Here is a 115343-nt window from a genome sequence, read left to right as displayed (position 1 = left end):
CGGGCCGCGTGCTCGGCTTCGAAGTCCGCGTGCGGCCTATGCGTCGCTTCAAGGCGAACGATCGCAAGCACGGCAGCGAGCGGGATGCGTATCGTGAAGCCGACGCGCGCCGTGAACACGAAAAGGATCTCGCGCGCGAGGAGGTCTATACGCGATGGCTCGCGGAGCAGTTCGAGGCTAACGGCGCGTCGAGACTCGTCGAGGCGCGCATGACACGCTTCCAGCTCACGCCCGTGATGCGGTTGACACAGCCGGCAAGCGCGGACGACGCACGCCGCCAGCCGCGCACGATCATCGGACCGGATGCGACGTTCAACGGGCATTTGTGCGTCGAGGACACGGAGGCGTTCGCGCGCTTGCTCATGCGTGGCGTCGGGCGGCATCGCGCGTTCGGGTTTGGGATGTTGCTGCTCAGGCCGGCGTCGGTAACGGTGTGATCGAGGTGAGCAGGTCGTGCTGAAGGGCCGGCTCGGACTCGATACGGCGCGCGTTCCGCATGCGGATCGTCATGGCCTTTTGTGGCTGGAGCGCGGAGAACTGAACGTGATCGATGGATGCCTGCACTTCGCGAGCGGGAGGCACATCGACCAGATTCCGCATCAGTCGGTATCAATGATCTTGCTTGGCCCGGGCAGCAGCGTGACACACGACGCATTGCGTCTGCTCGCGCGTCACGGAACGTTGCTCGCGGCGGTGGGCGCCGATGGCGTGCGCACATACACCGCGCCGCCGCTGATGCCCGATCGTTCGAGCGTCGCGCGGCGGCAAGCGGAATTGTGGGGCAATCCACGAAGGCGTCTGGCCGTCGCGCGGCATATGTATGCGTTGCGTCTGGGCGAAGTGCTGCCGCATCGCGATCTCGATACGCTGCGTGGCATCGAGGGCGCGCGCGTCAAGACGATTTATCGGCTGCGCGCGCAGCAGTTCGATATCGATTGGGACGGACGCCGATATGACCGCGCGAATCCCGAGGCCGCCGATCTTCCCAACCAGGCGATCAATCACGCGGCGACGGCCGTGCAAGCGGCGGCTGCAATCGCCGTGCAGGCCCTCGCCGCGATACCGCAACTCGGCTTTATCCACGAAGATTCGGGGCAGGCGTTCGTGCTCGATATCGCCGATCTTTTTCGCGATGACATCACGCTTTCGATCGCTTTCGCCGCTGCGAAGGAGGCGGAGCGGAGCGATCAGACCGTTGACCGGCTCATGCGACGTGAGGCGGCGCGCGTGTTTCGCAAGAAGGCCGTCATTCCCGCGATGATCGATCGCGTGAAGCAAGTGTTGCGTCTCGATGAAAAGCTGGAGGACAACGATGGCGCTGGTCGTGGTGGTGACGTCTGACGTCGCGGACCGGTTTCGCGGATTCCTGGCGTCGGTGATGCTCGAAGTGTCGGCGGGTGTGTATGTCGCGCCGCGCATGAACAAGGGCGTGCGTGAAAGGACGTGGTCGGTGCTTGGCCGTTGGCATGGACATGAGCCGCGGGGCAGCGTCGTGATGGTGTGGCGGGATCTGGATGCGGTGGGCGGCATCGGCATCGCGCATCTCGGTGCACCGCCGCGCGAACTTGTCGATGTCGATGGGATGTATGTGGCGCGGCGGATGTTGGCGGGTTAGGGAGGTGTTCTGTTCTTTGAAAATTTGATTTTTGGGATTGGGTCGGGGAAGTGCTTTGGTCTTTGTGGTCAATGGGTTATGGGGTAGGTTCCTCCGCGTGCGCGGAGATAGACCCAGTTTGCCTTGCAGCTCAAGCGCAACGTTCTGGGTTCCTCCGCGTGCGCGGAGATAGACCCCTTAGTGCTGATGCCTTTGTAGTAGGCCTCGAGGTTCCTCCGCGTGCGCGGAGATAGACCGTGGTGAGTGCGGGCATCTACGCCGAGGACCAGGGTTCCTCCGCGTGCGCGGAGATAGACCCCCTTGAGAGAAGCTCCAGCTCTTCGGCGTATGCCGGTTCCTCCGCGTGCGCGGAGATAGACCGCGATGACAGTACCTACGGTTTTATCCTCTCTAGGTTCCTCCGCGTGCGCGGAGATAGACCCGTTCTGCCGATAGGCTTGCCCGGGCGTTATCGGGTTCCTCCGCGTGCGCGGAGATAGACCCGGTGACATCGGCCCCGCCGAAGCCCTCGATCAGGTTCCTCCGCGTGCGCGGAGATAGACCCTATTTCACGGAGTCAAAAATGGCGTTCAAGAAGGTTCCTCCGCGTGCGCGGAGATAGACCCTGCGGCGCGCCCATCTGTCTCGTTGCCTACGGGGTTCCTCCGCGTGCGCGGAGATAGACCTTGACGCCATCGCAAAGGAGTCCGGCAAATGACGGTTCCTCCGCGTGCGCGGAGATAGACCCGCCTGACGGACCTTGAGCAGAACCATGCGGGCGGTTCCTCCGCGTGCGCGGAGATAGACCCGATTAGCGTCACGCGCTGCCCTAAAATCCCCGGGTTCCTCCGCGTGCGCGGAGATAGACCTTCTAGGCTACCTTTTGCGGGTTTACACCAACAGCTTTTCCATCATCACACCTCCAAAGGTTCCTCCACGTGCGCGGAGATAGACCCGCATGCCCATGCCGCAGAAAGCTGCAGCGCCGGGTTCCTCCGCGTGCGCGGAGATAGACCCAGGATTGGGCGCTCTTTCATGCCGCCACCTCCGGTTCCTCCGCGTGCGCGGAGATAGACCGTTTTCCGTATCGCAGCTCGGGAACGGCTTTCCGGTTCCTCCGCGTGCGCGGAGATAGACCCCGCATCGTGTTGCGCAGATTGCGACCGGCGGCGGTTCCTCCGCGTGCGCGGAGATAGACCCTGCCGATCCTCCCGGCTTTCACGCTCGCGCCGGGTTCCTCCGCGTGCGCGGAGATAGACCATCACTGGGTGGCGGGCGACGGCGCTGATTCCAGGTTCCTCCGCGTGCGCGGAGATAGACCCTTAACCAACCCTCTCCCTGCACCATGACTAGGGGTTCCTCCGCGTGCGCGGAGATAGACCCTTTGTTTTTCCGGAACGGGAAGACTCGGGCCAGGTTCCTCCGCGTGCGCGGAGATAGACCGCACGAAAAGCGCATCGCCGTCGACCACCTGCGGGTTCCTCCGCGTGCGCGGAGATAGACCCATGCTCATTCCGAACATCCTCAATGCGGGCGTGGTTCCTCCGCGTGCGCGGAGATAGACCAAGTCCGCGTCGCACACATCGAACCGACGAAAGGGTTCCTCCGCGTGCGCGGAGATAGACCCTGCGGCGCGAACGTGCCCGCGGCATTTATCCAGGTTCCTCCGCGTGCTCGGAGATAGACCCGCAATACCAAGTGTAATCAGCGCCGGCGGCTCGGTTCCTCCGCGTGCGCGGAGATAGACCCCAATTAAGTTGGGGGCGGCGAATCTGCCAACCGGTTCCTCCGCGTGCGCGGAGATAGACCCAGTGCGGGGCCGGCGAACGAGTAGAGGGCGCCGGTTCCTCCGCGTGCGCGGAGATAGACCCACGTCGCGAGAGGGAGCGGCGATTCGATATCAGGTTCCTCGGCGTGCGCAGAGATAGACCCCGCTGCTGGCGGCCGAAGATCTGGCGCTCACGGGTTCCTCCGCGTGCGCGGAGATAGACCGTCGGGCCACGAATCCACATCATCAAGCAAGCCAGTTCCTCCGCCCACGCGGAGCTTCGCCCCTACACACTCGCCACCCGCTCAACCACCCGCGCCCTTTTCCCTCCGGCCACAAAATAAGCGGTCTCCACCCGCCTTAATGCATCCCTACCCCGAATCCGATCCGCAATCTTCTCCGCCAACATGATCGTCGGCGCATTGAGATTACCCGTCGTGATCTGCGGCATGATCGACGCATCCACGACGCGCAGCCCCTCCATCCCATGCACGCGTCCTTCGGCATCGACGACAGCCATATCGTCGTAACCCATCTTGCACGAACACGAAGGGTGATAAGCCGTCTCCGCTTTCGCCCGCACGAACGCATCGAGTTCGGCATCGCTTTGCAGATCATCCGACGGATGCAGCTCGCGCCCGCGATACCGCGCAAGCGCAGGCTGCCGCATGATCTCCCGCGTAATCCGGATGGCATCGCGAAACTCACGCCAGTCGAGCGGATCGGCCATGTAGTTGAAAAGAATGCCGGGATGCGCGTTCGGATCGCGCGACTTGAGCTTCACGCGCCCGCGGCTCGGCGAACGCATCGATCCGACATGCGCCTGAAAGCCATGCATCTTGATCGGATTCGATCCGTTGTAGTTGATCGCGACCGGCAGAAAGTGATACTGGATGTTCGGCCACAAATCATCGTCGCGCGTGCGGATGAAACCGCCCGCTTCGAACTGATTGCTCGCGCCGATGCCCGTACCGTTCAGCATCCATTCAAGCCCGATCGCAGGCTGATTCCACCACTGCAACGCCGGATACAAGGACACCGGTTCCTTGCATTCGTACTGCATGTACATCTCGAGATGGTCCTGCAAGTTTTCGCCGACGCCCGGCAGATCGTGAACGACGGGAATCTCCAGTTCCTTCAGCCAGCTCGACCGCCCCACGCCCGAACGCTGCAACAATTGCGGCGATGCAATCGCCCCGCTGCACACGATGACCTCGCGCCGCACATGCGCGCTCACGCGCTGTCCGCCATGCAGATAAGCAACGCCGATCGCACGCTTGCCGGAAAACAGCACGCGATCCGTCACCGCATGCGTCACGATGGTCAAGCCCGCACGGTGCTTCGCGCGATCCAGATATCCGCGCGCCGTGCTCGCACGACGTCCCTTCGCGGTCACGGTCCGATCCATCGGCCCGAAGCCTTCCTGCTGATAACCGTTGAGGTCTTCGGTGCGCGGATAACCCGCCTGCACGCCGGCCTCGACCATAGCGGCGAAGAGCGGATTGTTGCCGGGCTTGCTCGTCGTCACGTGCACGGGACCATCGCCGCCGTGATACGCGTTAGGTCCGATATCGCGTGTCTCCGCCTTACGAAAATACGGCAGGCAATCGAGATAACTCCAGTTCTCGAGACCGGGCATCGACGCCCAGTTGTCGTAATCGAGCGCATTGCCGCGGATATAGCACATGCCGTTGATGAGCGACGATCCCCCCAGCCCCTTGCCGCGCCCGCACTCCATGCGCCGATTATTCATGTGCGGCTCGGGCTCGGTTTCATACGCCCAGTTGTATCGACGGCCTTGCAGCGGATACGCCAGCGCCGCAGGCATCTGCGTGCGAAAGTCGAAGCGATAATCCGGTCCGCCCGCTTCGAGCAGCAGCACGGTCACGTCCTCGTCTTCCGTGAGACGCGACGCGAGCACGTTGCCCGCCGACCCCGCGCCGACGATGATGTAGTCGTATTCATTCGCGCTCATCGCAATGCTCCTCAAAACACGGGCTGATAGGGGCCGAGCTCGACCTGCACGGACTTTATGCGCGTAAAGGCGTTCAGCGTGACGATGCCGTTCTCGCGCCCGACGCCCGACTGCTTGTATCCGCCGACCGGCATTTCCGCCGGCGACTCGCCCCACGTATTGATCCAGCAGATTCCCGCTTCGAGCCGATGTATCACGCGATGCGCGCGCGACAGGTTCTCGGTTACGACGCCCGCCGCGAGGCCGTAGTCCGTATCGTTGGCTCGGGCGATGACTTCGTCTTCGTCATCGAACGCGAGAATGCTCATCACCGGGCCGAAGATTTCTTCGCGCACGATGCGCATGTCGTCGCGGCAATCGGCGAACACGGTCGGCGCGACATACTGGCCGCGCGCGAACGCGCCCTCGGTCATGCGCGCGCCGCCCGCGACGAGCCGCGCACCTTCGCGCTTGCCGTCCTCGATAAAGCCAAGCACCTTGTGCAGTTGCGCCGTGCTCGCGAGCGGCCCGAAGTTCGTGCGCGGATCGTCGGGCGAGCCGATGCGTATGCGCTTCACACGCTCCAGAACGAGCGCCTCGAACTCGCCGATGACACCGCGCTCCACGAACACGCGCGTGCCGTTCGTGCACACCTGGCCGGAGCTGAAGAAGTTCGCGCTCATGGCGATATCGGCGGCGCGCTCGAGGTTGGCATCGTCGAAAACGATGAGCGGCGACTTGCCACCGAGTTCCATCGTCACTTCCTTGAGCGTCGATCCGCCCGCGCGCGCCATCACTTTCTTTCCGGTTTCGACGCCGCCCGTGAACGATATCTTGTCGATGTCCGCGTGCTCCGCGAGCATCGCGCCGACGCGTCCGTCGCCTTGCACGACGTTGAAGACGCCCGCCGGCACGCCCGCTTCCGTATAAATCTCCGCGAGCTTCGATGCCGTCAGCGGCGTGATCTCGCTCGGCTTGAAGATCAGCGCGTTGCCCGCCGCAAGCGCGGGCGCCGACTTCCAGCACGCGATCTGAATCGGATAATTCCACGCGCCGATGCCCGCGCACACGCCGAGCGGTTCGCGTCGCGTATAAACGAACGACGATTCGCGCAGCGGAATCTGCTCGCCTTCGATGGCCGTCGCGAGCCCCGCGTAATACTCGATGACATCCGCGCCCGTGACGATATCGACGGCGCGCGTCTCCGCGATCGGCTTGCCGGTATCGCGCGTTTCGATCGCGGCGAGTTCGTCGTTGCGCGCGCGCAGCAGATCGACTGCGCGGCGCAGGATGCGCGAGCGCTGCATCGCGGTCATCGCGGCCCACTCGCGCTGGCCTTCGCGCGCGGATCGCACGGCGCGGTCGATATCCGCCTGCGACGCCTGCTGCACGCGCGAGAGCGTTTCGCCGGTCGCGGGATCGAGCGTCTCGAAGGTTTCGCCGCTGGTTGCATCGACGTATTCGCCGCCGATGTAAAGCCGTTGCTCTGCGAATGCGGGCATGTCGCGCTCCTTGTCTTGAATGTGAGAGATCAGCCGCGCGCGTCCAGCACGAGGTCGATGTATTCGTAGGCGAGCCGCAGCGCGCCCTTCGTGTCGAACGGTTCGCCGGCGAGCGCGCCGCGCAGCCACAGGCCGTCGATCAGCGCGGCGAGGCCGCTCGCGGCTCGGCGTGCGGCGGGCTTCGTCAAGGTCCGCGCGAAATCGGCGCACAGGTTCGAATGGAGGCGTCGCGTGTTGACGCGCTGCAGCCGCCGCAATTCCGGCTTGTGCATGCTCTCGGACCAGAACGCGAGCCAGGTTTTCATGACGGGACCGTTCACCTGTTCGACATCGAAATTCGCCGCGACGACCGCGCGCAGTTTCGAACGCGGATCGGGCTTCGCGGCTTTGCGGCGGCGCGACGTGCCTTGCCACAGCGAGCGCAGCACATGACGCATCGTGGCTTCGAGCAGGCCGTCCTTGTCGCCGAAGTAATGACTGACGATGCCCGTCGACGTGCTCGCGCGCTGCGCGACCGAGGCGAGCGTCGCGCCCGACAGCCCCGATTGATCGATCGTATGCAACGTGGCGTCGATGAGTTGCGCGCGGCGGATATCGCGCATTCCGAGCTTGGGCATGGCGGTTCGATGACTGAAGATTGATGCCGATGGTATTTTTTTTATATTGAACGGTCAATCAATAAAAACGGCGATGTCGGTTTCAGTCAAACGCGCGTCGCATTGCGTCACGGTCGCCGCATAGGGACGGCGCTACCCTCGTTGCACGGGCGCGGTCATCGGCCGGATGTATCGCGCGAGCCGTCCACGAAACAAGGAGACGATCAATGAGCAGCAATCGCGGCGTCGTTTATCTGGGGCAGGGCAAGGTCGAGGTGCAGTCCATCGACTATCCGAAGATGGTGGATCCGCGCGGGCGCGACATCGGCCACGGCGTCATTCTGAGGGTCGTCAGCACGAACATTTGTGGCTCGGACCAGCACATGGTGCGCGGCCGCACGACTGCCGAAGTCGGCCTCGTGCTTGGTCATGAAATCACGGGCGAAGTGATCGAGGTGGGGCGCGATGTGGAGACGCTTGCCATCGGCGATCTCGTGTCGGTGCCGTTCAACGTCGCGTGCGGGCGCTGTCCGACGTGCAAGGCGCAGCATACGGGCGTATGCCTGAACGTGAATCCGTCACGCGCGGGCGGCGCGTATGGCTATGTCGATATGGGCGGCTGGATCGGCGGGCAGGCGGAATATGTGATGGTGCCGTATGCGGACTTCAATCTGCTGAAGTTCCCGGACAAGGCGCAGGCGATGTCGAAGATCCGCGATCTCACGTGTCTCTCCGACATTCTGCCGACGGGGTATCACGGCGCGGTGATGGCGGGCGTCGGGCCGGGCTCGACGGTGTATATCGCGGGTGCGGGGCCGGTCGGGATGGCGGCGGCTGCGTCGGCGCGCTTGCTGGGCGCGGCGTGCACGATCGTCGGCGACATGAACGAGGAGCGGTTGGCGCATGCGCGTGCGATGGGCTTCGAGACGATCAATCTGTCGAAGGATGCGACGCTCGGCGAGCAGATCGAGCAGATTCTAGGCAAGCCGGAAGTGGATTGCGCGGTCGATTGCGTGGGTTTCGAGGCGCATGGACATGGCAGCGATGCGGGTCACGAAGCGCCCGCTACGGTGCTCAATTCGCTGATGGAGATTACGAAGGCGGCGGGCGCGATTGGCATTCCGGGTCTTTACGTGACCGACGATCCGGGTGCCGTCGATGCCGCCGCGCGGAAGGGAAGTTTGAGTATCCGCTTCGGTCTGGGATGGGCGAAGTCGCATTCGTTCCATACGGGGCAGACGCCCGTCATGAAGTACAACCGCAATCTCATGCAGGCGATTTTGTGGGACCGGTTGCCGATTGCCGATATCGTCAATGTGACGGTTGTTTCGCTCGATGAAGCGCCGGATGGGTATCGGAAGTTTGATGGCGGGGCGCCGAGGAAGTTTGTTATCGATCCGCATGGGTTGTTGAAGGCGGCTTGAGGTTTTGGGGATTCGAATTTTCGCCGGATCCCGTTTTCTTGGTGGTTTATTAGCACTGCCCCTGTGCGGGGCGGCACCTACTTTCTTTGCTGCTGCAAAGAAAGTAGGCAAAGAAAGCAGCTTTTCAAGCCCGCGGTCACACGCAGTTTGGGTAGTTCTCTCCTCCGAGGTGGCACTCGCCTAACGAGTGCCCTCACAATCCGAATCGTGCTTGGATCGCGCACGGTCTGACTTGCCATAACGTTGAAGGCGCTGGTTCAGCACCAAATAGTTCCGGCACCGCGCTGCGCGCTGCCGTCGGATCTGCGAGGGAAACCGAGGGTACGCCAGCGCGCTCGCACACCCGCTTGACCCATCGGCCGCGAAGCGGGCCGGAACTATTTGGTGCTGAACCCGCGCGCGTAACGAACTAGCTAGTCAGACCGTGCGCGAGCCAAGCCCCGCCAGACCTTCGAGGGCACTCGTGAGGCGAGTGCCACGGTGGACGAGAGGACTACCCAAACTGCGTGTGACCGTGGGCCTGAAAAGCTGCTTTCTTTGCCTACTTTCTTTGCAGCAGCAAAGAAAGTAGGTGCCGCCCCGCACAGGGGCAGTGCTAATAAACCGACACGAACACGGGATCCGGCGAAACCCGAGGCGAACCACAAATAAACCGCCACGAACACGGGATCCGACGAAACCCGAGGCGAACCACAAAAAAACCGACCTCCGGCAAAACCCGAACCAAGCGAAAACCACAAGTCAAAAACCAGCAAAACCGCGTCATACTTGGACGCATGAAGGCCGATTACCTCCGAACCGCGCTTTCCTTCCGCCTCGCGGCCCCATCCGATGCTGCGGAAATCGCGCGCATCCACGTGAAGGCCTGGCAGGCCGCCTATCGTTCCATCTTCCCCGCCGAATACCTCAATTCGCTTTCCATTCCAAAACGCCGTGCCCTATGGTCCGAGCTGATCGCGCGCGGCATGCCCCGCATAATGCTCGCCGAACGCGACGACATCATGCTCGGCTGGATCGCATGGGGCGCTTCGCGCGATAACGACAAAGGCAACGCCGACGCCGAAATCGAAGCCATCTATATCGACCCGGCACACTGGCGCCAGGGCGCGGGAAGAATGCTGATCGAAGAAGCGATCAACGCCGCCGCAAGCGAAGGGTATCGGGAAGTGACGCTCTGGGCGCTCGAAGAAAACATGCACGGACTGCGCTTCTACAAAGCCCTCGGCTTCGCACTGGACGGCGTGTTTCGCACGGAAAGAGTCGGCGGCTGCGAAGTCTGCGAGACGCGCCTCCACATGTCGATCTGAACGCGCTTCGAACGTTCAGGCCACCATCGCGGGAACGGACGACAACGGCGGTACCTGCTTGCGGCGTTCACGCGTCGGCGCCGTGCCGAAGGCATCGCGGTAACTCTTCGAGAAATGGCATGCCGACTGAAAACCGCACGCCATCGTGATGTGCATGATCGACATGTCGGTCTGCAACAGCAACTCGCGCGCGCGCCGCAGGCGCAACGTCAGGTAGTAATGCGTCGGCGTCATGCCGAGATGCTCGCGAAATAGCCGCTGCAACTGCCGTTGCGACATCCCCGCGAGGCGCGCCAGTTCCTCGCGCGACAAAGGCTCCTCGATGTTGTTCTCCATCAGCGAGATCACCTCGAAAAGCGACTTGTTCGCCGAGCCCAGACGCGCCACGAGCGGCATGCGCTGCTGCGCGCTCGTATCGCGCACATGTTCGACGATGAACTGCTCCGCGATCTGCGTCACGCGCGCCGTGCCGACACGCGCGGCGATCAGATTCAGCATCATGTCGAGCGGCGCGACGCCGCCCGTGCACGTGACGCGATCGCGATCGATCACGAAAAGCTCTTTTAGAAAACGCGTGTCGGGGAACTCTTCTTTAAGCGCCGACATGTTTTCCCAATGAATCGCGCACGCATAGCCAGCCAGCAAACCGGCGCGCGCGAGCGCATAGGTGCCGGTGCAAAGCGACCCGAGCACGCTGCCCGTGCGCGCGAAACGGCGCAAGGCCGAAAGATGCTCCGGCGTGGTCGCGCGCTGCACGTCGATGCCGCCGACCACGAACACGATGTCGGGCTGCCCCACGCAGTCCACCGGACCAGTATCGACGGAAAGCCCGTTGCTCGCCGTCACCGGACCGCCCTCCGGACTCACGATCGACCAGCGATACAGCGGCTGCCCCGTCAGATAGTTCGCCATGCGCAGAACTTCGATCGCGTTGGTGAACGCAATCATCGTGAAGTTAGGAAGCGGCATGAATGCGAAGTGCGACAGCGACGCCGTGCGATCGGAGGACATGGGAAGACTGATTCCTTGGAATCTATTGATTGACGCCGTCATGCGCAGCGCTTTGCTACCGCGTTTTTTGCTTTCTTCTAATTTTGATTTCGAGTGCAACTACCATGCCATCAGGCGAAACCCTGAGCAGCGCAGGGCGTCGCGCGTGCTTTGCTGCGCGCACGCACTGACGCGGGGCTACGCGGGCCGCGCCGCGCACTGGCGAGGCGCACGGTCGTTCCGATGCAGTGCAGCAGCGCACACAAAAAAACGCGCTACACCGAAACCAGATTCGCCACTTGTCGAAAACAGACGCGCATGTCGGAAAAGGTAAAGAACACGTCTAAATTCATAAATTGGCGCGCAGGGCAAGAGACAAGAATAGACGCAACGACGAGAGCGCCGCCAGGCTGCGTCGAACGACCCAACTACCCCCCCGCGACACGGAGCACATTCAAGATGAGCACCCTCCACACTGACAGCATCATCATCGACGGACTGAACATCTCGAAGTTCGAGCGCTCCGTGTTCGAGGACATGCGAAAAGGCGGCGTGACCGCCGTGAACTGCACCGTGTCGGTCTGGGAAGACTTTCAGAAGACCATCGACAACATCGCGGAAATGAAGCAGCAGATCCGCGAATACAGCGAAATCCTCACGCTCGTGCGCACGACCGACGACATCCTGCGCGCGAAGAAGGAAAACAAGACCGGCATCATCTTCGGCTTCCAGAACTCGTATGCGTTCGAGGACAACCTCGGCTATATCGAAGTGTTCAAGGAGCTCGGCGTGAACGTGGTCCAGCTTTGCTACAACACGCAAAACCTCGTCGGCACGGGCTGCTACGAGCCGGACGGCGGTCTCTCGGGCTATGGCAAGGAAGTGATTCACGAGATGAACCGCGTCGGCATCATGGTCGATCTCTCGCACGTCGGCGCGAAGACTTCTTCCGACGCCATCGCGTGCTCGAAGAAGCCCGTCACGTATTCGCACTGCTGCCCGTCGGGTTTGAAGGACCATCCGCGCAACAAGACCGACGATCAGTTGCGCGAAATCGCCGATGCGGGCGGCTTCGTCGGCGTGACGATGTTCTCGCCGTTCCTGAAGAAAGGCCCGGACGCGACCGTCGATGACTATCTCGAAGCGATCGAATACACGATCGATGTGATCGGCGAAGACAAGGTCGGTATCGGCACGGACTTCACGCAAGGCTACAGCACCGAATTCTTCGATTGGATCACGCATGACAAGGGCCGTTATCGCCGTCTCACGAACTTCGGCAAGGTGGTGAATCCGGAAGGCATCCGCACGATCGGCGAATTCCCGAATCTCACTGCCGCGATGGAAAAGGCAGGCTGGAGCGAGTCGCGCATCAAGAAGGTGATGGGCGAAAACTGGATGCGCTTCTTCGGCGAAGTCTGGAACGTCTGACCATCAACGACACATACACAGGAACCCCGCGATGCAACCGCAACTGCCTATCGATGTCGATCCGCAAACCGGCGTCTGGACCACCGACGCGCTGCCGATGCTCTACGTGCCGCGCCACTTCTTCACGAACAATCACGTCGCCGTCGAAGAAGCGCTCGGCATCGAAACGTACGCCGAGATTCTCTACAAGGCCGGCTACAAGTCCGCGTATCACTGGTGCGACAAGGAAGCCGAGAAGCACGGCATCAACGGCATGGCGGTCTTCGAGCATTACCTGAAGCGGTTGTCGCAACGCGGCTGGGGCCTGTTCGATATCGTCGAAGCCGATCCGGCAAGTTCGCATGCGCGCATCCATCTGCGCAACTCGTCGTTCGTGCTTCAGCAGCCGGGCAAGCAAGGCAAGCTCTGCTACATGTTCGCAGGCTGGTTCGCGGGCGCGATGGACTGGGTCAATGACACAGCGCCCGATAGTGCGAAGAAAGGTCCGCGCTCGAAGTCGATCGAGACGCAATGCGCCGCCGAGGGCCACGACCACTGCGTATTCGAAGTATCGCCGCTGTAAGCCAAGACACCATTCCGAGGTCGATCGCAATGCGTTACCCGAACCTGTTCAAGCCTCTTCAGCTCAACAAGCTCACGTTGCGCAACCGCATCGTGAGCACCGCGCACGCGGAGGTCTATGCCGAACCGGGCGGTCTGCCCGGCGACCGCTACATCCGCTATTACGAGGAGAAGGCGAAGGGCGGCGTCGGCCTCGCCGTGTGCGGCGGATCGAGCCCGGTGTCGATCGACAGTCCGCAAGGCTGGTGGAAGTCGGTGAATCTCGCGACCGACAAGGTCATCGATCCGCTGTCGCGTCTCGCCGAAGCGATGCATCGTCATGGCGCGTTCATCATGATCCAGGCGACGCATATGGGCCGCCGTTCCGCATGGCATGGCGAGCATTGGCCGCATCTGATGTCGCCGTCGGGCGTGCGCGAGCCCGTGCATCGCGGCAACGCGAAGATCATCGAGGTGGAAGAGATCAAGCGCATCATCCAGGACTTCGCCGCGGCCGCGAAGCGCGTGAAGGATGCGGGCATGGACGGCATCGAGATCTCGGCGGCGCATCAACATTTGATCGACCAGTTCTGGAGCCCGCGCACCAACTTTCGCACCGATGAATGGGGCGGCTCGCTCGAGAACCGTCTGCGCTTCGGTATGGAAGTGCTCAAGGCCGTGCGCGAGAAAGTGGGCGCGGATTTCTGCGTCGGCCTGCGCATGTGCGGCGACGAGTTCCATGAAGACGGTCTCTCGCACGAGAACCTCAAGGAGATCGCGCAGGCGATGTCCGAAAGCGGCCTCATCGATTATGTCGGCGTGATCGGTTCGGGCGCGGATACGCACAATACGCTCGCCAACTGCATGCCCCCGATGGCGCTGCCGCCCGAGCCGTTCGTGCATCTCGCCGCGGGCATCAAGTCCGTCGTGAAGCTTCCGATCATGCACGCGCAAAGCATCCGCGATGCGGGTCAGGCCGAGCGTCTGCTCGCGAACGGCATGGTCGATCTGGTCGGCATGACGCGCGCGCAGATCGCCGATCCGCACATGGTCATCAAGATTCGCGATGGCCGCGAAGACGAGATCAAGCAGTGCGTGGGCGCGAACTACTGCATCGATCGACAGTACAACGGGCTGGATGTGCTCTGCGTGCAGAACGCGGCGACGTCGCGCGAACAGACGATGCCGCATGTCATCGAAAAGACGCGCGGGCCGAAGCGCAAGGTCGTCGTGGTCGGCGCGGGGCCTGCGGGTCTCGAAGCGGCGCGCGTCGCGCGTTCGCGCGGGCATGACGTCGTGCTGTTCGAGAAGAACGAATACGTCGGCGGTCAGATCATGCTCGCCGCGAAAGCGCCGCAGCGCGAGCAGATGGCCGGCATCGTGCGCTGGTTCGACATGGAAACGAAGCGCCTCGGCGTCGATCGCCGTCTTGGCGTCGCCGCCGACGACAAGACGATCATGGCCGAAAAGCCGGACATCGTCGTGCTCGCGACGGGCGGTTCGTCGTTCACGAATCAGGTGCCAGCGTGGGGCGTCGACGAAGGTCTCGCGGTGAGTTCGTGGGACATTCTGTCGGGCAAGGTCGAGCCGGGCAAGAACGTGCTGGTTTATGACGGCGTATCGACGCATGCGGGCGCGGGCGTCGCGGACTTCATCGCGTCGCGCGGCAGCAACGTGGAAATCGTCACGCCGGACGTGAAGGTCGCCGACGACACCGGCGGCACCACGTTCCCGATCTTCTATCGACGGCTCTATGCGCAAGGCGTCATTCATACGCCGAACTACTGGCTCGACAAGGTGTACGAGGAAGACGGCAAGAAGATCGCCGTGATCCACAACGAGTACACGGAAGAGCAGGAAGAGCGCGCGGTGGATCAGGTCATCATCGAGAACGGCATCACGCCGAACGACGCGCTCTACTGGAAGCTCAAGCCCGAGTCGCTCAATCGCGGACAGATCGACGTGCATACGCTCTTCGCATCGCAACCGCAGCCATCGTTGAGCGAAGAGCTCGGCAACGGACGCTTCCTGCTGTTCCGCGTCGGCGACTGCATCTCGATGCACAACATCCACAGCGCGATCTACGATTCGCTGCGCCTCTGCAAAGACTTCTGACGAGGTATTCGACGATGAACCCCGTGTTTGTCATCACCGCGCTGTTGTGGCTTTCGATGGCGGGCCTCGCGTTCGCCTTGCTCAAACGCGCAGCGTACTGGCGCGAAGGCCGCGCGACGACGGCCGGCGCATACGGATGGGCGAACCTGCTGACCATCCCGAAGCGCTATTTCGTCGATCTGCATCATGTCGTGGCGCGCGATCCGTATATCGCGAAGACGCACGTCGCGACCGCGGGCGGCGCGATCCTCGCGATGGCGCTCGTCTTCATCAACTACGGTCTCGCGATCTATTCGGTGTGGCTCGACCGCGCGATCTTTCTCGCGGCGATCATCATGTTCGTCGGCGCGGTGTTCGTGTACAAGCGCCGTCGCGCGAAGGACGTGCCCGCGCGTCTGTCGCACGGACCGTGGGACAGCCTGCCGTTGCTGCTCGGCTCGTTCGCGCTCGGCCTCGCGCTCTTCATGCTGCTGCCCGCATCGTGGATGTCCGGCGCGCTCGCGATCATCGTCGCGTTGCTGATCGCGGCGGGCGCCTACACGATGACCTTCGGCGCGGCGCAAGGCGGCCCGATGAAGCACGCGATGGCCGGTCTTCTGCATCTCGCGTTTCATCCGCGACAGGAACGTTTCCATGCGAAGAGCGCGAACGAACGCGAAGTCGTGCCGCCGACCGCGCTCAAGAAGCCCGTGCTCGATGCGAAGGAATACGGCGTCGGCAAGCCGGTCGAGTTTCGCTGGAATCAGTTGTTGAGCTTCGATGCGTGCGTGCAGTGCGGCAAGTGCGAAGCCGCATGCCCCGCGTTCGCATCGGGTCAGCCGTTGAATCCGAAGAAGCTGATCCAGGATCTCGTCGTCGGCATGGTCGGCGGTTCGGACTCGCAATACGCGGGCAGCCCGACGCCCGGCATTCCGGTCGGCCGACACTCCGGCGGTCCCGCCAAGCCGCTCATCTCGCAGATGATCGAAGCGGACACGATCTGGTCATGCACCACGTGCCGCGCCTGCGTGCAGGAGTGCCCGATGCTGATCGAGCACGTCGATGCGATCGTCGACATGCGCCGCAACCAGACGCTCGTCCAAGGCGATGTGCCCGGTAAAGGCCCGATTACCCTCGCTAACCTGCGCGAGACCGGCAGCCAGAACGGATTCGATATCGGCGCGCGTTACGACTGGTCGGTGGACCTGCAAGTGCAGGTCGCGCAGCCGGGACGTCCTGTCGATGTGCTGCTGATCGCCGGCGAAGGCGCGTTCGATATGCGCTATCAACGCACGCTGCGTGCGCTCGCCAAGGTGATGAACAAGGCCGGCGTCGACTATGCGGTGCTCGGCGGCGTCGAAACCGATACGGGCGATACGGCGCGGCGTCTCGGCGATGAAGCCACCTTCCAGCAATGTGCATCGAAGCTGATGAACACGCTGTCGCAGTACCAGTTCCGTCGCATCGTCACGGCGGACCCGCATGTGCTGCATAGCCTGCGCAACGAATATCGCGCGCTTGGCGGCTATTACGAAGTGCAGCATCACACGGCGTTCATGGCGGAACTCGTCGCGAGCGGCAAGCTCACGCCGAAGGCCGCTGCCGTGCTTGCAGACAAGAAGATCACGTATCACGATCCGTGTTATCTCGGCCGTTACAACGGCGAAACGGAAGCGCCGCGCAAGCTGTTGAAGACTATCGGCATCAAGGTCGTCGAGATGGAACGTCATGGTATGCGCGCGCGTTGCTGCGGCGGCGGCGGCGGCGCGCCGCTGACCGATATCCCCGGCAAGCAGCGCATTCCCGATATCCGCATCGCGGATGCGAAGACGATCGGCGCGGAAGTCGTCGCGGTCGGTTGCCCACAATGCACCGCGATGCTCGAAGGCGTGGTCGGTCCTCGTCCCGAAGTGCTCGACGTGGCGGAACTCGTCGCTGCGGCATTGGAGTGAAGCGATGAACAACGACATCAAACGAATCGACCCGCGCCGTCCCTTCATCATCACGTCGGATGGGCTCAAGCGCATCACGCTCGGTGAAGTGGGCAACGGCGTCGTGCTGAACTTCACGCACGGCGGCCACAAGGAAGCGACAAAGCCGCGCCGTACGACGAAGCCCGCGACGCGCGCGCTGCTCGTCGCGGCGCACACGGATCGCGGCGCGCTCGACGATCACGCACGTCAGGCGCTCGCCGCCGCCGCATTGCTCGCCGACGATGAAACCGAAGTCGTGCTGATCGCGTTCGGCGAGTTCAAGGACGATGCCGCTGCGCTGGGCGCGGATCGCTACATCGAATTGCCCGCATTCGACCGGCGCAACTATGCGCCCGACGAGGAAGTGCGCGCGCTGACCGCATGCGTCGCGGCCTTCGCGCCTGCGCATATTTTCATGCCCGACAACGCAACCGGCGACGGCGATGTCGGCCGCCGCTACGCCGCGCGCGCCGATGCATCGATTGCGACACAGGTCGTCGAGATCGATGCGGCGCATGTCGCCTCGTATGCGCAGGCGGGCCGCGCGCTCGCATCGCGTGCATTGCCCGATGTCGTGCTGCTCGCGGCCAATGCCGTGGACGCGAAGCTGCCGTTCGTCGGCGCGGGCGAGGCCGTGAATGCTCAAGGCATCGTGCCGGCCGCGAAATCGAGCGCCTATGTCGATCTCGGCATCGAAGAGATGGACGCGGCGCAGGTCGCGCTGGAAGAGGCGGACTTCATCGTGTCGGCGGGCAACGGCGTGTCGGATATTGGCGCATTCGAAGCGCTCGCGAGCACGCTGGGCGCTGCGATCGGCGCGAGCCGTGTCGCCGTCGACGATGGCAAGTTCACGCGCGACAAGCAGATCGGCGCAACCGGCAAGACCGTCGAGGCGAGCGTGTATATCGCGTTTGGCATTTCGGGCGCGGTGCAGCATTTGCAGGGCATCAAGGATTGCCGCCATGTGATCGCCGTGAATCTCGACGCCAGCGCGCCGATCGCGAAGCGCGCGAATCTGACGATCGTCGCGGACACGCAAGAGACGATCAAGGCGCTGACCGATGCCGCCGCCGCCGCGCGCGCCGCGCGTGCCAGCGGCGGATCGATCGCGCAGACCGCGCACATCGCCGAAGGAGTCGCTGCATGAAGATCGCCGTTCTCGTCTCCACCGGACGTCATCCCGTCAGCGGCGCCGCGCGCTACAGCCGCAACGACGCCGCCGCGCTGACCATCGCCATCGGCATTGCCAGGACGCACGGCGCGCAGCTCGACGTGCTGCATGCGGGCGATCCGGCGAATCCCGCGTTGCAGCAATATCTCGCGCTCGGCGCGCCGAAAGTCGAAGTGCTCAACACGCAAGGCGATGCGTGCGCGGCGCTCACGCAACGGCTCGCGGGCTACGACCTCGTCTTCACCGGCACGCGCGCGGAAGGCGCTTACGACAGCGGCACGCTGCCCTACAAGCTCGCGGATGCGCTGAACGTTCCGCTCGTCGGCGCGGCCGTCGATGTCAGCGTGACCACGGATGGCGTTGAAGTGCGGCAGTTCATGCCGAAGGGCTTGCGACGCCGCGTGCGCGCCCCGCTGCCCGCGCTCGTCGCGGTGCATCCGCTCGCCAACGCCGCGCCGCGTTACGCGTATGCGCGCATGAAAGAAGGACACGTCGCGCCGGTCGCGGCGAGTGCGCCGCTCGACAAGGAAAGCACGGCATGGAGCATCGGTCCGGTCATGGCGAAGCCGAAGAAACTCGCCGCGCCGGAAAAGCGCTCGGGCCACGCGCGCATGCTCGGCGCGACGACGACCGAAAGCCGCGGCGGAAGCGTCGTAATTGAAGGGAGTTCCGTCGAAAAAGCACAAGTGATATTGGCGTATTTGCGCGAGCATCAACTCGTCGATTACTGATTTCTCGACCCACATCGACCCACACACAGGTGCACACGATGAAAGTTTCGGCAGACGTTCGCGCAATGATCGAACGCCGCAAAAAGGGCCATACGCTCGAGGCGCCGTTCTATACGAGCGAGGAAATTCACGCGCTCGACCTCGATGCCATCTTCCGCAAGACCTGGATTCAGGTCGCCGTCGAACCGGACATTCCCGAGCCGGGCGATTACACGACCGTCGAGATCGGCAACGACTCGATCCTGATCGTGCGCGACGACGACATGGAAATCCGCGCCTTCTACAACGTGTGCCGTCATCGTGGCGCACGCCTGTGCAATCAGGAGAAGGGCTCGCTCGGCAATATCGTGTGCCCGTATCACAGCTGGACCTATAACCTTTCCGGCGACCTGATGTTCGCCGAGCACATGGGCGATCAGTTCGACCGCTGCAAGCACAGCCTGAAGAAGGTGCACGTGCAGAATCTCGCGGGCCTCATCTTCATCTGTCTCGCCGACGAGCCGCCCGCCGATTTCGCCGTGATGCGCGAAGCGATGGAGCCGTATCTCGCGCCGCACGGCCTGAAGGATTGCAAGATCGCGGCGAGCATCGATATCGTCGAGAAGGGCAACTGGAAGCTCACGATGGAGAACAATCGCGAGTGCTATCACTGCGTCGCGAATCATCCCGAGCTGACGATTTCGCTCTACGAATACGGCTTCGGCTATCAGCGCTCGCCCGCGAACGAAGAGGGCATGGCGGCGTTCGAGAAGACCGTCGAGGAGCGCACGAAGCAATGGGAAGCGATGTGCCTGCCGTCCGCCGAAATCGAGCGTCTCGCCGATCTCGTCACGGGCTTTCGCACGCAACGCCTGCCGCTCGATCGCGATGGCGAATCGCAGACGCTCGATGCCAAAGTCGCATCGAAGAAGCTGCTCGGCGGCTTCAAGCGCGCGGACCTTGGCGGTCTCTCGTTCTGGACGCAGCCGAACTCGTGGCATCACTTCATGAGCGATCACATCGTGACGTTCTGCGTGATTCCGCTCGCATCGGGCGAAACGCTCGTGCGCACGAAATGGCTCGTGCACAAGGACGCGCGCGAGGGCATCGATTACGACGCCGACAATCTCACCGCCGTATGGCGCGCGACGAACGATCAGGACCGCACGCTCGTCGAGTATTCGCAACTGGGTGTGGCGAGCAACGCATATGAGCCGGGTCCGTACTCGCCTTTCACAGAAGGACTCGTCGAGAAGTTCTGCGAGTGGTACATCGGACGTCTTGCCGATTACGCCGATACGCCCGAGCACGGCGTCGATGCGTCGCACGGCGACAAAGTCGTTTCCTTCATGCGCTAAAGCGGCCGACGCAGGAGTAGAACATGATGCGCGATCAGGCTACGTTCGAGCCGACCGACAGCCGTGTCGCCCAGCCGAAGTTCTGGGGCACGCTGCCCGTGCGCTGGGATTGCGACACCGACGAGACGCTCGTCTGCTGTCACGTCCGGCAGGAAACGCACGACGTAAAGAGCTTTTTCTTCAAGGCGCCAGGCGAACGCACGTTCGTGTTCGAGCCGGGACAGTTCATCACGCTGGAACTCGATATCGACGGTGAGCAGATCAATCGCTGCTATACGATCTCGTCCGCGCCGACGCGCCCGCACACCATCTCCATCACGGTGAAGCGCGTGCCGGGCGGCAAGGTGTCGAACTGGCTGCACGATAACGTCGTCGCGGGATCGACGGTGCGCGTGCTCGGGCCATCGGGCGAATTCACGTGCGCGCGTCATCCGGCGCGCAAGTATCTGTTTCTGTCGGCGGGTTCCGGCATTACGCCGCTGATGTCGATGAGCCGCGCGCATCACGAACTCGGCGACGATGCCGACATCGTGTTCGTGCATAGCGCGCGCACGCCGGATGACATTATCTTTGCCCGCGAGCTCGATCTGATCGCGTCGAATCACAAGAACTTCCGTACGGCGTTCGTCTGCGAGCGCGTCGGCGCGCGCACGAACTGGCCGGGCGTGACCGGCTTTCTGAGCTTGCCGCTCTTGAAGCTGATCGCGCCGGACTTTCTCGAACGCGAAGTCTTCACGTGCGGCCCCGCGCCGTACATGAAGGCCGTGCGGGATCTGCTCGATGCGGGCGGTTTCGACCGCAAGCATTATCACGAGGAGAGCTTTTCGTTCGGCGTCGTCGAAGAAGTGGCCGCTGAACTGACGACGGCGCATGTCGCCGAGGCCCTCGCGACGCAGACGGATTTCGTCGAAGCGCGCGAGGAAGCGATCGGCTTCGCGCCCGCGCCGACTGAGCCGATTGAAGTCGTCGAGGTAGAAGCCGCGCCCGTCGTCGATACGAAGTTCAAGGTGAACTTTTCGAAGAGCCGGCGCGATATCGAATGCGGCAGCAACGAACATGTGCTCGATGCGGCGAAGAAAGCGGGTGTACGTTTGCCTTCGTCGTGTACGCAGGGCATGTGCGGGACGTGCAAGGTGAAGCTCGTGTCGGGCGAGGTGAGCATGAAGCATGCGGGCGGCATTCGTCAGCGCGAGATCGATCAGGGCATGGTGCTGCTGTGCTGCAGCAAGCCGTTGAGCGATCTTGTCGTCGACAAATAGAATCGCGGTGTGCGTCGCTTCTGGACAATTGGGTGTCGGAAAAGTGCGTTACGGGCCAATTCTGGCTGGTGATTCTGATCGCTACACGGCGTGGGGCCGCTAAGGGGAAACCAAATGAAACCGATGAGAAGAATGCTCGTTCTTGGGGCGATGAGCGCCGCCCTTGCCGCGAGTTTTGTAGCGAACGCCGCGGATAAGCCGACGATCAAAATCGGTTACGTCGAGGGTTGGGACGATAGCGTGGCGACGTCGAACGTGGCTGCGCGCGTCATCGAGAAGAAGCTGGGCTATCCGGTGCAGCTCGTGCCGGTGGCGGCGGGCGTGATGTGGCAGGGTGTGGCGCGCGGCGATCTGGATGCGACGCTGTCGGCGTGGCTGCCGGTGACGCACGGCGCGTACTGGAACAATTTCAAGTCGAAGGTCGTGAATCTGGGTCCGAATTTTCAGGACGCTAAGATCGGTTTGATCGTGCCGGAGAATGTCGACGTCAACAGTTTGAGCGATCTTGAAGCGAAGAAGGCGGAATTCGATTCGCGCATCGTCGGCATCGATGCGGGCGCGGGCGTGATGCAGAAAACGAGCGAAGCGATCAAGGCTTATAACCTCGACTACAAGCTGCTGCCGAGCTCGGGTTCGGCGATGACGGCGGAATTGGCGCGGTCGGAAGCGGCCAACAAGCCGATCATCGTGACGGGCTGGAAGCCGCACTGGATGTTCGCGAAGTACAAGCTGAAGTTCCTCGAGGACCCGAAGAAGGTTTTTGGGGAATCGGAGCATGTCGATAACGTGATCAACCCGGAGCTCGAAAAGAAGGCGCCGCAGGTGGTGGCGTTTCTCAAGAAGTTTCAGTGGAAGCCGGGTGAGATCGATAGCGTGATGCTTGCGACGCAGAATGGGGAGAAACCGCAGGCGGCGGCGGATGCTTGGATCAGCGCGCATGGGGATCGGGTGGATTCTTGGACTAAGTAACGGTTCTTTTCTGTTGGGTCTTTGGGCGTTTGGGCAAACGCTAAGCGTCGTGGGGCTTTTGTCTCTGCGGCGCTTTTTTTGTTCTTCGCCGGATCCCGGTTTCTTTGTGGTCTATTAGTGTTGCCCCTGTGCGGGGCGGCACTTACTTTCTTTGCTGCTGCAAAGAAAGTAAGCAAAGAAAGCAGCTTCTGTTACGCCCGCGGTCACACGCAATTTGGGTAGTCCTCTCGTTCACCGTGGCACTCGCCTAAAGAGTGCCCTCATCACAATCACCCGGCTTGGCTCGCGCACGGTCTGACACATCGCGCCGCGTAGCTCGCTGGTTCAGCACGATATAGCTCCAGCCCGCTGCGCGGCCGATGGGTCAAGCGGGTTTGCAAGTGCTTCTTCGATGGTTTCCCTCGCATACCCGACGGCAGCGCGCAGCGCTGTGCCGACGCTCTTTCGCGCTGAACCAGCGCCTTCTAACAACTAGCTAGTCAGACCGTGCGGGAGCCAAGCCCGGTAGGGCCTATGAGGGCGACACTTAGGCGAGTGCCACCGAGGACGAGAGAACTACCCAACGTGCGTGTGACCGCGGGCTTGAAAAGCTGCTTTCTTTGCTTACTTTCTTTGCAGCAGCAAAGAAAGTAAGTGCCGCCCCGCACAGGGGCAGTGCTGATAGACCACAAAGAAAACGGGATCCGGCGAAAAAAAGCCACAATAAAGCGAACCCCGGAGCGCCCAATCTCACCGCAAAACCACAGTCCTTTCCCCATTAATAAAAACCCGCCGCTCGATAAAAGCCTTAACAGCCCGCGCGAGCGTAATACACTCGACATCCCGCCCGGTGGTCAACAACCGCTCCGGCCCATAAGAATGATCGACGCGCTCGACTTCCTGTTCGATGATCGGACCTTCATCGAGGTCGTCGGTCACGAAATGCGCCGTCGCGCCAATCAGCTTGACCCCACGCGTATGCGCCTGATGATAAGGCTTCGCGCCCTTGAACCCAGGCAAGAACGAATGATGGATATTGATCGCGCGTCCCGCGAGCTTGCGGCTCGTCTCGCCCGAAAGAATCTGCATATAACGCGCAAGCACCATCAACTCCGCGCCCGACGTATCGAACAGATCGAGCAAGCGCGCCTCCTGCTGCGCCTTGGTATCGGCGGTGATCGGCAGATGATGGAACGGCAAACCATGCTGCTCAGCAAGATGCGCAAGGTCCGTATGATTCGACCCAATCCCGACGATATCCATCTTCAACTCGCCCATGCGCCAGCGGAACAGCAGATCGGCGAGACAGTGCTCGAGCTTCGACACCATCAGCAGCACCTTCGGCCTGATGGCGAGATCGTGCATCGCCCACGACATCGAAAAGCGCGCCGCGATAGGCTCGAATTCGCGCTTCAGCATCGCCAGATCGAGCGCTTCGTCAGGCCGCGCGCCATGAAAGACGCAGCGCACGAAAAAGCGCTCCGAGAGATCGTCGTCGAAAACGGTGAGCTCGTCGATATAACCGTGATGCCGCTCCAGAAAGCCGACGATGGCGGCGACTTGCCCCGCCGCGCTCGGGCACGAAACGGTTAGCACCAGTTGATCAAAGCGGGATTCGGCTGCCATGCATGCTCCACGTTCGTATGGTTGCAGCGCCGCAAAGGCGGCGAGCGTACGCGTTAGTAGAGCAAATCCGCGCGGCGGCAGGATAGAAGCGATGCGCCGCGCAGATAGTACGAAAGCGTCAGCCGACGACGTCGCATTCGTCCAGCAGCCACTCGCTGAACGCGCGCACCGCCGCCGATGGCTCGCGCGGCGTCACGAGCACATAGCCGCGATCGGTGACGAGCGGCGCATCGCAAAGCGCGACGAGCTGACCCGTCGAAATCAGTTCGTCGATGAGCGGCGCCCAGCCGAGCGCCACGCCCTGGCCCATCACCGCCGCATGCGCGACGAGCGCGTAACTGTTGAACGTGAAGCCGCCCGGCGTCGGCGGCGCGGCGAGCCCGTGTGCGTCGAACCATGCGCTCCACGAAAGCCAGCGCTCCGGCGACGTCGGTTCGAGATGCAAGAGCGGCAACGCAAGCAGATCACCCGCCGATACGGGCGCGCTTCTGCCCGCGATCAACGCCGGACTGCACACCGGCATCACGCGCTCGGCAAAGAGCTTCACGGCGCTCTTGCCGCTCCATTCTGTTTGTGTATCGCCGAAGACGATGACCACATCGGCATGATCGCCCGATGCGCTCGGCAAGCTCTGCGACGTGATGATCTTCACGTCGACATCGGGCATCAGCGCCTTGAATTGCGGCAGGCGCGGCATCAACCAGTATGTGGCAAAGCCGAAGTCAGTGGACAGCGTGAGCGTGCGCTGCGCACGACGCGAGCGGATCTCCGAGGTCGCCGCGCGAATGACGGCAAGCCCTTGACGCACCGCATCGAAGAGACGCGCACCGTCTTCCGTCAGCGTAACGCCGCGATGCCCGCGCTCGAACAGCGCCGCGCCGAGCGATTCTTCGAGTTGCACGACGCGCTGACTGACCGCGGGCTGCGTCGAGCCGAGTTCGCGCGCGGCAGCCGTGAAGCTCGCGTGGCGCGCGGCGGATTCGAACATCAATAAAGCCTGCATCGGCGGCAAGCGATCCGGCCGCGGCATAACTCCCCCTTATGAACGCATAACGTTTTGCTGTCTTCACAGCCGCGATTTGAACGGCAATAGTGGCGTGAACGCTCAGTGAACGATTCTATTCGAGGCACGCATTCATGCTTGAGACAAAACAAAATATCCTCGTGCTGATGGCCGATCAGCTCACGCCCTTCGCACTTGCCGCATACGGCAACCGCGTGACGAAGACGCCGCGCATCGATGCGCTCGCGCGTGAAGGCGTGGTGTTCGAGTCGGCGTATTGCGCCAGTCCGCTCTGCGCGCCGTCGCGCTTTTCGCTTCTTGCGGGGAAGCTCCCTTCGAACATCGGTGCATACGACAACGCCGCCGAATATCCCTCGGAAACGCTGACCTTCGCGCATTATCTGCGCGCCGAAGGCTATCGCACGATACTCTCCGGCAAGATGCATTTCTGCGGCGCGGATCAATTGCACGGCTTCGAGGAACGCCTCACGACCGATATCTATCCCGCCGATTTCGGCTGGACACCCGATTGGCGCAACGTCGACGCGCGCCCGAGCTGGTATCACAACATGAGTTCCGTGATCGACGCGGGTCCGTGCGTGCGCACCAATCAACTCGACTTCGACGACGAAGTGACGTTCACGACGCGTCAAAAGCTCTTCGACATCGCGCGCGAGCGCAACGCGGGCCGCGACGCGCGCCCGTTCATGATGGTCGCGTCGCTCACGCATCCGCACGATCCATATGCGATTCCGGGAAAGTACTGGGACCTGTATCGCGATGAAGACGTCGACATGCCTTCGTATCGCGATGCGCTCGATGCCTGCGATCCGCATTCGAAGCGCCTGCGCCATGTGTACGAAGCGGACCGCACGCCGCCGACGGACCGGCAGATCCGCAACGCGCGGCGCGCGTATTATGGCGCGGTGTCCTATGTCGATGACCAGTTCGCATCGATTCTCGAAGCGCTCGAACAAGCCGGACTCGCCGACGATACGATCATCGTCGTCACGTCGGACCACGGCGAGATGCTCGGCGAGCGCGGCCTCTGGTACAAGATGACGTTCTTCGAAGGCGGCTGCCGCGTGCCGCTGATCGTGCATGCGCCCAGGCAGTTCCGCGCGCATCGCGTGAAGGAATCCGTCTCGCATCTCGACGTATTGCCCACGCTCGTCGAATTCGCGCGCGGAGAAGCGCCGCGATCATGGCCCGACAGCATCGACGGGCAAAGCCTCGTGCCGCATCTGCGCGAGCGTGGCGGGCATGACGAAGCGATCGGCGAATATCTCGCGGAAGGCGCGATCGCGCCCATCGTGATGATCCGGCGCGGGCGCTTCAAGTTCGTCTACACGAGCGTCGATCCCGATCAGCTCTACGATGTAGAAGCCGATCCGTTCGAGCGCGAGAACCTCGCAAGCGATGAGCGCCACGCCGCGCGCGTGGCCGACTTTCGCGCGGAAATCGCGCGCCGATGGGATCTCGATGCGCTGCATCAGGACGTCCTGAAAAGTCAGCAGCGCCGCCATTTCCATTTCGCCGCGACGACGCAAGGCACGATTCAGTCATGGGACTGGCAGCCGCATGTCGATGCAAGCCAGCGCTACATGCGCAATCACATCGATCTCGACGATCTCGAAGCGATGGCGCGCTTTCCCGCCGTCGCGCGTTGAAGCATCGATCGCATCTCCACACCACACGACAGGAACGCACCATGAAAAAGGGCTTCATCCACGCGCTCTTCGCCGCCGCGCTGGCTTGCTTGGCTTCGCATGCGTTTGCCGCCGAGCCTCAGGCCTGCACGCAGGTACGCATGGCGGGGCCAGGCTGGACCGACATCGACGCGACCAACGCAATGAGCGGCATCGTGTTGAAGGCACTCGGCTACAAGCAGAACGTCGCGAACCTGTCGGTGCCGATTACGTATCAGGGTATGAAGAAAGGACAGATCGACGTATTTCTCGGCAACTGGATGCCCGCGCAGGCGCCGCTCGTGAAGCCTTTCTTCGAAGAGAAGTCGATTGACGTGGTGCGGCCGAATCTCTCGAACGCGAAGTTCACGCTCGCGGTGCCGGACTACGTGGCGGCGGCGGGCGTGCATTCGTTCGCCGATCTCGCGAAGAACGCCGGCAAGTTCGATAACCGCATCTACGGCATCGAGCCGGGCGCGCCCGCGAATCAAAACATCAAGCGCATGGTCGACGACAAGGCCTTCGGTCTCGGCGACTGGAAGCTCGTCGAATCGAGCGAGACCGCGATGCTCACGCAAGTGGAGCGCGCGGTGCGCGACAAGAAATGGATCGTGTTCCTCGCGTGGGAGCCGCATCTGATGAACACGAAGTTCAAGCTCGCCTATCTCGATGGCGGCGACAAGTACTTCGGCCCGGACTACGGCGGCGCGACGGTGAATACGGTGGCGCGCAGCGGCTACGAGCAGCAATGCCCGAACGTGAGCAAGCTGTTCAAGCAGATGGCGTTCAACGTCGATCTGGAAAACGGCGTCATCACCGATGTGCTGGAGAAGAAAACCAATGTCGACGCCGCCGCCACGGATGCATTGAAGCGCCATCCGGAACTGTTGAAGTCATGGCTCGACGGCGTGACCACGGCGAGCGGCGGCAACGGACTGGAAGCCGTTCAGACCGCGCTCGGCGTGAAGTGAGCGATCAGCCGATCTGCATGCTCGCGCGTTCCTGTGCCGCCATCACGACGGCGCGCATCGGCGTCTGGATCGCCATGAAGTGAAGCATCAGGCTGTCCGCCTGCTGCAAGTACCACGGCGTATTGATGCTCATGCAGTCGATACCGTGTTCGAGCTTCCAGCCGAGACGGTCGGTGAGCAGATTCGCGATGATGGTCTGATCGCCGCCGTTCGCATAGGTGCTCGATTTGTCGGGCGCCGCGCTGACATGCTCATGGATCTCGTCGACGAACGCGAGGACCGCGGGCTTGCGGCGAAAGCCCAGCACGCCGGCATTGATGACCCATGGGCCGATATCGTGCGCCGCGAGAATGTCGCGTCCTTCGAGCAGCGGATCGATCGGCTTGCGCTGATCGAAGAAGAGGATGTCGGCGTCGATCCAGATCGCCCAGTCGTGATGAGGCAGATGCTTGCGCAGGAACCATGGCTTGAGCCAGGTGCCGCTCGCTCCGGGCACGGCATCGGCCGGCGTCTGCCGATAGACGTAGAGCGTATAGCCGTGGCGCTCGCAATAACGTCGCATGTTCCGCTCGGCGATTGCACCGTACGCGCGCACGTTGGGCGTGTAGTAGGTGATGAAAGCGACAGATTTGCCCGGGTTAAAGACGCTGAATTCTTCATCCGGCGTTCCGTTTTGGGCTGAAAGCTGGAAGAGTGGCACGCCTTTCTGCTGCCAGTCGTTGATGTGTTCGGCTAGCGCGTTGCGGAAGCTCGCCGGGATGAAACCGTAGACAGCCTGCTCGCCGAGCACGATGGTCCAGAGGTTCGGGTACTGCGTCCAGACCGGTTCGAAGCGAGGACCGCAATGCATCGCAGCGATGATGCCGCCGCGTTCGCCGTGCGCCTCGATGTAGTCGAGCCCTGCAAGCATTGCGATCTCGTTCTGCGGTGCTTTGCCGAGCTTGCATTCGTCGATGCACCACACGATGAGATTGCGCACGTCCACCGTATTACGCCAGATCTGCACGGCCGTCTGACGTCCGTCTTCGTTGCCGGAGACGGCGATGAGCGCGTGCTGCCTGCCGTCGGCGATGGGTTCGACCGGGAGCATGTTGAGCACGATGCAGTCTTCGCTCATGCAGACGAGCAGCGCCATTTCGGGCATCCGGCGCAGATGGTGCAGGATCGCTTCGTACTTGAGCAGCAGACGCTGGGACGGGCAGGGCATGCCAGCCATCGAGACGCTCGCGTGCTCATAGCCCATGCGTGCGGCGTAATGCTTGTGATTGGTGAGGACTTCGGGTGCGTCGGTCTGGTGGATGCTCAGGCAGCGGGTGGTCATGTCGTTCGAATCCGAAACAAAGGCTTGGTAATGCGGGTTTTTTACAGATTCCGAAGTATGAGGAGCCGAGGCCTGCCGCGCATATCGGGCATGTCCGAAAACGAACTCGTTCTATTGACGCGAAACACGCTATTGCAGTAGTCGCAACTGGACAGATTTGCGTCGCACCGGGTCGAGCCGCGACATATATGAACCCTTATTTTTACGACGTCGGCGCGATGCTTCATCGCTCATTCAATTCAATCCAACGTAGTACACAACGAGACGAGCAAAGGATCAGCACATGAGACAAGGACATGCCGCAAGGATCGCAGGACTCGCGTTCGCAGCGGGCGCGGCGAGCGTGCCGATGGCGGCGCATGCGCAAAGCAGCGTGACGCTCTACGGCATTCTCGATGCAGGCGTCACGTGGGTCAGCAACACGGGCGGCTCGCACGTCGTCAAGTTCGACGACGGCATCTCCTACGGCAACCGCATCGGCTTTCGTGGCACCGAGGATCTCGGCGGCGGATTGCAGGCGGTCTTCGTGCTCGAATCGGGCTTCCATCTCGGCAACGGACAACTCGGCTTCGGCGGCTCGGAATTCGGACGGCAGGCGTACGTGGGTCTCAAGAACCATTGGGGCACGGTGTCGCTCGGCAATCAGCTCGACATGACCGAGGAGTTCGTCTATCTGTACAACATCTCGGCGTGGGCGAGCGGCTATGCGATCCACCAGGGCGACTTCGACCGCATGAACGGCGACCGTCTGCCGAACTCGATCAAGTTCCTGTCGAACGATTTCGGCGGCTTCACGTTCGGCGGCATGTATTCATTCGGCAATCAGGCGGGCGACTTCCATCGCAACAGCGCGTGGAGCGTGGGCGCGCACTACGCCGCGAACACCTTCAACGTCGGTGCGGCCTACACGCAGCTCAACAACCCGAACGGCATCTATGCGTTCGATCCCTACGCGATGATCGGCGCGCGCACGTTCCTCGGGCAGCCGACCGTATCCGTCGATCCGGCGACGGGCGCCGTGACCGATCTCTATAGCTCGACCTCTTTTCCCGTCGACAAGCAAGGCGCGTTTGCCGTGGGCGCGGCGTGGACCATCGGCAATTTGATGTTGTCGGGTAACTTCACGTACACGACGATCAAGGGCCTCGGCCAGACATCGCACATGCAGGTGTACGAAGGCGGCGCGTCGTACAGCTTCATGCCCGACCTCAATCTGTACGGCGGCTATCAGCACACGCGCTTCGAAGGCAATCACTGGAATCAGGGCTCGCTCGGGCTGCACTATCTGCTCTCGAAGCGCACGGACCTCTATGTCTCCGGCGACTATCTGCGCGCGTCCGGTCCGATCGATGCGGTCATCGGCTATAGCTTCACGCCTTCGTCGTCGAATACGCAGGCCGACGTGCGTATCGGCATGCGGCATTCGTTCTAAGCTGCCGCGAGCCGCGCGGACGGGATGGCGCGCAATGCGCTGCGGTCCTGCCGCGGGCTCGTGTGAAAGCGCGCGCGATACGTGCGCGAGAAGTGCGACGGCGACTCGAAACCGCACGCGACGCAGACGGCGAGAATCGACATGTCCGTCTGCTGAAGCAGCTCGCGCGCGCGCACGAGGCGCAGGCCGAGATAGAAATGCGTCGGCGTGTCCCTCAGCGACGCGCAGAAGAGCCGCTCCAATTGACGCCGCGTCACGCCGATGGCATCCGCGAGCGCATCCGGCGGCAGCGGTTCCTCCATGTGCTGCTCCATCAGCTCGATCACCTGAATCAGCTTGCGATTATGGATGCCGTAGCGCGCCGCGATCTGCAGCCGCTGATGATCCGAGCGCTGCCTGATGCGCCCGAGCACGAATTGCTCCGACACCTGCGCGGCGAGGCCCGCGCCGTGCTCGCGCGCGATGACGTCGAGCATCAGGTCGATCGACGCCGTGCCGCCCGCGCACGTGATGCGCCGCGTGTCGATCTCGAAGAGCTCCTGACTCGTCGCGATGGCCGGATAACGTTCGGCGAACGCGGCGGCCGCTTCCCAATGCAGCGTCGCGCGCTTGCCCGCGAGCAGCCCGGCTTCCGCGAGGATGAAGCTGCCGGTGTCGATGCCGCCGAGCGTCGCGCCCGCGCGATCGAGCCGCCGCAGCCAGTCGCCGATCGCGCGCGTGTAGCGCGATAGCGGCTCGAAGCCAGACACGACGAACACGGTGCGCGCGTCGCTCACCTGATCGAACGCGAATTCGGCGTTGAGCGTGATGCCGTTGCTCGCGGCGACGGGGCCGCCGTCGACGCTCACGATATGCCAGCGATACAGATCGCCCGCAAAGCGATTGGCGACGCGCAACGGCTCGATCGCGGACATGAACCCGATCGACGAGAACTCGGGCAGCAGAAGGAAATGAAAGTCGTGGGGAACGGACATCGGATCGATCGATAAAGTCGGGTCGATGAGCAAGCCGTCCACGCTAGCAAGCGCAAAAAACGCGCGCAATCCGGCACGCCCCGTAGGGCGGCCGGTTCGGTGCCGGATCGAAAGGCGCGGCCAGGCGCTACTAGGCGCGTGCGAGCGCGTTGGTCAGCGTCTGCGCGACGGTGGCGAGATGCGGCTCGACGACGAGATCGGTGTGCCTGCCGGCGACCGGCATCACCTGCACGCCGTGCTTCGCGACGCGCTGCCAGACCGGCAGCGGATCGCTGCGCGATTCGTCGAGCTGCGTCGCGCGCACATAGACGATCGGGCCGCCGTCGTAGCGGCGCGGCTTGTAGGTCGCCATCGCGGCCTGCATCGACTCGCGCACGCGCTGAAGCACGGGCGGCAGATCGGCGACATCGTCGGCTTGCCTGTGCGTCTGCTTGCCCATGCGCCCGCGCACACGATTGGTCATCGCCGCCGCCTTGCCGCGCACGAAGCCGAAGCGCGCGCCGGCTTCGAGCGAGCGCAACTCGCGCAGACGTTCGACGAGCACGCCCGCCTGATAACGCGTCCACAGCGAGATGGGCAGGCAGTGCGTATGAATGTACGTATCGAGCAGGCAGAGCATTTCGATCTTCTCGCCCGCCGCGACGAGCTGTTGCGCGATCTCGAATGCGACCAGCCCGCCGAACGAATAGCCGACGAGCGCATACGGCCCGCTCGGCTGCACTTCGCGCATGCGCTGCACATAGCCGCGCGCCATCTCTTCGACGCTCTTTTGCGGGGCCGCGTCGCCGTCGAGGCCGAGCGCCTGCAGGCCGTAGACGGGCCGCTCGCTTTGCAGCATGCCCGCGAGCGTGAGGCACTCCATCACCGAGCCGGTGATGCTGTGCACCATGAAGAGCGGCCGGCCGCTGCCCGCGCGCATCTGCACGAGCGTCGAGTCTCCGGCGCGCGCGTTGGGATCGGCGGCGAGGACGGTCGCGAGCCGCGCGATGGTCGGCGCGAGGATCATCGTCGCGAGCGGCAGCGTGCGGCCGGTGGCGCGCTGCACGTCGGCGAGCATGCGCGCGGCGAGCAGCGAATGGCCGCCGAGTTCGAAGAAGTTGTCGTCGCGGCCGATCGGCGAAAAGCTGAAATGCTGCTCCCAGAGCGCGCAAAGATACGCCTCGATCTCCTGCGCCGACTGGCCGGGCGCGGGCAGATCGCGCTTCACGCGCGTGAGCGACGGATGTTCGCGAATCTGATCGAGGCACTCGGGATTGGCGAGCGACGACACGTTGCGGGCGGGCAGGCCGTTGACGGCATCGCGCGCGGCGGCTTCCGACGGCTTGTTGTTGTGCGTGACGGGCAGGCCGTCGACCTGCACGATCACATCGGGCACGAGCGCGGCGGAGCCTTGTCGCGTGAGGTCGCGGCGCACGCGCGCGGCGAGCGCCGCGTTGAATTGCGCGCCCGGCCGCAGCACGAGCAGCAGCACGATGCGCTGGCCCGCATCGCCGGCATTGGCGCCGGTTTGCGCGACGACCATCGCGTGACGGATCTCGTGAATCTCGCTGAGGATGCGGTAGATCTCGCCCGGACTCACGTTGATGCCGCGCACGTTGAGCACGCCATCGCTGCGGCCGTGCAGACGCGCGGAGCCTTGCGGCGAAAACTCGATCACGTCGCCGTGCGTCCACACGCCTTCGTTCGCGGCGAAATATGCCTTGTGAAAGCGCGAGCCGTCGTCGTCGCCGAAGAAACCGAGCGGCCGCGACGGAAACGGATTCGTGCAGACGAGTTCGCCCGGCATGATCGTGCTCGCGCCCTGATCGAAGGCCTGCACGTCGAGGCCGAGCGTGCGGCATTGCGCTTCGCCCGCGTAAACGGGCAGATTGGGATTGCCGAGCACGAAGCAGCCGATGATGTCCGTGCCGCCCGAAATCGATTGCAGCTGCAAGGGCTTCACGTGCTTGTAGACCCATTCGAACTGCGAGTCGTAGAGCACGGCGCCGGTCGACATCATCGCGCGCAAGGCGGAGAGATCGAACTGCTTGCCCGGTTCGATGCCCGCGTCCTCGCTCATCTTCAGGTAGGCGGGACTCGTGCCGAAGACGGTCGCGCGCTCGTCGGCGATGAGGCGCCAGAGCGTGTCGACGGCGGCGACAGGTCCATCGTACGTGACGATCTCGACGCCGGAAGCGAGCACCGACAACTGCCAGTTCCACATCATCCACGAGCAGCTCGTGTGGAAGAAGAGCTTGTCGCCGGGACCGAAGTCGCTGTGCAGCCGATGCTCCTTCACGTGTTCGAGCAGCGTGCCGCCCGCGCCGTGCACGATGCATTTCGGCTTGCCGGTCGTGCCCGACGAAAACATGATGAAGAGCGGGTGATTGAACGGGAACCGCTTCCATGCGAAGCGCATTGCGTCGCCGCGCGCGATCAGCGAGCGGATTTCGTGCTGGCGCTGCGTCACCGAACTCGGCAGTTCGGTGTCGTCGAGACAGACGATGTCGGTCAGCGACGGCAGTTGCGTGGCCACCGCGGCGACGTGGCCCGAGAGCGACCCGCCCGTGTCGAACGGACGCTGCATCGTGTGCGCGAACATGAACTTCGGATCGAGCGGGGCGAAGCGGTCGAGAATCGCCTGCACGCCGTTTTCGGGCGCGGCGGTCGAGAGCGTCGCGCCGAGCGCGGTCACGGCGAGGGCGGCGGTGATCGCGTCGCAGTCGTTGCGCATGATCGCGACGACGCGATCGCCTTCCTTCAGGCCGAGCGCGGAAAGCGCCTGCGCGAGCCGCACCACGCGTTCGCGCAACTCGCCGCGCGTGTAGGTGACGCGGCGGCCATCGGCGAAGCATGAGGTGATCGCGGGGGCGTCGTCGGGCGCGATGCGTTTGCCGAGCAGATTCTCGGCGTAGTTCAGTTCGACGTGGGGAAAGAACCGCGCGGTTTCGCATCGGTTGCCGATGCAGACGGGTTCATCGGATCCCGACCATTCCAGTCCGCGCGCGGATTCCAGAAAGCATTTCCAGAACTGGCGATATTCACGGACCGAATAAGCGTGTAATGCCGGATAGTCGGCAAAATGCTCGTGCGTGACCTTTTCGAAAGCCTGCGTGAAGGCGGTCATGCGCGATGCGGCGATCGTTTCGGGTGACGGCGTGTAAAGCGGTTCGCGCGTGTAGACTCGCGCGCTCTCTCGGATGGCGTCTTGACGGTCCATTATCCAGGCACCTTAGTTTTGGACGACGTGTATCAAACAGCTATCTGGTCGGCGGGCATCGCTGGCAACCCCATGACAGAAAAGCGTTCTGCTTTTCTTTCTGTTTCTTTCAGCCGCGACGCTGCCGAGACAAGCTATCTCTTTCCCGCACATTACCCGGCCGGAAGTCGGTGCAATGTGCGACCAACCACAGAGACCGTGGCGTTTCGGCAAAGATTGATGTTGCGCAAGCGCGGCGGTCATGCTTCGGATACCGAATGGCGGCAATGACCGCGCTTTTGCGCCCAACTGTTCATCTCAATGGGTGTTAACACCGAGATGAAACTTTTCGAATATGCGTCAGGCGGCGTGTGAGCGGGTGTGCGCCGGCGAACGGCGCGACAGGTCGCAGGCAGTCAACTCACGGTCGCACGCGGGCGTTCGGGCGCCTTTATGCGGCGGTACTTTAATTGCACGCCGGCATTCGAACCGGCGCATCGATACAACTCTCAACGGAAGACTCGCCATGAGACAACGCCTGATTTCCTCTTTGCTTCTTGCCGGCGCGTGCGCGGCGTTGGCTGTCGCACAGGCGGCGCACGCGGAAGACGCGAGTTGCCGCACGGTGCGTTTCGTCGATATCGGCTGGACCGACATCACGTCGACGACGGCGCTCGCGTCGGTTGTCTTCGAGGGGCTCGGCTATGCGCCGCGGACGACGGTGGCATCGGTGCCGATTTCGCTCGCGGGATTGAAGAGCAAGCAGATCGACGTATCGCTGGGCTACTGGTGGCCGGTGCAGCAGAAGGCGGTCGAGCCGTTTCTGGAGGCGAAGAGCATTGAGAAGCTGGACCCGCCGAACTTGTCGGGCGCGAAGGCGACGCTCGCCGTGCCGAGCTATGCGTATGACGCGGGCATCAAGACGTTTGCGGACATCGCGAAACATCGCGATGAGCTGGGCGGAACGATTTACGGCATCGAGCCTGGCAGCAGCGCGAACGCGAAGATTCAGAAGATGATCGACACGAATCAGTTCGGGCTTGGCGGATTCAAGCTCGTGCAGTCGAGCGAGGCGGGGATGCTGGTGACGGTGGAGCGCGCGATTCGCGAGAAGAAGCCGGTGGTGTTTCTCGGCTGGGAGCCGCATCCGATGAACATCCAAATGAAGATCAATTACCTTTCCGGCGGCGATGATGTATTCGGGCCGAATTACGGTGAAGCGCGGGTTTATACGCTGACGAATACGGATTTCCTGACGCGATGCCCGAATGCGGGGAAGTTCGTTTCCAATCTCCGCTTCACGACGGATCTGGAAAATCGGCTGATGCAGCCGGTGATGAACAAGGAGCGGCCTCAGGAGGCGGCGAAAGCCTATCTCAAGCAGAACCCACAGGTGTTGGATGCCTGGCTCGCAGGCGTGAAGACTCTTGATGGGAAGGATGGGGTTTTGGCCGTTCGGCAGTATTTGGGGCTTTGAGGGTTTTCTGTTTTTCGTTTTCGCTGGATCCCGTTTTCTTTGTGGTCTATTAGCGTTGCCCCTGTGCGGGGCGGCAGTCACTTTCTTTGCTGCTGCAAAGAAAGTAACCAAAGAAAGCAGCTTTTCTAAGCCCGCGGTCACACGCAGTTTGGGTAGTCCTCTCGTCTTAGGTGGCACTCGCCTAAAGAGTGCCCTCATAGGACCAACCTGGCTTGGATCGCGCACGGTCTGACGAGCTAGTTATTAGAAGGCGCTGGTTCAGCACGAAAGAGCTTCGGCACAGCGCTACGCGCTGCCGCCGGGTCTGCAAGGGAAACCAACGGGCGGCAAGTGCGGTGAGATAAAGACGATAGCAGCGAGGCACGCACTAGCGAGGCACGCACTAGCGAAGTACGCAGTAGCGAAGTACGCAGTAGTGAGGCACGCAGTAGCGAAGCCCGCGCAGACTTGCTTTACCGGTCGGCCGCGCAGCGGGGCCGGAGCTATTTGGTGCTGAACCGATGAGCTAGGGGCGCGAGGTGACGGACCGTGCGCGATCCAAGCCCGGTTATTGTGATGAGGGCACACGTTAGGCGAGTGCCACGGAGGACGAGAGGACTACCCAACGTGCGTGTGACCGCGGGCGTGAAAAGCTGCTTTCTTTGGTTACTTTCTTTGCAGCAGCAAAGAAAGTGACTGCCGCCCCGCACAGGGGCAGTGCAAATAGACCGACGCGAAATCAGGATTCACCGAAAGCGAGAACGAAACTGCGAACGAAACCGCAAGCAAGAAACAAACACAGGAACCCTAAAGAAAAGCGAGAGAGAAAAAATGAACTACGAAGTGATAGTAACGTGCGCAGTAACCGGCGCTGGCGACACGACCAGCAAACACCCCGCCATCCCCACGACGCCGAAGCAAATCGCCGAAGCAGCGATCGAGGCGGCCCGCGCGGGCGCGACCGTCGCCCACTGCCACGTACGCGATCCGAAGACCGGCAGAGGCAGCCGCGACCCGGCGCTCTACAGGGAAGTCGTCGACCGCATCCGCTCATCGGACACGGACGTCATCATCAATCTGACAGCCGGCATGGGCGGCGACCTCGAAATCGGCCCGGGCGAAGACCCGATGCGCTTCGGCAAAGGCACCGACCTCGTCGGCGGATTGACGCGGCTCGCGCACGTCGAAGAATTGCTGCCCGAAATCTGCACACTCGACTGCGGCACGCTCAATTTCGGCGATGGCGACTACATCTACGTATCGACGCCCGCGCAACTTAGAGCCGGCGCAAAGCGCATCCAGGAACTCGGCGTGAAGCCCGAACTGGAAATTTTCGACACCGGTCATCTCTGGTTCGCCAATCAACTGCTGAAAGAAGGCCTGCTCGACAACCCGCCGCTCTTTCAACTGTGCATGGGCATTCCGTGGGGCGCGCCGCCCGACACCGGCACCATGAAAGCGATGGTCGATAACCTGCCGCCCGGCGCGCACTGGGCCGGCTTCGGCATCGGCCGCATGCAGATGCCGATGGTCGCGCAGGCGATGCTCCTCGGCGGTCACGTGCGCGTCGGCCTCGAAGACAACCTGTGGCTCGATCGTGGCGTCCATGCGAGCAACGGCGCGCTCGTGCAACGCGCGGTGGAAATCATCGAACGCCTCGGCGCACGCGCGCTCACGCCCGCCGAAGGCCGCAAGAAGCTCGGTCTCCCGGCGCGCGGCGAACGCCCGCTGGAAAAACGCATCGCGGAACAATTCGCCTGAACACGAAACACGAAAGGACACGACGACATGCAAGTCAAGCAATTCGCCGCGCTCGGCGCGGGTGTGATCGGCAGCGGCTGGGTAGCGCGCGCGCTCGGCGCAGGACTCGACGTCACCGCATGGGACCCCGCGCCCGGCGCAGAAGCGCAACTGCGCGCGAACGTCGCGAACGCATGGCCCGCGCTCGAACGCGCCGGACTGGCGCAAGGCGCGTCGCAGCAACGATTGCGCTTCGTCGAGACGGTAGAGGAATGTGTCGCCGATGCCGACTTCATCCAGGAAAGCGCGCCCGAACGCGAGGAACTCAAGCTCGCGCTGCACGAACGCGTGAGCCGCGCGGCGAAGCCCGATGCGATCATCGCGTCGTCGACGTCGGGCCTTCTGCCGACCGACTTCTACGCGCGCGCCGTGAACCCGCGGCGCTGCGTCGTCGGCCATCCGTTCAATCCGGTGTATCTGCTGCCGCTCGTCGAAGTGCTCGGCGGCGAAGCGACATCGGGCGAAGCGATCGACGCCGCCATGAGCTTCTACGCGTCCATCGGCATGCGGCCGTTGCGCGTGAGGAAGGAAGTGCCGGGCTTCATCGCGGACCGGCTGCTCGAAGCGCTGTGGCGCGAGGCGCTGCATCTCGTGAACGACGGCGTCGCGACGACCGGCGAAATCGACGACGCCATCCGCTACGGCGCGGGCATCCGCTGGTCGTTCATGGGCACGTTCCTCACCTACACGCTAGCGGGCGGCGAAGCCGGCATGCGACACTTCATGCAGCAATTCGGCCCCGCGCTCGAACTGCCGTGGACGAAGCTCGTCGCGCCGACACTCACCGACGAACTCATCGACCGCGTCGTCGACGGCACATCGAAACAGACGCACGGGCGCGGCATCAAGGAACTCGAACGTTATCGCGACGACTGCATCGCGAGCGTGATCGAGGCGATCGCGCAGGCGAAAGCGCGCCACGGCATCGAAGACTGAAGGAACGAAGATGATCTATCGCGACACGGTCAAATCCGAATGGGTCGACTACAACGGCCATCTGCGCGATGCGTTCTACATGCTGATCTACAGCCTCGCGACCGATGCGTTCATGGACAGCATCGGTCTCGACGACGCGGGCCGCCGCGCGCGCCAGCGCACGCTCTACACGCTCGAAGCGCACGTCAGCTATCTGCGCGAGATCAAGGAGGGCGCGGCGGTGCGCGTGGAGGCGCGGGTCGTCGCGCATGACAGAAAGCGTGTGCACCTCTATATGGAGATGTTCGAAGGCGATGCCGCCGAGCCCGTGTCCGCGTGCGAGCAGATGATGATGCACATCGATTCGAGCGGCGCGCCGAAGTCCGCATCGTTCGATGAAGACATCGCCGCGCGCATCGCCGCCGAAGCGTCCGTCGCGCTGAAGGACGCGCGTTACGCGGGCCGCGTGATCGGCTTGCCGGCGCGCGCTTCGTCGTCGGCGGCGCCGGCCTGAGCGCGCCACGTGCGCAGCAGCAGCGCGTTCGTGACGACGCTCACGCTCGAAAACGCCATCGCCGCGCCCGCGAACATCGGATCGAGCAGCCCGAATGCCGCAAGCGGAATGCCGATCAGGTTGTAGACGAACGCCCAGAAGAGATTCTGCTGAATCTTGCGATACGTGCGCCGCGATATGTCGATCGCGTCCGCGACGAGCGCCGGATCGCCGCGCATCAGCGTGATGCCGGCCGCTTCGATTGCAACGTCGGTGCCGCTCGCCATCGCGATGCCGATATCGGCGGCGGCGAGCGCGGGCGCGTCGTTGATGCCGTCGCCGGCCATCGCCACGATGCCTTCGCTCGACGCCTTCAGTTGCGCGACGACGCGCGCCTTGTCGTCCGGCAAGGTTTGCGCGAACACGCGATCCAATGGAATGCCCAACACGCGCGCGACGCTTTGCGCGCTGCCTTCGTTGTCGCCGGTGACGAGCGCGCTCTGCACGCCCATGCGCGCGAGCCGTTCGATGGCGGCGCGCGCCGTCGGCTTGATCGTGTCGCCGAACGCGAGGAGCGCAAGGATGGTTTCGTTGTCTTCGATCAGCCACGAGATCGTGTTGCCTTGCGCTTCCAATTCTTTCGCGCGTGCGGCAAGCGACGACGGCACGTCCGCACCGAGTTCCGCGACCCAGCGCGCGCTGCCGATCGCGATGCGCCGCGCGCCGACTTTCGCCTCCACGCCGCGCCCGGCGACGGCGCGTGCACCGCTCGCTTCGAAACGCGGGGCATCGTTCGCGGCGGGCACGACCGCTTTCGCCAGCGGATGCCCGCTCATGCGCTGCACGGCGGCGGCAAGCCCGAGCGCTTCGTTCCGATCCTGCCGCGGCGCCGCTTCGAACGCGACGAGGCTCGGACGTCCGACGGTCAGCGTGCCGGTCTTGTCGAACGCGACGATCTTGATCGCGTGCGCCTGTTCGAGCGCCTGCGCGTCCTTGATGAGAATGCCCTGACGCGCCGCGACGCCGGTGCCGGCCATGATCGCGGTCGGCGTCGCGAGGCCGAGTGCGCACGGGCACGCGATCACGAGCACCGCGACCGCGTTCAGCAGCGCCGTTTCCGCGCCCGCGCCATGCCACAGCCAGCCGGCGAGCGTGACGAGCGCGATCGCCAGAATCGCCGGGACGAAGACAGCCGACACGCGATCGACGAGCCGCTGGATCGGCGCTTTCTCCGCCTGCGCCGATTCGACGAGCCGGATGATGCGCGCGAGCGTCGTTTCCGCGCCGATCGCCGTCGTCTCGATGGCGATCGCGCCTTCGCCGTTGATCGAGCCGCCGGTCGCGCGCGCGCCGGGTTCCTTCGCCACCGGCAGGCTTTCGCCGGTAATCAGCGATTCGTCGATGTGCGTGCGGCCCTCGCGCACGATGCCGTCGACGGGCACGCGCTCGCCCGGCCGCACGATGGCGATATCGCCGATGCGCACGTCCGCGAGCGGGATCTCGCGTTCGCGTGCGGGATCGTCGCGGTCGCGCACGCGGGCCGTGGTCGGCCGCAGCGCGTTGAGCGCGCGGATCGCGTCGGTCGTCTGGCGTTTCGCGCGCGCTTCCAGCCACTTGCCGAAGCGCACCAGCGTAATGACCACCGCCGACGCCTCGAAGAACAGATGCGCCGTCATGCCGCCGTGCGCGAACATCTGATAGACCGACAGACCCCACGCCGCCGACGTCCCGAGCGCGACGAGCAGATCCATATTGCCCGCGAACGCCCGCACCGCGCGATAACCGCCCGCGTAAAAACGCGCGCCGAAGCCGAACTGCACGACGCTCGCGAGCGCGAGCTGCAGCCACGGCTCGAGTGTGAGACCGAACATCGGCGCGAGCAGCGGCACGGTGAGCACGGCGGACGCGAACACGGACGCGAGTTCGCGATCGAACGCGGGCGGCGCGGCGGCGGGCGCGGCATCGGGCTGAATAGGCGCGGCTTCGTAGCCGGCTTTGGCGACGGCGGCGACGAGCTGATCGTCGGTGACGCCGCGGTTCGCGTGCACCGTCGCCTTCTCGGTCGCGAGATTGACCGCGACGCTCTCGACGCCGGGCACGCGCTTGAGCACTTTCTCGACGCGCGCGACACACGACGCGCACGTCATGCCGCTCACGGCCAGTTCCGCCGTTCGCGGTCGCTCGGTTGATGCTGTGGACATGGTGCAACGCTCCAATCGGGCCGGAATCGCGACGATTCCTGATGAAACGATTATCGACCTTCCAGCGATTGGAAGGTCAAGCGCGGAGTGCCGTCGCGGGAAACGCGTGAGGCGGGATCGTAGAATGCTGGCGCAATCGACTATTGAAGGACGAAAGGCGCGTCATTCAGTGCTTTTGAGCGGCAACTGGTGCATTCTTCCGGCTGCCGTCGCGCTTTTGCGCGCTTCAACTTGCCTATCGTCAGCGGATAAGTTAAAACCCGAATTTCGAGATATTGCTCGTAGCACGCCGCGCGGGGGATTCGAGGCGGCGTCGGCTGGCGCGCGAGCGAACCCAAATCGAAAGAAGAACTGGATTTCCATTCGAATGAAGAACAACCGACGCTGGACGCTCCCGCTCAATACCGCGATCTGGATGAGCGTGAGTCTTGCCGGCATGGCGGTCCTGGCGGGCTGCGCGACCAAGCCGCCCGAACTGAAACCGACCACCACGGGCTGGGTGAAGAACCAGGTCGCCGATGCCTATACGTTCGGCTTTCCGCTCGTTGCGTCCGATATCGCGCGCGAGCGTGCGAGCGGCCGCGCTGGACAGCCCGGGCAGGCCGGACAGACGCCGCTCAACACGTTCCGTCACGCGAGCGCGCTGCCGCCGGCGGGCGCCACGGGCTGGCCGAGCGTCGATACGCTCGAATCGACGGCCTGGCTCGATGTCTCCGCCGATCCCGTCATCGTCACGCTGCCCGCCGCGCCGGGCGGCCGTTATCTCGACGCACGCGCATTCGATGCGTGGACCAACGCGCTCTATTCCAGCGCCGACACGACGCCGTATCCGAAGATGCAGCTGATCGCGTTCGTGCCCGCCGGCTGGACCGGCACGCTGCCCGCCAACGCGACGCGCGTGGAGACGCGCACGCGTTACGTGTGGCTTTCGGTGCGCGTGCGCGTGAATGGCCCGCGCGATGTACGCGACGCGCGCAAGCTGCAGACCGCGATGCGTATCGACACGCTGACGCCCGCGAAGGGATCGGCCGCCGATACGACGCCGGCAGTCGCCGGCGCGTGGCCCGCGAATGGCGCGCAGCAGCCGGCGGTGCCGCCGCTGCCGTCCGCGCTCGCGACCGTCGCGCCGGGCGCGCAGGCCGAGGCGCTCGACGCCAATGCGTTCTTCGCGCGCCTCGCCCGCTCGCTCGACGACAATCCCGCCGCCGCCGACGACAGCCACGCGATGAGCCAGCTCGCGGACCTCGGCGTAAAGCCGGGCGAGCCGGTGCAGTTCAAGAAGACGGACGCACCGCTGCTCGATTCCGGTCTTGCCGATGCGCGCGAGCGGCTCGCGACGGTGCCGCCGAACGCGATCACGAAGAACGGCTGGACCTGGTTCGGCGATGGCGTCGGCGTGTACGGCATGGATTACACGCTGCGGGCGTATCTTGCACGCCGGCAGACCGCAACGAGCACAAAGGAAGGCGAAGTGAAGCCGGTGGCGCACGTGGACAGCGAAGGCCACGCGCTCAACGGGACGAACGCGTACACGCTGCACTTTGCGCCGGAGCAGTTGCCGCCGGTGCGCGGCTTCTGGACGCTCACCGCGTACACGAAGGACGGCGCGCTCGCGGATGCGAAGCTGCCGCGCCTGTCGCTTTCCGATCGCGACCGGCTGAAGAAGAACCGCGATGGCTCCGTCGATGTGATCGTGTCGGCGAAATCGCCGGGCCGCGCGAAAAGCGCGAACTGGCTGCCTGCGCCCGAAGGCGAGTTCCAGCTCGCGATGCGTCTTTATGCGCCCAAGCCCCAGGCAAGCGACGGCTCGTGGGCGCCGCCGCCCGTCCAGCGGCAGTGAGCGGCGCGCGAACGCGCCAGAACCAGAAAGCGAAGGCCGCGATTTTTTCGCGGCCTTCGCGCTTTTGAAGCGCGCTTTGGCGAACGTTTGCGGGCTGCATCGTCGTATACTCGGGCATCAACTTTCCGGGGACGGCGGCTCGTCGCCGCGCATCGAATGTCAAGCATCACCAGGTCATCTCTCGCCTCCGCCGGCCAGACGCTGCGCGGCGTCGTGCATGCGCGCCGCACGCGGCGCATCTTCATCGGATTGCTGATCGCGATAATTGTGATCGGCCTGCTCGGATTTTTCGCCGCGCCGCCGCTCATCCGGCATATCGCCGAGCAGCAGCTTTCGGCGCAGCTCGACCGGCCCGTCAGCATCGGGCGCATTTCGCTCAATCCCTATACGCTCGATGTGGAAGCCGACAACGTGCATATCGGCGAATCGCCCGCGAATCTGGCGAAGGCGCCGGGCGCGGCGGCGGGTTTCGTCGACGTGTCGCGGCTCATCGTGCGTACGTCGTGGGCGTCGGTGTTCAGGCTCGCGCCGGTCGTCAACGAACTGAAGATCGATTCGCCGCGCATCAGCGTCGTGCGCTTCGACGGCGAGCAGTTCAATTTCTCCGATCTGATCGCGAAATTCTCAAAGCCGTCGTCGCCGCCCTCGAATAAGCCCGCGCGCTTTTCGGTGTCGAATATCCGCCTGGAGAACGGCCAGATCACCTTCGACGACAGGCTTCTGAAGGCGAAGCACGTCATCGACCGGTTCGCGCTCGGCATTCCGTTCATCGCGACGCTGCCGTCCGCCACCGATATCTTCGTGACGCCGCTGTTACAGGCGCGCATCGACGGTTCGCCGCTCGTTATCAAAGGCCGCACGAAGCCGTTTGCGCAGTCGCGCGAATCGGAGATCGCGCTCACGCTCGACGGCCTCGACGTGCCGCAGATGGCGTCGTATGCGCCGGCGTCGGTGCCCGTGGCGGTGAAGAGCGGCAAGCTCTCGACCGATCTCAACGTGAACTTCGCGATCTCGGGCGATACGCCGACGATCCGCATCGACGGCACCGCCGATCTCGCCGATCTGGCGGTGACCGACAAGGCGAACGCGCCGCTCGTCGCGGCTCGCGCGCTGCATGTGAAGATCGCGAACGCGGAGCCGTTGCGCGACCTGTATCACTTCGACGAAGTGACGCTCTCGAATCCCGATGTGCATCTCGCGCGCGATCCGGCGGGGCAACTGAACGTGCAGAAGCTGGCCGGTCCGGCGCCGAAACCATCGGCCGAAAAGAAGGAAGCCGGGAAGGAAGCGCAGAAGGAAGCGCAGAAGGAAGCGCCGCCGCTCGACCTGTCGATCCGCCATCTCGCCATCGACGGCGGCAGGATCGCGCTCGACGACCAGTTGCTCAAGCAGCGCGTGCAGGGCGCGCTGACCGGCGTCGCCGTGACGCTCGACGGTTTCTCGACGCTCGGCAAAACGCCCGCGAAGTACGCGCTCAAGACCGCGTTCGATAAGGGCGGCGCGCTCGATGCGTCGGGCAACGTGTCGCTCGCCGCGAAAACCGCCGACGCGAAGCTCACGTTGAACGCGCTCGCGCTGCCGCCGCTGCAGCCTTATCTCGCGAACATGGTCGCCGCGCGGGTGACGAGCGGGACGCTCGGCGCGAATCTGCCGGTGTCGGTCGACTGGAGCAAGCCGGACGGCGGCGTACAGGTCGGCGCGGGCGACGTGAAGCTCGATGCGCTCACGCTCGTTCCGAACTCGGGCGGCGGCGCGCCGGTCAAGCTCGCGTCGGCGGTGGCGAAGATCGCCAAGGTCGATGTCTCGGCGCGCAACGCGGCGATCGACGGCGTGCAGTTGAACGGCCTCGCGCTCGATGCGACGCGCCGCAAGGACGGCAGTATCGATCTCGCTGCGCTCGGCGCCACGCACGAAGCCGCGCCCGAGCAGACCGCGACGCGCAAGATCCAGAAGGCGCAGGCGGCGGGTCCGGCGTGGCGTTATCGGATCGATGACATCTCGCTTGCGGATGCATCGGCCAATATCACCGACGAAACCACGTCGAAGCCGGTCAAGCTGCGCATCGCGCCGCTCGCGCTCAACGTGAAGCAGTTCGGCGACGATCTGGCGAAGCCGCTCGCCGTCGACGGCAAGCTCACGCTGAACGGCCGCGGCGCGCTTGCGATCGGCGGCAACGTCACGGTCGCGCCGCTCAAGCTCGCATTGCACGTGAAGGGCGATCAGGTCGATGCCTCCGCATTCGAGCCGTATTTCGGCGACAAGCTCAACATCGAAGTGACGAGCGCGTATCTGAACGCGAACGGCGACGTCGCGATGTCGGGCAGCGGCAAGACGCTTGCGGCGTCCTATAAGGGCGATGTGTCGCTGTCGGACGTGCGCATGCTCGACAAGGCGACCTCCGACCGCTTCGCGGGCTGGAAGCTGCTCGGACTTACCAACGTCAAGGTAAATTACGGCGAGCGCGGCACCGATATCGACGCGGCGCGCGTGACCTTCGCGAAGTTCTACGGCCGCGTGCTGCTCGATGCGCAGGGCAGGCTGAACCTGAAGAGCGTGGTCGCGAACGAGAGCGGGCCGCAATCGGTGACGCGCGACAAGGCGAAGGAAGAGGGCGCGTCCGCGCCGGTCGCGGCGAATGCGAGCGTGCCGGTAAAGGGCGCGGCGAAGTCGTCGGGGCCACCCGTCAACATGCGGTTCGGCCAACTCGTGTTGCAGGACGGCCGCGTGACTTACACCGACAACTTCATCAAGCCAAACTACACGGCGAATCTCGTCGCGATCAACGGCACGATCGGCGCATTCGGCACGCAATCGACGACGCCCGCGCCCGTCGATGTATCGGCGAAACTCGCGGCGAACGGGCCGGTGTCGATCAAAGGGCAGGTCAATCCGCTGATCGACAAGCCCGCGCTCGATCTGACCGCGAGCGCGCACGGCGTCGAACTGACGAACCTCACGCCGTATTCGTCGAAATATGCGGGCTATCCGATCACGAAGGGTAAGCTCAACGTCGATCTGCATTACATGCTCGCCGACAACAAGCTCACGGCGAACAACCATTTGTTCATCGATCAACTGACGTTCGGCGATCACGTCGACAATTCGACGGCGACGAAGCTGCCGGTGCGGCTCGCGGTGTCGCTGCTGAAGAACTCGCGCGGCGAGATCGATGTCAACATTCCGATTTCCGGCTCGCTGGATAATCCCGAGTTTTCGATCGGCGGCCTCGTGTGGCAGGCGATCGTGAATCTGGTGCAGAAGGCGGTGACCGCGCCGTTCACGCTTCTCGCGCACGCGTTCGGCGGTGGCAGCGGCGAAGATCTGAACTACATCGAATTCGATGCAGGCTCGGCGACCTTGAACGATGCCGCGCAGAAGAAGCTCGATACGATCGCGAAGGCGCTGGTCGACAAGCCTTCGGTGCGGCTCGACGTGACGGGGCGCGTCGATCCGAAGACGGACGAGCCGGCGCTGCGTGCCGCGTGGCTCGACAGCCAGGTCAAGCGCGCGAAGGTGCGCGACATGTCGAGCAATGGCGAAAACGTGGACTGGAACGCGATCAAGATATCGGATGCGGACTACGAGAAGTATCTGACGAAGGCGTACAAGTCGGCGGACTTCAAGAAGCCGACGAACTTCATCGGCATGACGAAGTCGATACCCGACGCCGACATGAAAGCCGCGCTGACGAAGAACGCGCCGGTCGACGAGGGATCGTTGCGCGATCTGGCGCAGCGGCGCGCGCAGGCGGTGCAGGAGTACTTCGACGGCAAGATCGACAGCAAGCGGATTTTCGTCGTCGCGCCGAAGATGAGCGCGGACGACATCAAGGACAAGGGAGCGGGTTCGCGCGTGGAACTGGGCTTGAAGTGACGCGCGTTGGCCAAACGGACGATCTGCATGAATAAAAGAATGCCAACTAATATCGGCGACACCGGGAACGATGAAGAGAACGGGAGTCAGCCGATGGGAACACCTTATGAGAAGGACGTGGTGGCGTGGGCCTGGGAACAGGCCGCGCTGCTGCGGGCGGGGAAATTCGCGTCCATCGATATCGAGCATATTGCCGAGGAAATCGAGGACGTGGGCAAGAGCGAGCAGAGGGAATTTGCGGGCAGGATGGCGGTGTTGCTCGCGCATTTGTTGAAGTGGAAGTTTCAGCCGGAGCGGCGCACCCATAGCTGGACGAACACCATCCTGACGCAGCGCGCTGCCATTCAGCGGCGGCTGAGGAAAACGCCGAGTCTGAGGCCGATGCTTGCCGAGGAGGACTGGATCGCCGATATGTGGGGCGATGCGCGCGAACAGGCGGCGAACGAAACGCGTATCGGCTTCGCCGATTTTCCGGCGTCTTGCCCCTGGCCGATGTCATCGGTTCTGGAAGAAGGCTTCCTGCCCGGGTAAAAACCGCGCGCACCCTCAATGCGCCCCCGACGCCGCCCCGCCACCGCCGCCCTTCGCCACCTTCGTAATCCAGATCAGCGGAATGATAAAAATAAAGATCACCGCCGAGATCAGAAAGATATCGTTGAGCCCCATCATCGCGGCTTGCGAGTTGACGGTGAAATTGAACATCCCGCGCGCCTGCGCTTCGCTCACATCGAGCGTCGATTGCGTCAGCCCTAGCGACTGTAAGAACGCCGGATTGTAGATATTCGCCTGCTCGGTCAGCCGCTCGTGATGCAGCGCGATGCGGTTATCCCACGCATTGCCCGCGAGCGACGTCCCCACCGCCCCGCAAAACACCCGCGCGAAATTCGACAAACCCGCCGCTGCCGGAATCTTCGACGGCGGCAAGCCCGACAGCACGATAGCCGTGAGCGGCACGAAGAACATCGCCATCGGAATGCCTTGCAGCAGCGTCGGCAAGACGAGATGCCACGTGTCGATCTCGATCACGTATTTCGAGCGCAGCCAGAAGACGAAGGCGAAGCCGACGAACGCCGCCGTCGCGATGATCCGCGCGTCGCTGCGCGGCAGCACCTTGCCCATGATCGGCGCGAGAATCACGGCGAAGATGCCGAGCGGCGCGGTGACGAGCCCGGCATCGATGGAACGGTAATTCAGATACTGTTGCATCCATTGCGGCAGCAACACGAGGTTGCCGAAGAACACGCCATACGCGACCGAAATCGCCACCGTGCCGCCGAAGAAATTGCGCCCCGCGAAAAGCCGCAGATCGACGACCGGATTCGGGTCCGTCAATTCCCACACGACGAAGAACGCGAATGAGATGACCGCGACGATCGCCAGCACGACGATCAGCGGCGACGAGAACCAGTCGAGGTCGCGGCCCTTGTCCAGCATGATCTGCAGCGACGCGACCCAGGAGACGAGCAGCAGAAGGCCGATCACGTCGATCGGCGCCTTGCGCGTCGGCGATTCCCGCCCGCGATAGATGATCCATGTCACGCCCGCCGCGAAGATGCCGACCGGAATGTTGATGTAGAAGATCCACGACCACGAGTAGCTATCGGTGATCCAGCCGCCGAGCGCAGGTCCGGCGATCGGGCCGACGGTCGCGGTCATCGCCCAGAGCGAGAGCGCCATCGACGCTTTCTCCTTCGGATACGAGCCGAGCAGAATGGCCTGCGACAGCGGAATCAGCGGCCCCGCGACGGCGCCCTGCAACACGCGCGCGAGCAGCAGGACCGGCAGATTAGGCGCGAGACCGCACAGCCACGACGACAGCACGAACATCAGGATGGCGCCGACGAACAGACGCACCTGCCCGAGCCGTTGCGTGAGCCAGCCGGTCAGCGGAATGGAAACGGCGTTCGACGCCGCGAACACCGTGATGACCCACGTGCCTTCGTTGACGGACACGCCGAGGTTGCCGGAGATCGTCGGAATCGCGACGTTGGCGATCGACGAATCCAGCACGTTCATGAACGTCGCGAGCGCGACCGCGAACGTGGCGAGGACGAGCTGGCCGCCCGCGAGCGGAGCGGGCGCAGGCGGCGACGCGGCAGCGGGCTTGGACATCGACGGCGTGCTCATGCGGCTCCCGGCCGAGAAAGATCGATCCGCCAGTGTGCCTGCGCTCAAAAAAAGCTGCTTGGCCGAACGGCATGGCGGTCCGTTCCGAAGAGATACGACGGATCTATCGACGCGTATTCACGCCATTCGAGCTTTTCATGCCGCTGGCGCGCGGCTGCATCGCCGCGCGCCTGTCTTCGTTACTTCGTCGAAATATCGATGTCGCCCAGATACTTCTTCGCGTACTTGTCGATGGTGCCGTCCGCCTTCACCTTGTCGATCGCCGCGTTGAGCTTGGCCTTGAGCGCGTCGTCGCCCTTGCGCACGCCATACGCGATGCCGCTGCCGAGAATCTTGTCGTCGCGCACGGGCGCGCCCGCGAACGCGAAGCCTTCGCCATCCGGCTTCGACAGGAAACCGCTCTGTCCAGCGGGCGCGAGCACGAGCGTCGCGTCCAGCCGGCCCGACTTCAGATCGGCGTAGACCTGATTCTGATCCTGATACGGCACGACCTTGACGCCATCGTTTTCCCAATGCGCTTTCGCGAAGGTTTCCTGGATCGAGCCTTGCAGCACGCCGACGCTCTTGCCTTTCAGCGACGCCGTCGTCGGCTCGAGACCGCTGCCTTTTTTCGCGATGAGCTGCGTCGGCACGCGATACACGACCGTCGTGAAATCGATCGCCTGGCGGCGCTGGTCGGTCGCGTTCATCGCCGAATTGATCGCGTCGAACTTGCGGCCCTGCAGCGCGGGAATCAGGCCGTCGAACGAGGTTTCGACCCACTTGCACTGCATCTTCGCGGCGACGCAAACGGCATTGCCGACGTCGATATCGAGTCCTTGCAGCTCACCGGTCGACGATTTCGATTCGAACGGCGGATATTGCGCCTCGAGGCCGAAGCGCAGCGTGTCGGCGGCAAGCGCCGCGCCGCTCGCGAACGTGCATGCGACCAGAAGCGCGGCGCTCAGATGGTTCAGTTTCATTTTCGTGGTCTCCAGAGATCCAAAAAAGGCTAAATCGAGCAAAGGCGGCGCGCGCCTTCGATGAGTGTGTCGTCGTCCTTCGCGAAGGACAGGCGGATCAGGTGATTGTCGGTGCCGTCGGTGTAGAACGCCGACAGCGGTATCGTCGCGACGCGCGCCTCGCGAATGAGCCGCAGCACGAAATCGCTGTCGGACTGATCGGAGATCGCGTCGTAGCGCGCCAGCATGAAGAAGCTGCCCGCGCTCGGCAACAACTCGAAGCGCGAACCCTCGAGCGATTGTGCGAGCAGATCGCGCTTGTGCTGATAGAACGGCCCGAGATTCAGATAACTCGATTCGTCCGCGAGCGCCTCGGCGAAGGCCATCTGCATCGGCGTATCGGCGGAAAAAGTCATGAACTGATGGATCTTGCGGATCTCCGCCGTCAGCGCGGCGGGCGCGAGGCAGTAGCCCACGCGCCAGCCCGTCACGTGATACGACTTGCCGAAAGAAGACACGATCACGCTGCGTTCGGCCAGTTCCGGATAGCGCGCCATGCCGTGATGCGGCGCGCCGTCGAACACGACGTGCTCGTACACTTCGTCCGACAGCACGATGATCCTCGTGTCCCGCGTGAGCGCCGTGAGCCGCTCGATGTCGGCGGCGGTGAACGCGCTGCCCGTCGGATTGTGCGGCGTGTTGACGAGGATCATGCGCGTCTTCGGCGTGATCGCGGCGGCGACTTCGTCCCAGTCGATGTGGAAATTCTCCGGCGACAGCTTGATCGCGACGGGCTTCGCGCCTTGCAGTTGGACGATCGGCGCGTAACTGTCGAACGACGGCTCGAAATAGATGACTTCGTCGCCGGGATGCACGAGCGCGCTGATCGTCGCGTACAGGCCTTCGCTCGCGCTCGCGACCACGGTGACTTCCGTGCCCGGATCGTAGGTCGCGCCGTAGAGCTTCTGCGTCTTCACGGCGATGGCTTCGCGCAACGCGAGCACGCCGGACATCGGCGAGTACTGGTTATGTCCCGCCCGCATGGCTCGCTCGACGCCTTCGATCAGCTTCGGATCGCACGCGAAGTTCGGCGCGCCCTGCGACAGGTTGAGCGCATGATGCTCGTCGGCCAACTGGCCGATAACGGTGAAAATGGTCGTGCCGACGTTCGGCAGCTTCGACTCGGGAATGCAGGCGCTTTGCACGGCGGATGTCTCCGGATTGCGGTTCGACGAAAAGCTGCCGTCGATTCAACCGCGGCAATAAAGCGCGGACAATCGAAACTTTGTCATACTAGCCATGCTTTCAGATCATGGCTACATGTCAAAAACCCATGAAACCGCTGCCTTCGCTCGACGTCCTCAAAACCTTCCTCGTGGTGGCCGCGAAACTGAATTTCACGCGCGCCGCCGACGTGCTCAACGTGACGCAAGGCGCGGTCAGCCGCCAGATCGCCGGACTGGAGGCGCATCTCGGCTACGCGCTTTTCACGCGGCAGGCGCGCGGGCTCGCGCTCACGCATCACGGCGCGTTGCTCGTCGCGCCTTTGCAGCAGGCTTTCGGGCAGATAGAAGATGCGCTCGCGAAAGGCGGCGCGCAATCGGGCGTATTGCGCGTGAAGTGTCCGACCTGCGCGATGCGCTGGGTGCTGCCGCGCGTCATCCGGCTGCAGAACGAGCGGCCGGAGCTGGTGGTGGAAGTGACGGCATCGGTGTCGCACGGTGTCGAGTTCAACGCGGAACAGTTCGACGCGGCGATCGTCTTCGGCGCGGCGCCATCGGGAAAAGGCGTGAGCGCGCATCATCTTTTCGATGAAGTGCTGACGCCGGTCTGCGCGCCCGAATTGTGGAAGCCGAAGAAAAACGCCACGCCGACGCCTGACGATCTCGCCGGCAAGACGCTTCTGCATCCCACGCGCGACCGGCGCGACTGGTTGCGATGGCTCGGCGCATATGGCTATCCGGGCCTGCCGTCGGCGAAAGCGCAGCATTTCGACACGCTCGATCTGGCGATTACATCCGCGATGCAAGGTCTGGGCGTGACCATCGGCGATGTCTCGCTGATCGAGGAAGACTTGCGCGCGAAGCGCGTGATTGCGCCGTTCCCGCTATGCGTGCCGAGCGGCGCGGCGTACTACCTCGTGTATCCGGAGCGGCCCGCGCCATCGACGGCATTGCAGCAATTCGCGCAATGGCTGGACGGAGAAGCGGCGCGCACGCGCGAAACGCTGCAACGCCGCTCTTGATGCGCTCGGGACGATGTATTAAGCGCATTGTCCGTATGCGGCTCATGGAAATCCCGGATTCAGAATAGGAATTCGCGAAAGGACTGCGAAGGATTCGCCCCAATACAATCCGCGCCAAGGAAGAAGAGGCCGCGCGACGCGCGGCGATCCGACGGAGATCCTTGGTGTTACTGAGATCCTTCGCTTCAAATGGCGTGATCGCGAGTGCTTATGCGTGAGCATGAGACTGGCGGGCACGACAATCCATACAGCACGCGGCGCGCATGGCATCGCCGTCGCAATCCGGACGCGGCCTGCCGGATGCGTACGAGCCTGCGCGCGCGTCTGCTTCTCTGGCTGCTCGTGCCGCTCACGCTCTTCGTACTGCTGACTTCGATCGCTTCCTTTCACGCCGCTTGCCGTACCGCGGACAGGATGGAAGACGCCGCGTTGCTGGCTTCCGCGCGGACCATCGGCGAGTTGCTTTCATGGTCCGATGGCAGCCTTGCCGTGACCATCCTGCCCGGCGCGCTCGACAACTTCGAGTCGTCGCATCGGGATCGGATCTACTACAAGGTCGTCACGGGCGAAGGTCGGCTGCTCGGCGGCACGCCCGAACTCGCGATGCCCGCGCAGGACATCTCGCAACCCGTTCACTACGACACCACAGTCGACGGCACCGCGCTTCGCGCCGTGGGCTACGCGCGTTTGCTGTACGAAGGCAGCAAGGTCGTGCCGGTGACGGTCGTCGTCGCAAGAACGCGGCAGTCGCGAGAGGCGATGCGCGATCAACTGTGGCGCCCGCAACTGATCCGCGCGTGCGTGATGCTCGCGCTGCTCGCCGTACTCGTGCCGCTCGGCCTCGCGATGGAGCTGCGTCCGCTGATGCGGCTCAGGAACGACGTCGCGGGGCGCACGCCCTCGCAGATCGGTCCGATGCCCGCCGAAGGATTGCCGCGCGAGCTTCGTCCGATCGTCGATGCCATCAATCAATGCATCGCGCAGATCAGGCTTCACGCGCAGACGCAGCGCCATTTCGTCGCCGACGCGGCCCATCAGCTCTGCACGCCGCTGACGCTGCTCGACACCCAGATCCAATACGCCTGCCTGCATTGCCGTGGTGAATGCGCATGCGAGACCGCACTTCAGGGTGCACGCAGGAGCATGAAAAAAATGACAGACCTGACTCATCAACTTCTGATGCTGGCGCAGGCGGAGTCCGGGCCCATGCCGGTTCGCACGATGACGGATATGGCCGATGTCGTGGCCTCGGTGCTCGAAGAGCAGATCGTGGCGGCGCAGCGGCGCGACATCGACCTCGGCGCGGAAGCCGGCACGGGCGCGCTGGTCGCGGGCAACGCGCCGCTGCTCGGCGCACTCGTGTGGAATCTCGTCGATAACGCGATCCGCTATACGCAGCGTGGCGGGCGCGTCACCGTGATCGTGAGGCGCGCGCATGATGAAGTCCTGCTGCAGGTGATCGACAACGGGCCGGGGCTGTCGGCGGAAGCGCGCGCGCATGTGTTCGAGCGATTCTATCGCGCGACGGCATTGGGCGATGGCACCGGGCTCGGCATGCCGATCGTGCGCGAGGTGGCGCTGCGGCACGGCGGCAGCGTCACGCTCGGCGCGGGCTACGGGCGCACGGGCCTGTGCGTGTCGGTGAGGCTGCCGGCGTGGAACGGCGAGGATGCGCAATGAAACTGCTGCTCGTCGAGGACAACGCCGAACTGGCGCACTGGATCGTGAATTTGCTCAAGGCGGAATCGTTCGTCGTCGATCATGTTTCCAACGCGGAATGTGCCGTGTCGATGCTCAATCATCAGGGCTACGACGTATTGCTGCTGGACATGCGCCTGCCCGCGATGAGCGGCAAGGAACTGCTCGGGCGGCTGCGGCGGCGCGGCGACACCGTGCCGGTACTGATGCTGACGGCGCACGGTTCGATCGAGGACAAAGTGGAATGCTTCGCCGCGGGCGCGGACGATTTCGTCGTCAAGCCCTTTGACGCGCGCGAACTGGTGGCGCGCATCAAGGCGCTGGTGCGCCGCCAGAGCGCGCAGAAAGCCATCGCGCTGGTCTGCGGCCAACTGCACTACGAATTCGATTCGCGCGAGTTCAGCTACGGCGGCGTGCCGCTGACGCTGCGGCGCCGCGAGCACGCGATTCTCGAAGCGCTGATCTTGCGGCAGGGCAAGACCGTATCGAAGTCGATGTTGATGGAAAGCATCTTCAGCCTCGACGACGTTGCAAGCGCCGATGCAATCGACATCTATATTCACCGTCTGCGCAAACGGCTGGCAGGCGGCAACGCGCAGATCATGACGCTGCGCGGTCTTGGCTATATCCTGCGCGCCCGGGACGACTGAGCGTTATGTTGAACATTCGGTAGTAATACTGAGTGTTGCCGCACACTCGTGATAGCGGCGTGAAGGATTCAAGTCGCTAGCATGGTCAACATGTTCCGATACGAGCGCGAGCGACGGTTCGATCGGGACAGGCACCGTCATGCGCATGCCGCGTCTGACGATCTCGACCACTATCGGGGAGGCGCTTGAAATGTCCATCAATCTTCTGGTTGTCTTCTTCCTGTTTGCCGCAGCGATCATGTTGTGCTTTGCACTGGCGGAATACGTCGTGGTGTGGCGTATCGTACGCGAAGACCGGCTCGAACCGCACGGTGTCACGAGGACCTTGCCGAGATCGGACTGGTTTTTCTTTTTCAGTTCGTTTCTGTGTTTCGCTTCGCTCCTCTGCCTGATGTTTCTCGAATGAACATCGAAAGGTGACTGCGATGCAGAACGCGAAAATACGCAGGCTCCCGAGGACGTCGCGGGACCGCAACGCCAGGCTCTACTGGCTGCCGATGCCGCGCGGCGAAGCGGACAAGGTCATCCTCCAGTGCCGCATTGCGCTCGAATCGATCCGGCTGCAACGGGCGGGGCTGATCGAAGCGCAGTGCATCGCGCAGGCGGTGCTGCTGACGGGGCTGCTCACCGAGGCGGGCTTCGGCAGCCTGGATGCGGAAATTCTCGATGACGTGGAGGGCAACGTGCTCGGGCTGCTCAACCGGGGCCTGACGAGCGGCGACTGGTGCCTGCCCGAGGCCGTGCTGCCCCGGCTCATCGTCGTCATCAACGAGCACGACAGACAGTTGCGGGAAGTGCGCCTGTCGGCGGTCATCGAATGCAACGAGCATCTCGAGCGATTCATCGCGACGCTCGCGCGCAGCGACAAACCGCCCGCTCGCTGAATGGGCTGAGACGCTTCGCGCGATGAGCCGCGCGAAGTGTTTCAATCACATGCCGTGCTTGGTGACGACCGACTCCCACTGGCCGTTCTTCACCTGATACAGCGTCGACGATGCGTTCTTCAGCGCGCCGTTGCTGTCGAACGCGATCGGCCCGGTGATGCCCTGGAACGAGTTCGTCTTCAGCACCGGCCGATACACCTTCGGATCGATGGAATTGGCTTTCTGCATCGCGTTGATCGCGGCCCATGCGGCGTCGTAGCCGAACGGCGCATACGAGAGAATCGCGACGCCGAAGCGTTTCTGGAACTTGTCGGCGAACGCCTTGCCTTCGGGCAGCTTGTCGAGCGGGCTGCCGTATTCCCACGCCTGCGCGCCTTCGGCGGCGTCGCCGGCGAGCTTGAGGAAATCGGCGTCCATCACGCCGCCGCCGCCCACGAACTGCGCGTTCATGCCGAGCTGCTTCATCCGCTTGACGACGGCCGCTGCCTGCCGGTCGAGGCCGCCGAAGAAGATCAGGTCCGCGTTCGCCGCCTTGATGCGCGTGAGCTGCGCGCTGAAGTCCACCGTCTGATTGTCGCTGTACTCGCGCGTGACGATCGTGCCGCCTTTTGCCTTCACCGCCTTCTCGAACTCGTCGGCCTCGCCCTGACCGAAGGCCGTGCGGTCGTCGATGATCGCGATGCGCTTCGCCTTCGTCGTCGTCACGGCATAGACGCCGGCGTTGCCCGCGTTCTGCGCGTCGCTCGAAATCACCGTGAACATGTTTTCGAGGCCGCGCGTCGTGATGGTCGGGTTGGTCGCGGCGGGATCGATCGTCGGGATGCCGGCGGCGTTGTAGATCGGCGATGCGGGCAGCGTCGTGCCCGAGTTGAAGTGCCCGACGACGACCGCCACGCCGTCATCGACGAGCTTCTGCGCCGCCTGCACGCCGACGCGCGGATCGGCCTGATCGTCTTCCGCGTGAATCTCGAACTTGGCCGTCTTGCCGCCGATGGTGATCTTCTTCGCGTTGGCCTCGTCGAGCGCGAGCTGCACGCCGTTCTGGAGGTCTTTCCCGTAGCCTGCGTTCGCGCCGGTCAGCGGCGCGGCAAAACCCACTTTGACCGGAAGTTCGTCGGCGCTTGCGGCAAAAGGCACGACGCCGAGCGTGGTCGCGGCGCATGCCACGAGCCATGCCAAAGGTCTGGTACGAAAGCGCATGGTTTTCCCTCTCCTTTTTGATCTGGCGAATCGAAATCGAATGAAACATCCCTACGCGTCGGACATGCGAAATGTAGAGAGCCAATTTCGGCGCGTCTTGGTGTTTAGTCGCGCCTGCGATGCGGATTTCGGCATAGGCCCGATACGCCTCGATCGCACGGCCGTGGCGGCTTTGCGCGTTTCGCCTCCGCATCGCGCGCGACGATTCCCGAACACTCCGGCGACGCGTCTATCGTATCGATTGGAATTGGCCCGCTTGACAAAGTGCATATGCACTTCTATGCTGCGCGACATGACTTCCAACTCTTCTCCACTCGACTGCAACTGTTTCGCGATCCGTCAGGCGGCGCGTTATGTGTCGCAGATGTACGAGCGCCATCTGAACGCGGCGGGCATCACGGCGGCGCAGTTCACGATCCTCGCGGCGATCGGGCGCAAGCCCGGCGCGCAGATGATCGAACTCGCCGACGCGATGGTGATGGACCGCACGACGCTCGTGCGCGCGCTGAAGCCTTTGCAGCGCGACGGCCTCGTCGAAGCGGCGCAGGAATCGGCCGGTTCGCGCGCGGTCGGATTGCGTCTCACGGCATCGGGCAAGGACACGCTCGTGCAGGCGGCGGCGCACTGGCGCGCGGCGCAGGCGGAATTCGAAGCGAAGTTCGGCGAAAAGCGTGCGAAGGCCTTGCGCGAGTCGCTATTCGAACTGACGACGATGGAGTGAGTGGCATCCAGCAGGCTCGCCATGCGCGAGCCTTTCTTTTCTCGATTTAAGTGCATATGCACAGTTGAATGGAGCAGTTCATGCAGATCAAAGGAAAAGTAGTTCTGGTCACTGGCGCTAATCGCGGTCTTGGCAAGCAGTTCGCCAAGTCGCTGCTGGACGCGGGCGCATCGAAGGTCTACGCCGCCGCGCGCGATCCGAAGAGCGTCGACATTCCGGGCGTGCAGGCGATCCGCCTCGACGTGACGAACGCCGCCGATATCGCGGAAGCGGCGGCTTCGTACACCGACGTGCAAGTGATCGTGAACAACGCCGGCGTGGCGACGCAAGGCTTGCTCGTCGACGCGGCATCGACGCAAAGCATCCGCGATTTGCTGGAAATCAACACGTTCGGGCCGATCGCGATCACGCAGGCATTCGCGCCCGTGCTGAAGAAGAACGGCGGCGGCGCGGTCATCAACATTCTGTCGGTGCTGAGCTGGGTCTCGCTGCCGGCGGGCGGCGCGTATCACATCTCGAAGGCGGCGGCGTGGGCGGCGACCAACGCGTTGCGCGAGGAGTTGCGCGAGCAGGGCACGCTCGTCGTGGCGGCGCATCCCGGTTACATCGATACCGACATGACCGCGCAAGTCACCGCGCCCAAATCGACCCCCGAGCACGTCGTGAACGAAGTGCTCGCCGCGGTCGAGAAGAATCAGGAAGAAGTGCTCGTCGATGAAACCGGCCGCGCGGTCAAAGAATCGCTGTCGACCGATACGCCGATCTATCTCAGCGGCATTCCGCGCTGACCGGAGGCTCGCCATGTTTGCGCAAGACATCGTGTTGTGTCATCCGGTGCGTACGGCGATCGGCGCGTTCGGCGGCGCGGTGAAGGACACGCCGGCCGTCGATCTGGGCGCTGCCGTCATCGCGGAAGCGTTGCGCCGCGCGGGTTCGGCGCTCGATCCGTCATCGGTCGATTCGGTCGTGTTCGGCAACGTGATTCAGGCGGGCAATCGCATGAATCCGGCGCGGCAGGCATCGGTCGGCGGCGGGCTGCCGGTTTCCGTGCCCGCGCTGACGGTCAATCGCGTGTGCGGCTCCGGCGCGCAGGCCGTGGCGACGGCGGCGACCGAAATCGCGGCGGGCGTTGCGCGTCTTGCCATCGCGGGCGGCATGGAGAACATGGACCGCGCGCCGTATCTGCTCGATGGCGGCCGTCGCGGTTACCGCATGGGCAACGCGCAGATCTACGACAGCATGCTGCGCGACGGTCTCGTCGATGCATTCTCGGGCGAGCGTTCGGGCTGGCATACGGAAGATCTCGTATCGAAGCTCGATATCACGCGCGAGGCGCAGGACCGCTGGGCGGAGCGCTCGCAGCAGTCGTTCGCGGCGGCGCAGAAGGATGGCGCGTTCGATGCGGAAATCGTCGGCATCGATGTGAAGGCGGGCAAGGAAACCGTTACGTTTGCGCGCGATGAGCAGCCGCGTCCCGACACGAATTTCGCGGCGCTCGCGAAATTGCGTCCGGCGTTCCGTCCCAACGGCACGATCACGGCCGGCAATGCGCCGGGCTTGAACAGCGGCGCATCGGCGATGATCGTGACGAGCCGCAACGAAGCGGACGCGCGCGGCATCGAACCGTTCGTGCGGCTCGCGGCGTTCGGCGTCGCGGCGGTCGAGCCGGGCATGTTCGGGCTCGGTCCGGTGCCTGCGGTGCAGCAGGCGTTGCAGCGCGCGGGCTGGACGCTCGGCGATGTCGAACGCTTCGAGATCAACGAAGCGTTCGCCGCGGTGCCGATCGCGGTGGCGCGGACCCTCGGCATTCCGGATGACATCGTCAACGTCGAAGGCGGCGCGATCGCGCACGGTCATCCGATCGGCGCGACCGGTGCGGTGCTGACGACGCGCCTCGCCCACGCGATGCGCCGCGACGGCGTGAAGCGCGCAATCGTGACGCTGTGCATCGGCGGCGGACAGGGCATCGCGCTCGCGCTCGAAGCGATCGCGTAGGCGTTGTCTTTAGCGCTTCGCCGTCTTCTGCATGTCATCGAAACCCGCCGCGGCTTGCTGCACGTCCGGCGGGAAATCGTCCATCTCCATGACCTGCCGCACTTCGATCATCTCCGTATCGGACGCAGGGCAACGCTTCGCCCATTCGATCGCCTCCTCGCGCGACTTTACCTGCAACATCCAGTAACCGCCGAGCACTTCCTTCGCTTCGGCGAAGGGGCCGTCGGTCACGCGCGGCTTGCCGCCTTCGAACGTGACGCGCGCGCCCATCGACGGAGGATGCAGTCCGTCGAGCGCGAGCAGCACGCCGGCCTTCTGCAATTCCTCGTTGTATTTCATCATCGCGGCGACGGCGTCCGCGCTTGGCATCGTGCCGGGTTGCGCGCTTTCGTAGCCGCGCGGGATCATCAGCATCATGAATCGCATGTGGATCGCTCCTTGAAGATGGTGTATCTATCGAGCGTCGTAGCGCCGCTCACACCTTACGACGAGCACCATGACACGAGATCGACATGCCGGCCCTTAAGCGTTTTTCCCTAGTCGATTGCAGTTGCCTTCGCGCGCGCTACGGTCAAATAATGTAATCCATTACATCTCGATCGCGACAAGCGGCCTGGGCGATGTCAGATACCGTTCGACCACGCGAAGAAGTATCGATTGCCGACGTCGCTGAACGCGCGGGCGTCTCCGTCGCGACCGTATCGCGCGTGCTCAACGGACACACGAACGTTCGCGAGACGACGCGCGAGAAAGTGCTTGAAGCGGTCGCGACGAGCGGCTATCGCATCAACGAACTCGCGCGCAATCTGCGCACGGCGGAGAGCCGCCTGCTGCTCACGATGGTCCCCGACTTCGGCAATCCGTTCTATGCGGCGATCGTGCGCGGCATCGACAGCGTCGCGCGTCAGAACGGCTACTTCATGCTGTTGTGCGATACCGGCGCGGACCCGCTGCGCGAACGAAGCTATTTCGATCTCCTTCGCGGCCGCCGCGCCGATGGCGCCATCTGCCTCGATCCCGCCGCCGTGCAAAAGGCGCTGGCCGAAGAAGCGTCGGCGCTGCCGTGGGTCGCGTGCTGCGAGTTCGATCCGGCGGCGGGCGTGCCGTATGTCGGCATCGACAATCATCTCGCCGCGGGCGATGTCGTGCGCTATCTGACGGCGAAGGGGCATCGGCGTATCGCGCTCATCAACTCCGGGCAAGGTTATCTGTATGGACGGCAGCGGCTCGCGGGCTATCGCGATGCGCTGATGGACGCGGGCATCGAACCGCGCGCGCAATGGCAGATCGAACTCGACAGCCTCGATTACGACGCGGGCGAACGCGCGGCCGCGCAACTTGCATCATTGGGCGATGCGCGTCCGACCGCCGCTTTCGCCGTGTCGGACACGCTTGCCATCGGCGTGATGAACGGCTTTCGCAGCGCGGGTTTTTCGGTGCCCGGCGATGTCGCCGTTGTCGGCTTCGACGATATCGCCGTGGCCGCGCATGTCGATCCGCCGCTCACGACTGTCTCGCAGCCGATGCAACTGCTCGGCGAAACCGCAGCCGATCTGCTGCTCAAGCGCCTGCGCGATCCGCGCGCGGAGGTGCCGGGCGTGCTGCTACCGCATCGGCTGATTCAAAGAAGGAGCGCGTGACGATGAGCCTCGCCGTGCGCTTTCAGGGCATCGAAAAGCAGTTCGGGCCGGTGCGCGTGCTGCACGGCGTCACGTTCGATCTCGCGCCGGGCCGCATCTACGGATTGCTCGGCGAGAACGGCGCGGGCAAATCCACGTTGATGAAGATTCTCGCGGGCTACGAGCGCGCGAACGCGGGCGAGCTTTTCATCGACGAACGCGAACGCGATTTTTCAAGCTCGCGCGATGCGGAACACGCGGGCATCGTGCTGATTCACCAGGAACTGAATCTCGCGGATCACTTGAGCATCACGCAGAACATGTTCCTCGGGCACGAGTTGAAGAAGGGCTTCTTTCTCGATGAAGCAGCGATGCGCGACGACGCCCGCGCCGCGCTGAACGATGTCGGCCTGCACAAGAATCCGGATACGAAAGTGCGCGATCTGATCGTCGCGGAGAAGCAGCTCGTCGAGATCGCGAAGGCGATGTTGCGCAGCGCGCGCCTGCTCATCATGGACGAGCCGACCGCGACGCTCACGCCGTCGGAAACGCAGCGCCTCTTCGCGCTGATGGCGCGTCTGAAGGATGCGGGCACGACCATCGTCTATATCTCGCACAAGCTCGACGAAGTGGAGCGCGTGACCGACGAAGTCATCGTGATGCGCGATGGCCGGTTCGTCGCGCGCGCGCCGACCGACGAACTCACGCGTCAGCAGATGGCGAACCTGATGGTCGGGCGCGAGGTCTCCGACATGTTCCCCGACAAGCCGCCGTTGCCCGACGACGCGCCGGTCGCGTTCGAAGTCGAAGGCGCATCGGTGCCGGGCTGGGCGGACGGCATCGGCTTCTCGGTGCGCCAGGGCGAAGTGTTCGGTTTCGCGGGACTCGTCGGCGCGGGGCGCACGGAACTGTTCGAGGCGCTCGTGGGCTTGCGGCCGTTGAGCGCGGGGCGCGTCGCGATCGAAGGTAAGGCCGCGCGTCTGACGAACCCGCGCGAAGCGATGAAACACGGCCTCACGTATCTGAGCGAAGACAGAAAAGGGCGCGGCCTGCACGTCGACATGGCGCTGAAAGACAACCTCACGATGATGACGCTCGAACGCTACGCGCATCCGCTCATCGATACGCGCGCCGAACGCGATGCGCTCAAGGGCGCGGTGAAGGACTTCGGCATTCGCACCGGCAACACGTCGATACGCGCGCGCATGTTATCGGGCGGCAATCAGCAGAAGCTCGCGCTCGCGAAGTTCCTCAATCCCGATCCGCGCGTGATCGTGCTCGACGAACCCACGCGCGGCGTCGATGTCGGCGCGAAGCGCGATATCTATTTCCTGATTCACCGACTGGCTGCGGAAGGCCGCGCGGTGATCGTGATCTCGTCCGAACTGATCGAACTGATCGGCTTGTGTCATCGCGTCGCGGTGATGCGCGCGGGCGAACTCGTCGCGACGCTCGGCATGGATCTTTTGACCGAAGAGAGGTTGATCGCGCATGCGACCGGCACACACTGAAGACACGATAAGCGAAAGCCGGCTTTCCACCGTCGCACGCTTTCTGTTCGGCGTCGGGCCGCTGATCGGGCTGATCGCGCTGTGCATCGGCGGCACCTTGCTCAACGGCGATTTCGCCACCGTCGACAACGCGATGAACGTGCTCACGCGCACGTCGTTCATCGGCATCATCGCGGTGGGGATGACTTTCGTCATCATCTCGGGCGGCATCGATCTGTCGGTCGGCTCGATGGCCGCGCTCATCGCGGGAAGCATGATCTACATGATGAACGCGCTGATGCAGGGCTTTCATGGCCACGCGGTGCCGCCGCTCTTGATCATCGCGCTCGGCATCGTGCTTGCGCTCGTGCTCGGCGCGATGTTCGGTTTTGCGCATGGCGTGCTCGTCACGAAGGGGCGCATCGAGCCGTTCATCGTCACGCTCGGCACGCTCGGCATCTTTCGCGCGCTGCTGACGTGGCTCGCCGATGGCGGCGCGCTCACGCTCGACAATTCGCTCGTGGATCTGTACGGGCCGGTGTACTACGCGAGCCTGCTGCACGTGCCGGTGCCGATCTGGATTATCCTCATCGTGGCCGCGGGCGGCGCGCTCGTTCTGAATCGCACCGTGTACGGGCGTCATGTGCAGGCGATCGGATCGAACGAACAGGTCGCGCGCTATGCCGCGATTCGCGTGGATCGCGTGAAGATCGTGACGTACGTGCTGCTCGGTCTGTGCGTGGCCGTCGCGACGATTCTGTATGTGCCGCGTCTAGGCTCCGCCACGCCGACGACGGGCCTCTTGTGGGAGCTCGAAGCGATCGCGTCGGTGGTCGTCGGCGGCACGGCGCTGAAGGGCGGCGAAGGGCGCGTGATCGGCACGGTCATCGGCGCGATTCTGCTCTCGGTCATCAACAACATACTGAATCTCACGAGCATCATCAGCGTGTATCTGAATGCGGCGGTGCAAGGCGCCGTGATCATCCTCGTAGCATTCTTGCAGCGCGGTCGTCGTTGATAGTCATAAAACAGGAGACATCGTCATGAAGAAAATGCTTCGCGCGCTCGGCGCGCTCACGTTGGCGGCGAGCGCGTTCGCCGCTGCGTCGTCGTCCGCATTCGCCGCCGACAAGGTCGTGCTCGGCGTCGCCATTCCGACGGCGGATCACGGCTTCACGGGCGGCATCGTGTGGTGGGCGAACGAAGCGAAGAAGGAACTGGAGAAGGCGCATCCGGACCTGAAAGTGATCGTGAAGACGGCGGGCACCGCGCCCGAGCAGGCGAACCAGTTGCAGGATCTCGTGACGGTCAACAAGATCAATGCGCTCGTGATCTTCCCGCAGGAATCGGCATCGCTCACGCAGCCGGTCGCGCAAGTCAAGAAGAAGGGCGTGTACGTGACGGTCGTCGATCGCGGCCTCACCGACACCAGCGCGCAGGATGCGTATGTCGCCGGCGACAATACCGCGTTCGGCAAGATACCGGCCGAATATCTCGCGAAGGCGCTGAACGGCAAGGGCGATATCGTCGCGCTGCGCGGCATTCCGACGACGCTCGACAACGAGCGCTGGAACGCGTTCGAGGGCGTGATGAAGCAGTATCCCGACATCAAGATTCTCGATGCCAAATACGCGAACTGGAATCGCGACGATGCCTTCAAGGTGATGCAGGACTATCTCACGCGCTTCAAGCATATCGATGCCGTGTGGGCGTCGGATGACGACATGATGGTCGGCGTGCTGAAGGCGATCGATCAGGCAAAGCGCACCGACGTCAAGATCGTGTTCGGCGGCGCGGGATCGAAGGAAGCGGTGAAGCGCATCATGGACGGCGATGCGCGCGTGCCCGCCGATGTCTCGTACTCGCCGAAGTTCATCTACGACGCGATCAAGCTCACGGCCGAAGCGCGCCTGAAGGGCGACAAGCTGCCGCCGACGACGATCATCCCGTCGGTGCTCATCACGAAGGACAACGCCAAGCAGTTCTATTTCCCGAACTCGCCGTTCTGATGTGCGAAGGCCGCGCATGCGGCCTTCCTTTTTCTAGAGGCGCAAGATGAAAACGATCAAAGGCCCGGCGATTTTCCTCGCGCAGTTCATGGGCGAGCAGGCGCCGTTCGATACGCTCGCAAACCTCGCGTCGTGGGCGTCATCGCTCGGATACAAGGGCATTCAGGTGCCCGCCGATCCGCGTCTGATCGATCTCGAGAAAGCGGCATCGAGCAATGCGTATTGCGACGAGATTCGCCGCACCGTCGATGATGCGGGCGTCGCAATCACCGAATTGTCGACGCATCTGCAAGGCCAGTTGGTCGCCGTCCATCCCGCATATGACACGCTCTTCGACGGCTTCGCCGCGCCGCACGTGCGCGGCAACCCGGCGGCGCGCACCGAATGGGCGATCGCACAGATGAAGCTCGCGGCGGCGGCGTCGCAGCGTCTCGGCCTGAACGCGCACGTGACGTTCTCGGGCGCGCTCGCGTGGCCGTATGTGTATCCGTGGCCGCAGCGTCCGGCGGGTCTCGTCGAAGCCGCGTTCGAAGAACTTGCGAACCGATGGCGCCCGATCCTCGATGAGTTCGATCGCGCGGGCATCGACGTGTGTTACGAGCTTCATCCTGGCGAAGACCTGCACGATGGCGTCACCTTCGAGCGCTTTCTCGCGGCGGTGGACGATCATCCGCGCGCGAACATCCTGTTCGATCCGAGCCACTTCATGTTGCAGCAGCTCGATTACCTCGCGTTTATCGATATTTATCACGCGCGCATCAAGGCGTTTCACGTGAAGGACGCGGAGTTCCGGCCGAACGGAAAGCAGGGCGTGTACGGCGGCTATTCCGGATGGGTCGATCGCGCGGGACGTTTCCGTTCGCTGGGCGATGGCCAGATCGACTTCAAGGCGATCTTCTCGAAGATGGCGCAATACGATTTTGCAGGCTGGGCCGTGCTCGAATGGGAGTGCGCGCTGAAGCATCCGGAAGACGGCGCGCGCGAGGGCGCGGTGTTCATACGCGATCACATCATTCGCGTGGCCGAGCGCGCCTTCGATGACTTCGCGGGCAGCGGCGCGAGCCGCGAGCAGATGCGCGGCGTGCTCGGCATCGACAGCGGAGACAAGCGATGAATCGCGTGCGGCTGGGCATGGTCGGCGGCGGCGAGGGTGCGTTCATCGGCGCGGTGCATCGGATCGCGGCGCGGCTCGATGATCGGTATGAGCTCGTCGCGGGCGCGTTGTCGTCGGATGCGCGGCGTGCTGCGTCGAGCGCGGCGGCGATCGGACTCCCGCGCAGCTACGATGATTATCGCGAGATGGCGCGCATCGAGGCGGGACGCTCGGACGGTATCGAGGCGGTCGCGATCGTCACGCCGAATCATCTGCATGCGCCGATTGCGACCGCGTTTCTCGAAGCGGGCATACATGTGATCTGCGACAAACCGCTCGCCGTGTCGCTCGATGAAGGCGAGGCGCTTGTGAAACTCGCGCGCGAGAAGGATCGCGTATTCGCGGTGACTTATACCTACACGGGCTATCCGCTCGTGCGCCATGCGCGCGGGATGGTGCGGCGCGGCCTGCTCGGCGATATCCGCGTCGTGCAGGTCGAGTATGCGCAGGACTGGCTGTCGCTTCCTGTCGAGACGCAGGCGAACCGGCAGGCCGCATGGCGCACCGATCCGGCGTTGGCCGGCCCGGCGGGCTGTCTCGGCGATATCGGCACGCATGCGTATCAGCTTGCGGAGTACGTGACGGGTATGCGGCCTTCCGAGCTTTGTGCCGACGTGACGACGTTCGTGCCGAATCGCCGTGTCGACGATCATGTGCAGGCGATGCTGCGTTACGAGAACGGCGCGCGCGGCATGTTGTGGGCGAGTCAGGTCGCCGCGGGCGAAGAGAATGCGTTGCGGCTGCGCGTATATGGGTCGAAGGCGGGCATTGCGTTCGATCAGCAGACGCCGAACGAATTGTGGTTCACGCCGATAGGCGGCGCGTCGGAACGCATCACACGTGGGCGTGTGCAGAGTCCTGAAGCGCTGCATGCGACGCGCGTGCCGGCGGGGCATCCGGAAGGCTATCTGGAAGCGTTCGCACAGGTTTATACGGATGCGGCGGCGTGTATCGCGAGCGGGACCACTCAAGGCGACGACTGGCTGACGACCGTCGAGGATGGGGTCGCGGGGTTGAGGTTTGTGGAGGCGGTGTTGCGCAGTGGTAGCGCCGATGGGAAGTGGATAGCCGTCGGATGACGCCGCACCGTTGCCAGGCCGGTGCGGCGGCTTTGCCTGCTATCCGCGCGTTACTTCATGCGCAGGCGGTCATGGCTGAAGCAATCAGGCGCTAGCAGTATCCGAGGTCTCCTGTCCGGCATCCGCTGCGGGCGCAACGTCGTCGACGGGTGCTGCGGACTGTGTGTCGCTGTCGGCGTACGCTGCGGACGATTGAGTTGCGGTCTTCTGAGCCGAAGCGTCCTCGGAGGCCGCTGTTGCCTGCTTCGTGATATCGCCGCCTGTCGCGATGTCCTGTTGCTGCTGGGCGGCGGGCGCAGGTTGCAGCGTATCGCCCGATGCTGCCGCGGCGACGTTTTGCGTTTGCGACTGCGCACTCGCTTGCGGCTGTGTTCCGTCCCCCGCTGGCGTCTGCGCCTCGTATTTTTTCCAATCCGCGAAGGTTGCCGCATTGGCAGGACTCAGTGGACCGGTCTGCCGGTCATGCTCCTGGCCATCGCTGCCAACCGTATACGAAGTGTGCTGCGTGCCCGTGGCCTGATCGACGTCACGGCTGCCATCGGGTTTATAGGTGACGTGCGTGAGTGTCCCGGAACCAGCATTCGGATCGTAGCTGGTGGAGGACGTGGGCCTGCCGTTCGCGTCGTAGCTGTTGATCGCACCGACATTACCCTGCGCATTGCGCGACTCGATGGTATGGCCGCCGTCCGGATTCGTCGTGTTCTCGCCGGTTACCTGGCCAGTTTCCGGATCGTAATGTGTCGTCTGCATGCCCATCGGCGATATGTTCTGCGTCTGCGTCAACTGGTTCTTCGCATTGTAGGACTGCGTCATCATTGAGAAGTCCGCGTTGTTGGGCGTGGTGACCACACGGCTGCCATCGGGTTGATAGTCGATATTTTTGTTCAGCGTTTCCGTCACGGGGTCGAAATACTTCGCGCTCACGCGATTGCCCTCCGGGTCGAACTGCACTCGCGAGCCCAGTGTGTTCTGATCGTTGTACGAGTTGAGGGTCCTGCTGCCGTCCGGCCCGGTCACGACCTGATTCGTCACCCTGTTGGTCGCCGGGTCGAAGTAGTTCTGCTGGCCACCCAGGGCATTGTTCGCGCCCACCGGCTGAGGCGGCGCAATGCCCGCTACCTTGTCGGCTTGCGCGTTGAATGTCTGCATTTCCGCCGGCGTGTAGTTCACGGCTTGTTCGGGCGACCGATTGCCGTTCGCGTCCGTGGTGACGCGCGTTCCCGCCCCGTCCGCGCCGATGGTCTCGGTGACGCGGCTGCCATCCGCGTTGTATCGGACGTTGAGATTCATCCGGCCAGTATCGGGGTCGTAGGCGCTCATGCCGGTGCGGTTGCCCTGCGCGTCGTAGTCGTTTTGCAGGCCCACCTTGTTCATGTCGTTGAAGGAGTAAAGGCTGCGGCTCCCGTCCGGATGCGTCACGACCTGATTGGTGTTGCGGGCTTCATTCGGGTCGAAGTAGTCCTTCTGCGTTTCGCGGCCGTTGGCGTCGTACTGCGTCATCCGGGTCGTGCGATTGTCCGGATTGAACTGCGTCTCGAGTTTCGAGCCGTCTGGATTGAAGCCACGTTCGACGCCGGATCCGTCGGGATTGAAGTCGCTCTGCTGGAGCGTTTTTCCTTCGCCATCCTTGACGGTCATGCCGTAGCCGCCGTCCGGCCGGTACGTGTACGACGAACTCTGGAGGAGCTTGCCCGACGCGTCGGCCGTCTCGTTGGACTGTAGCCTGCCGTCCTGGTACTTCTGCGTGGAGACGTCGCCGGATTGCCAGTTCTGCGTCGCGGAAGTGATATCGCCGGTGTTGGGGTCGCCCTGATAGCTGGCCGAAACCGGCGGGCCGGGTTCGATCGGCGGCAGGCCGGAAAAGTGGCGGGCGTCATAGTCATAGGTGCCGTCGGTGAAGTGGCGGTCGTGGGCCGCCGTCGCTCCCATGCCCTGCTGAATGATCCGATTGTCGTTCTGCGCCTCCGTCAGTCCCGCAGGGCGATTCTTGGCTGCCGCATCGAAAGCCGCATACGCTTCCGGCTCCGAAGTGTTGGCTTCGATGGCAGGCAGACCGTCCGCCGCGAGGCTGTTGTTGATCTGATTGCCGATCTTCCAGTTGTTGTAGGCGCCTCCGGTCTCGTTGAGCACCGAAAGCATGCCGTAGCCAGGGTAGGCGCCAGGATCGCGCGGGTTCATCGCGCCGGGGTATTTGTCCTTGAATGACATGTCGCTGGGGTCATAGTTGACGTGCCCGAGTTCGTGGGCGAGCAAATTGACGAATTCGCCGTCGGTTTTTTCGCCCACGTCGGGGGCGAATTCCAGTCGCTTGTTGTCATAGTTGTAAAGCCCATCCGCTGGCAGGTTCGCGTTCACAAACATCGGCTGCAATGTGCCTGCGGAGACCCTTTCGTTCGCCGCATTGAGTTGTGCGACGAAGGTCGGGCTTCTGTTGATCAGATCGAGCTGCGACTGCGTGGGCTTCACGTCGCCCCAGATCGGCTCGCTTCCGGTGATGGGTTTGAGTTTGACGCTCATGTGTCACCTCTTTCAGATTGATAAAGGGAACATGCCGTCTCTTCCCGGAAAGCTTCGCCGGCATTCGTTCGACGGCATGGCCGCGACTTGCGCGGTGTCCTAACGATCTCAAATAGACGATTCAGGCGGTGATACTCTTTCATTTCCATTCGGGTCGACCCGGCGCAATTCGAGCGCAAACCTTCGCGCGATCAAGCCCTCAACACGATTCCAATGCCGACGCGGACGATCGTGCTGTTGCCGCCCGCCGTCGATATGCCGAGGTTCATATTGACGTTGCCCTTCTTGTTCCAGCGCGAGACGCCAATGCCGAGCGCCGCCTGGCCGCGGTAGTTTGCAATGCCCGCGTTGAACGTCGTACGGCCTGGCAAATACGGCGTGACGATATTGAGCGCCGAGGCCGACGCGATCCCGCGTCGCGCGGACTGGTCGACGCTGTCGATGCGGTCGTTCAGACCGCGCGTCGCCTGATTGAGCTGTCCGAGGTTCACGGCGTCGCTGGGGGCGGTGCCCGGCGCGACGTTGGTGATTTGCCGCTCGTGCCCCGCGCTGCCGACGGAGACCGTCTCGTCGCGGTCGGCGACCGAGTCGGCACCGATTGCGACGGAGCCGACGCCGCGCGCGACGGCTGCCTCGCCGAACGCGCTCGATCGCTCGCCGCTCGCCGCGGCCCCGTCGCCCACTGCGACGCTCTCCGGGCCCGCGACACTGAACGATTTCGCCGCCGCGTGCAACGCCGGATGCGGCAGGCGCGAAGCATCGGCATTCTGCGTGGGTCCGGCATCACTCGCCGTCTGCTGGGTGATCGCAGGGCGCTGGGTTTCTTCGATTGCGGCAATGCGGTTCGCATCGACCGCACGTGCAGGCATCCGGAATGCGACGGCCCGACTCGACGCGTCCCGTCTTGCGCGCATGGCAGGAGAAGGCGCATCTGAGCCGAGCCGGTTGCGAATCATCAAGCGACGAGGAACGGCGTGCTCGTGCTGGACTGGCGCGGCACGTGGCTTCCGCCGCCGCTTATCGCCATGAGCGTGGCCCGCTTTGACTTCCACGGCGCCCGAAGCGACGCTGCGCTCCGTACTGCGGAATGTGATGCGCATCGCCCCGGAGCGGGCATAGGCAACAACGCCGGACGCTGGCGGGTAGGCCGGTTGCAACGGATCGAGCCTGGCAGGTGAGGCCGGCGGGCTCGCCGGTACGCGCGAGGACGAATCGGTTGCCATTGTCATGTCGGCATGTCGCTCGCCGTATATCCACGCGCTCATGTCCGAATTCTGATAGCTCTGCAATCCAGCGATGGACTCGCTTTCGGCGAACGAGAGCGACGCCGTGCCGCCGAGTCCGAGCAGCGCCAATGTCTTCACGGCCCGCGACAGAACGGCACACGCCACGCGTAGTGTGACGCTTCGGTTGACGTTCGGCGCGAGTCTCGCCACCTGTGGGAACGGGCCTGCGTTGGAATCGGTTCGACGAAGCATTAGTAATCCGTAATAATGTTGGAATTGTTAGATTCGGGATGGCGAGAAGGAATCAATTCGCCTTCGGAAGGCGCGCTCTGCACGCATTGCGGATTGCACCTGAAGATTAGCTACCGGATTCGCAGGCCTGGTGATACTCCGTCACCGCGGAAAATATCGGAAAGCCGAGTTTCGCGATGTGCTGAATAGGTAGTACACCGAACGATGAATGGCGAATAGTATGTGCTCTGCAGGGGATGCATCCGGGATGCGGTATGCTCGGGTGCCCTGCAAAAAGGTGGTATCGATGAACTGCTAATCTTCTTCAGGGAAACCAAAATGCAAGCAGCGCTTGATAGTTCTTCCTCGTTCTCGATGAACCCGTTCGCTGGCCGATCGACGTCGTTCTCGTCGTCGTCTTCCGCGAGTAGCCGGAGCGATATGTCCTTCGGCTGGCGGACTTTCATGCCGTCCTTCCAGTCGTCCTGTCAACCGTCCTTTCAACCGTTCTCGCAGCCTTTCTCGCCGCCTTTTTCGTTGCCGATGCCGTCGGCGCCGTCGCGAGGATTCGGCGGCGGCAGCATGTCCAGCTCGAGCTTCAGCTACACGGCCCAGCAGATGTCGCGCACGCCGGATAGGTTTAGCGACTATTTCGCTTCGGGTGGTGCGACGTCGTTCGAACGTCAAGGCCCGTTCGGCAATACTTCGTACAGCCATATGGAGTCCACCAGCTATATGGATCAAGGGTACACGTCCCCTTACGGCGGGTACGAGACCGGGTCTGGCTCGGGCCAGTGCAATCGATGGTCCGATTCGGGCGTCCAGGACGGCAAATCGTCGATCGATCTTGGCGACTACAAGCTCGCTTTCGACAAGTCGGACTCTTCGATGCTCCTGACCAACAAGCAGTCTGGCGATGCAACGAAGATCTGGGGCGATCCGCATATCGACCTCCACTCCGGTGCGGGCAATCAGCAAAGCGGCATGTTCAATGGTCCGCTCACGTTCAGCCTGCCGGATAGCACCACGGTTGCGGTCGGTACGGAGCCGGCGAACGGCAATCCCGGCGTGTCGTATGCGGACAGCGTGAAGATCACGCAGGGCAATCGCGCGTATGTCGTCGGTGGTCTGAGCCAGCAGGACAGCGCACCGCTTACCGTGCAGCGCGGCGATGCGAGCGCGGCCGGGCCGGCGCCGACGGGCGGTTACCAGCTGATCGCGAATCCTAACGGCTCGGGCTGGATCAACGCGCAAACCCATCAGGAAGCCCAGGCCTCCGACTTTCATGCCTGATAGGACATAGGCGGGCAACGCTGGCGTAGGATCGGCGGCGGCGGCGGCGGCGGCGCGAGTTGCCGCCGCCGCTTGCATTGCCATGTTGGCGAAGCTGCGCGCTTCAAGAGAGCAGGGCCGTCGGTGCTCCGGCGGATTGCCGAAGCACATGTGCGTGCGACGCAATTCGGCGCTTACTCGGATAGGCTCTCCACGATCGTCACAATCGGCACGATCGCCTTCCGTAAATGGAAATGGCCGGTCCGCATGAGTGGAACCGGCCATTCCCCGCGAGGCGACCAACAAATCTGACGTGCGCAGCAAGTTCGCCTCCGCGCGCGCGTCATCAAGGTCAAGCTCAGGAGTGTTGAATCAGGCGTCACCGCCGCCCGCGTCAGCTGCTGCGCTCGCGTCGCTCGCGCCGGCGTCGGCGGCAGGCGCTGCGTCGACTCCGGTGTCTCCGGCGGGGACCGCGCCTTCAGCTGCGGCGGCCGCTTCGGTATCGGCGGGATCGGGCGGCGTGTTGCCACCTTGGCCGCCCGAAGGGCCCGAGCTCGAGGGCCCCGAACCCAAAGGACCCGAACCTGAGGGGCCCGAAGCCGAGGGGCCCGAGCCACCGCCACCGCCGCCACCGCCACCGCCACCGCCACCGCCACCGATTCCGTGCATCATCGAACCGAAAAGGCTAGCGAGAGGCTTTACGAGGCTCTGCATAGCCGTGGCCAGTCCGCCGAGTTCGCCGAGCGGATTTGCGGGCTTGCTCGGGGCTGCCGGCGCACTTGCAGGTCCGGGCGGCGCCGCCGCGCGGGCGGGCGGCGCGGGCGGGGCAGCGGCATGTGTGGCGCTCGTTGCAATCGGCGCGGCGACGTTGGGCGTTCCCACGAAGCCTCCGCCCGTCTGAGGCGTTGGGGTCGCGAGATTCGCTCCGTCGCTTGGCATCATCGGCGCAGTCGGGGCGCCGGCAAGGGCAAGAGACGACGGAATCGACGAAGAGCCCGCGGACGAGTCGAGGGCAGACGCGGGCAGCTGCATGCCTGCTGCGCCAGCCTGCGCCGCCATGGCCTCGGCGCCGGCGTCATCCTCCTGCGTCACGGGCGAAAGATGTAAGAGCGCATAATTATCTCCCAGTGCTTGAGCGGGGTCCGTTTGGGTCGGTGCAGCGCCGCTAGCCAATATTCTCGGCAGTGCTGATGTTCTGTTGACTACTAGCATATTCGATCCTTTTCAAGTCGATTCTGCGCGTCCGCGCAGATGGTCGTTTTGTTCGCCAGATTCATCCATTCGCGTGATGTGAATTTGGTCCGCGCACCTCCTGTTTGTGATTGAGACTCTTCGCTATCGAGTCGCGAGCTGCGTCAGTCCTTTCGACAGCCGCCCCCAATCCTCCCCTGCGATCATGGTTTCGACGCGCCTGGCGAGTTGAACGACGCAGACCACGCGCACATAAGCAGTAAAGTTTTTTACGTCGTCTCCGGTCAGATCCATCTCCATTGACCAGTTCGACAGCAGCTTCCCGACGCTGACGGTCTCGTGACAAGCCAATGCTTCGATGATTTCCCAGTAGATTTCTTCCAGGCGGATGCACGTCGCGAGTCCGTTGATGCGTATGGATCTTTGCCGCGGTTCAACCAGTTTCACGCTGAAGTTGCAATAACGTTTTTTGACCATATGAGTGACTTGCTTGGCCTGCGGTCAGCATCGATCGCGGCGATCTGCGTCAGGCGTTAGCGGCATCCAATTGCGATTTTCTTGTTTGGTACGTTTACCTAATTTCATTCGGCATCCTGCTTACATCTAAAAGAACCTTGCATTTTGTGGGTGTGCTGCTGCTGATTGCCTCATGCTTCATCAGCGGTTGAAATACTGAGCCTGAAAAAAATAGTCGTGTGGTAAATCTCTATGTCATCCTGATTGATAGGCAGGGGTACATTCTGGTCATCGCATGCCGGCCTGACCGGAGCAGGAATATGAGATGTCCATGAACTGGCGTAGAAAACGTAATCGTCCCTCGATGCGCGGCCACGCGATTCGCATCGCTGCCACTCGCATCATTCCGATTTGCATGGCATTGCAATCCGGAATCTCTCATCCGGCAGAACCGCTATGGCAGGGCACTGCCATGCGGTATGTCGCGCACGATTCGCGACTTGCCGACGTGCTGATTGACGTGGCGAGCGCCGGCGGTCTGCGCCTCGACGTCGCGCGCAATGTGCGCGGCAATGTGAGCGGCGTGTTCGAAAACAAGCCGTCCGAGGTGTTCCGCACGCTCGCTGAGGCCTGGGGTCTCGTTTGGTACTTCGACGGACAGACGATCCATGTGTCGACGGCCGACGATGTGCGCAGTCGCACGATTTCATTTGCGCCGCTCACGAGAGATACGGTTGCCGCACTGCTGCGCAGCCTCGATCTCGACGACCCGCACCTTCCCTTGAGCTACTCGAAGGACAGCGTGAAAATAGTCGGACCATCACGCTATGTCGACGCCATCTCGGAAGCGATTACCAAGGCGCAAGAGCGGCCGCCGGTGCAGGAGCCCAGCTTCGAGCAGACGCAAATCCGCGTATTCAGGCTTCGCTACGCCCAGGCCCAGGACATCACCTACAACTCGGGCGGTCGTCAGCAAACCATCGCAGGGGTCGCGTCGTTGCTGCGCCGGCTCATGGAGAACACCAGCGCGCCCCGGGCATCGGCCACGCGCGGCACGCGCACGGATTCAGCGCACAGCGCACGCGGCGGCGTGCCTCCGCTGCCGGGCGTGCCCGGGCTTCGCGAGACGGCATTGGCCGCATCGAGTCTCGACAGCGAGGCCGAACTGCCGCAGTCGTCAGTTACGCCAGCCCGGCGCAGCATCATCGCCGACGCGCGCACCAACTCCGTCGTGGTCTATGACGTACCCGAAATGATGCCCGCCTACGAGCGAGCCATTTCGATGCTCGACCAGCGTCAGGACCTGGTGGAAATCTCGGCGCTGGTCATGGATGTGTCCAGTGACGCCGCCCGTGAACTAGGTATTCGCTGGGGCGGTGCCGCGAGCTCTCGGAATGCGGGCGTGCCCTATGGCGTCGGGTTATCCGTTCAACCGGACGGGACGAGCGCCGCGGGCATGTCCGACGCCGGGCTCACTTTCACCACGCTGATCGGCAACTCGGTGCGCTTCCTGTACGGCCAGATTCACGCGCTGGAACAGGACGGACGCGCACGTGTGCTTTCCCGGCCGCGGGTGCTGACGTTGAACAACGCGGAGGCGGTGTTGTCGTCGCGCAATTCGGTGTATGTGCGCGTCGCAGGCAATCAGGACGCCAATCTCTTCAACGTCGATACGGGACTGACGCTCAAGGTCACGCCGACAGTCGAGCAGAGCGGCGCCGCGCGCGGCAGCATCCTGCTCAGCGTACAGATCGAAGATGGATCGTTCGACAACGACGCGTCCGTCGACGGCATCCCGCGCGTGAATACGAACTCGATCATCACGCAGGCCGTGGTCGGTGACGGAGAGAGCCTGCTCATTGGCGGTTACGAGTACGAGCACAGCCTGAACAGCGGATCGAAGGTGCCCATTCTCGGCGATCTTCCGGTGATCGGCGCGCTCTTCAATGACGATCGCACGGTCGTGGGTCGCACCGAGCGGCTCATACTCATCACGCCTCAGATCAAGCGTTTCTCGCCTGCGACTGGCGCAAGCGCGCCCGTAACCGATCCGTCCGCGATCACGCTTCCGGTCGTGCCGGATGCCGCGTCGTCATCGCCCATCGCGGCCACGCAGCGCCCGCACGAAACGTTCGTGGCGCCGCCGCTGCCGCCGGGCGTGCAGGCCGCGTCGGCTTCCGGTCAGCTGGGTTTGCCCGGGAGGACGCAATGAACCGCGTTGCGCGTCTCTATGTCACGCAGGGCCTGCATGCAGGTGCGAGCATCGCGCTTCTGAGCGACCGCGAAGTCGTCATAGGTGGCGATGGAGAAGCAGGACTCGTCCTCGTGGACGCGGGCGTCAAGCGGCGTCATGCGACGGTGCGTCTGCAAGGCGACGAACTCGTGCTGCGCACCATGAGCGATAGCGTGGTGGTGTTCGGGCACACGCTCGGCGCCGGCAGGAAGACGCTGCTACAGCACGGGGCGAGCTTCCGGATCGGTGAAGCGGCCTTGTTGTTCGGCAATGGCGCATTGGTCACCGACCGGGACGCACAGCGGGCCGAACTCGCGTGGCTTTTCAGGCATGCGCCGCTCGCATGGTTGCGCAGGCGCTGCGCGGGCGTGCCTCGCTACGTACGCCTGATGCTGATATTCGTGCCGCTCGCGCTCGCGTCGCTATTCGTCATGAGCCTTCTGACTCCGCCGGCGCCGGTCGCGCAATCGTCGTTGCTCGAGAAGCCGGCGTTCCGCAACGTTCGGGTGAGAGACGACAAGACCACGGGAATGCGTCTGTACGAAGGCTATGTGCAGACGCCCGCCGAACTCGGCGCGTTGACGCTCGAAGCACGTGCGCAAGGCGGCGCGGCAAGCGTGCGCGTAGCGGTCATCGACAACATGCAGGAGCAGTTGAGCGATTTCCTCGACCTGTACTATCGCGGCGCGCAACTGAACGCGGCGGACGCGGGAACGTTCAATGTGACACCGCCCGAGCGCACGGCCTATCTGCAGGCCGAGTCGTGGGACTACGCACGGATCGCGCGTCTTGCGCAGAGTCAGGTGGAAGGCCTGAAGGCGCTGCGCTTCGCCGGTCACGAGAACGAAACCGGGCCGGTGCGCGTTCCGATGGAGGCGCTCGGCCTGAATCTGGTGAGTTCACCACACGCCGCCTGGCTGGCCGACCGACAGGGCGTGCGGTATTTCGCAGGCGCTCGCGTGGCAATCGGTCGAATCCAGCGCATCGGAACATGCAACGCGACCGTCATACGTGACGACGGCAGTGTGTACGACCTCGTCACACGCATCGACGAAGGGAAGTCCTGCTGAGCACCCGGGCATCACTCCTTTGAACGCCGGCGCACCGTTCCAAGGCTAATGGAGTCCGTCGACTCGAGAAGTGCGTCTTTTAATCAGGAAAACGAAACATGCAAGCTGAGAACGTTGGATTCACACCCGCGATGTACGGCTACGGCGGGCAGATGTATAACCCCGGCGGCGTGAGCATGATTGCCGCTGACGGCACGCTTTCCCTCGCCAGCGTCTCGGAGGCGGTCAAGCGCGTGCTGCAGGGGCAGGCTCAACAGATCAACCAGCTGCAGCAGGCGGGCGCGCAGGAGGGGCAAGGCGGTCAGGGCGGTCAGGGCGGCGGCGGAGTCGGGAGCGCCACGATGCTGAGCATGCAGGCGAAGGTGGGCGAATACACGGCATCGCTTCAGCAGGGCACCTCGATGATGAGCAGCCTTGCTGAAACGCACAAGTCGGTTGCCCAGAACACGAAGTAGTACGTCGCTTCGCGCGCGAGGCCCCCGTGAGGGGGCCATCCGCAGGCGCTTTCTCACGTCATTTTCCACCAGGCACAAGGAACCCTTCGATGTCACCGCAAGCCATCGGGATGCTTCCCGTTTCCCTCGACAGCATGCTCACCGTTTCCGCTGTCGCGCCGACGCAGCCAAGTTCCGGCGAAGCAGGCGAACCCATGTTGTCCCGCCTTGCAGAACGCGCGCAAGACTCGCTGCAAAGCGCCGCCGCACCGCTCGACATCCTGCGCGATCCTGCCCGGCGCAATCCGCTCACGACCGGCGAGCTGCTGACCCTGCAGGCAGCGGTGTCCGACTACTCGGTCACGCTGCTCACGCTCTCTCATCTCGCGCAGAGCGCCGGCAGCGCCATCCAGTCCCTTACTCAGAGAACATGATGCGACGCGCACTGTTTCTGATGCCGCTGCTGTTGCTCGCCGCGTGCAAGACGTCACTGTTCGAGAGCATCGACGAAGACCAGGCGAATCGCATCGTCGCGGTTCTGAGCCGTCACGGCATCGAGGGCTTCAAGGACCGCAATGCCGACAAGACCTGGAACGTTTCCGTGGACGAAAGCCACGCCGTGGCCGCTACCGAACTTGCCGGAGCCTACGCCCTGCCGCGCGGCCCGCATGCCAACCTCGGCGAGCTGTTCAGCCGGCAGGGGCTTATCGCGAGTCCCGAGGAGAACCACGTTCGATACGTCTACGGACTCACGCAGGAAATGGCGGAAACGCTCGAGAAGATCGACGGGGTGCTCGATGCACGCGTGCATATCGTCGATCCGCCGCACGATCCGCTCATGGGTCCCGCGCCGGAACCCAGCGCGTCCGTGATGCTGCGCTATCGCAGCGATGCCGGTCTCGAACAGATGCGCAGCAAGATCCGGTCGCTCGTAGCCGGCGCGGTCGAGGGGCTTACGCCCGACCGTGTCTATGTCACGTTCGTTCCGGTCATGCCCGTCGTGACGGCGGACGAGGCGTGCAGGCAAACGGGCATCTGCCCGCACCCGGCGCCCGCTGCGCGTGCGACCGTCACGCTCGCGCTCATAGCGGCGAGCGTCATGGCGCTGCTTCTCATCGTGGCGGTCTGGATCTGGGATTCGGGCATCCGCTCCTTCCCGCGGATCGCGATTCCCGGAATCACGTTCTACCGCAGGCGGGCCCGTAGCGACGGTGAATCGAGTCAGACGCCTGGTTCGTCCGCCGGTACGACCGCTTCCTCGACGACAGAAGGTGGGCAATGAAACCTCACTCCATCCTCGGAATCGCCGATTGGGCGCATCACAGCTGGCTCGCACGCGCCACGCCGGCGCGCAACGAGCGCGCGCGCACTCAGGCGGCGGCGTATCTGTTCACGCGCTTTCCGGCGCTGGCCGATCCCGGCGTAGCGCAATTGCCGGGGTCCGCGGAGCGGCTCGCGCGGCCGGCATACGCACGTCTCATGCGGATCTGCGCGTCGCTCGCATGCGCGCACGCACTGCGTCTCGTCGTCAGCGCGGAAGCGCGCATCCGGTTTTCCGCGACGACGGGCCTGCCGCCGCTAGCGGCGCTTCAATCGCATCCGCGCGGCGATCATGACGATTTGCCGCTCGATGAACCTCTCGACTTCTTCAGCCGGCGCGGCTTGATCGTCGCAGGCCTCGCGCTCGCATTGCGCGCGGCCGGGTGCGATGCGCAACGTCAACGGATGCAGTTGCGCCTGCCGCGCGACTGCGCCGAGGCCGCCGCGCAATGGCGTCTTCCCTGCGTTTCCTCGCGGATGGCGCTCGAACTGTTCGGCGATGCGCTGCGCCTGCTCCATGCGAGGAGCGCGACATGCTGATCTGGCGCGTTTCCGACTGGCGTGTGGAGTCCGATGGGTATGTCTGCCGCGACGATCTCGCGCGGCTGCAGGACCTGCGCGCGTTGCAGAGCATGAATGCACAACTCGCCATGCACGAGAAGGCCCGGCTCGTCGAGCGTGCAAGGCGTGTCCGGCGTCGCGCGTTTGCGCACGGTTATCGCGCCGGCCGCGCGGCCGCGTTGCACGATCTCGTCATGCCAGCGTCCGCGGCGGCCTTCGCGCTGTCCGCGCTCGAGGACCGCCTGTTACGCGTCGCTCTGGACGCCGTGGCTGAAATCCTCGGCGAACTGCCACCCGGCGTGATCTTGCCGACGCAGATGCGCCGCAGTTTGCAAGCGGCGTCCGGAGAGCGTTTGCTGTCGGTGCGCGTCGCTGCATGCGACCACGAAGAGGCGCGGCGCGCGATCGACGCGATGCAAAAGAACCTGGGCTTCTCGCTCGTCACGGTTCTTCCCGATGCCGATCTGCCGCCGCGCTCGTGCGTGGTCGAGACCGATCAGGGGTTGATCGATGGCGGCCTGCGCCAGCAGGTCATGGCGCTCGAGCGCGGCATGCGCGATGCGGTCGCCGCCGTACTGGACACCTACACGCGACTCGACGAGCGTGTCGTCGCGCAGTTCGAGGCGATCGAAAGAGGGCTTCGCGACACCATCGATGTGTTGTCGTACGCGTCCCCGCGCGGCGTTGCGTTTCCGCGCGCGTCGGCCAACGGAGGACATGCGGGATGAGTCCTTTCTCCGGCCTGAAACGGCTTACGCGTGCGCAGGCCGAGCGTCAGAACATCGCGGCCCTGCAGTTCGGATTTCCTGCACTCGTGAGCGTAGGTCATCGCCGCTATGCGCTCGCTTTCGAGCCGTGCCGTTCGCACTATCCGTTGCGGCTGCACGGCACGGCGTGCGGCGCGCCGCTGCAACTCGACCTGGACGCGCAGGCGCTCCTGCCGGAACTGTCGCGCGACGTCCTCGAAAAGGCGGGGCCGCACGCCGCCCGGCTGGTCGCGGACGCCTGCGAGGACTGGCTTTGCGCGCTGGAGGGCGCCTTCGGGTTCGCGCTGGAACTCACCGCGGTGTCGTTCGACGCGACGCCCGACGCCGGCGCCTACGGCCTTGCGCTCACGCACCTGCAGAGCGGCCGCAGCGCCGGTTTCTCGTTTCATAGCGAGGCGGTCGACTTGTGGCTGCGGCGCCGAGAGGATCCGCTGCGCGACCTGCGCGCGCTGGCGCGCCGCATCGTCGTGCCCGTGCCGGTGTGCATAGCCGGTCCGACCCTTTCGTTGCTGCGCCTGCGGCGCATCCGGCCCGGCGATGCGCTGGTGCTCGAGCGCCATGTCCGATATCTGTGTTTGCCGCTTCGTGACGGTATGCGGCGCTTTCTACTGAAAACCCAAGGAGATCAAACGATGATCGACCGTTCCATCGTCGACGAACAGCACCCGGCACCGGAACTGACGAGCGAATTCATTCCCATCGATGCGCTCACGTTCAGCTTCGATGCGATGATCGGCTCGCTGCGGCTGACGCTCGATGAGCTCAGCCGCCTGCGCAGCGGCTCACTGGTATCGCTGCAGATCGCGGTGCGCGAGCGCGCCGTGACGCTGTTGTGCCAGGGCATGCCGTTCGCGCGCGGCGAACTCGTCGACATCGATGACGTCCTCGCGGTACGCATCACGAGCCTGGTTCGATCGCCGGACACGGACGGCACATCATGATCGGCGCGCAAACCGGCCCGTTGCAACTGATCGGGGTCTTCTTCCTGCTGGGTCTCGCGCCGCTCGCGGTGGTCATGACGACGTCGTTCACCAAGTTCAGCATCGTGTTGACGCTCCTGCGATCGGCGCTCGGCGTGCAGCAGGCGCCGGGCAACATGGCGATCTCCGGGCTCGCGCTCGCCGCCACGCTCATCGTGATGGGACCGACGATGCACCGCATAGGCGATGCGCTCGCCATCGACGAACGCATCGAAAGCGGCCAGCTGCCGCCGCTCGCGCAGATGATCGACGCCGTGCGCGAACCGCTCGGCGAGTTCATGCTCGCGCACTCGCGTCCCGCCGAACGCACGCTGCTCGTCGACGCAGCGAAGCGCATCGACGCGTCGAACGCCGTGCGGGAAGACGACTTCACCTTGCTCGTGCCCGCGTTCCTCATCAGCGAGATTTCCGCCGGCTTCGAAGCGGGCTTCCTGCTCTATATCGCCTTCCTGGTGATCGATCTCGTCGTTGCCAACGTGCTCACGGCAATGGGGATGATGATGCTGTCCCCGAGCAGCGTCTCCATCCCTATCAAGCTGTTCGTGCTCGTCGCCGCATCCGGCATTCCACGGCTCATGCACGCGCTCATTCTCGGATACGCCAGATGAACACACTGCCTTCCCTTTCCTCGCTCGCCGCCGACGCGCTTCTGCTCGTTTTCTGGCTATCCCTGCCGATGCTCGCCGTCGCGACGACCGTGGGTCTGCTGCTCGGGCTCGTTCAGTCGGTCACGCAGATTCAGGACCAGAGCCTTCCTTACGGCGCGAAGATCATCTGTGTCGGCCTCGTGCTGATCGTTGCGGCGCCGTGGGCCAATCGTGAATTCGCGCGCCTGCTGGGCCAGGTTTTCACGCTGATCGCCGCCGGACACGCCCGATCATGAATCTCGCCGATCAACTCGCCGGGTTCGCCTTCTGCACGATTCGTCCGGGTGTCGCGATGAGCCTGATTCCATTCGGCATCGACGGTGCGCTTGGCCTGACGCTGCGCGTGCCGCTCGTTTTGATGTTCGCGCTCCTCTCCGCACACGATGGCTGTCCGTCCGATGTCATCGCTGCGGGCCTCGCCGAGGCGGTCATCGGCCTCGTGATGGGGCTGGGCCTGAGTGTCGTGTTCCATGTGGCTTCAGCGGCGGGAGCGGTCATCGATCAGCAGGCGGGCTATAGCGTGGCTGCGGTCTACGACCCCAACTTCCAGCAGGAGTCGGCGCTTTTCGAAACGCTCTTCACGCAGTTCGCTGCGCTGACGTTCTTCACCGGCCACGGGCTCATCAGGTTGTGCAGTGCTTTCATCGACGGATGGGCGCTCTGGGCGCCGGGCAGCCTGCATCCGGATCTCGGGCGGCTGACGGAGATGCTCGCCCGGACGCGGCTCGCTCCGGTTCTCACGCAGGGGCTGCAGCTCGCCGCGCCATTGCTGGTTCTGATGCTGCTCGTCGACGTATCGGTCGGGCTCGCAGCGCGTCACGCGAAGCGGCTCAATCCATTCGCCACGGCGCGTACGGTCAAGGTCATGACGCTATCCGTCGCGGCCATGTTGTGCATGCCCGATATCCTCAAACGCCTTGCGCGCATCGCCGCCGCTTCGCTCAACCTGGGATGACCCGCGATGAGCGACAAAACGGAAAAGCCATCGCAACGACGGCTGCAACGCGCGCGCAAGGAGGGCGACATTCCAAAGAGCGCTCACCTCAGCACCGCTGTCAGTGGCGGCCTCTGGTGGTTGCTGATGACGTTCCAGGCGCCGAACCTGTTCGCTTCCTTCGTGAGGATGGTTCAGACGTGCGTGAGCATCGACGCAGACCGATCGCTGGACTGGCGGCTCAAGGCAGTGTTGTCGGCCGCGGCGGACCCCGGCAGGGCGGCGCTCACGATGTCCGTTTGCGGGCTCATTGCGGCGGTCGTCCCCGAACTGGTTCAGGCGCGTGGCCTCATCGCGTTCAAGCGGGTTGCACCGGACCTCCGGCGTCTGAATCCGATCGAAGGCTTCAAGAATCTCTTCGGTCTCAAGGCCTTGCTGGACACGGGACTGATGCTGATTCAGATGACAGTCCTCTCATACGTCGCCTGGAACGCGATTTCAGCGTGGCTGGCTCATGTCGGCCCTCTCTACTCGCTCGAGCCGTTATCCCAACTCGCGCTCGCCACGCAAGCCCATTCGCGCCTCCTCGCCATGGTCGCGCTGTCGCAGCTCGCGCCCGCAGCCGCCGACTACGGAATTCAGCGCATGTTGCACAAGCGCCGCCTGCGCATGAACAAGGACGAACTGAAACGTGAAAACCGCGAGGAGGAGGGCGATCCGTTAGTCAAGGGCCGCCGCCGTGCGTTACATAGATCAATCAACGACAAATCATGACGCAAACTGAATCTTTCTCGTCTCTCCTGGCCGGCCTGCCCGACAGACTTGCGCGCTACGCTCATTTCGCGGCGGCCGCTGGCTTCATCGGCGTGCTTTCGCTGCTGATCCTGCCGCTTCCGCCGTTCCTGCTCGATCTGTTTATCGGCATGAGCTTCGGGGTGAGCTTTCTCATGCTCTTCACAACGATCTACGTGTCGCGCGCCGCCGATCTCCCGGGCTTTCCGGCGCTCCTGCTCATGACCACCCTGCTGCGCCTCGCGCTGGCCATCGCCTCCACGAAGATGATTCTCATGCATGCGCATGCGGGCCGTGTCATCCAGGCTTTCGGGGAACTGGTGGCGGGCGGCAATGTGGCGGTGGGCATCGTCGTGTTTCTGGTGTTGTGCGCAATTCAGTTCATCGTAGTCGCGAAGGGCGCGGACCGCATCGCGGAAGTCTCGGCGCGCTTCACGCTGGACGCTATCCCGGGGCGTCAGATGAGCATCGATGCCGATCTGCGCAGCGGCCTCATCAGCGCCGAGCAGGCAGTCGCGATGCGCGCGGGGCTCGAGCGGGAGACGTATGTGTACGGCTCGCTCGACGGCGCCATGAAGTTCGTCAAGGGCGACACGATCGCCAGTTTCGTGATCGCGCTCATCAATATCGTGGGGGGCCTGACGATCGGCCTCGTGCAGCGCGGCATGTCCTTTAGCGATGCGCTTCAGGTCTACACGATTCTCACCATCGGCGACGGACTGGTGTCGCAGATACCTTCGCTCGTCGTGTCCATCGCCGCCGGCCTTCTCGTCACGCGCGTCTCGCAGGCGGGCTCCGGTTCGAACCTCGGCGCCGATCTCTATGGCCAGTTGACGCTTCGGCCGCATGCGCTCCTGATGGCAGGCGTGTGCTGCGCCGCGCTCGGACTGATCCCGGGCTTTCCACACGTACAGTTTGCGCTGCTGGCCGGCGCGCTCGCGGGCCTCGCGGTACTTCTGATGCGCGCACAACGGCGCGCGCAAGCTGCATTGCAGGCGCCGATGCCCGCGCTGGCGCGAGACGGTAGCCGCCACATGCCCCAGTTCCTCGACGATGTCGATTTCGGCACGAGCAACGTGCTCCGCCTGCGCGTCGGCAGGGACGTCATTCGGGCCATGCGGCCTGACGCGCTCAACGGCCTGCTCGGTCGGTTGCGCCACACGCTCAACGAACGGCTCGGCCTGCCGTTTCCGGGGCTTGCCATACTGGTGGATGCGCGGCTCGCTTCCGATCGCTATATCGTCGATATCGACGATGTGCCGTTCGCGAGCGGCGTACTCCTTGCGCAACATGTGCTGGTCAGCGGCCGCGCGGCGGATGTGACGATGCAAGGCGTACCGGGCTACCGGCCTGGCGTCGAGAAGTCCGTCTGGATGGCGGCTGGCGAGGCTGCAACGCTCGACGCTTCGGTCTACGCCATCGATTCGCCGGACGACGTCCTGTGCAAGCATCTGCTGGAAGTCATCGAGCGCTGTGCGCCCCGCCTGATCGGTACGCAGGAGGCGCGCTTCCTGTTGAGCCGCATCGGACAGGAGTACCGCGAACTCGCGATGCAGGTCGAGCACCGCGTCACCACCGTCCGCCTTGCCGCGGTGCTCAGGCAACTCCTTCAGCAACGCGTGTCGATCCGCAATCTGCGCGGCATTCTGGAAGCGATTCTTCGTGTACCGGCCAACGAGTCCACGCTGGAGCGCATGGTGCGCGAATGCCGCATCGAACTCGGTCCGCAGATTGCGCGCGCCCTCGCCAATCTGGACGCCTGGGAAATCCAGGCGGGCGTGCTCGAACCGGCGTGGGAGGCGGAGCTCGAAGCAAGCATCCGCATTGGACCTGACGGCGAGCCGTATTGCCCGCTCGATTTCGATCAGCTGGATGCGTTGCGTCGCGTTCTGGGCACCGCACTGGAGTCCGTGCGCCTGTTGATCACTTCGGCCACCTTGCGCTCGCACCTGGTACGCATGCTTGATACCTTCGGCCTGCGCATGGATGTGCTGGCGATCGAGGAAATTCCGCGCGACGTGTACCGCGTTCGCGCCGTTGCAACCCTGACGAGGCCGCGATGAACAAGAGCGGGAGCGGTGCGCCGAAGCCGGCGCAGCCATGGCTCGATGCGCCGGTGATGCACGGACGTGTGGTGGAGGCTCGCGGGGTCATCGCGAGGGTGGTGGGCGCGTCGCTGCGCATCGGCGAGAAAGTGCGCCTCGTGCGGGCGGACACACGGGAAGAGCAAATCGGGGAAGTCATCGGCTTCGGACCGGATGGCGCGCTCGTCATGCCGTTCGCGGGGCTTTCCGGGCTCTCCGACATTACGCGCGTCGAAGGCTGCGGACTCGCGTGGCCGCGTCTCGATGCAAGCAGGCTGGGCGGCCGTGTTCTGGACGGTCTCGGCAATCCGCTGGACGGCGGGCCGCCGGCGCCCCGGCTGGACTCACCCGCATACCGAGAAGATCTGCCGCTCAATCCGCTCGAGCGTCCGGTGATAACGCATCCCTTCGTGACGGGCGTGAGGGCCATCGACGGATTGATCACCTGCGGGATCGGGCAGCGCGTCGGCATTTCCGCGACCGCGGGCGGAGGCAAGAGCACCTTGATGGGCATGATCGCCAATCATGCGCAGGCAGATTTCGTGGTGGCGGCGCTCATCGGCGAACGCGGCCGCGAAGTCTCGGAATTCGTCCAGGATCATCTGCGCGAGCAACGCTCGCGAGTGATCGTCATTGCGTCGACCTCGGACCGGCCCGCCGCGGAGCGCATCCGCGCGTCGCAGCTTGCCAGTGGGATCGCGTCGACGTTGCGGGCGCAGGGAAAGCAGGTGTTGCTGCTGTTCGATTCCCTGACGCGTTTTGCACGCGCGCTGCGCGAAGTGGGCCTCGCCGTTGGCGAACCGCCTGCGCGTCGCGGCTACCCGCCGCGCGTATTCGCAGAGTTGCCCCGGCTGATCGAGATGGGTGGGCTCACCCGCGAGGGCAGCGTGACGGCTTTTTTCACGGTGCTCGCCGAGGACGAGGACCTGGCCGATCCGATCGTCGAAGAAGCGCGCTCGCTGCTGGACGGTCACATTCAGCTTGCCGCCCGGCTCGGTGCGGCCGGGCAGTATCCGGCAATCGACGTGCTGCACAGCAAGAGCCGCCTCATGACGCGCATCGCGCGGGACCGGCACCGCGACGATGCACGCCGCGTACGCGAGTGGCTCGCGCGCTATCAGGATGTCGAATTGCTGTTGCAGATCGGCGAATATCGAAGCGGCGCGGATGCGGCCAGCGACCGTGCGATCGAGCGGCATCCCCGCATCCTGGATTTCCTGCGCCAGGATCAGGACGAGTACTCGTCTTATGAAGAAACGCTCGCGGCTCTGCATGCCTTGTCCGCTAGCGCGGGAGTATCGCCATGAGTTCCGCGGGCGAAACAGGGCGCTTATGGACCCTCCTCGTGCGCGTGCGCGCCCTGCGCGTGCACCGCTGCCGACGCTTGCTCGCACGCATGCAACAGGCGGCTCATGAGGCGCGTGTCGAGTTGATGCGGCAGGTCACGGAGCGGGATCGCCACGCCGCGCGCTTGCCCGACATTCTTGGCCTGTGCGGACACGGCAAGCAGGACGCCACGCTATGGCGCTCCGCGCTGAAGATACATCGGAGCCGGGAGGCGGAAGTGATCGCGGCAGTCCGGACGAAGCAACGTGCGCTTTCGGATGCGCTCACCGAAGTGCAGGTCGCGAGGATCGCTTTGCAACGCGCATTGCGCGCGCACGAAGACGCACAGCATCGAAAGCGCGAGGCGACGGCCCGACTGTGCGACGATGAATGAACGATTTCGCAAAGCCGTTCACGGGTTGCGTTCCGGCGACGAGGTGAATCGACAATGGGCGCAGTTCAGCCAGACCGGGATTCCAGACATCGAAAAAAAACGCGGCTCCGCAAAGCCGCGTTTCTGACCTCAAAACAAAAAAGGCGCGATCCTCACGCCCACTGCGCGTGAAAACTCCCTTCCTTGTCCGTGCGCTCGAACGTATGCGCCCCGAAGAAATCCCGCTGCGCCTGCACCAGATTGGCGGGCAACCTCTCCGAGCGGTAAGCATCGAAATAAGCAATCGCCGACGAGAACGCCGGCACCGGAATCCCCGCCTTCACCGCCGCGACGACGACATCGCGCAGTGCATCCTGGTACTTCGCCGCGATATCGCTGAAATACGGATCGAGCAGCAGATTCGCCAGGTCCGGATTCGTCTTGTACGCGTCGGTGATCTTTTGCAGGAAGCGCGCGCGGATGATGCAACCCGCCCGGAAAATCTTCGCGATCTCGCCGTAATGCAGATCCCACTTGTATTCTTCCGACGCCGCGCGCAACTGCGCGAAGCCCTGCGCATACGACACGATCTTCGACAGATACAACGCACGCCGCACCGATTCCACGAACGCCGCGCGATCGCCATCGAACTTCGGCTTCGGACCGGAAAGCACCTTCGAAGCCGCCACACGCTGATCCTTCAGCGACGACAGCACGCGCGCGAACACCGCTTCCGTAATCAAAGGCAGCGGCGCGCCGAGGTCCAGCGCGTTCTGGCTCGTCCACTTGCCTGTGCCCTTCTGCGCGGCGCGATCCAGGATCACATCGACGAGATCCTTGCCGGTTTCTTCATCCTTCTTCGAGAAGATCTTCGAGGTAATCTCGATCAGGTAACTATCCAGTTCACCCTGATTCCACTCCACATACACCTTGCCCAGCTCTTCGTTCGACAAGCCCGCGACGCGCTTCAGCACGTCATAGCTCTCGGCAATGAGCTGCATGTCGCCGTATTCGATGCCGTTGTGAACCATCTTCACGAAATGGCCCGCGCCGTCCGGTCCCATATACGCGACGCACGGCTCGCCGTCCGGCGCCTTCGCGGCGATCTCGGTCAGGATCGGCGCGACGAGTTCGTACGCTTCTTTCTGTCCGCCCGGCATGATCGACGGGCCTTTGAGCGCGCCTTCCTCGCCGCCCGACACGCCCGTGCCGATGAAATGCAGCCCCGACTTCGCAAGGTCCTGATTGCGGCGAATGGTGTCGGTGAAATGCGTATTGCCGCCGTCGATGAGAATGTCGCCCTTTTCCAGCAGCGGACGCAGCGACGCGATGGTGTCGTCCGTGCCGGCGCCGGCCTTCACCATCATCAGGATGCGGCGCGGCTTTTCGAGCGATTCGACGAACTCTTCGAGCGTGTAGGTCGGTACGAGCTTCTTGTCGGGATGTTCGGCAATCAGTTCGTCGGTTTTGGCGCGGCTGCGGTTGTAGACCGAAACGGCGTGACCGCGGCTCTCGATGTTCAAGGCCAGATTGCGGCCCATGACGGCGAGGCCTACCACGCCGATTGCTTGTTTGCTCATTGCTTGATCTCCGGAGGACCGAAACGCCGCGCGGCTCGTGGCGCGCGGCGTCAGGATGAAAACGTGTCGATGGGGCGGCGCCCGCGCGTGAGAGATCGTCTCCGGGTTCGATCGGCGGCGCGATGGGCCGTGCCGGTGTCCGATCGATTTGCGCGAGCGCAGACCGCCCGAATTTACCACTTTGAGGCGCATCCGGCAGTTCCCGCGCCGCGCGATCGAGCGTCAAAGGCGTCGCCGTCATAGAATGGACGCCCGCAACGAGCACGCCGCGAAGGCCATCCGAAACATGCCGCCCGTCCGGCGCGCGCGCAGCCATCATCATTCCGTCTACGTCGTCGAACTGTCCGGCACGGTCTGGAACGAAGCGCGTTTTCGTCGCGCGAATCCGGATTACGTCATCGGCAAGCCGTTCGTCTACGTGGGCATGACGGGCATCGATCCCGACGTGCGCTTCGACAAGCACAAGGCCGGCATCCAGTCGAATCGCTACGTCCGCGAATACGGCCTGCGGCTCCTGCCGCAGTTGTACGAGATGTACAACCCGATGCCCTACGACGGCGCGCGCGACATGGAAGTGGAACTGGCCATCGGCCTGCGGGAAGCGGGCTACGGCGTCTGGCAGGCGTGAAGCAGGTTTTGAAGCAGCTCGAAGCGAAATAATTCGTCAAAAGGAGCGAGACATGCGGATTCTGGTAGTGGGCGCGGGGGCGATCGGCGGATATTTCGGCGCGCGGCTGCTCGAAGCCGGCCGTGACGTGACCTTTCTCGTGCGCGAGCGCCGCGCCGAGCGGCTGCGTCAGTGCGGCCTCAAAGTGAAGAGTCCCGAAGGCGATCTCGCGTTCGCCTGTCCGCCGATGGTCCTCGCGAAAGACCTCGACCGTCCTTATGATCTCGTGCTCCTGAGCTGCAAGGCCTACGACCTGCAAGGCGCGATCGATTCGTTCGCGCCTGCCGTCGGTCCCGATACCGCGATCCTGCCGCTCTTGAACGGCATGGGCCATCTCGACGCGCTCGACGCGCGCTTCGATCCCGCGAACGTGCTCGGCGGCCAGTGCGTGATCGCCGCGACGCTCGACGCCGAAGGCGAGATCGTGCATCTGAACAACATGCATTCGATGACCATCGGCGAGCGCGCGGGCGGCCGCTCGCCGCGCATCGACGCGATCGCCGCGCAACTCGACGGCGCGGGCTTCGATCTGAACGTGAGCGACGACATCCTGCAATCGATGTGGGACAAGTGGGTGTTCCTCGCCACGCTCGCGACGGGCACGTGCCTCATGCGCGCGCCCGTCGGCGATATTCTCGCGGCGCCGGGCGGCGAGGCGCTGCTCTTCCAGCTCTTCGACGAATGCCGCGGCATCGCCGGCGACAACGGGCACGCGCCGGGCGAGGCGGTCGTCGCGCGGGCGCGGGCGTTCTTCTCGGAGCGCGGTTCGACGATGACCGCGTCGATGCTGCGCGATCTCGAGAATCGCGCGCCGATCGAGGCGGATCACATCGTCGGGGATCTGCTCGCGCGGCGGCGTACGGAAGTCGCGGGGCTGTCGGCGCTGGCGGTCGCGTACACGCATCTGAAAGCCTACGAAGCGCGCCGCGCGCGCGGTTGAGCGCCATGTCCGATGCCGACATCGCGCCCCGGCCGACCGTCACCGAAATCTTCATCGGCTTTCTGACGCTCGGGCTGACGGCGTTCGGCGGCGCGCTGCCGCTCGCGCGACGCGAGATCGTCGAGCGCCGCAAATGGCTCGACGCCGACGCGTTCACCGATCTCCTCGGCCTCTGCCAGTTTCTGCCGGGCGGCAACGTGATCAATCTGTCGGTGGCCATCGGCATGCGTTTTCGCGGCGTGCCGGGCGCGCTCGCGGGCCTGCTCGGGCTGCTTGTCGGGCCGTCGCTGATCGTGATCGGGCTGGGCGTGATCTATCAGCGCACGCATCAGGACCCGCGCATCGCGCATCTGTTTGCAGGGCTTGCGGCGGCCGCGGCGGGCCTGCTCGTCGCGATGGCCGTGAAGATCATGTGGCCGCTGCGGCGCAAACCCGAGGCGGCGATCGTCGCGCTGCTGATGTTCGCGTCGATCGCGATCCTGCGCACGCCGCTTCTGCCGACGATGCTCGTCTTCACGCCGATTTCGGTGCTGATCGCGCGGAAGGTGCGCCGATGAATCACGATCTGCTTTCGCTCGCCGCGATCTTCAGCCAGTTGTCGCTGCTCGCGTTCGGCGGCGGCAATTCGATCCTGCCGGAAATGCAGCGCCAGGTCGTGCAGGTTCACGAATGGATGTCGAAGGCCGATTTCTCCGCGCTCTTCGCGCTCGCGCAGGCCGCGCCCGGACCCAACATGATGGTCGTCACGCTGATCGGCTGGCACGTGGCGGGTTGGCCGGGCGTGCTGGTCACGTCGCTTGCGAAGTTCGGGCCGTCGTCGTTCGTGACGATCGCCGCGATGCACGCGTGGGAGCGCTTCAAGGACCGGCCGTGGCGGCGCTTCGTCCAGCTCGGTCTCGTGCCGATCACGGCGGGCCTCGTCGCGGCGAGCGCGCTGCTGATCGCCGAGGCGTCGGATGGATCGTGGGTGCTCATCGGCATCACGGCGGCGGTCGCGGTGCTGTCGTACCGGACGAAGCTGCATCCGCTGTGGCTGCTCGCGGGCGGCGCGCTTTTGGGATTGACGGGGTTCGGACAGTAATATCGGGCAACGTTATTGCTGGCTTCATCGACAACAATAGACAGGGGGACCACGCCATGAGCATGAATATCGAATACGCGAAGACCGCGCCCGCGCGCGCGGAGATCGACGCGCTCTCCGGCCCGATGGTCGTCGAGTTCGGCACCGACTGGTGCGGCTTCTGCCGCGCGGCGCAGCCGCTGATCGCGCAAGCGTTCCAGGATCATCGCGCGGTGGAGCACATGAAGATCGAAGACGGCAGCGGCCGCCCGCTCGGCCGTTCTTTCGGCGTGAAGCTCTGGCCGACGCTCGTTTTCATGCTCGGCGGCAAGGAAGTCGCGCGCCTCGTGCGGCCCCGCGACGTTTCCGAAATTCGCGACGCGCTCGCGCTCATCGACGAGCCGCTCGCGCAGTAGCGCCCGACCGAGGGTAATTCCTCGGTCTGCTTCATCGTGAAAATTTGTATGATGACCCGATGACCTTACGAGGCGCATCGAGTCGATGTTCGAAAAGATTCCGCCGCGCGCGATGAGCGATACCGTCGCGCAGCAATTGCAAAAGCTGATCGAGAAGGGCAGCTTCGTCGCCACCGGCAAGCTGCCTACAGAAGCCGTGCTCGCGCAGGAATTCGGCGTGAGCCGCACGGTGATCCGCGAAGCCGTTTCACGGCTCAAGAACGAAGGCATGGTCGAGCCGCGTCAGGGCAGCGGCGTGTTCATCGTCGAGCGCGCGGGGATACGGCCGTTGCGCATCGATTACGCGCAGGCTGTCGAGCCGGGCGCGGTCGTGCAGATTCTCGCGCTGCGCCGGGCGATCGAAGCCGAAGTCGCGTCCGAAGCCGCGCTGCGCCGCACCGACGCGCAACTCGCCGCCATCGACGACGCGCTCGCCACCATTGACGAAGCCGTGCGCGAAGGCCGCGATGGCGTCGCGGAAGACGTCGCGTTCCATCGCGAGATCGCGAACGCGACCGGCAACCCGTACTTCCTGAAAACTCTCACCTTTCTGAATCAGTATCTCGAAGCCGGCACGCTCGTCACGCGCGGCAACGAAGCGCTGCGCGAAGATTTCATGCGGCAGGTGCGCGAGGAGCACGCGGCGATCGTCGATGCGATCCGCACGCGCGAGCCTGACGCCGCGCGCCACGCCGCGCAGACCCATCTCATCAACGCCGCGCGCCGACTGGCGGAAGCGGGCATCTGTTAAGGATCGGATATGACACGAAACGTCGGAGTCATCGGCCTCGGCGCAATGGGCATGGGCGTCGCTCGCTCGCTGCTGCGCGCGGGCTTCGCCGTGCATGCGTGCGACGTGCGTCAGCCCGTGCTCGATGCATTCGCGGCCGAAGGCGGCATCGCGTGCGCGACGCCGTCGGAGCTTGGCGCGAAGTGCGATGTCGTGCTGACGGTCGTCGTCAACGCGGCGCAAACGGAAGCCGTGCTATTCGGCGAGAACGGTGCGGCCGACGCGATGAAACCGGGCGGCGTCGTGCTCGCGTGCGCGACCGTATCGCCGCAATTCGCCGCCGATCTCGGCAAGCGCATCGGCGAAAAGGGCTTGCACATGCTGGATGCGCCCTTGTCCGGCGGCGCGGCGAAAGCCAGTTCCGGCGACATGACGATGATGACCTCCGGCCCCGCCGATGCCTACGCCGCCTGCGAAGACGTGCTCGACGCGATCGCGGGCAAGGTCTACCGGCTCGGCGACGCGCACGGCGCGGGCTCGAAGGTGAAGATCATCAATCAGTTGCTTGCGGGCGTGCATATCGCGGCGGCGGCCGAAGCGATGGCGCTCGGCCTGCGCGAAGGCGTCGATCCGGATGCGCTGTACGACGTCATCACGCACAGCGCGGGCAATTCGTGGATGTTCGAGAATCGCGTGCCGCACATATTGTCGGGCGATTACACGCCGCTTTCCGCCGTCGATATTTTCGTGAAAGACCTGGGCCTCGTGCTCGATACGGCGCGCACGTCGAAGTTTCCGCTGCCGCTCTCGGCGGCGGCGCATCAGATGTTCATGATGGCGTCGACGGCCGGACACGGCGGCGAGGACGATTCGGCGGTCATCAAGATTTTTCCGGGCATCGAAGTCCCGAACGGAGCGAAACAATGACGCAAGCGGCGCAGGCACTGCTCGGCTGTATCGCCGACGATTTCACCGGCGCGACCGATCTCGCCAACATGCTCGTGCGCGGCGGCATGCGCACGGTGCAGACCATCGGCGTGCCGGAAGCGGGGACGAAGCTCGACGCGGACGCGATCGTCGTCGCGCTGAAGTCGCGCACGATTCCCGCCGACGACGCCGTGCGCCAGTCGCTCGATGCGTTCGAATGGCTGCGCGCGCAGGGCTGCCGCCAGTTCTTCTTCAAGTATTGCTCGACGTTCGATTCGACCGACAAAGGCAACATCGGCCCGGTCGCGGACGCGTTGCTCGAAGCGGTGAATGACGACTTCACCATCGCGTGCCCCGCGTTTCCCGAGAACGGCCGCACGATCTTTCGCGGCAACCTTTTCGTCGGCGATGTGTTGCTGAACGAATCGGGCATGGAGCATCATCCGCTCACGCCGATGACCGATCCGAATCTCGTGCGTGTCTTGCAGCGTCAGACGGATTCGAAGGTCGGACTGATTCGTTACGACACGATCGCGGAGGGTGCGGATGCGGTTCGCGCGCGCATCGTCGAATTGAAGAAGGACGGCGTGCGCCTCGCGATCGCGGATGCCGTTTCCGACGCGGACTTGTACGTGCTCGGCGATGCGTGCCGCGACCTGAGGCTGATTACGGGCGGCTCGGGCATCGCGCTCGGCTTGCCGAACAACTTCCGCGCGGCGAATCTGCTCGCGCACGCGGAACATGCGGCCGATCTGCCGAAGCTCGCGGGCAAGTCGGTGGTGCTGGCGGGAAGCGCATCGAAGGCGACGAACGCGCAGGTTGCGCTGTGGCGCGAATCGAAGCCGGCGTTTCGCATCGATCCGATGGCGTTATCGCGCGATGAGCCGGTCGTGCAGGACGCCGTCGAATTCGCGCGCAGACATGACGAGCCGGTATTGATTTACGCGACGTCATCGCCGGAAGAAGTGAAGGTGGTGCAGAAGGAACTGGGCGTCGAGCGGGCGGGGCATCTGGTGGAGGATGCGCTTGCGTCGATTGCAAAGACGTTGCGTAACGAGGGCTACGCCAGGTTCGTGGTTGCGGGCGGCGAGACATCGGGCGCGGTGGTGCAGGCGCTGGACGTGCGCAGCTTGCGCATCGGGCCGCAGATCGATCCGGGCGTGCCGGCGACGCAATCGATCGGCGCGAATGAAAGCGAAGCGCTGGGACTGGCGCTCAAGTCCGGCAATTTCGGCACGACGGATTTCTTCGACAAGGCGCTGAAGGCACTGTGATGGCATCGAACGAGAACGCTGTCCGCGAAGAGATCTGCGTGACGGGCAGGAGCCTGTACGAGCGCCGTTACACGGTGGGCAGCGCGGGCAACATCAGTGCGCGTCTGGATGACGGCTGGCTCATTACGCCGACGGACGCATGCCTGGGCCGTCTCGACCCGAACGATATCGCGAAGGTGGACAGAGACGGCAATCATGTATCGGGCGGGCGTCCGTCGAAGACGCTGGCGCTGCATCGTCGAATATACGAGAACGAGCCGGAAGCGCGCGGCGTGGTGCATACGCATTCGACGCATCTGGTGGCGCTGACGTTGGCGGGCGTGTGGAAGAAGGATGATGTATTGCCGCCGATCACGCCGTACTACGTGATGAAGGTGGGCCATGTGCCGTTGATTGCGTATCGCCGTCCGGGCGATGCGTTGGTGGCGGAGGAGGTGGCGGCGATGGCGTCGAGGGTGAGGGCGGTGTTGCTGGAGCGTTTGGGGCCGGTGGTGTGGGAGAAGTCGGTATCGCAGGCGAGCTATGCGCTGGAGGAGCTGGAAGAGACGGCGCGGCTATATCTATCGACGACACCGCGCCCGGAACCGCTGACGGAAGAAGCGATAGAAGACTTAAAGAAGACGTTCGGCGCGCGTTGGTAGGGAGGAGCGAAAGAACCGGACGGCAGCGCGGAGCGCGGTGCCGGATGAATGACTGCTGAACCAGTGCACGAGGTGGACTAGCGAGTCAGACCGTGCGCGATCCACGCCCGATTGGTCCTACGAGGGCACATGTTAGGCGAGAGCCACGGACGACGAGAGGACTACTCAAACTGCGTGTGACCGCGGGCGTAAAGAAGCTGCTTTCTTTGGTTACTTTCTTTGCAGCAGCAAAGAAAGTGACTGCCGCCCCGCACAGGGGCAGCGCCAATAGACCGCCGCGAACACAGGATTCCATAGACGACCAAGCAAGAGGGAGCAAACCGCAAATGCCCAAATTCGCAGCAAACCTGACGATGATGTACCCGGAGCACGCATTCCTCGACCGATTCGCCGCGGCGGCGAGGGATGGCTTCGAGGCGGTGGAATTCCTGTTCCCTTACGACTTCGAAGCGAGCGAGATCAAAACGCGCTTGACGGACAATGGCCTGACGCAGGCGTTGTTCAACGCCCCGCCGGGCGATTGGTCGAAGGGCGAGCGCGGCATCGCATCGTTGCCAGGCCGTGAGGAAGAATTCAGACAGAGCGTCGAGAAAGGACTCGAATATGCCGCCACGCTAGGCAACAAGAAGCTGCACGTCATGGCCGGCCTCATCGCACGAAATCAAAACAGAGACGAGCATCGAGCGATATACCTGAAGAACCTCGAATACGCCGCAAAAGAAGCCCAAAAAGCGGGCATAACGATCGTGATAGAACCGATCAACACCCGCGATATTCCTGGCTTCTTCCTGAACCGCCAGGACGAAGCCCAGCAGATCTGCGACGAGATAAACGCCAAAAACCTGCAAGTGCAATTCGACATCTACCACTGCCAGATCGTCGAAGGCGATATCGCGATGAAGCTCAAACGCGACATGAAGCGCCCGAACGCGGGCATCGGTCATATCCAGATTGCGGGCGTGCCGGAGCGCCACGAACCGGACATTGGCGAGCTGAACTATCCGTATCTCTTCGAGTTGATCGATTCGCTCGGCTACGAGGGCTTCATCGGCTGCGAATACAAGCCGAAGGCGGGCACGTCGGAGGGTCTCGGCTGGCTCAAACCTTATCTGTGAAAAGGAAAGCGACTCCATGAAGATTCTGATCACCGGCGGCGCGGGTTTTATCGGTCAGCGGCTTGCGAAACGGCTGCTCGAACGTAACGAACTCAACGGCAAGCCGATCACCGAACTCGTGCTGCTCGACGTCGCGCGCCCGCAAGACGATAGCCTGCTGAACGACGAACGCGTGCGCGCTGAAACCGGCGACATCTCCGATCCGGCCGTGCTGCAACGCCATATCGATACGCAGACGGAGGCCATCTTCCATCTCGCCGCGATCGTGAGCGGCCAGGCCGAGGCCGACTTCGATCTCGGCATGAAGATCAATCTCGACGCCTCGCGCGCGCTGCTCGAAGTGTGCCGCGCGGCGGGCCACAAGCCGCGCGTCGTGTTCACGAGTTCGGTCGCGGTGTATGGCGGCGATTTGCCCGACGTCGTGCAGGACGACACCGCACTCAATCCGCAATCGTCGTACGGAACCCAAAAGGCGATCGCCGAATTGCTGCTCTCCGACTACGCGCGGCGCGGTTTCGTCGATGGCCGCGTGTTGCGCCTGCCGACTATCAGCGTGCGGCCGGGCAAGCCGAACGCGGCGGCGTCGTCGTTTGCGAGCGGCATCATCCGCGAGCCACTGAACGGCGAGCGTTCGATATGTCCCGTCGACGGCGAAACGCGCGTATGGCTGCTGTCGCCGAAAAGCGCGGTCGACGCGCTGATCGCGGGCTGCGAGATCGCGCGCGAAAAACTCGGGCTTCGGCCGGTGATCAATCTGCCGGGGTTGTCGGTGAGCGTGAACGAGATGGTGGCGGCGCTGCGCGAAGTGGCCGGCGACGAAGTCGCGCAGCGCATCGACTGGCAGCGCGACGAGCGCATCGAGAAGATCGTGTATAGCTGGCCGGGCGCGTGGAACACGGCGCGCGCGGAGCAACTGGGCCTCACCGGCGACAGAAATTTCGCCGATGTCATCCGCGCCTTCATCGACGAAAAGTAATCCGCTTCCTCCCACGAAATGGGCGTCGCGCGCGCGATGCCCGTCTCGCGCGCGCATGTCATGCTTACGTTCGCATTTCCGGGCTACACTTATCTCTTAAATGTGACGAACGTCGGCCCGGCGCCGCGTGCACCGCGTTGAACCACGAGCGGCCGCAAGCTCGTATCTCTCTCGCATTCGTGCTTGTGCGCCCGCGCAGCGCCGGTTCCACGGCGCGCGTTCCGTCGCGTGACTCTTCCTTCCCGCGCGGGAGTTTCCCATGTTGTTGCATCAGCTAGTCGATCGATTCGGCCCGGCGATCGTTTTCGTCAACGTAATGGGCTCGGCGCTCGGGCTGCCCGTGCCCGCAATGCCGACGATGATCGTCGTCGGCGCGTCCATCGCGCTCATGGCGGTCAACGGCGCCGCGTTCTGGCCGCCGCTCGTCGGCGTGCTGTGCGTCGCGGTGGCGGGCGGCGTGCTCGGCGATCTCGTCTGGTTTCAAGGCGGGCGCAAGTACGGCGACAAGACGCTCAAGACCATCTGCAAGCTCTCGCTTTCACGCGATACCTGCGTGAAGAAGACCGAGCGCTTTTTCGGACGCTGGGGCGTGCGCATCCTGCTCGTCGCGAAATTCATTCCGGGGCTCTCGCTCGTCTCGGTGCCGCTCGCGGGCGCGATGGGCGTGAAGCTGCGCAGCTTCGTGGCGCACGATGGCGCGGGCATCGCATTGTGGGGCGCGGTCGGGCTGACGGTCGGCGTCATCTTCGCGGCGCAGCTCGAAATGGTCTTCGCGATGATCTCGCAGCTCGGGCGGCAGGCGGTCGTGGTCATCGCGGTGCTGCTCGCGATCTACGTCTCGTACCGCTGGTGGCGCCGCCGCGCGCTCATGGCGACGCTGGAGAAGGCGCGCATCAGCGTGGACGAGTTGTACGCGCTCATGAACGACGAGCCGCTTCCCGTAATCTTCGACATCCGCTCGCCCGAAAAGCGCATGCTCGATCCGGCCGCGATTCCCGGCTCGCTATTCGCCGACGAACGCGATCTCGCGAGGATCATCGAGAGCTACGACAAGTCGCGCAAGGTCGTCATCTATTGCTCGTGCCCGAACGAGGTGTCGGCGGCGTGGATGGCGAAAACCATGCGCAACGCGGGCTTTCGCGACGTCGTGCCGCTCACCGGCGGGCTCGACGCCTGGCGGCTCGCCGGTTTTCAGGTCGCGACGCTGACGGAGTTCGGCGAACTCGCCGCGACCACGCCCGAGGAAGTCGCGGAAATGGCGGCGATGTGCCCGTGGCCCGTCAAGGCGGCATCGGCGTCGGCGTCGGCGTCGCCTGCGCCGGCATCGTCCGCCGGTCCTGCATCCCTGCATGAAGCTGGCTTTCCACACGGAGATCGCGCATGAGTTCAACGCCGTTCAACGAGTCCGCTCAGGACATGCCGAATGTCGTCGCATGGAGCGCGCGCGCGCCGCTCGAGAATCCCGATCCGAACGTGGTGCCGACATCCGCCGCCGCACCCGCGACGAGCGACGACAACGCGCCGTTCTCGCCGCTCGAAACGCGCGCGCATCAGATGTTTCCGCGTCTGACCGGCAACGAGGTCGAGCGCATGAGCCGCTTCGGCACCGCCGCGCACTGGCGCCAGGGCGAATGGCTGTTCCGCATGGGCGAAACCGGGCGCGGCATGGTGATCGTGCTGAAAGGGCTCGTGCGCGTGACGCGGCGCAACGCGCTCGGGCAGGAGCATCTCGTCGTCGAGCACGGGCCGGGACATTTCCTGGCCGAAGTCGCGCAGCTTTCAGGCAAGCCGTGTCTCGTCGATGGCGTCGCCGCCGAAGATGTCGACGGCATCGTGATTCCGCCGGAGCGTCTGCGCGCGCTGCTCGTCGCGGAAGCGGAACTGGGCGAGCGCATCATGCGCGCGCTGATCCTGCGGCGCGTCGGGTTGATCGAAAAAGGCAGCGGGCCGGTGCTGCTCGGCCAGTCGGACGATGGCCGTCTCGTCTCGCTGCAAGGCTTTTTGCGCCGCAACGGATATCCGCACACGGTCATCGACGCCTGCACCGATCCCGATGCCATCGCGCTGCTCGAACGCATATCGGCGTCGACATCCGATTTTCCGCTCGTCATCTGCCCCGACGGCACCGTGCTGCGCGCGCCCGACGAAAATCAGGTCGCGACGCAGCTCGGCTGGCTGCCCGAGTTCGATCCGGCGCATGTCTACGATGTCGCAATCGTCGGCGCGGGCCCCGCCGGGCTCGCGACGGCGGTGTACGCGGCGTCCGAAGGCTTGTCCGTGGCGGTGTTCGATTGCCGCGCGCCGGGCGGTCAGGCGGGCGCGAGTTCGCGTATCGAAAACTATCTCGGCTTTCCAACCGGCATCTCCGGCCAGGCGCTCGCCGGGCGCGCGTTCGTGCAGGCGCAGAAATTCGGCGCGCATATTGCGATTCCGACCAAGATCAAGGCGTTGCATTGCGATTGCAATCCGATCCAGATCGAGTTGCAGAACGGCGCGCGCGTGACGACGCAGACGGTCGTGATCGCATCGGGCGCGGCGTATCGGCGGCCGGACATCGCGGGACTGGAGCGCTACGAAGGGCACGGCACGTATTACTGGGCGTCGCCGGTCGAGGCGAAGCTGTGCAAGAACTCGGAAGTCGTGCTGGTCGGCGGCGGCAATTCGGCGGGACAGGCCGTCGTCTATCTCGCGACGCACGCGAAGCATGTCCATTTGCTGATTCGCGGCGCGGGACTGTCGGCGAGCATGTCGCATTATCTCGTCGAGCGCATCGGCTCGTTGCCGAACGTCACGGTTCGCACCCACACGCAGATCGCATCGCTGGAAGGCGATGGCCGCGCGCTCACGGCGGTCAACTGCAAGACGCCCGATGGTCCGCTCACGATCGAATCGCGGCATCTTTTTCTCTTCACCGGCGCTGATCCGAACACCGACTGGCTGCGCAACTGCAATGTGAACGTCGATGGCAAGGGCTTCGTGCTGACCGGCCCCGAGGCGCACGAAGGCCGCACGGAAGGCGTCATGGCGCTGGAGACGAGCGTGCCGGGCGTGTTCGCCATCGGAGATGTGCGGTCGACTTCCACGAAGCGTGTCGCGGCGGCGGTCGGCGAAGGCGCGGCGGTCGTCTCGCAGATTCACGGCCTGCTCGCCAAACGCGAGGCGTTGGCCGTTCCGGTGCGCTAGCGCGCTAGTACAGCCGGTGCGGCGAACGATGAAACGGCCACTCCGAAGTGGCCGTTTTTTCGATAGTCCTTTAACTCGCGCGACATTCCGCCCCATTGTAAAATAATGCGCAAAGGCGCGCCACTGTTGGCGATCTGAGCGTTCATTCTTGAGTTCAATTCATCGTATTTCCAGTCGGCGAGCCGCTCGCAACGACGTGTCGCTCGTCCATCCGGCAATCGAACCGCGCACGCGCGTGCGGGCTTGCTCGTCGTTCATACGGGCGAAGGGCATCGCGTGTCGACCATCTGCTTCGGCCGGAACTCAGGGCGTGGCTGTGCAGTTCGCCGCATGCGGAAAGTGCAGCGTGAACTCGATCCATCCGTCGTGCGTGCATGCGGCCGATGCGCTGCCGCCGTGCAAGCGCATGATCGCGCGAACGATCGACAAGCCGAGCCCGCTCGACTCGGTGAACTCGCTGCGCGCCGCATCGCCGCGATAGAAGCGGTCGAACAGCTTCGCGAGCTCCTCTTCTTCGATGCGCACGCCGCGATTGCCCACGACGATGCTCGCACCGTGCTCGTCGGCATCGCCGCGCAGACGCACCACCGTGCCGGCCGTCGCGTAACGCACCGCGTTCACGACGACATTGCCGATCGCCCTTCGGCACATGATTGCGTTCGCGAGCATGTCGCCCTGCGCGTCGATATCGAACGTGATGCGGCGTTCTTCGGCGATGCCTTCGAAATACGCGCCGATGGTTTCGAGCTCGTCGCGGATATCGAGCCGTTCCCGCTCGATGCGTTGCCGTTCGTGATCCGCCTGCGCGAGAAACAAAATGTTCTGCGCGATGCGCGCGAGCCGCTCCAGTTCTTCCAGATTCGATTCGAGCACGCTGCGATATTCCGCGACGCTGCGCTCGTGCGCGAGCGTGACCTGCGTTTCGCCGATCAGCACGCCGATGGGCGTGCGCAGTTCGTGCGCGAGATCGGCGGAGAATTGCAGCAGGCGTTCGTAGCCGTGTTCGAGGCGGTCGAGCATTGCATTGAACGATGCCGCGAGGCTTTGCAGTTCGGCGGGCGCATGCGCGACATCGAGCCGCGCGGACAGGCGATTCGGCGTGATTTCGGCGGCCTTGTCGGCCATGAGTCTGAGCGGCATGAGGCCGCGGCTCGTGACCCAGTATGCGAGCAGCAGCGTGACGAGCACCGCGCCGATCACGTTGATCCACACGCGCTTCAGATACGCCGACAACACAATCGATTCCTGCGTCATCACGTGCGCCGCGATGATCTCCACGACTTCGCCGTTCTCGCCGATGCGCGCCTGCGCGCCGACCCAGCGCATGCGCACGCCGTCCGAGCGCGAACCTTCATAGAGATCGTCGAGTCCGATGGGCTGCGTCACCGGCACGATATCGAGCGGCGGCAGCGGCATCTTTTCCGGGTTGACGTAGATGAAGGGCGCTGAGCCCGCGCGCCGGAAGAGGATCACGTCCTGGCGGTCGCCGAGCATCGTTTCGAAAAGTTTCGGACGTGCTTCGATTTCCTTGATCGTATAGAGATCGTGCAGCAGCGAGCGGAAATGCTCGACACGTCCGATCAACTGATAATCCGCGCGCGTGGACAGCGCGCGATTGGTCGCATGATAGAGCGACGCGCCGATCATGCCGACGACGATGCACACGACCACCGCAAACGAGAGCGCGATACGTACCGCCAACGAACGTGAAGCGCGCTTCAAGGATTCTCCCCGAACGAATAGCCGATGCTGCGCACCGTATGAATGAGCTTCAGCTCGAACGGGTTATCGACCTTCGCGCGCAGACGCTTCACCGCGACATCGACGACATTGGTGTCGCTGTCGAAGTTCATGTCCCACACTTCCGATGCGATCAGCGTGCGCGACAACGCTTCGCCCTGATGCTTGCAGAAGAGATGCAGCAGCGCGAACTCCTTGTTGGTGAGCACGATGTCGATGCCCTTGCGCGTCACCTTGCGGCGCAGGACATCCACGTGAAGATCGGCAATCTGGAAGGTATCCGATTCGCGCATCACCCCGCGCCTGAGCAGCGTGCGGATGCGCAGCACCAGTTCCGTGAAGGAGAACGGCTTGACGAGGTAATCGTCCGCGCCGAGTTCGAGTCCGTGGATGCGATCGGTCACGTGATCGCGCGCGGTGAGAAAAATGACAGGCAGGTCACGTTTCGCGCGCAGCGCCGACATCACCTGCCAGCCGTCGATGCCGGGCAGCATGACGTCGAGCACGATCAGCTCGTACGGATTCGCGAGCGCCTGATGCAGGCCGTCCGTGCCGTTGCGCACGAGTTCGACCTGATAACCGGACTCGATGAGCCCTTTTTTCAGGTAGTCCCCGGTCTTGCGGTCGTCTTCGATCACGAGAATAGTCATGCGCGGCGCTGCATTGAATGGATTGACGACATTCTAGCCAGAGCGCGCGCGCGTCTTGTCGAAGATGACAAAAAAGTCATCGAGAGGTCATTGATCGATCAGTGGCGCGTCGCTACCATGCGCAGCGAAACGTCCACTAAACGCGAGGCTCGACGTGCAAGTACAACCGTTATGGCTGCGCATCACGCACTGGCTCAACGCGCTCGCCGTGTTGATCATGGTGACGAGCGGCTGGCAGATCTACAACGCATCGCCGATCTTCAAACCACTGACGTTCCCGTCCGCGATCACGCTCGGCGGCTGGCTCGGCGGCGCGTTGCAGTGGCATTTCGCGGCGATGTGGCTGCTCGTCGTGAACTTCATCGCCTATGTCGCAATGAATATCGTGACGGGCCGCCTGCGCCGCCGCATGTTTCCGCTCTCCATCAAGAGCATCTTCACCGACGCGTTCGCCGCATTGCGCGGCAAGCTGGGCCACGACGATCTTACGCACTACAACGCCGTGCAGAAGTTCGCGTATCTCGCGGTGATCGTGGACATCGTGATCGTCATCGTGTCGGGACTCGCCGTGTGGAAGTCCGTGCAGTTTCCGATGTTCCGCGCGCTGATGGGCGGTTATGACAACGCGCGCGTCGTGCACTTCTTCGGCATGAGCTTTCTGGTCGCGTTCTTCGTGGTGCATGTCGCGATGGTCGCGCTCGTGCCGCGCTCGCTAGTGCTGATGATTCGAGGCCGTTAAACCATGTCGCTCAAGCTATTCAAACCAAGACCGGATGCCGAACTCATCATCAAGGACGCGGCGAAGGAACTGAAGGCGCCCGCGCGCCGCTTGTTCGGCAAGCGCATCCTGTCGCTCGGCGGACTCGCGATGCTCTCGGGCTGCAACATCACCGACGACAGATCCGTCAACGCGATGCTGCGCCGCATCTCGTCCTTCAACGACGACGTGCAGGCCATGCTCTTCGATCCGGACAAGCTCGCGCCGACCTATCCCGAGTCGATGATCACGCGGCCGTTTCCGTTCAATGCGTTCTACGACATCGACGAAGTGCCCGAAGTCGATGCGTCGACCTACAAGCTGGAGATCGGCGGCCTCGTCAAAGGCAAGCGCGTGTGGACGCTCGACGAACTGCACGCGATGCCGCAGGAAAGTCAGGTGACGCGGCATATCTGCATCGAAGGCTGGAGCGCGATCGGCAAATGGGGCGGCGTGCGCTTCGCGCAAGTGCTTGCGCGCGCCGGCGCCGATACGAGCGCGAAATACGTCGCCTTCCATTGCGCGGACAACTACTCGACGAGCATCGACATGCCGACCGCGCTGCACGCGCAGACGCTGCTCACGCTCACTTACGACGGCCAGATTCTGCCTGCCAAATACGGCTTTCCGATGAAGCTGCGCATGCCGACCAAACTCGGCTACAAGAATCCGAAGCACATCGTCGCGATCACCGTGACGAACGATTATCCCGGCGGCTATTGGGAGAACCAGGGCTACAACTGGTTCGGCGGTTCCTGAAGCCTTGGTTTCATCAACAGAAGGAGATTGCATGTCGATTCGAATCAAACTCGGCGTCAGCATCGTGACGCTCGCACTCGCATCCACGGCTTTTGCCCAGACGCCTGCCGCTAAGCCCGCTCGCATTCGCGGCGATATCGTGTCGCTGTCGGGCGATACGCTCACCGTTCACCGGCGCAGCGGCGATACCGTGAAGGTCGCGGTCAAGGCGGACACGCCCGTCACCGCGCTGAAGAACATCAAGCTGCAGGACATCAAGCCGGGCTCGTTCGTCGGCACGGCGGCAACCACCGGCACGGACGGCAAGCTCACCGCGACCGAAGTGCTCGTGTTCCCGGAAGCCGCGCGCGGCACTGGCGAAGGCCACTATGACTGGGACCTCGGCCCGAAGAGTTCGATGACCAATGCGAACGTCGATCAGGTCGTGCAAGGCACGAGCGGACGCGATCTGAAGCTCTCCTACAAGGGCGGCTCGAATGCGGTCACGGTGCCGGAAAACGTGCCTGTCGTGACCTTCGCGCCCGCGACGCATGATGATCTGAAGCCCGGCAAGAAGGTGTTCATCGTCGCGAGCCCGGCGGGTTCGGACTTCGCGGCGCAGCGCATCGTCGTGGAAAAGGACGGTGTCGCGCCGCCGATGTAAGCGTTACGACTGAACGGTTGTCGACACGCCCGCCGATCCCGGATCGCGGGCGTTTTTCATTGCGCGTCGCGCAGATTTGCCGGACGGTCGAAGCAATAATGACGCACTCGGGATAACATTGCCGTTTGCGCCGCAAAACGTTACGCCACGCCCCTCGCAAGGAGAATTGCATGAGCAACACTCGTTCCGACCTTCCCGCCTATCCGAATACCCAGATTTATATCGACGGCGCCTGGCGCGACGGCTCGCGCGACACCGCCGTCATCAATCCGGCGAACGAAGCCGAGATCGGCCGTCTCGCGCTCGCGGGCGAAGCCGAGCTTGCGCTCGCCGCCGACGCCGCCGCGCGCGGTTTCAAGGAGTGGCGCAAGGTCTCGCCCTACGAGCGCAGCAAGCTGATGCGCCGCGCCGCGCAGAATCTGCGCGACCGCGTCGAGCAGATCGCCGCCATCATGACGATGGAGCAGGGCAAGCCGTTCGGCGAGGCGCGCATCGAGACGCTGTCGGCGGCGGACATCATCGAATGGTTCGCGGAAGAGGGGCGCCGCGCGTATGGCCGCGTGATCCCGTCGCGCGCGGATGCGGTGCGCCAGATCGTCACGCGTGAACCGGTCGGTCCCGTCGCCGCGTTCACGCCGTGGAATTTCCCGATCAATCAGGCGGTGCGGAAGGTGTCGGCGGCGCTCGCGTCGGGCTGCTCGGTCGTGCTCAAAGGCCCCGAGGAAACGCCCGCGAGCTGCGCGGCGCTCGTGCAGGCTTATGCCGATGCAGGGCTGCCCGCCGGCGTGCTCAACCTCGTCTTCGGCGTGCCGGCCGATGTCTCGAAGTACCTGATCGCGCATCCCGCGATCCGCAAGATTTCGTTCACCGGTTCGACGCCGGTCGGCAAGCTGCTCGCGTCGCTCGCGGGCGAGCACATGAAGCGCGTGACGATGGAGCTCGGCGGCCACGCGCCGGCCATCGTGTTCAAGGACGCCGATGTGCCGCGCGCCGCGAAGATGCTCGCAACGGCGAAGTTCCGCAACGCGGGTCAGGTGTGCATTTCGCCGACGCGCTTTCTCGTCGAAGAAGCCGCGTACGACGAGTTCGTGCAGCACTTCGTCGCGACCGCGAGCGCGGTGAAGGTCGGCAACGGTCTCGACGACGGCGTGCAGATGGGGCCGCTGGCAAACGGCCGCCGCCTCGAAGCGATGGAACGCCTCGTCGCCGATGCGCGCGAACATGGCGCGAAGGTGCTGACGGGCGGCGAGCGCATCGGGCGTGAAGGCTACTTCTTCGCGCCGACCGTGCTCACCGATGTGCCGCTTTCGGCGCGCATCATGACCGAAGAGCCGTTCGGCCCGATCGCGCCGATCGCGTCGTTCAAGTCGTATGACGAAGTGATCGCCGAAGCGAACCGTCTGCCTTACGGACTCGCGGCTTATGCTTACACGAGCTCGGCGGCGACGTCGGCGGCGGTGTCGGACGATATCGAAACAGGCATGCTATCCATCAATCATCAAGGTCTGGCGTTGCCGGAAACGCCGTTCGGCGGCGTGAAGGATTCCGGCTACGGCTCGGAAGGCGGCAGCGAAGCGATGGAAGCGTACCTCGTCACGAAGTTCGTCACCGAGCATCGTTGATTCGTGAACCGGTAGCGTAGTCGGAAACGCGGCCCTTCGATGGGCCGCGCGCCTTCATCATCAAATAGTTCGGATGACGAATTACACGAGTCGGCAGATGAATCAATCGAAACAACCGAAGGTCGCGATGCTCGGCGCGGGCAGCATGGGTTCGGCCATCGGTCGCGCATTGACGCAAGGCGGCGCGCGCGTGCTGACGTCGCTGGAAGGCCGCAGTTCGAACAGCGCGACGCGTGCGCTCGAAGCGGGCATGGAAGACGCAAGCCTCGACGATCTCGTGACATGCGAGTTCATCCTGTCGATCGTGCCGCCCTCGGTCGCGGTCGATACTGCACGGCGGCTCGCGCCCGCGCTCGAACGCGCGAGCACGCGGCCGATCTATGTCGACTGCAATGCGATCAATCCCGATACCGTCGCGCAGATCGAGCGCACGCTCGAAGCGACAGGCACACCGCTCATCGATGCGTCGATCATCGGGCAGCCTTCGTCGGCGAAGTTCTATCTGTCTGGGCCGCATGCGCAGCGCGCGATGTCGCTCGCCGATCACGGTCTCGTCGTGCGTCTGCTCGATGGGCCGCTCGGCGCTGCGTCCGCGCTCAAGATGTCGTACGCGGGCATCACGAAAGGGCTGACGGCGCTCGGCTCGGCGATTGCGCTCGCCGCGATGCGCAACGGCGCGGGCGACGCGCTTCTCAGCGAACTCGCGGAAAGCCAGCCCGCGCTTGCCGCGTGGCTCGCGGGCAACGTGCCGCGCATGCCGCCGAAGGCGTATCGCTGGGTCGGGGAGATGGAGGAGATCGCGCAGTTCATCGGCGATGACTTCGCGGAGCATCGCATCTACGAAGGCGCGGCCGGACTGTACGCGCGCCTTGCTGGCGACAAGGACGCCACGGGCGCGCTCGAACGCTTCTTCGGCGAACAGGGTTAAGCGCGCGTGGCGGCAGTCTCCGCCATGTGCTCGAAGAATCGCGCCGCGCGCCGGTCGCCCGCATAGGCCGAGTTGATGCGCACCCACGCGCACGCCTCGCCGTTCGGGCGATAGTAGTTTCCAGGCGCGAGCGTCACGCCGAACTTGACGGCTTCGTCGACGAGCACGGACGAATCGTCGATGCCCGGTACTTTCGCCCACACGAAGTTGCCGCCGCTCGGCTCGTCGAACACGTCCCAGCCGTAGCTTTCGAGCGTTTGCACCGCGCTCGACAACGAATCGCGCACGCGCTTGCGCAGGCGCTCCAGATACTTGCGATACGTGCCGCGTTCGAGCAGGCTCGCCGCGACGCGCTCCGCGAAGCGCGTGCCGCCGAGGCTCGTCAGCACCTTCACGTCGACGAGATTCTTCACGAGCTCGCGATTCGCCGCGAGATAGCCGATGCGCAGCGACGACGACAAGGTCTTCGACAGGCCGCCCACGTAGATCACGCGATCGAGCTGATCGAGCGACGCGAGCCGTTGCGTCGGCACGGCCTGGAAGTCGGCATAGATATCGTCCTCGACGATCGAGAAGCCGTGTTGCGTCGCGAGCTGCAGCAGCTTGAACGCGACCTGCGGCGCGACATTCGTCGCGGTCGGATTCTGGAACACGGTATTGATGAAGAAGAGTTTCGGCTGATGCTGCTTGAGCAGGGCTTCGGCGACATCGACATCGGGCCCGTTCGCGAGGCGCGGCACGCCGACGAGCCGCACGCCTTGCAGCTTCAGCAGCCCGAAGAGATTGTAGTAGCCAGGATCCTCGACGAACACCGTGTCGCCCGGCTTCAGCATGTAGCGCACGACGAGATCGAGCGCCTGGCTCGCGCCGTTCGTGAGCATGACGTTAGGCAGATCGGCGTCGATGCCGAGCGCGTTGATGCGCATCGCGACTTGCTGGCGCAGCTCGGTGTCGCCGTGCGGGATCGCGTAATCGATCACGCTCGGCACGTCGATGCGCGACGCCTGACGGATCGCCTGTGTGAGACCGTCCACGTCGCGCCACGCTTCGGGCACGAAGCCGCTCGACAGCTTCAGCGTCTCGCCGGGATAGTTGAACTGCTGAAGAATCTGATTGGACTCTTCTTCCGCGAGGCGCGGATCGCAGTTGCCTGCGTCGCTGTCGCGCTCATCGACGTGATTGGCCACGTAGAACCCGGAACCGTGCTTCGGCTGAATCAGCCCGCGCGAGGCCAGCCGGTCGTAAGCCTCTATCACCGGAAAACGGCTGATGCGCTGCTCGGCGGCAAGCTGCCGGATCGACGGCAACTTCGCGCCAGCCAGCACGCGGCGCGAGCGGATCATAGCCTCGATCTGGCTGACGATCTGCTCAGTCAGCGGTACGCCCGTACCGCCGTCGATGTGGAGGGGAAGTGCATTCATATCGGCTGAAAATGTTCAGTGGTTTGCAGTGAACAGTTCCGTTTTGCTGTTCACGTGTGTCCTCGTGTCATTCGAACGCATCCGAAAAGCCGCGTCAAGGTTGGCCAAACGGCTAGGACAAGTGTTTTGTAAGTGTTCGATCGCCGGAAACTGTTCGGTCTTTTTAGCTTAACAGTTTCGGTGGAAGTGTTCACAAGTGTTCATTCAAGCTGTTCGGAATCGGTCGAATAATAGGATCAACGGCTGCTGTTGCATTCTCTTTGAGCGGCCTTCCAGTTATGCGATCTGAAGGAGCGGCATCATGCGTGAAATCCGTACATTCGAACTCGACGGGCACGGCGCACCGACGCGCTGGGTGATCGATCGGCCTCAAACGCTGCGCGTGACGGGCGGTCGCATCTGGCTGACCGTCGAAGGCAGCGCCGACGACTACTGGCTGGACGCGGGCGCGTCCGTCGAACTGAAGCCCTTTACGACGATCTGGGTCAGCGCGACGGCGGACGCCAGCTGGTTCTCGATGTCGTCCGATTCGACACGCAGCGGCGCGCGTCGCCTGAGCGAGATCGTGCGCGCGTGTTTCACTCGCCGCACGACGTGGCCGCGCATCGCGATTTCCAAGGCGTAAGAAAAACGGGCGAAAAAAAACCCGGCCGTGGCCGGGTTCAATGTTCCCGCGCTCTTGCGAGCGCGGTCACCTGCAAAAATATCGAAGCGTCTTACGCCGCGAGCAGCGAGCGCAGGACGAACGGCAGAATGCCGCCGTGTTTGTAGTAGTCGACTTCGATCGGCGTGTCGATACGCAGCAGCACCTGCACGCGATCGTCCTTGCCGTCCTTGCGATGAATCACGAGCGTGACTTCCTGCTGCGGCTTGAAGTCGTCGCCGAGACCTTCGATATCGTACGTCTCTTCGCCCGTGATGTTCAGCGACTGCACGCTGTCCGCGCCCTTGAACTGCAGCGGCAACACGCCCATGCCGACGAGATTCGAGCGATGGATCCGCTCGAAGCTGCGCGCGACCACGGCCTTCACGCCGAGCAACTGCGTGCCCTTCGCCGCCCAGTCGCGCGACGAACCCGTGCCGTACTCTTCGCCCGCGAAGACGATCGTCGGCGTGTCGGCCGCGATGTACTTCATCGCGGCGTCGTAGATCGACAACTGTTCGCCGCTCGGCTGATGAATCGTCAGCCCGCCTTCGACGCGCGTGCCGTCTTCCTTCGCCGGAATCATCAGGTTCTTGATGCGCACGTTCGCGAAGGTGCCGCGCATCATCACGTCGTGATTGCCGCGACGCGAGCCGTAGCTGTTGAAGTCGGCCTTCTGCACGCCGTTCGCCTTGAGCCACACGCCCGCCGGCGACGTTTCCTTGATCGAGCCCGCCGGGCTGATGTGGTCGGTCGTCACGGAGTCGCCGAAGATGCCGAGCGCGCGCGCGCCCTTGACGGCGGGAATCGAATCGGCAGGTTTCATCGAGAAGTCGCTGCCGAAGAAGGGCGGCTCCGCGATGTACGTCGACTTCGGCCAGTCATAGACCTGACCGCTTTCGCCCGCGATCTTGCTCCACAGGTCGCCGTCCTTCGTGAGCTGCGAGTAGTTCTCGCGGAACGCCTCGGCGTCGAGCGCGAACTTGAGCAGCGCGTGGACTTCGTCGCTCGTCGGCCAGATGTCGCCGAGCCAGATGTCGCGGCCGTCCGTGCCCTTGCCGACCGGCTCGGTCATCAGGTCGCGCGTGATGTTGCCCGCGATCGCGTAAGCCACGACCAGCGGCGGCGACGCGAGGAAGTTCGCGCGGATGTTCGGGTGGATGCGCGCCTCGAAGTTGCGGTTGCCCGACAGCACCGCTGCCGCGACGACATCGTTCTTCGTGATGGCGTCGTTCAGTTCCGGCGTCAGATCGCCCGCGTTGCCGATACACGTCGTGCAGCCATAAGCGGCGAGCGTGAAGCCGAGCTTGTCGAGGTAGGGCAAGAGTCCCGTCTTCGTCAGATATTCGGTGACGATGCGCGATCCCGGCGCGAGCGACGTCTTGATGTGCGGCGCGACCGCCAGACCCGCTTCGACGGCCTTCTTCGCGAGCAGGCCCGCGGCGAGCAGCACGCTCGGGTTCGACGTGTTCGTGCACGACGTGATCGCGGCGATCAGCACGTCGCCGTTTTTGAGGTTCACGCCGTCGGCGGTCGTGTAGTTCGTGTCGAGCTCGGCGGCCTTCTTGTTGAAGCCGTTTTCGCCGACCGGCTTCGAGAACAGATCGATGAACGTGCTCTTCACGTTGCCGATTTCGATGCGGTCCTGCGGACGCTTCGGACCCGCGAGCGACGGCGCGACCGTGCCCAGATCGAGCGTGAGCGTCTTGGTGTAGTCGATTTCGCCGGCCTTCGGCACGCCCCAGAGCTTCTGCGCCTTGAAGTACTGCTCGAACGCCGCGATCTCGGCGTCGGTGCGGCCCGTGCCCTTGAAGTATTCGATGGTCTTTTCATCGACGGGAAAAAAGCCCATCGTCGCGCCGTACTCGGGCGCCATGTTGCCGATGGTCGCGCGGTCGGGCACGCCGATCGACGCCGTGCCCTCGCCGAAGAACTCGACGAACTTGCCGACGACCTTTTCCTTGCGCAGCATTTCGGTGATCGTCAGCACGAGGTCGGTTGCGGTGCAGCCTTCGCGCAGCTTGCCCTTCAACTCGACGCCGACGACGTCCGGCGTGAGGAAATACACGGGCTGGCCGAGCATGCCCGCTTCCGCTTCGATGCCGCCCACGCCCCAGCCCACGACGCCGATCCCGTTGATCATCGTCGTGTGCGAGTCGGTGCCGACGAGCGTGTCCGGATAGTAGACGCCGTCCTTCTGATGCACGCCGCGCGCGAGGTATTCGAGGTTCACCTGGTGCACGATGCCGATGCCCGGCGGCACGACCTTGAACGTATCGAACGCCTGCATGCCCCACTTCATGAACTGGTAGCGCTCGTTGTTGCGCTGGAATTCCAGCTTCATGTTCAGATCGAGCGCGTTCGGCTCGCGGAAGTGGTCGATCTGCACCGAGTGATCGACGACGAGGTCGACCGGCACGAGCGGCTCGATCGCCTTCGGATCCTTGCCCGCGCGCTTCGCGACGCCACGCATCGCGGCGATGTCGGCGAGCAGCGGCACGCCGGTGAAATCCTGAAGCACGACGCGCGCGACGACGAACGGAATTTCATCGACACGAGCGGCATTCGGCTTCCAGTTCGCGAGTTGCTCGATGTGCTCCTCGGAGATTTTTTTGCCGTCGTAGTTGCGCAGCACCGATTCGAGCACCAGACGAATCGAGACCGGCAGGCGCGAGATCTTGATCTTCAACGCGTCGCCGAGCTGCGGCAGCGAGTAGAACCTGGCTTTGCCGGAACCACTGTCGAATTCTTTGAGCGTGTTGTGGAGATTGTGAGCCATGGTTATTTTCCTTGGACTAAGACGAGGAAATTGCTGCTTGACTAAATCACGTACAGATCGACATATTCATTGACCGGCATCGCTTCGAGCGTTGCCTGATCGAGCGATACCGCAAGGATCGCCTGTTGCTGCTTCTGCGGGAAACGGCGCGCCAGATTCGTCCTGAACTTCTCGACGAGCAGCGGGATGCCGTCCGCGCGACGACGCTTGTGGCCGATCGGATACTCGACCGCGATTTCATCGAACATCGTGCCGTCGTCGAGTTCGACGCTCAACGCATTCGCGATCGAGCGCTTGTCCGGATCGAGATAATCCTTCGTGTATTGCGGGTCTTCCACGCATTCCATCTTCGCACGCAACGCGTCGATGCGCGGGTCCTGCGCGATGGCATCTTCGTAATCGGCGGCGGTGAGACGGCCATGCAGCAGCGGCACGGCGATCATGTACTGAATGCAGTGATCGCGGTCGGCGGGATTGTTCAGCGGCCCCTTCTTGTCGATGATCCGGATCGCCGCTTCGTGCGTGCGGATCGTGATCTTGCGGATGTCACCGACGGACTTGCCGGCTTGCCTGAGCTTTTCGTGCAGCGTCATGGCCGCTTCGACCGCGGTCTGCGCATGGAATTCCGCGGGAAAAGAGATCTTGAAGAGCACGTTTTCCATCACGTAGGAGCCATACGGACGCTGGAACGTGAACGCGTGGCCCTTGAAGAGCACGTCGTAGAAGCCCCATGTTTTGGCCGTCAGAACGGACGGATATCCCATCTCGCCCGTCTTCGCGATCAGCGCGAGACGCACGGCGCGCGAGGTCGCGTCGCCCGCTGCCCACGACTTGCGCGAGCCGGTGTTCGGCGCATGGCGATACGTGCGCAGCGCGTGACCGTCGACGAACGCGTGGGACACCGCGTTGATGAGCTCGTCGCGTGTGAGGCCGATCATTTGACCGACGACCGCGGTGGAGGCGAGCTTGACGAGCAGCACGTGATCGAGACCGACCTTGTTGAACGAGTTCTCGATTGCGATACAGCCTTGAATTTCGTGCGCCTTGATCATCGCGATCAGGACGTCTTTCATCGTGAGCGGCTTCTTGCCGGATGCGATCGCGTTGCGCGAAAGCCAGTCGGCCGTTGCCAGAATGCCGCCGAGATTGTCCGACGGATGGCCCCATTCGGCGGCGAGCCATGTGTCGTTGAAGTCGAGCCAGCGGATCATCGCGCCGATGTTGAACGCGGCCTGAACCGGATCGAGCTGAAACTGGGTGCCCGGCACCTTCGCGCCGTTGGGGACGACCGTGCCCGGCACGATCGGTCCCAGCAGCTTGGTGCAGGCGGGGTACGAGAGGGCTTCGAGTCCGCAGCCGAGCGTGTCGATCAGGCAGTTGCGCGCCGTTTCGAGCGCAAGCGTGCTGTCGACGCTGTAGCCGAGCACGTAGTCGACTATATCGACGAGTACCTTGTCCGGCTCGGGCCTGACATTGGAGATCGGTGCGGACATCGAGCGATTCCTGATTTGAGTGCTGAGCTACTTACTCCGCGTTCTTGATCAGCGCGTTCGACTGCGTCGGCGCTGCGCCGCCCGCGGCCATTTCCGGCGTCATGCATTCGTCGGCGAGGCGCGACTCGTCCTTGTCCGAGAACAACATGGCTTTCGACGGGATCACGACGAGATCCATGCCCGATGCCGAATCGTGGAAACGATCAGCGCCGGTCGTCGTGTCCTGGCGCGGCAGGCGGTAGTCCTTCTTGGCCCAGTTCACGGTGACGATGGCGTCACGCTTCATGTCGCCTTTCAGATAGAAAGCGTTACCGTCCTTGCACGACCACTTCACTGCACCTTCGGGGATCGGATCAATCTTCGCCGCCGCGGCCGCTTCGGCCTTGGGGCTGCGCTTGATCAGGCGGCGAGCCGGAGCCGGGCGCTTGGCCGTTGCCCTGGCCTTGCTCGCATCGGTCGTCGCAGCGAAGGCGTCGGCGCTGACGAAGACGCTCGTCGTAGCCAGCGTGCCGGCGATTGCAGCGATCAGAAGTTTATTCATCGAAAAAAACCTTTCAAAAACATTGGGTTGATAAACAGTCCGTTGCGCGGCGTGGATTTCCTTCGAAGCGAAATCCGATCACGCAGCCCGTTATTTTCGCTTATTTATCGGGAGGAACTTCAAATTCTCCGGTCCCGTGTAATTCGCGCTCGGCCGGATGATCTTGTTGTCGATGCGTTGCTCGATGATGTGCGCGGCCCAGCC

Annotated in this window: 99 protein-coding genes and 1 CRISPR repeat array (1 of these 100 running past the window's edge); of the genes, 74 read left to right on the top strand and 25 right to left on the bottom strand. The window is 63.7% G+C overall.

The window, feature by feature from the left end:
* The 3 genes in view from cas6e to cas2e are tightly spaced (at most 16 nt apart) and all read left to right on the top strand, a layout consistent with a single transcriptional unit that may run on beyond the window.
* Positions 1-437 carry the 3' portion of a type I-E CRISPR-associated protein Cas6/Cse3/CasE gene (gene cas6e, locus AWB77_RS13270; protein ID WP_061134907.1) on the top strand. The gene continues 328 nt to the left of window position 1, outside the view, so 437 of the gene's 765 nt are visible here — the last part of the coding sequence; the start codon falls outside the window, past its left edge; it ends in the stop codon at positions 435-437.
* A gap of 16 nt (positions 438-453) precedes the next feature.
* Entirely contained in the window at positions 454-1341 is an 888-nt protein-coding gene (gene cas1e, locus AWB77_RS13265) for a type I-E CRISPR-associated endonuclease Cas1e (protein WP_061134906.1), read from the top strand.
* Positions 1313-1615, top strand: a complete 303-nt coding sequence (gene cas2e, locus AWB77_RS13260; protein ID WP_061134905.1) for a type I-E CRISPR-associated endoribonuclease Cas2e — start codon at positions 1313-1315, stop codon at positions 1613-1615. Before cas1e ends, cas2e begins: the two co-directional genes overlap by 29 nt.
* 86 nt (positions 1616-1701) lie before the next feature.
* A CRISPR array of direct repeats spans positions 1702-3586; the repeat unit is 28 nt; unit sequence GGTTCCTCCGCGTGCGCGGAGATAGACC.
* Positions 3587-3648: 62 nt separating this feature from the next.
* On the opposite strand, the gene betA is transcribed toward cas2e, so the two are convergent.
* Genes betA through betI form a run of 3 tightly spaced genes read right to left on the bottom strand, consistent with a single transcriptional unit; the run spans position 3649 to position 7435 of the window.
* Positions 3649-5337: a choline dehydrogenase gene (gene betA / locus AWB77_RS13255; RefSeq protein WP_061134904.1), complete on the bottom strand. Its 1689-nt coding sequence runs from the start codon at positions 5335-5337 to the stop codon at positions 3649-3651.
* An 11-nt stretch (positions 5338-5348) separates the two neighbouring features.
* Positions 5349-6818: a betaine-aldehyde dehydrogenase gene (betB, locus tag AWB77_RS13250; protein ID WP_061134903.1), complete on the bottom strand. Its 1470-nt coding sequence runs from the start codon at positions 6816-6818 to the stop codon at positions 5349-5351.
* Positions 6819-6847: 29 nt separating this feature from the next.
* Entirely contained in the window at positions 6848-7435 is a 588-nt protein-coding gene (betI, locus tag AWB77_RS13245; RefSeq protein WP_061134902.1) for a transcriptional regulator BetI, read from the bottom strand.
* Positions 7436-7641: 206 nt separating this feature from the next.
* On the opposite strand from betI, the gene fdhA reads away from it, so the two are divergent.
* Both fdhA and AWB77_RS13235 read left to right on the top strand, forming a co-directional pair.
* The gene (fdhA, locus tag AWB77_RS13240) at positions 7642-8838 is read left to right on the top strand and encodes a formaldehyde dehydrogenase, glutathione-independent (RefSeq protein WP_008354157.1); all 1197 of its coding nucleotides are present in this window, start codon (positions 7642-7644) and stop codon (positions 8836-8838) included.
* A 776-nt stretch (positions 8839-9614) separates the two neighbouring features.
* Positions 9615-10145 carry a GNAT family N-acetyltransferase gene (locus AWB77_RS13235; protein ID WP_061134901.1) on the top strand — a complete coding sequence of 177 codons (531 nt, stop codon included), beginning with the start codon at positions 9615-9617 and terminating at the stop codon, positions 10143-10145.
* Between the two features lie 15 nt (positions 10146-10160).
* Here AWB77_RS13235 and AWB77_RS13230 read toward each other — a convergent pair whose 3' ends face one another.
* Positions 10161-11156, bottom strand: coding sequence for a GlxA family transcriptional regulator (locus AWB77_RS13230; protein ID WP_061134900.1), 996 nt, complete (start codon positions 11154-11156; stop codon positions 10161-10163).
* A 438-nt stretch (positions 11157-11594) separates the two neighbouring features.
* Here AWB77_RS13230 and AWB77_RS13225 point away from each other — a divergent pair, with 438 nt between their 5' ends.
* From AWB77_RS13225 to AWB77_RS13185, 9 genes are all read left to right on the top strand, one after another.
* Entirely contained in the window at positions 11595-12566 is a 972-nt protein-coding gene (locus tag AWB77_RS13225) for a dipeptidase (protein ID WP_061134899.1), read from the top strand.
* Positions 12567-12597: 31 nt separating this feature from the next.
* Complete coding sequence (locus AWB77_RS13220) at positions 12598-13128, top strand: DUF5943 domain-containing protein (RefSeq protein ID WP_061134898.1); 531 nt, start codon at positions 12598-12600, stop codon at positions 13126-13128.
* A 29-nt stretch (positions 13129-13157) separates the two neighbouring features.
* Positions 13158-15221: an NADH:flavin oxidoreductase gene (locus tag AWB77_RS13215; protein WP_061134897.1), complete on the top strand. Its 2064-nt coding sequence runs from the start codon at positions 13158-13160 to the stop codon at positions 15219-15221.
* 14 nt (positions 15222-15235) lie between these two features.
* Positions 15236-17152, top strand: a complete 1917-nt coding sequence (locus AWB77_RS13210; protein WP_061134896.1) for a (Fe-S)-binding protein — start codon at positions 15236-15238, stop codon at positions 17150-17152.
* A 4-nt stretch (positions 17153-17156) separates the two neighbouring features.
* A complete protein-coding gene (locus tag AWB77_RS13205) occupies positions 17157-18320 on the top strand; it encodes an electron transfer flavoprotein subunit alpha/FixB family protein (RefSeq protein WP_061134895.1) in 1164 nt (387 codons plus the stop codon).
* Positions 18317-19075 carry a drug:proton antiporter gene (locus AWB77_RS13200; RefSeq protein WP_061134894.1) on the top strand — a complete coding sequence of 253 codons (759 nt, stop codon included), beginning with the start codon at positions 18317-18319 and terminating at the stop codon, positions 19073-19075. Before AWB77_RS13205 ends, AWB77_RS13200 begins: the two co-directional genes overlap by 4 nt.
* A gap of 38 nt (positions 19076-19113) precedes the next feature.
* On the top strand, positions 19114-20412 hold the full coding sequence (locus AWB77_RS13195) for an aromatic ring-hydroxylating oxygenase subunit alpha (RefSeq protein ID WP_061134893.1): 1299 nt from the start codon (positions 19114-19116) through the stop codon (positions 20410-20412).
* 23 nt (positions 20413-20435) lie between these two features.
* On the top strand, positions 20436-21671 hold the full coding sequence (locus tag AWB77_RS13190; RefSeq protein ID WP_061134892.1) for an FAD-binding oxidoreductase: 1236 nt from the start codon (positions 20436-20438) through the stop codon (positions 21669-21671).
* A 132-nt stretch (positions 21672-21803) separates the two neighbouring features.
* Positions 21804-22640 carry a glycine betaine ABC transporter substrate-binding protein gene (locus AWB77_RS13185; RefSeq protein ID WP_374728692.1) on the top strand — a complete coding sequence of 279 codons (837 nt, stop codon included), beginning with the start codon at positions 21804-21806 and terminating at the stop codon, positions 22638-22640.
* A gap of 729 nt (positions 22641-23369) precedes the next feature.
* On the opposite strand, the gene purU is transcribed toward AWB77_RS13185, so the two are convergent.
* Both purU and AWB77_RS13175 read right to left on the bottom strand, forming a co-directional pair.
* Entirely contained in the window at positions 23370-24245 is an 876-nt protein-coding gene (gene purU / locus AWB77_RS13180; protein WP_061134890.1) for a formyltetrahydrofolate deformylase, read from the bottom strand.
* A 118-nt stretch (positions 24246-24363) separates the two neighbouring features.
* Positions 24364-25275 (bottom strand): choline sulfate utilization transcriptional regulator, encoded by a 912-nt coding sequence (locus AWB77_RS13175; protein ID WP_061134889.1) that lies wholly within the window; start codon positions 25273-25275, stop codon positions 24364-24366.
* A 107-nt stretch (positions 25276-25382) separates the two neighbouring features.
* Between AWB77_RS13175 and betC the strand changes: the two genes are divergently transcribed.
* Both betC and AWB77_RS13165 read left to right on the top strand, forming a co-directional pair.
* Positions 25383-26918, top strand: a complete 1536-nt coding sequence (betC, locus tag AWB77_RS13170) for a choline-sulfatase (RefSeq protein ID WP_061134888.1) — start codon at positions 25383-25385, stop codon at positions 26916-26918.
* 41 nt (positions 26919-26959) lie between these two features.
* Entirely contained in the window at positions 26960-27907 is a 948-nt protein-coding gene (locus tag AWB77_RS13165) for a choline ABC transporter substrate-binding protein (RefSeq protein WP_061134887.1), read from the top strand.
* Positions 27908-27911: 4 nt separating this feature from the next.
* Here the strand turns inward: AWB77_RS13165 and AWB77_RS13160 are convergent, their stop codons facing one another.
* On the bottom strand, positions 27912-29228 hold the full coding sequence (locus AWB77_RS13160) for a glycosyltransferase family protein (protein WP_061134886.1): 1317 nt from the start codon (positions 29226-29228) through the stop codon (positions 27912-27914).
* Positions 29229-29511: 283 nt separating this feature from the next.
* On the opposite strand from AWB77_RS13160, the gene AWB77_RS13155 reads away from it, so the two are divergent.
* Positions 29512-30660, top strand: coding sequence for a porin (locus AWB77_RS13155; RefSeq protein WP_061134885.1), 1149 nt, complete (start codon positions 29512-29514; stop codon positions 30658-30660).
* Here the strand turns inward: AWB77_RS13155 and AWB77_RS13150 are convergent.
* Positions 30657-31634 carry a GlxA family transcriptional regulator gene (locus AWB77_RS13150; RefSeq protein WP_061135126.1) on the bottom strand — a complete coding sequence of 326 codons (978 nt, stop codon included), beginning with the start codon at positions 31632-31634 and terminating at the stop codon, positions 30657-30659. The two genes, AWB77_RS13155 and AWB77_RS13150, sit on opposite strands and share 4 nt — an antisense overlap.
* Before the next feature lie 130 nt (positions 31635-31764).
* The gene (locus tag AWB77_RS13145) at positions 31765-34833 is read right to left on the bottom strand and encodes an acetoacetate--CoA ligase (protein WP_061134884.1); all 3069 of its coding nucleotides are present in this window, start codon (positions 34831-34833) and stop codon (positions 31765-31767) included.
* Here AWB77_RS13145 and AWB77_RS35780 point away from each other — a divergent pair.
* The 5 genes from AWB77_RS35780 (at position 34822) to AWB77_RS13125 (ending at position 39497) form a co-directional block, all read left to right on the top strand.
* Positions 34822-35103 (top strand): hypothetical protein, encoded by a 282-nt coding sequence (locus tag AWB77_RS35780; protein WP_157694807.1) that lies wholly within the window; start codon positions 34822-34824, stop codon positions 35101-35103. The genes AWB77_RS13145 and AWB77_RS35780 overlap by 12 nt on opposite strands.
* A gap of 235 nt (positions 35104-35338) precedes the next feature.
* On the top strand, positions 35339-36289 hold the full coding sequence (locus AWB77_RS13140) for a choline ABC transporter substrate-binding protein (protein ID WP_061134883.1): 951 nt from the start codon (positions 35339-35341) through the stop codon (positions 36287-36289).
* Positions 36290-37099: 810 nt separating this feature from the next.
* Complete coding sequence (gene cdhC, locus AWB77_RS13135) at positions 37100-38029, top strand: 3-dehydrocarnitine:acetyl-CoA trimethylamine transferase CdhC (RefSeq protein WP_061134882.1); 930 nt, start codon at positions 37100-37102, stop codon at positions 38027-38029.
* Positions 38030-38056: 27 nt separating this feature from the next.
* On the top strand, positions 38057-39004 hold the full coding sequence (locus AWB77_RS13130; protein ID WP_061134881.1) for an L-carnitine dehydrogenase: 948 nt from the start codon (positions 38057-38059) through the stop codon (positions 39002-39004).
* Positions 39005-39014: 10 nt separating this feature from the next.
* Positions 39015-39497 (top strand): thioesterase family protein, encoded by a 483-nt coding sequence (locus AWB77_RS13125; protein WP_061134880.1) that lies wholly within the window; start codon positions 39015-39017, stop codon positions 39495-39497.
* On the opposite strand, the gene AWB77_RS13120 is transcribed toward AWB77_RS13125, so the two are convergent.
* Complete coding sequence (locus AWB77_RS13120; protein WP_061134879.1) at positions 39437-41677, bottom strand: heavy metal translocating P-type ATPase; 2241 nt, start codon at positions 41675-41677, stop codon at positions 39437-39439. The genes AWB77_RS13125 and AWB77_RS13120 overlap by 61 nt on opposite strands.
* Before the next feature lie 367 nt (positions 41678-42044).
* Here AWB77_RS13120 and AWB77_RS13115 point away from each other — a divergent pair, with 367 nt between their 5' ends.
* From AWB77_RS13115 to AWB77_RS13105, 3 genes are all read left to right on the top strand, one after another.
* Complete coding sequence (locus AWB77_RS13115) at positions 42045-43517, top strand: DUF1254 domain-containing protein (RefSeq protein ID WP_061134878.1); 1473 nt, start codon at positions 42045-42047, stop codon at positions 43515-43517.
* Positions 43518-43673: 156 nt separating this feature from the next.
* Positions 43674-47390 (top strand): DUF748 domain-containing protein, encoded by a 3717-nt coding sequence (locus AWB77_RS13110; protein ID WP_061134877.1) that lies wholly within the window; start codon positions 43674-43676, stop codon positions 47388-47390.
* A 93-nt stretch (positions 47391-47483) separates the two neighbouring features.
* Complete coding sequence (locus tag AWB77_RS13105; RefSeq protein ID WP_061135125.1) at positions 47484-47921, top strand: DUF29 domain-containing protein; 438 nt, start codon at positions 47484-47486, stop codon at positions 47919-47921.
* A 15-nt stretch (positions 47922-47936) separates the two neighbouring features.
* Here AWB77_RS13105 and AWB77_RS13100 read toward each other — a convergent pair whose 3' ends face one another.
* The 3 genes from AWB77_RS13100 to AWB77_RS13090 all read right to left on the bottom strand — a co-directional run bounded on the left by AWB77_RS13100 (position 47937) and on the right by AWB77_RS13090 (position 51663).
* The gene (locus tag AWB77_RS13100) at positions 47937-49517 is read right to left on the bottom strand and encodes a DHA2 family efflux MFS transporter permease subunit (protein ID WP_061134876.1); all 1581 of its coding nucleotides are present in this window, start codon (positions 49515-49517) and stop codon (positions 47937-47939) included.
* 179 nt (positions 49518-49696) lie between these two features.
* A complete protein-coding gene (locus AWB77_RS13095; protein ID WP_061134875.1) occupies positions 49697-50479 on the bottom strand; it encodes an ABC transporter substrate-binding protein in 783 nt (260 codons plus the stop codon).
* A gap of 29 nt (positions 50480-50508) precedes the next feature.
* Positions 50509-51663, bottom strand: coding sequence for a methionine aminotransferase (locus AWB77_RS13090; RefSeq protein ID WP_061134874.1), 1155 nt, complete (start codon positions 51661-51663; stop codon positions 50509-50511).
* 128 nt (positions 51664-51791) lie between these two features.
* Here AWB77_RS13090 and AWB77_RS13085 point away from each other — a divergent pair, with 128 nt between their 5' ends.
* The 5 genes from AWB77_RS13085 (at position 51792) to AWB77_RS13065 (ending at position 55935) form a co-directional block, all read left to right on the top strand.
* The gene (locus tag AWB77_RS13085; RefSeq protein ID WP_061134873.1) at positions 51792-52703 is read left to right on the top strand and encodes a LysR substrate-binding domain-containing protein; all 912 of its coding nucleotides are present in this window, start codon (positions 51792-51794) and stop codon (positions 52701-52703) included.
* A gap of 300 nt (positions 52704-53003) precedes the next feature.
* Complete coding sequence (locus AWB77_RS13080) at positions 53004-54383, top strand: sensor histidine kinase (RefSeq protein ID WP_061135124.1); 1380 nt, start codon at positions 53004-53006, stop codon at positions 54381-54383.
* Entirely contained in the window at positions 54380-55051 is a 672-nt protein-coding gene (locus tag AWB77_RS13075) for a response regulator (protein ID WP_061134872.1), read from the top strand. The genes AWB77_RS13080 and AWB77_RS13075 overlap by 4 nt, the downstream gene beginning before the upstream one ends.
* A gap of 139 nt (positions 55052-55190) precedes the next feature.
* Positions 55191-55457, top strand: a complete 267-nt coding sequence (locus tag AWB77_RS13070) for a hypothetical protein (RefSeq protein ID WP_061134871.1) — start codon at positions 55191-55193, stop codon at positions 55455-55457.
* A gap of 19 nt (positions 55458-55476) precedes the next feature.
* On the top strand, positions 55477-55935 hold the full coding sequence (locus AWB77_RS13065; protein WP_244158539.1) for a Fis family transcriptional regulator: 459 nt from the start codon (positions 55477-55479) through the stop codon (positions 55933-55935).
* Positions 55936-55980: 45 nt separating this feature from the next.
* Here AWB77_RS13065 and AWB77_RS13060 read toward each other — a convergent pair whose 3' ends face one another.
* Positions 55981-57135: a branched-chain amino acid ABC transporter substrate-binding protein gene (locus tag AWB77_RS13060; RefSeq protein WP_061134870.1), complete on the bottom strand. Its 1155-nt coding sequence runs from the start codon at positions 57133-57135 to the stop codon at positions 55981-55983.
* Between the two features lie 292 nt (positions 57136-57427).
* Between AWB77_RS13060 and AWB77_RS13055 the strand changes: the two genes are divergently transcribed.
* From AWB77_RS13055 to AWB77_RS13045, 3 genes are all read left to right on the top strand, one after another.
* Complete coding sequence (locus AWB77_RS13055; RefSeq protein ID WP_061135122.1) at positions 57428-57856, top strand: MarR family winged helix-turn-helix transcriptional regulator; 429 nt, start codon at positions 57428-57430, stop codon at positions 57854-57856.
* A gap of 80 nt (positions 57857-57936) precedes the next feature.
* Positions 57937-58644, top strand: a complete 708-nt coding sequence (locus AWB77_RS13050) for an SDR family oxidoreductase (RefSeq protein WP_061135121.1) — start codon at positions 57937-57939, stop codon at positions 58642-58644.
* Positions 58645-58657: 13 nt separating this feature from the next.
* Entirely contained in the window at positions 58658-59851 is a 1194-nt protein-coding gene (locus AWB77_RS13045) for a thiolase family protein (RefSeq protein WP_061134869.1), read from the top strand.
* A 9-nt stretch (positions 59852-59860) separates the two neighbouring features.
* Here the strand turns inward: AWB77_RS13045 and AWB77_RS13040 are convergent, their stop codons facing one another.
* A complete protein-coding gene (locus AWB77_RS13040; protein WP_061134868.1) occupies positions 59861-60277 on the bottom strand; it encodes a YciI family protein in 417 nt (138 codons plus the stop codon).
* Positions 60278-60471: 194 nt separating this feature from the next.
* Between AWB77_RS13040 and AWB77_RS13035 the strand changes: the two genes are divergently transcribed.
* From AWB77_RS13035 to AWB77_RS13010, 6 genes are read left to right on the top strand one after another with little or no spacing between them, the layout of a single operon-like run.
* Positions 60472-61491, top strand: a complete 1020-nt coding sequence (locus tag AWB77_RS13035; protein ID WP_061134867.1) for a LacI family DNA-binding transcriptional regulator — start codon at positions 60472-60474, stop codon at positions 61489-61491.
* Positions 61492-61493: 2 nt separating this feature from the next.
* Entirely contained in the window at positions 61494-62981 is a 1488-nt protein-coding gene (locus AWB77_RS13030) for a sugar ABC transporter ATP-binding protein (protein ID WP_061134866.1), read from the top strand.
* Positions 62962-63978, top strand: a complete 1017-nt coding sequence (locus tag AWB77_RS13025) for an ABC transporter permease (protein ID WP_061134865.1) — start codon at positions 62962-62964, stop codon at positions 63976-63978. Before AWB77_RS13030 ends, AWB77_RS13025 begins: the two co-directional genes overlap by 20 nt.
* A gap of 25 nt (positions 63979-64003) precedes the next feature.
* Entirely contained in the window at positions 64004-64969 is a 966-nt protein-coding gene (locus AWB77_RS13020; protein ID WP_061134864.1) for a substrate-binding domain-containing protein, read from the top strand.
* A 46-nt stretch (positions 64970-65015) separates the two neighbouring features.
* Positions 65016-66083 carry a sugar phosphate isomerase/epimerase family protein gene (locus tag AWB77_RS13015; protein WP_061134863.1) on the top strand — a complete coding sequence of 356 codons (1068 nt, stop codon included), beginning with the start codon at positions 65016-65018 and terminating at the stop codon, positions 66081-66083.
* The gene (locus AWB77_RS13010; protein WP_061134862.1) at positions 66080-67201 is read left to right on the top strand and encodes a Gfo/Idh/MocA family protein; all 1122 of its coding nucleotides are present in this window, start codon (positions 66080-66082) and stop codon (positions 67199-67201) included. Before AWB77_RS13015 ends, AWB77_RS13010 begins: the two co-directional genes overlap by 4 nt.
* Positions 67202-67285: 84 nt before the next feature.
* Here the strand turns inward: AWB77_RS13010 and AWB77_RS13005 are convergent, their stop codons facing one another.
* Complete coding sequence (locus tag AWB77_RS13005; protein WP_061134861.1) at positions 67286-69718, bottom strand: hypothetical protein; 2433 nt, start codon at positions 69716-69718, stop codon at positions 67286-67288.
* A 191-nt stretch (positions 69719-69909) separates the two neighbouring features.
* Complete coding sequence (locus tag AWB77_RS37315) at positions 69910-71196, bottom strand: YadA family autotransporter adhesin (protein WP_082852654.1); 1287 nt, start codon at positions 71194-71196, stop codon at positions 69910-69912.
* 561 nt (positions 71197-71757) lie between these two features.
* Between AWB77_RS37315 and AWB77_RS12995 the strand changes: the two genes are divergently transcribed.
* On the top strand, positions 71758-72468 hold the full coding sequence (locus AWB77_RS12995; RefSeq protein ID WP_061134859.1) for a DUF1521 domain-containing protein: 711 nt from the start codon (positions 71758-71760) through the stop codon (positions 72466-72468).
* 1314 nt (positions 72469-73782) lie between these two features.
* Here AWB77_RS12995 and AWB77_RS12985 read toward each other — a convergent pair.
* Complete coding sequence (locus AWB77_RS12985; protein WP_061134857.1) at positions 73783-74115, bottom strand: ribbon-helix-helix domain-containing protein; 333 nt, start codon at positions 74113-74115, stop codon at positions 73783-73785.
* Positions 74116-74566: 451 nt separating this feature from the next.
* On the opposite strand from AWB77_RS12985, the gene sctC reads away from it, so the two are divergent.
* The 15 genes from sctC to AWB77_RS12910 all read left to right on the top strand — a co-directional run bounded on the left by sctC (position 74567) and on the right by AWB77_RS12910 (position 87636).
* Positions 74567-76306, top strand: coding sequence for a type III secretion system outer membrane ring subunit SctC (sctC, locus tag AWB77_RS12980; protein WP_167354138.1), 1740 nt, complete (start codon positions 74567-74569; stop codon positions 76304-76306).
* The gene (locus tag AWB77_RS12975) at positions 76303-77397 is read left to right on the top strand and encodes an FHA domain-containing protein (protein WP_061134855.1); all 1095 of its coding nucleotides are present in this window, start codon (positions 76303-76305) and stop codon (positions 77395-77397) included. Before sctC ends, AWB77_RS12975 begins: the two co-directional genes overlap by 4 nt.
* Before the next feature lie 98 nt (positions 77398-77495).
* Positions 77496-77852 (top strand): hypothetical protein, encoded by a 357-nt coding sequence (locus AWB77_RS12970; RefSeq protein WP_061134854.1) that lies wholly within the window; start codon positions 77496-77498, stop codon positions 77850-77852.
* Positions 77853-77941: 89 nt separating this feature from the next.
* A complete protein-coding gene (locus AWB77_RS12965) occupies positions 77942-78265 on the top strand; it encodes a hypothetical protein (RefSeq protein ID WP_157694806.1) in 324 nt (107 codons plus the stop codon).
* 20 nt (positions 78266-78285) lie between these two features.
* Positions 78286-79113, top strand: coding sequence for a type III secretion system inner membrane ring lipoprotein SctJ (gene sctJ / locus AWB77_RS12960; RefSeq protein WP_244158538.1), 828 nt, complete (start codon positions 78286-78288; stop codon positions 79111-79113).
* A complete protein-coding gene (locus AWB77_RS12955; protein ID WP_061134852.1) occupies positions 79110-79691 on the top strand; it encodes a hypothetical protein in 582 nt (193 codons plus the stop codon). The genes sctJ and AWB77_RS12955 overlap by 4 nt, the downstream gene beginning before the upstream one ends.
* Entirely contained in the window at positions 79685-80440 is a 756-nt protein-coding gene (locus tag AWB77_RS12950; RefSeq protein ID WP_061134851.1) for a FliH/SctL family protein, read from the top strand. The genes AWB77_RS12955 and AWB77_RS12950 overlap by 7 nt, the downstream gene beginning before the upstream one ends.
* Positions 80441-80586: 146 nt before the next feature.
* Positions 80587-81420 (top strand): FliM/FliN family flagellar motor switch protein, encoded by an 834-nt coding sequence (locus tag AWB77_RS12945; protein WP_244158537.1) that lies wholly within the window; start codon positions 80587-80589, stop codon positions 81418-81420.
* Positions 81417-82067: an EscR/YscR/HrcR family type III secretion system export apparatus protein gene (locus tag AWB77_RS12940; RefSeq protein WP_061134849.1), complete on the top strand. Its 651-nt coding sequence runs from the start codon at positions 81417-81419 to the stop codon at positions 82065-82067. Before AWB77_RS12945 ends, AWB77_RS12940 begins: the two co-directional genes overlap by 4 nt.
* The gene (gene sctS / locus AWB77_RS12935; protein ID WP_061134848.1) at positions 82064-82342 is read left to right on the top strand and encodes a type III secretion system export apparatus subunit SctS; all 279 of its coding nucleotides are present in this window, start codon (positions 82064-82066) and stop codon (positions 82340-82342) included. Before AWB77_RS12940 ends, sctS begins: the two co-directional genes overlap by 4 nt.
* The gene (locus AWB77_RS12930; protein ID WP_061134847.1) at positions 82339-83061 is read left to right on the top strand and encodes an EscT/YscT/HrcT family type III secretion system export apparatus protein; all 723 of its coding nucleotides are present in this window, start codon (positions 82339-82341) and stop codon (positions 83059-83061) included. Before sctS ends, AWB77_RS12930 begins: the two co-directional genes overlap by 4 nt.
* 6 nt (positions 83062-83067) lie before the next feature.
* On the top strand, positions 83068-83814 hold the full coding sequence (locus tag AWB77_RS12925; RefSeq protein WP_061134846.1) for an EscU/YscU/HrcU family type III secretion system export apparatus switch protein: 747 nt from the start codon (positions 83068-83070) through the stop codon (positions 83812-83814).
* Complete coding sequence (locus tag AWB77_RS12920) at positions 83811-85895, top strand: flagellar biosynthesis protein FlhA (protein ID WP_061134845.1); 2085 nt, start codon at positions 83811-83813, stop codon at positions 85893-85895. Before AWB77_RS12925 ends, AWB77_RS12920 begins: the two co-directional genes overlap by 4 nt.
* Entirely contained in the window at positions 85892-87223 is a 1332-nt protein-coding gene (locus tag AWB77_RS12915) for a FliI/YscN family ATPase (RefSeq protein WP_061134844.1), read from the top strand. Before AWB77_RS12920 ends, AWB77_RS12915 begins: the two co-directional genes overlap by 4 nt.
* Entirely contained in the window at positions 87220-87636 is a 417-nt protein-coding gene (locus AWB77_RS12910) for a hypothetical protein (RefSeq protein WP_061134843.1), read from the top strand. Before AWB77_RS12915 ends, AWB77_RS12910 begins: the two co-directional genes overlap by 4 nt.
* A gap of 152 nt (positions 87637-87788) precedes the next feature.
* Here AWB77_RS12910 and gnd read toward each other — a convergent pair whose 3' ends face one another.
* Positions 87789-89195 (bottom strand): NADP-dependent phosphogluconate dehydrogenase, encoded by a 1407-nt coding sequence (gnd, locus tag AWB77_RS12905; protein WP_061134842.1) that lies wholly within the window; start codon positions 89193-89195, stop codon positions 87789-87791.
* Between the two features lie 286 nt (positions 89196-89481).
* On the opposite strand from gnd, the gene AWB77_RS12900 reads away from it, so the two are divergent.
* The 13 genes from AWB77_RS12900 to AWB77_RS12840 all read left to right on the top strand — a co-directional run bounded on the left by AWB77_RS12900 (position 89482) and on the right by AWB77_RS12840 (position 101163).
* Complete coding sequence (locus tag AWB77_RS12900; protein ID WP_061135119.1) at positions 89482-89823, top strand: hypothetical protein; 342 nt, start codon at positions 89482-89484, stop codon at positions 89821-89823.
* A gap of 52 nt (positions 89824-89875) precedes the next feature.
* Entirely contained in the window at positions 89876-90802 is a 927-nt protein-coding gene (panE, locus tag AWB77_RS12895) for a 2-dehydropantoate 2-reductase (protein WP_061134841.1), read from the top strand.
* Between the two features lie 5 nt (positions 90803-90807).
* Positions 90808-91359, top strand: a complete 552-nt coding sequence (locus AWB77_RS12890) for a chromate transporter (RefSeq protein WP_061134840.1) — start codon at positions 90808-90810, stop codon at positions 91357-91359.
* Positions 91356-91883, top strand: a complete 528-nt coding sequence (locus tag AWB77_RS12885; RefSeq protein WP_061134839.1) for a chromate transporter — start codon at positions 91356-91358, stop codon at positions 91881-91883. The genes AWB77_RS12890 and AWB77_RS12885 overlap by 4 nt, the downstream gene beginning before the upstream one ends.
* A 56-nt stretch (positions 91884-91939) precedes the next feature.
* Positions 91940-92278 (top strand): thioredoxin family protein, encoded by a 339-nt coding sequence (locus tag AWB77_RS12880; protein ID WP_061134838.1) that lies wholly within the window; start codon positions 91940-91942, stop codon positions 92276-92278.
* A gap of 85 nt (positions 92279-92363) precedes the next feature.
* Entirely contained in the window at positions 92364-93068 is a 705-nt protein-coding gene (locus AWB77_RS12875) for a FadR/GntR family transcriptional regulator (RefSeq protein ID WP_061134837.1), read from the top strand.
* Positions 93069-93077: 9 nt separating this feature from the next.
* A complete protein-coding gene (ltnD, locus tag AWB77_RS12870) occupies positions 93078-93974 on the top strand; it encodes an L-threonate dehydrogenase (RefSeq protein WP_061134836.1) in 897 nt (298 codons plus the stop codon).
* Entirely contained in the window at positions 93971-95248 is a 1278-nt protein-coding gene (gene otnK / locus AWB77_RS12865; RefSeq protein ID WP_061134835.1) for a 3-oxo-tetronate kinase, read from the top strand. The genes ltnD and otnK overlap by 4 nt, the downstream gene beginning before the upstream one ends.
* Complete coding sequence (gene otnC, locus AWB77_RS12860) at positions 95248-95889, top strand: 3-oxo-tetronate 4-phosphate decarboxylase (RefSeq protein ID WP_061134834.1); 642 nt, start codon at positions 95248-95250, stop codon at positions 95887-95889. The genes otnK and otnC overlap by 1 nt, the downstream gene beginning before the upstream one ends.
* A gap of 326 nt (positions 95890-96215) precedes the next feature.
* Entirely contained in the window at positions 96216-97004 is a 789-nt protein-coding gene (gene otnI / locus AWB77_RS12855) for a 2-oxo-tetronate isomerase (protein ID WP_061134833.1), read from the top strand.
* A gap of 16 nt (positions 97005-97020) precedes the next feature.
* Positions 97021-97980, top strand: a complete 960-nt coding sequence (gene denD / locus AWB77_RS12850; protein ID WP_061134832.1) for a D-erythronate dehydrogenase — start codon at positions 97021-97023, stop codon at positions 97978-97980.
* 262 nt (positions 97981-98242) lie between these two features.
* A complete protein-coding gene (locus tag AWB77_RS12845; protein ID WP_374728693.1) occupies positions 98243-99364 on the top strand; it encodes a DedA family protein/thiosulfate sulfurtransferase GlpE in 1122 nt (373 codons plus the stop codon).
* Positions 99361-101163: an FAD-dependent oxidoreductase gene (locus tag AWB77_RS12840; RefSeq protein WP_061134830.1), complete on the top strand. Its 1803-nt coding sequence runs from the start codon at positions 99361-99363 to the stop codon at positions 101161-101163. The genes AWB77_RS12845 and AWB77_RS12840 overlap by 4 nt, the downstream gene beginning before the upstream one ends.
* A 303-nt stretch (positions 101164-101466) precedes the next feature.
* Here the strand turns inward: AWB77_RS12840 and AWB77_RS12835 are convergent, their stop codons facing one another.
* Both AWB77_RS12835 and AWB77_RS12830 read right to left on the bottom strand, forming a co-directional pair.
* A complete protein-coding gene (locus AWB77_RS12835; RefSeq protein WP_061134829.1) occupies positions 101467-102885 on the bottom strand; it encodes a heavy metal sensor histidine kinase in 1419 nt (472 codons plus the stop codon).
* Positions 102882-103553: a heavy metal response regulator transcription factor gene (locus AWB77_RS12830; protein ID WP_061134828.1), complete on the bottom strand. Its 672-nt coding sequence runs from the start codon at positions 103551-103553 to the stop codon at positions 102882-102884. Before AWB77_RS12830 ends, AWB77_RS12835 begins: the two co-directional genes overlap by 4 nt.
* Positions 103554-103707: 154 nt before the next feature.
* On the opposite strand from AWB77_RS12830, the gene AWB77_RS12825 reads away from it, so the two are divergent.
* From AWB77_RS12825 to AWB77_RS12805, 5 genes are all read left to right on the top strand, one after another.
* Positions 103708-104292: a cytochrome b/b6 domain-containing protein gene (locus tag AWB77_RS12825; RefSeq protein WP_061134827.1), complete on the top strand. Its 585-nt coding sequence runs from the start codon at positions 103708-103710 to the stop codon at positions 104290-104292.
* Between the two features lie 3 nt (positions 104293-104295).
* Positions 104296-105069, top strand: a complete 774-nt coding sequence (locus AWB77_RS12820) for a molybdopterin-dependent oxidoreductase (RefSeq protein WP_061134826.1) — start codon at positions 104296-104298, stop codon at positions 105067-105069.
* A 31-nt stretch (positions 105070-105100) separates the two neighbouring features.
* The gene (locus AWB77_RS12815) at positions 105101-105712 is read left to right on the top strand and encodes a hypothetical protein (RefSeq protein WP_061134825.1); all 612 of its coding nucleotides are present in this window, start codon (positions 105101-105103) and stop codon (positions 105710-105712) included.
* 170 nt (positions 105713-105882) lie between these two features.
* A complete protein-coding gene (locus AWB77_RS12810; RefSeq protein ID WP_061134824.1) occupies positions 105883-107334 on the top strand; it encodes an NAD-dependent succinate-semialdehyde dehydrogenase in 1452 nt (483 codons plus the stop codon).
* A gap of 97 nt (positions 107335-107431) precedes the next feature.
* Positions 107432-108262: an NAD(P)-dependent oxidoreductase gene (locus AWB77_RS12805; RefSeq protein WP_061135118.1), complete on the top strand. Its 831-nt coding sequence runs from the start codon at positions 107432-107434 to the stop codon at positions 108260-108262.
* On the opposite strand, the gene AWB77_RS12800 is transcribed toward AWB77_RS12805, so the two are convergent.
* The gene (locus AWB77_RS12800; RefSeq protein WP_061134823.1) at positions 108259-109683 is read right to left on the bottom strand and encodes an aminotransferase-like domain-containing protein; all 1425 of its coding nucleotides are present in this window, start codon (positions 109681-109683) and stop codon (positions 108259-108261) included. The genes AWB77_RS12805 and AWB77_RS12800 overlap by 4 nt on opposite strands.
* 301 nt (positions 109684-109984) lie before the next feature.
* Here AWB77_RS12800 and AWB77_RS12795 point away from each other — a divergent pair, with 301 nt between their 5' ends.
* The gene (locus tag AWB77_RS12795; protein WP_061134822.1) at positions 109985-110308 is read left to right on the top strand and encodes a DUF2917 domain-containing protein; all 324 of its coding nucleotides are present in this window, start codon (positions 109985-109987) and stop codon (positions 110306-110308) included.
* Positions 110309-110399: 91 nt separating this feature from the next.
* Here AWB77_RS12795 and acnA read toward each other — a convergent pair whose 3' ends face one another.
* Genes acnA through AWB77_RS12780 form a run of 3 tightly spaced genes read right to left on the bottom strand, consistent with a single transcriptional unit; the run spans position 110400 to position 115139 of the window.
* Positions 110400-113105 carry an aconitate hydratase AcnA gene (acnA, locus tag AWB77_RS12790; RefSeq protein WP_061134821.1) on the bottom strand — a complete coding sequence of 902 codons (2706 nt, stop codon included), beginning with the start codon at positions 113103-113105 and terminating at the stop codon, positions 110400-110402.
* A gap of 41 nt (positions 113106-113146) precedes the next feature.
* Positions 113147-114598, bottom strand: a complete 1452-nt coding sequence (locus AWB77_RS12785) for a bifunctional 2-methylcitrate dehydratase/aconitate hydratase (RefSeq protein WP_061134820.1) — start codon at positions 114596-114598, stop codon at positions 113147-113149.
* Between the two features lie 31 nt (positions 114599-114629).
* The gene (locus tag AWB77_RS12780; RefSeq protein ID WP_061134819.1) at positions 114630-115139 is read right to left on the bottom strand and encodes a hypothetical protein; all 510 of its coding nucleotides are present in this window, start codon (positions 115137-115139) and stop codon (positions 114630-114632) included.
* Between the last annotated feature and the right edge of the window lie 204 nt (positions 115140-115343).

Origin of the sequence: Caballeronia fortuita (assembly GCF_001544835.2) — a bacterium.
Classification (GTDB): domain Bacteria; phylum Pseudomonadota; class Gammaproteobacteria; order Burkholderiales; family Burkholderiaceae; genus Caballeronia; species Caballeronia fortuita.
The sequence above is the reverse complement of the archived record's forward strand: the minus strand, read 5'-3'. Positions and strand labels throughout refer to the sequence as shown.

Excerpts from the sequence above, each read along its gene's own strand:
- cas2e (WP_061134905.1), top strand. The coding sequence starts at position 1,313 with ATGGCGCTGGTCGTGGTGGTGACGTCTGACGTCGCGGACCGGTTTCGC.
- betA (WP_061134904.1), bottom strand. The coding sequence starts at position 5,337 with ATGAGCGCGAATGAATACGACTACATCATCGTCGGCGCGGGGTCGGCG.
- betB (WP_061134903.1), bottom strand. The coding sequence starts at position 6,818 with ATGCCCGCATTCGCAGAGCAACGGCTTTACATCGGCGGCGAATACGTC.
- betI (WP_061134902.1), bottom strand. The coding sequence starts at position 7,435 with ATGCCCAAGCTCGGAATGCGCGATATCCGCCGCGCGCAACTCATCGAC.
- fdhA (WP_008354157.1), top strand. The coding sequence starts at position 7,642 with ATGAGCAGCAATCGCGGCGTCGTTTATCTGGGGCAGGGCAAGGTCGAG.
- AWB77_RS13235 (WP_061134901.1), top strand. The coding sequence starts at position 9,615 with ATGAAGGCCGATTACCTCCGAACCGCGCTTTCCTTCCGCCTCGCGGCC.
- AWB77_RS13230 (WP_061134900.1), bottom strand. The coding sequence starts at position 11,156 with ATGTCCTCCGATCGCACGGCGTCGCTGTCGCACTTCGCATTCATGCCG.
- AWB77_RS13225 (WP_061134899.1), top strand. The coding sequence starts at position 11,595 with ATGAGCACCCTCCACACTGACAGCATCATCATCGACGGACTGAACATC.
- AWB77_RS13220 (WP_061134898.1), top strand. The coding sequence starts at position 12,598 with ATGCAACCGCAACTGCCTATCGATGTCGATCCGCAAACCGGCGTCTGG.
- AWB77_RS13215 (WP_061134897.1), top strand. The coding sequence starts at position 13,158 with ATGCGTTACCCGAACCTGTTCAAGCCTCTTCAGCTCAACAAGCTCACG.
- AWB77_RS13210 (WP_061134896.1), top strand. The coding sequence starts at position 15,236 with ATGAACCCCGTGTTTGTCATCACCGCGCTGTTGTGGCTTTCGATGGCG.
- AWB77_RS13205 (WP_061134895.1), top strand. The coding sequence starts at position 17,157 with ATGAACAACGACATCAAACGAATCGACCCGCGCCGTCCCTTCATCATC.
- AWB77_RS13200 (WP_061134894.1), top strand. The coding sequence starts at position 18,317 with ATGAAGATCGCCGTTCTCGTCTCCACCGGACGTCATCCCGTCAGCGGC.
- AWB77_RS13195 (WP_061134893.1), top strand. The coding sequence starts at position 19,114 with ATGAAAGTTTCGGCAGACGTTCGCGCAATGATCGAACGCCGCAAAAAG.
- AWB77_RS13190 (WP_061134892.1), top strand. The coding sequence starts at position 20,436 with ATGATGCGCGATCAGGCTACGTTCGAGCCGACCGACAGCCGTGTCGCC.
- AWB77_RS13185 (WP_374728692.1), top strand. The coding sequence starts at position 21,804 with ATGCTCGTTCTTGGGGCGATGAGCGCCGCCCTTGCCGCGAGTTTTGTA.
- purU (WP_061134890.1), bottom strand. The coding sequence starts at position 24,245 with ATGGCAGCCGAATCCCGCTTTGATCAACTGGTGCTAACCGTTTCGTGC.
- AWB77_RS13175 (WP_061134889.1), bottom strand. The coding sequence starts at position 25,275 with ATGCCGCGGCCGGATCGCTTGCCGCCGATGCAGGCTTTATTGATGTTC.
- betC (WP_061134888.1), top strand. The coding sequence starts at position 25,383 with ATGCTTGAGACAAAACAAAATATCCTCGTGCTGATGGCCGATCAGCTC.
- AWB77_RS13165 (WP_061134887.1), top strand. The coding sequence starts at position 26,960 with ATGAAAAAGGGCTTCATCCACGCGCTCTTCGCCGCCGCGCTGGCTTGC.
- AWB77_RS13160 (WP_061134886.1), bottom strand. The coding sequence starts at position 29,228 with ATGACCACCCGCTGCCTGAGCATCCACCAGACCGACGCACCCGAAGTC.
- AWB77_RS13155 (WP_061134885.1), top strand. The coding sequence starts at position 29,512 with ATGAGACAAGGACATGCCGCAAGGATCGCAGGACTCGCGTTCGCAGCG.
- AWB77_RS13150 (WP_061135126.1), bottom strand. The coding sequence starts at position 31,634 with ATGTCCGTTCCCCACGACTTTCATTTCCTTCTGCTGCCCGAGTTCTCG.
- AWB77_RS13145 (WP_061134884.1), bottom strand. The coding sequence starts at position 34,833 with ATGGACCGTCAAGACGCCATCCGAGAGAGCGCGCGAGTCTACACGCGC.
- AWB77_RS13140 (WP_061134883.1), top strand. The coding sequence starts at position 35,339 with ATGAGACAACGCCTGATTTCCTCTTTGCTTCTTGCCGGCGCGTGCGCG.
- cdhC (WP_061134882.1), top strand. The coding sequence starts at position 37,100 with ATGAACTACGAAGTGATAGTAACGTGCGCAGTAACCGGCGCTGGCGAC.
- AWB77_RS13130 (WP_061134881.1), top strand. The coding sequence starts at position 38,057 with ATGCAAGTCAAGCAATTCGCCGCGCTCGGCGCGGGTGTGATCGGCAGC.
- AWB77_RS13125 (WP_061134880.1), top strand. The coding sequence starts at position 39,015 with ATGATCTATCGCGACACGGTCAAATCCGAATGGGTCGACTACAACGGC.
- AWB77_RS13120 (WP_061134879.1), bottom strand. The coding sequence starts at position 41,677 with ATGTCCACAGCATCAACCGAGCGACCGCGAACGGCGGAACTGGCCGTG.
- AWB77_RS13115 (WP_061134878.1), top strand. The coding sequence starts at position 42,045 with ATGAAGAACAACCGACGCTGGACGCTCCCGCTCAATACCGCGATCTGG.
- AWB77_RS13110 (WP_061134877.1), top strand. The coding sequence starts at position 43,674 with ATGTCAAGCATCACCAGGTCATCTCTCGCCTCCGCCGGCCAGACGCTG.
- AWB77_RS13105 (WP_061135125.1), top strand. The coding sequence starts at position 47,484 with ATGGGAACACCTTATGAGAAGGACGTGGTGGCGTGGGCCTGGGAACAG.
- AWB77_RS13100 (WP_061134876.1), bottom strand. The coding sequence starts at position 49,517 with ATGAGCACGCCGTCGATGTCCAAGCCCGCTGCCGCGTCGCCGCCTGCG.
- AWB77_RS13095 (WP_061134875.1), bottom strand. The coding sequence starts at position 50,479 with ATGAAACTGAACCATCTGAGCGCCGCGCTTCTGGTCGCATGCACGTTC.
- AWB77_RS13085 (WP_061134873.1), top strand. The coding sequence starts at position 51,792 with ATGAAACCGCTGCCTTCGCTCGACGTCCTCAAAACCTTCCTCGTGGTG.
- AWB77_RS13080 (WP_061135124.1), top strand. The coding sequence starts at position 53,004 with ATGCGTACGAGCCTGCGCGCGCGTCTGCTTCTCTGGCTGCTCGTGCCG.
- AWB77_RS13075 (WP_061134872.1), top strand. The coding sequence starts at position 54,380 with ATGAAACTGCTGCTCGTCGAGGACAACGCCGAACTGGCGCACTGGATC.
- AWB77_RS13070 (WP_061134871.1), top strand. The coding sequence starts at position 55,191 with ATGCGCATGCCGCGTCTGACGATCTCGACCACTATCGGGGAGGCGCTT.
- AWB77_RS13065 (WP_244158539.1), top strand. The coding sequence starts at position 55,477 with ATGCAGAACGCGAAAATACGCAGGCTCCCGAGGACGTCGCGGGACCGC.
- AWB77_RS13060 (WP_061134870.1), bottom strand. The coding sequence starts at position 57,135 with ATGCGCTTTCGTACCAGACCTTTGGCATGGCTCGTGGCATGCGCCGCG.
- AWB77_RS13055 (WP_061135122.1), top strand. The coding sequence starts at position 57,428 with ATGACTTCCAACTCTTCTCCACTCGACTGCAACTGTTTCGCGATCCGT.
- AWB77_RS13050 (WP_061135121.1), top strand. The coding sequence starts at position 57,937 with ATGCAGATCAAAGGAAAAGTAGTTCTGGTCACTGGCGCTAATCGCGGT.
- AWB77_RS13045 (WP_061134869.1), top strand. The coding sequence starts at position 58,658 with ATGTTTGCGCAAGACATCGTGTTGTGTCATCCGGTGCGTACGGCGATC.
- AWB77_RS13040 (WP_061134868.1), bottom strand. The coding sequence starts at position 60,277 with ATGCGATTCATGATGCTGATGATCCCGCGCGGCTACGAAAGCGCGCAA.
- AWB77_RS13035 (WP_061134867.1), top strand. The coding sequence starts at position 60,472 with ATGTCAGATACCGTTCGACCACGCGAAGAAGTATCGATTGCCGACGTC.
- AWB77_RS13030 (WP_061134866.1), top strand. The coding sequence starts at position 61,494 with ATGAGCCTCGCCGTGCGCTTTCAGGGCATCGAAAAGCAGTTCGGGCCG.
- AWB77_RS13025 (WP_061134865.1), top strand. The coding sequence starts at position 62,962 with ATGCGACCGGCACACACTGAAGACACGATAAGCGAAAGCCGGCTTTCC.
- AWB77_RS13020 (WP_061134864.1), top strand. The coding sequence starts at position 64,004 with ATGAAGAAAATGCTTCGCGCGCTCGGCGCGCTCACGTTGGCGGCGAGC.
- AWB77_RS13015 (WP_061134863.1), top strand. The coding sequence starts at position 65,016 with ATGAAAACGATCAAAGGCCCGGCGATTTTCCTCGCGCAGTTCATGGGC.
- AWB77_RS13010 (WP_061134862.1), top strand. The coding sequence starts at position 66,080 with ATGAATCGCGTGCGGCTGGGCATGGTCGGCGGCGGCGAGGGTGCGTTC.
- AWB77_RS13005 (WP_061134861.1), bottom strand. The coding sequence starts at position 69,718 with ATGAGCGTCAAACTCAAACCCATCACCGGAAGCGAGCCGATCTGGGGC.
- AWB77_RS37315 (WP_082852654.1), bottom strand. The coding sequence starts at position 71,196 with ATGCTTCGTCGAACCGATTCCAACGCAGGCCCGTTCCCACAGGTGGCG.
- AWB77_RS12995 (WP_061134859.1), top strand. The coding sequence starts at position 71,758 with ATGTCCAGCTCGAGCTTCAGCTACACGGCCCAGCAGATGTCGCGCACG.
- AWB77_RS12985 (WP_061134857.1), bottom strand. The coding sequence starts at position 74,115 with ATGGTCAAAAAACGTTATTGCAACTTCAGCGTGAAACTGGTTGAACCG.
- sctC (WP_167354138.1), top strand. The coding sequence starts at position 74,567 with ATGCGGTATGTCGCGCACGATTCGCGACTTGCCGACGTGCTGATTGAC.
- AWB77_RS12975 (WP_061134855.1), top strand. The coding sequence starts at position 76,303 with ATGAACCGCGTTGCGCGTCTCTATGTCACGCAGGGCCTGCATGCAGGT.
- AWB77_RS12970 (WP_061134854.1), top strand. The coding sequence starts at position 77,496 with ATGCAAGCTGAGAACGTTGGATTCACACCCGCGATGTACGGCTACGGC.
- AWB77_RS12965 (WP_157694806.1), top strand. The coding sequence starts at position 77,942 with ATGTCACCGCAAGCCATCGGGATGCTTCCCGTTTCCCTCGACAGCATG.
- sctJ (WP_244158538.1), top strand. The coding sequence starts at position 78,286 with ATGCCGCTGCTGTTGCTCGCCGCGTGCAAGACGTCACTGTTCGAGAGC.
- AWB77_RS12955 (WP_061134852.1), top strand. The coding sequence starts at position 79,110 with ATGAAACCTCACTCCATCCTCGGAATCGCCGATTGGGCGCATCACAGC.
- AWB77_RS12950 (WP_061134851.1), top strand. The coding sequence starts at position 79,685 with ATGCTGATCTGGCGCGTTTCCGACTGGCGTGTGGAGTCCGATGGGTAT.
- AWB77_RS12940 (WP_061134849.1), top strand. The coding sequence starts at position 81,417 with ATGATCGGCGCGCAAACCGGCCCGTTGCAACTGATCGGGGTCTTCTTC.
- sctS (WP_061134848.1), top strand. The coding sequence starts at position 82,064 with ATGAACACACTGCCTTCCCTTTCCTCGCTCGCCGCCGACGCGCTTCTG.
- AWB77_RS12930 (WP_061134847.1), top strand. The coding sequence starts at position 82,339 with ATGAATCTCGCCGATCAACTCGCCGGGTTCGCCTTCTGCACGATTCGT.
- AWB77_RS12925 (WP_061134846.1), top strand. The coding sequence starts at position 83,068 with ATGAGCGACAAAACGGAAAAGCCATCGCAACGACGGCTGCAACGCGCG.
- AWB77_RS12920 (WP_061134845.1), top strand. The coding sequence starts at position 83,811 with ATGACGCAAACTGAATCTTTCTCGTCTCTCCTGGCCGGCCTGCCCGAC.
- AWB77_RS12915 (WP_061134844.1), top strand. The coding sequence starts at position 85,892 with ATGAACAAGAGCGGGAGCGGTGCGCCGAAGCCGGCGCAGCCATGGCTC.
- AWB77_RS12910 (WP_061134843.1), top strand. The coding sequence starts at position 87,220 with ATGAGTTCCGCGGGCGAAACAGGGCGCTTATGGACCCTCCTCGTGCGC.
- gnd (WP_061134842.1), bottom strand. The coding sequence starts at position 89,195 with ATGAGCAAACAAGCAATCGGCGTGGTAGGCCTCGCCGTCATGGGCCGC.
- AWB77_RS12900 (WP_061135119.1), top strand. The coding sequence starts at position 89,482 with ATGCCGCCCGTCCGGCGCGCGCGCAGCCATCATCATTCCGTCTACGTC.
- panE (WP_061134841.1), top strand. The coding sequence starts at position 89,876 with ATGCGGATTCTGGTAGTGGGCGCGGGGGCGATCGGCGGATATTTCGGC.
- AWB77_RS12890 (WP_061134840.1), top strand. The coding sequence starts at position 90,808 with ATGTCCGATGCCGACATCGCGCCCCGGCCGACCGTCACCGAAATCTTC.
- AWB77_RS12885 (WP_061134839.1), top strand. The coding sequence starts at position 91,356 with ATGAATCACGATCTGCTTTCGCTCGCCGCGATCTTCAGCCAGTTGTCG.
- AWB77_RS12880 (WP_061134838.1), top strand. The coding sequence starts at position 91,940 with ATGAGCATGAATATCGAATACGCGAAGACCGCGCCCGCGCGCGCGGAG.
- AWB77_RS12875 (WP_061134837.1), top strand. The coding sequence starts at position 92,364 with ATGTTCGAAAAGATTCCGCCGCGCGCGATGAGCGATACCGTCGCGCAG.
- ltnD (WP_061134836.1), top strand. The coding sequence starts at position 93,078 with ATGACACGAAACGTCGGAGTCATCGGCCTCGGCGCAATGGGCATGGGC.
- otnK (WP_061134835.1), top strand. The coding sequence starts at position 93,971 with ATGACGCAAGCGGCGCAGGCACTGCTCGGCTGTATCGCCGACGATTTC.
- otnC (WP_061134834.1), top strand. The coding sequence starts at position 95,248 with ATGGCATCGAACGAGAACGCTGTCCGCGAAGAGATCTGCGTGACGGGC.
- otnI (WP_061134833.1), top strand. The coding sequence starts at position 96,216 with ATGCCCAAATTCGCAGCAAACCTGACGATGATGTACCCGGAGCACGCA.
- denD (WP_061134832.1), top strand. The coding sequence starts at position 97,021 with ATGAAGATTCTGATCACCGGCGGCGCGGGTTTTATCGGTCAGCGGCTT.
- AWB77_RS12840 (WP_061134830.1), top strand. The coding sequence starts at position 99,361 with ATGAGTTCAACGCCGTTCAACGAGTCCGCTCAGGACATGCCGAATGTC.
- AWB77_RS12830 (WP_061134828.1), bottom strand. The coding sequence starts at position 103,553 with ATGACTATTCTCGTGATCGAAGACGACCGCAAGACCGGGGACTACCTG.
- AWB77_RS12820 (WP_061134826.1), top strand. The coding sequence starts at position 104,296 with ATGTCGCTCAAGCTATTCAAACCAAGACCGGATGCCGAACTCATCATC.
- AWB77_RS12815 (WP_061134825.1), top strand. The coding sequence starts at position 105,101 with ATGTCGATTCGAATCAAACTCGGCGTCAGCATCGTGACGCTCGCACTC.
- AWB77_RS12810 (WP_061134824.1), top strand. The coding sequence starts at position 105,883 with ATGAGCAACACTCGTTCCGACCTTCCCGCCTATCCGAATACCCAGATT.
- AWB77_RS12805 (WP_061135118.1), top strand. The coding sequence starts at position 107,432 with ATGAATCAATCGAAACAACCGAAGGTCGCGATGCTCGGCGCGGGCAGC.
- AWB77_RS12800 (WP_061134823.1), bottom strand. The coding sequence starts at position 109,683 with ATGAATGCACTTCCCCTCCACATCGACGGCGGTACGGGCGTACCGCTG.
- AWB77_RS12795 (WP_061134822.1), top strand. The coding sequence starts at position 109,985 with ATGCGTGAAATCCGTACATTCGAACTCGACGGGCACGGCGCACCGACG.
- acnA (WP_061134821.1), bottom strand. The coding sequence starts at position 113,105 with ATGGCTCACAATCTCCACAACACGCTCAAAGAATTCGACAGTGGTTCC.
- AWB77_RS12785 (WP_061134820.1), bottom strand. The coding sequence starts at position 114,598 with ATGTCCGCACCGATCTCCAATGTCAGGCCCGAGCCGGACAAGGTACTC.
- AWB77_RS12780 (WP_061134819.1), bottom strand. The coding sequence starts at position 115,139 with ATGAATAAACTTCTGATCGCTGCAATCGCCGGCACGCTGGCTACGACG.